The sequence below is a fragment of the Porphyromonas sp. COT-239 OH1446 genome (assembly GCF_000768875.1).
Lineage (GTDB): Bacteria > Bacteroidota > Bacteroidia > Bacteroidales > Porphyromonadaceae > Porphyromonas.
In genome coordinates, this window is record NZ_JRAO01000015.1 from 57,672 (window position 1) to 173,014 (window position 115,343).

At 51.8% G+C, this 115,343-nt stretch carries 109 protein-coding genes, 4 tRNA genes, 1 other RNA gene and 1 riboswitch (2 of these 115 cut by a window edge); of the genes, 29 read left to right on the forward strand and 85 right to left on the reverse strand.

Annotated elements, in window-relative coordinates:
• Nucleotides 1–240, reverse strand: partial view of a 50S ribosomal protein L13 gene (gene rplM, locus HQ37_RS03485; protein WP_036880538.1) — the 5' portion only. 216 nt of this gene lie to the left of the window's left edge; the window shows 240 of its 456 coding nt (coding positions 1–240); the start codon lies at nt 238–240; its stop codon lies off the left edge, out of view.
• Nucleotides 241–942: 702 nt separating this feature from the next.
• On the opposite strand from rplM, the gene HQ37_RS03490 reads away from it, so the two are divergent.
• Both HQ37_RS03490 and HQ37_RS03495 read left to right on the forward strand, forming a co-directional pair.
• A complete protein-coding gene (locus HQ37_RS03490) occupies nt 943–2,412 on the forward strand; it encodes a hypothetical protein (RefSeq protein ID WP_036880541.1) in 1,470 nt (489 codons plus the stop codon).
• Entirely contained in the window at nt 2,409–4,625 is a 2,217-nt protein-coding gene (locus tag HQ37_RS03495; protein ID WP_036880543.1) for a tetratricopeptide repeat protein, read from the forward strand. Before HQ37_RS03490 ends, HQ37_RS03495 begins: the two co-directional genes overlap by 4 nt.
• 185 nt (nt 4,626–4,810) lie before the next feature.
• Here HQ37_RS03495 and HQ37_RS03500 read toward each other — a convergent pair whose 3' ends face one another.
• Nucleotides 4,811–6,607 carry a phosphoethanolamine transferase gene (locus tag HQ37_RS03500; RefSeq protein WP_036880545.1) on the reverse strand — a complete coding sequence of 599 codons (1,797 nt, stop codon included), beginning with the start codon at nt 6,605–6,607 and terminating at the stop codon, nt 4,811–4,813.
• Nucleotides 6,608–6,666: 59 nt separating this feature from the next.
• Complete coding sequence (locus HQ37_RS03505) at nt 6,667–7,104, reverse strand: DUF695 domain-containing protein (protein ID WP_036880547.1); 438 nt, start codon at nt 7,102–7,104, stop codon at nt 6,667–6,669.
• Between the two features lie 329 nt (nt 7,105–7,433).
• Between HQ37_RS03505 and rimP the strand changes: the two genes are divergently transcribed.
• From rimP to infB, 3 genes are all read left to right on the forward strand, one after another.
• Nucleotides 7,434–7,904, forward strand: a complete 471-nt coding sequence (gene rimP, locus HQ37_RS03510) for a ribosome assembly cofactor RimP (protein WP_036880550.1) — start codon at nt 7,434–7,436, stop codon at nt 7,902–7,904.
• Nucleotides 7,905–7,919: 15 nt separating this feature from the next.
• Nucleotides 7,920–9,263: a transcription termination factor NusA gene (nusA, locus tag HQ37_RS03515; protein WP_036880553.1), complete on the forward strand. Its 1,344-nt coding sequence runs from the start codon at nt 7,920–7,922 to the stop codon at nt 9,261–9,263.
• Nucleotides 9,264–9,370: 107 nt separating this feature from the next.
• Nucleotides 9,371–12,286: a translation initiation factor IF-2 gene (infB, locus tag HQ37_RS03520; RefSeq protein ID WP_036880556.1), complete on the forward strand. Its 2,916-nt coding sequence runs from the start codon at nt 9,371–9,373 to the stop codon at nt 12,284–12,286.
• A gap of 154 nt (nt 12,287–12,440) precedes the next feature.
• On the opposite strand, the gene rnpB is transcribed toward infB, so the two are convergent.
• From rnpB to mltG, 10 genes are all read right to left on the reverse strand, one after another.
• Nucleotides 12,441–12,831: RNase P RNA component class A (gene rnpB, locus HQ37_RS08075), an RNA gene on the reverse strand.
• Between the two features lie 63 nt (nt 12,832–12,894).
• On the reverse strand, nt 12,895–14,007 hold the full coding sequence (locus HQ37_RS03525) for an Mrp/NBP35 family ATP-binding protein (RefSeq protein WP_036880889.1): 1,113 nt from the start codon (nt 14,005–14,007) through the stop codon (nt 12,895–12,897).
• A gap of 17 nt (nt 14,008–14,024) precedes the next feature.
• The gene (gene trmB, locus HQ37_RS03530; RefSeq protein WP_036880558.1) at nt 14,025–14,771 is read right to left on the reverse strand and encodes a tRNA (guanosine(46)-N7)-methyltransferase TrmB; all 747 of its coding nucleotides are present in this window, start codon (nt 14,769–14,771) and stop codon (nt 14,025–14,027) included.
• A 4-nt stretch (nt 14,772–14,775) separates the two neighbouring features.
• Nucleotides 14,776–15,102: a hypothetical protein gene (locus HQ37_RS03535; RefSeq protein WP_036880561.1), complete on the reverse strand. Its 327-nt coding sequence runs from the start codon at nt 15,100–15,102 to the stop codon at nt 14,776–14,778.
• 441 nt (nt 15,103–15,543) lie between these two features.
• Nucleotides 15,544–15,617 (reverse strand) — tRNA-Ile (locus HQ37_RS03540).
• 79 nt (nt 15,618–15,696) lie between these two features.
• On the reverse strand, nt 15,697–16,674 hold the full coding sequence (hemB, locus tag HQ37_RS03545) for a porphobilinogen synthase (RefSeq protein WP_036880565.1): 978 nt from the start codon (nt 16,672–16,674) through the stop codon (nt 15,697–15,699).
• Between the two features lie 59 nt (nt 16,675–16,733).
• Nucleotides 16,734–17,378, reverse strand: coding sequence for a helix-hairpin-helix domain-containing protein (locus HQ37_RS03550; protein WP_036880573.1), 645 nt, complete (start codon nt 17,376–17,378; stop codon nt 16,734–16,736).
• A gap of 27 nt (nt 17,379–17,405) precedes the next feature.
• The gene (locus HQ37_RS03555) at nt 17,406–18,089 is read right to left on the reverse strand and encodes an ABC transporter ATP-binding protein (RefSeq protein ID WP_036880576.1); all 684 of its coding nucleotides are present in this window, start codon (nt 18,087–18,089) and stop codon (nt 17,406–17,408) included.
• Nucleotides 18,090–18,094: 5 nt separating this feature from the next.
• Nucleotides 18,095–18,856, reverse strand: a complete 762-nt coding sequence (locus tag HQ37_RS03560) for a ThiF family adenylyltransferase (RefSeq protein WP_036880583.1) — start codon at nt 18,854–18,856, stop codon at nt 18,095–18,097.
• A gap of 50 nt (nt 18,857–18,906) precedes the next feature.
• Complete coding sequence (gene mltG, locus HQ37_RS03565; protein ID WP_081951745.1) at nt 18,907–19,998, reverse strand: endolytic transglycosylase MltG; 1,092 nt, start codon at nt 19,996–19,998, stop codon at nt 18,907–18,909.
• Between the two features lie 190 nt (nt 19,999–20,188).
• Here mltG and HQ37_RS03570 point away from each other — a divergent pair, with 190 nt between their 5' ends.
• Nucleotides 20,189–22,222, forward strand: coding sequence for a S41 family peptidase (locus tag HQ37_RS03570; protein ID WP_081951746.1), 2,034 nt, complete (start codon nt 20,189–20,191; stop codon nt 22,220–22,222).
• Between the two features lie 98 nt (nt 22,223–22,320).
• Here the strand turns inward: HQ37_RS03570 and HQ37_RS03575 are convergent.
• Nucleotides 22,321–22,404, reverse strand: a tRNA-Leu gene (locus tag HQ37_RS03575).
• A 453-nt stretch (nt 22,405–22,857) separates the two neighbouring features.
• Between HQ37_RS03575 and pepT the strand changes: the two genes are divergently transcribed.
• Nucleotides 22,858–24,135: a peptidase T gene (gene pepT / locus HQ37_RS03580; RefSeq protein ID WP_052080727.1), complete on the forward strand. Its 1,278-nt coding sequence runs from the start codon at nt 22,858–22,860 to the stop codon at nt 24,133–24,135.
• 84 nt (nt 24,136–24,219) lie between these two features.
• On the opposite strand, the gene HQ37_RS03585 is transcribed toward pepT, so the two are convergent.
• The 5 genes from HQ37_RS03585 to HQ37_RS03605 all read right to left on the reverse strand — a co-directional run bounded on the left by HQ37_RS03585 (nt 24,220) and on the right by HQ37_RS03605 (nt 32,456).
• Nucleotides 24,220–25,275, reverse strand: coding sequence for a discoidin domain-containing protein (locus tag HQ37_RS03585; protein WP_036880592.1), 1,056 nt, complete (start codon nt 25,273–25,275; stop codon nt 24,220–24,222).
• Between the two features lie 82 nt (nt 25,276–25,357).
• On the reverse strand, nt 25,358–26,575 hold the full coding sequence (locus tag HQ37_RS03590; RefSeq protein ID WP_052080728.1) for a DUF1735 and LamG domain-containing protein: 1,218 nt from the start codon (nt 26,573–26,575) through the stop codon (nt 25,358–25,360).
• A gap of 9 nt (nt 26,576–26,584) precedes the next feature.
• Entirely contained in the window at nt 26,585–27,760 is a 1,176-nt protein-coding gene (locus HQ37_RS03595) for a glycoside hydrolase family 18 (RefSeq protein WP_036880597.1), read from the reverse strand.
• A 27-nt stretch (nt 27,761–27,787) separates the two neighbouring features.
• Entirely contained in the window at nt 27,788–29,353 is a 1,566-nt protein-coding gene (locus HQ37_RS03600) for a SusD/RagB family nutrient-binding outer membrane lipoprotein (protein WP_052080729.1), read from the reverse strand.
• Between the two features lie 37 nt (nt 29,354–29,390).
• Entirely contained in the window at nt 29,391–32,456 is a 3,066-nt protein-coding gene (locus HQ37_RS03605; protein ID WP_081951747.1) for a SusC/RagA family TonB-linked outer membrane protein, read from the reverse strand.
• Between the two features lie 738 nt (nt 32,457–33,194).
• Here HQ37_RS03605 and HQ37_RS03615 point away from each other — a divergent pair.
• The 9 genes from HQ37_RS03615 (at nt 33,195) to HQ37_RS03655 (ending at nt 39,744) form a co-directional block, all read left to right on the forward strand.
• Entirely contained in the window at nt 33,195–33,908 is a 714-nt protein-coding gene (locus HQ37_RS03615) for a DUF4271 domain-containing protein (RefSeq protein ID WP_036880602.1), read from the forward strand.
• Nucleotides 33,908–34,651, forward strand: coding sequence for a uroporphyrinogen-III synthase (locus HQ37_RS03620; protein WP_036880609.1), 744 nt, complete (start codon nt 33,908–33,910; stop codon nt 34,649–34,651). The genes HQ37_RS03615 and HQ37_RS03620 overlap by 1 nt, the downstream gene beginning before the upstream one ends.
• An 88-nt stretch (nt 34,652–34,739) precedes the next feature.
• Nucleotides 34,740–35,168, forward strand: a complete 429-nt coding sequence (gene rnpA / locus HQ37_RS03625; protein WP_036880612.1) for a ribonuclease P protein component — start codon at nt 34,740–34,742, stop codon at nt 35,166–35,168.
• On the forward strand, nt 35,147–35,407 hold the full coding sequence (yidD, locus tag HQ37_RS03630) for a membrane protein insertion efficiency factor YidD (RefSeq protein ID WP_052080730.1): 261 nt from the start codon (nt 35,147–35,149) through the stop codon (nt 35,405–35,407). The genes rnpA and yidD overlap by 22 nt, the downstream gene beginning before the upstream one ends.
• A gap of 5 nt (nt 35,408–35,412) precedes the next feature.
• Complete coding sequence (locus tag HQ37_RS03635; protein ID WP_052080731.1) at nt 35,413–36,096, forward strand: TatD family hydrolase; 684 nt, start codon at nt 35,413–35,415, stop codon at nt 36,094–36,096.
• A gap of 3 nt (nt 36,097–36,099) precedes the next feature.
• Nucleotides 36,100–36,477 carry a fluoride efflux transporter CrcB gene (gene crcB / locus HQ37_RS03640; RefSeq protein ID WP_036880621.1) on the forward strand — a complete coding sequence of 126 codons (378 nt, stop codon included), beginning with the start codon at nt 36,100–36,102 and terminating at the stop codon, nt 36,475–36,477.
• Nucleotides 36,478–36,544: 67 nt separating this feature from the next.
• On the forward strand, nt 36,545–37,273 hold the full coding sequence (gene tsaB / locus HQ37_RS03645; RefSeq protein ID WP_081951749.1) for a tRNA (adenosine(37)-N6)-threonylcarbamoyltransferase complex dimerization subunit type 1 TsaB: 729 nt from the start codon (nt 36,545–36,547) through the stop codon (nt 37,271–37,273).
• A 15-nt stretch (nt 37,274–37,288) separates the two neighbouring features.
• Nucleotides 37,289–39,289, forward strand: a complete 2,001-nt coding sequence (locus HQ37_RS03650) for an AAA family ATPase (protein ID WP_036880624.1) — start codon at nt 37,289–37,291, stop codon at nt 39,287–39,289.
• Nucleotides 39,286–39,744, forward strand: coding sequence for a single-stranded DNA-binding protein (locus HQ37_RS03655; protein ID WP_052080732.1), 459 nt, complete (start codon nt 39,286–39,288; stop codon nt 39,742–39,744). Before HQ37_RS03650 ends, HQ37_RS03655 begins: the two co-directional genes overlap by 4 nt.
• Nucleotides 39,745–39,917: 173 nt before the next feature.
• Here the strand turns inward: HQ37_RS03655 and HQ37_RS03660 are convergent, their stop codons facing one another.
• From HQ37_RS03660 to HQ37_RS03680, 5 genes are all read right to left on the reverse strand, one after another.
• Nucleotides 39,918–40,403 (reverse strand): ferritin, encoded by a 486-nt coding sequence (locus tag HQ37_RS03660; RefSeq protein WP_036880625.1) that lies wholly within the window; start codon nt 40,401–40,403, stop codon nt 39,918–39,920.
• Nucleotides 40,404–40,488: 85 nt separating this feature from the next.
• A complete protein-coding gene (locus tag HQ37_RS03665; protein ID WP_036880627.1) occupies nt 40,489–41,037 on the reverse strand; it encodes a histidine phosphatase family protein in 549 nt (182 codons plus the stop codon).
• Between the two features lie 56 nt (nt 41,038–41,093).
• Entirely contained in the window at nt 41,094–41,591 is a 498-nt protein-coding gene (locus HQ37_RS03670) for a S4 domain-containing protein (protein ID WP_036880630.1), read from the reverse strand.
• A gap of 31 nt (nt 41,592–41,622) precedes the next feature.
• Nucleotides 41,623–42,681 carry a glycosyltransferase family 9 protein gene (locus HQ37_RS03675; protein ID WP_036880631.1) on the reverse strand — a complete coding sequence of 353 codons (1,059 nt, stop codon included), beginning with the start codon at nt 42,679–42,681 and terminating at the stop codon, nt 41,623–41,625.
• 36 nt (nt 42,682–42,717) lie between these two features.
• Nucleotides 42,718–43,326 carry a DUF4254 domain-containing protein gene (locus HQ37_RS03680; RefSeq protein ID WP_036880636.1) on the reverse strand — a complete coding sequence of 203 codons (609 nt, stop codon included), beginning with the start codon at nt 43,324–43,326 and terminating at the stop codon, nt 42,718–42,720.
• A 637-nt stretch (nt 43,327–43,963) separates the two neighbouring features.
• On the opposite strand from HQ37_RS03680, the gene HQ37_RS03685 reads away from it, so the two are divergent.
• Nucleotides 43,964–44,851 carry a glycosyltransferase family 32 protein gene (locus HQ37_RS03685; RefSeq protein ID WP_036880639.1) on the forward strand — a complete coding sequence of 296 codons (888 nt, stop codon included), beginning with the start codon at nt 43,964–43,966 and terminating at the stop codon, nt 44,849–44,851.
• 100 nt (nt 44,852–44,951) lie between these two features.
• On the opposite strand, the gene HQ37_RS03690 is transcribed toward HQ37_RS03685, so the two are convergent.
• From HQ37_RS03690 to HQ37_RS08370, 4 genes are all read right to left on the reverse strand, one after another.
• A complete protein-coding gene (locus HQ37_RS03690; RefSeq protein WP_036880641.1) occupies nt 44,952–45,707 on the reverse strand; it encodes a succinate dehydrogenase/fumarate reductase iron-sulfur subunit in 756 nt (251 codons plus the stop codon).
• Between the two features lie 23 nt (nt 45,708–45,730).
• Entirely contained in the window at nt 45,731–47,674 is a 1,944-nt protein-coding gene (locus HQ37_RS03695; RefSeq protein WP_036880643.1) for a fumarate reductase/succinate dehydrogenase flavoprotein subunit, read from the reverse strand.
• 37 nt (nt 47,675–47,711) lie between these two features.
• Nucleotides 47,712–48,425, reverse strand: a complete 714-nt coding sequence (locus tag HQ37_RS03700) for a fumarate reductase (protein ID WP_036880645.1) — start codon at nt 48,423–48,425, stop codon at nt 47,712–47,714.
• Nucleotides 48,426–49,026: 601 nt separating this feature from the next.
• Nucleotides 49,027–49,145, forward strand: a riboswitch (TPP riboswitch).
• Nucleotides 49,146–49,162: 17 nt separating this feature from the next.
• Nucleotides 49,163–49,306, reverse strand: a complete 144-nt coding sequence (locus tag HQ37_RS08370) for a hypothetical protein (protein WP_160215062.1) — start codon at nt 49,304–49,306, stop codon at nt 49,163–49,165.
• A 20-nt stretch (nt 49,307–49,326) separates the two neighbouring features.
• Between HQ37_RS08370 and HQ37_RS03705 the strand changes: the two genes are divergently transcribed.
• The gene (locus HQ37_RS03705) at nt 49,327–51,543 is read left to right on the forward strand and encodes a TonB-dependent receptor (RefSeq protein WP_152566780.1); all 2,217 of its coding nucleotides are present in this window, start codon (nt 49,327–49,329) and stop codon (nt 51,541–51,543) included.
• 273 nt (nt 51,544–51,816) lie between these two features.
• Here the strand turns inward: HQ37_RS03705 and HQ37_RS03710 are convergent, their stop codons facing one another.
• Both HQ37_RS03710 and glyA read right to left on the reverse strand, forming a co-directional pair.
• On the reverse strand, nt 51,817–54,159 hold the full coding sequence (locus HQ37_RS03710) for a family 20 glycosylhydrolase (protein ID WP_036880651.1): 2,343 nt from the start codon (nt 54,157–54,159) through the stop codon (nt 51,817–51,819).
• Nucleotides 54,160–54,277: 118 nt separating this feature from the next.
• Nucleotides 54,278–55,555 (reverse strand): serine hydroxymethyltransferase, encoded by a 1,278-nt coding sequence (glyA, locus tag HQ37_RS03715; protein WP_036880653.1) that lies wholly within the window; start codon nt 55,553–55,555, stop codon nt 54,278–54,280.
• Between the two features lie 287 nt (nt 55,556–55,842).
• Between glyA and folP the strand changes: the two genes are divergently transcribed.
• The 4 genes from folP to deoC all read left to right on the forward strand — a co-directional run bounded on the left by folP (nt 55,843) and on the right by deoC (nt 59,176).
• Nucleotides 55,843–56,751, forward strand: a complete 909-nt coding sequence (folP, locus tag HQ37_RS03720; protein WP_081951759.1) for a dihydropteroate synthase — start codon at nt 55,843–55,845, stop codon at nt 56,749–56,751.
• A 4-nt stretch (nt 56,752–56,755) separates the two neighbouring features.
• Nucleotides 56,756–57,523 (forward strand): diadenylate cyclase CdaA, encoded by a 768-nt coding sequence (cdaA, locus tag HQ37_RS03725; RefSeq protein ID WP_036880655.1) that lies wholly within the window; start codon nt 56,756–56,758, stop codon nt 57,521–57,523.
• 461 nt (nt 57,524–57,984) lie between these two features.
• Complete coding sequence (locus tag HQ37_RS03730; protein ID WP_036880658.1) at nt 57,985–58,323, forward strand: nucleotide pyrophosphohydrolase; 339 nt, start codon at nt 57,985–57,987, stop codon at nt 58,321–58,323.
• Nucleotides 58,304–59,176 (forward strand): deoxyribose-phosphate aldolase, encoded by an 873-nt coding sequence (deoC, locus tag HQ37_RS03735; protein ID WP_036880661.1) that lies wholly within the window; start codon nt 58,304–58,306, stop codon nt 59,174–59,176. Before HQ37_RS03730 ends, deoC begins: the two co-directional genes overlap by 20 nt.
• 115 nt (nt 59,177–59,291) lie before the next feature.
• Here deoC and HQ37_RS03740 read toward each other — a convergent pair whose 3' ends face one another.
• Nucleotides 59,292–60,422 carry a hypothetical protein gene (locus HQ37_RS03740; protein ID WP_036880663.1) on the reverse strand — a complete coding sequence of 377 codons (1,131 nt, stop codon included), beginning with the start codon at nt 60,420–60,422 and terminating at the stop codon, nt 59,292–59,294.
• A gap of 106 nt (nt 60,423–60,528) precedes the next feature.
• On the opposite strand from HQ37_RS03740, the gene HQ37_RS03745 reads away from it, so the two are divergent.
• Both HQ37_RS03745 and HQ37_RS03750 read left to right on the forward strand, forming a co-directional pair.
• Nucleotides 60,529–60,870 carry a translation initiation factor gene (locus tag HQ37_RS03745; RefSeq protein WP_036880664.1) on the forward strand — a complete coding sequence of 114 codons (342 nt, stop codon included), beginning with the start codon at nt 60,529–60,531 and terminating at the stop codon, nt 60,868–60,870.
• 131 nt (nt 60,871–61,001) lie between these two features.
• Nucleotides 61,002–63,449 (forward strand): glycoside hydrolase family 2 TIM barrel-domain containing protein, encoded by a 2,448-nt coding sequence (locus tag HQ37_RS03750; RefSeq protein ID WP_235264635.1) that lies wholly within the window; start codon nt 61,002–61,004, stop codon nt 63,447–63,449.
• 123 nt (nt 63,450–63,572) lie between these two features.
• Here HQ37_RS03750 and HQ37_RS03755 read toward each other — a convergent pair whose 3' ends face one another.
• The 13 genes from HQ37_RS03755 to HQ37_RS08055 form a co-directional block, all read right to left on the reverse strand.
• Nucleotides 63,573–64,160: a sugar transferase gene (locus tag HQ37_RS03755; RefSeq protein ID WP_036880667.1), complete on the reverse strand. Its 588-nt coding sequence runs from the start codon at nt 64,158–64,160 to the stop codon at nt 63,573–63,575.
• Nucleotides 64,161–64,166: 6 nt separating this feature from the next.
• The gene (locus HQ37_RS03760) at nt 64,167–65,369 is read right to left on the reverse strand and encodes a DegT/DnrJ/EryC1/StrS aminotransferase family protein (protein WP_036880669.1); all 1,203 of its coding nucleotides are present in this window, start codon (nt 65,367–65,369) and stop codon (nt 64,167–64,169) included.
• 48 nt (nt 65,370–65,417) lie between these two features.
• On the reverse strand, nt 65,418–66,866 hold the full coding sequence (locus HQ37_RS03765) for an MATE family efflux transporter (RefSeq protein WP_152566781.1): 1,449 nt from the start codon (nt 66,864–66,866) through the stop codon (nt 65,418–65,420).
• 83 nt (nt 66,867–66,949) lie between these two features.
• The gene (locus tag HQ37_RS03770; protein WP_036880673.1) at nt 66,950–67,849 is read right to left on the reverse strand and encodes a glycosyltransferase family 2 protein; all 900 of its coding nucleotides are present in this window, start codon (nt 67,847–67,849) and stop codon (nt 66,950–66,952) included.
• Nucleotides 67,846–69,252: an O-antigen polysaccharide polymerase Wzy gene (gene wzy / locus HQ37_RS03775; RefSeq protein ID WP_036880676.1), complete on the reverse strand. Its 1,407-nt coding sequence runs from the start codon at nt 69,250–69,252 to the stop codon at nt 67,846–67,848. The genes HQ37_RS03770 and wzy overlap by 4 nt, the downstream gene beginning before the upstream one ends.
• Nucleotides 69,245–70,363, reverse strand: a complete 1,119-nt coding sequence (locus tag HQ37_RS03780) for a glycosyltransferase family 1 protein (protein ID WP_081951750.1) — start codon at nt 70,361–70,363, stop codon at nt 69,245–69,247. Before HQ37_RS03780 ends, wzy begins: the two co-directional genes overlap by 8 nt.
• Complete coding sequence (locus tag HQ37_RS03785; protein ID WP_036880681.1) at nt 70,363–71,097, reverse strand: CDP-alcohol phosphatidyltransferase family protein; 735 nt, start codon at nt 71,095–71,097, stop codon at nt 70,363–70,365. Before HQ37_RS03785 ends, HQ37_RS03780 begins: the two co-directional genes overlap by 1 nt.
• A gap of 6 nt (nt 71,098–71,103) precedes the next feature.
• Nucleotides 71,104–72,195 carry a glycosyltransferase family 4 protein gene (locus HQ37_RS03790; RefSeq protein WP_036880683.1) on the reverse strand — a complete coding sequence of 364 codons (1,092 nt, stop codon included), beginning with the start codon at nt 72,193–72,195 and terminating at the stop codon, nt 71,104–71,106.
• A gap of 8 nt (nt 72,196–72,203) precedes the next feature.
• On the reverse strand, nt 72,204–72,620 hold the full coding sequence (locus HQ37_RS03795) for an adenylyltransferase/cytidyltransferase family protein (RefSeq protein ID WP_036880685.1): 417 nt from the start codon (nt 72,618–72,620) through the stop codon (nt 72,204–72,206).
• A 29-nt stretch (nt 72,621–72,649) separates the two neighbouring features.
• The gene (locus HQ37_RS03800) at nt 72,650–74,572 is read right to left on the reverse strand and encodes a nucleoside-diphosphate sugar epimerase/dehydratase (protein WP_052080734.1); all 1,923 of its coding nucleotides are present in this window, start codon (nt 74,570–74,572) and stop codon (nt 72,650–72,652) included.
• A gap of 52 nt (nt 74,573–74,624) precedes the next feature.
• Nucleotides 74,625–77,051, reverse strand: coding sequence for a polysaccharide biosynthesis tyrosine autokinase (locus HQ37_RS03805; RefSeq protein ID WP_036880687.1), 2,427 nt, complete (start codon nt 77,049–77,051; stop codon nt 74,625–74,627).
• A gap of 12 nt (nt 77,052–77,063) precedes the next feature.
• Nucleotides 77,064–77,870 carry a polysaccharide biosynthesis/export family protein gene (locus HQ37_RS03810; RefSeq protein ID WP_036880689.1) on the reverse strand — a complete coding sequence of 269 codons (807 nt, stop codon included), beginning with the start codon at nt 77,868–77,870 and terminating at the stop codon, nt 77,064–77,066.
• A gap of 406 nt (nt 77,871–78,276) precedes the next feature.
• Nucleotides 78,277–79,746 carry a DUF3078 domain-containing protein gene (locus tag HQ37_RS08055; RefSeq protein WP_052080735.1) on the reverse strand — a complete coding sequence of 490 codons (1,470 nt, stop codon included), beginning with the start codon at nt 79,744–79,746 and terminating at the stop codon, nt 78,277–78,279.
• A gap of 290 nt (nt 79,747–80,036) precedes the next feature.
• Here HQ37_RS08055 and HQ37_RS03820 point away from each other — a divergent pair, with 290 nt between their 5' ends.
• On the forward strand, nt 80,037–81,356 hold the full coding sequence (locus HQ37_RS03820) for an IS5 family transposase (RefSeq protein WP_052080736.1): 1,320 nt from the start codon (nt 80,037–80,039) through the stop codon (nt 81,354–81,356).
• A 172-nt stretch (nt 81,357–81,528) separates the two neighbouring features.
• Here HQ37_RS03820 and rplQ read toward each other — a convergent pair whose 3' ends face one another.
• The 16 genes from rplQ to HQ37_RS03900 form a co-directional block, all read right to left on the reverse strand.
• Nucleotides 81,529–82,002 carry a 50S ribosomal protein L17 gene (rplQ, locus tag HQ37_RS03825; RefSeq protein WP_036880692.1) on the reverse strand — a complete coding sequence of 158 codons (474 nt, stop codon included), beginning with the start codon at nt 82,000–82,002 and terminating at the stop codon, nt 81,529–81,531.
• 7 nt (nt 82,003–82,009) lie between these two features.
• Nucleotides 82,010–83,020 carry a DNA-directed RNA polymerase subunit alpha gene (locus HQ37_RS03830; protein WP_036880694.1) on the reverse strand — a complete coding sequence of 337 codons (1,011 nt, stop codon included), beginning with the start codon at nt 83,018–83,020 and terminating at the stop codon, nt 82,010–82,012.
• A 21-nt stretch (nt 83,021–83,041) separates the two neighbouring features.
• The gene (rpsD, locus tag HQ37_RS03835; protein WP_036880698.1) at nt 83,042–83,647 is read right to left on the reverse strand and encodes a 30S ribosomal protein S4; all 606 of its coding nucleotides are present in this window, start codon (nt 83,645–83,647) and stop codon (nt 83,042–83,044) included.
• 205 nt (nt 83,648–83,852) lie between these two features.
• On the reverse strand, nt 83,853–84,239 hold the full coding sequence (gene rpsK, locus HQ37_RS03840; RefSeq protein ID WP_036880700.1) for a 30S ribosomal protein S11: 387 nt from the start codon (nt 84,237–84,239) through the stop codon (nt 83,853–83,855).
• Between the two features lie 11 nt (nt 84,240–84,250).
• The gene (gene rpsM / locus HQ37_RS03845; protein WP_036880703.1) at nt 84,251–84,631 is read right to left on the reverse strand and encodes a 30S ribosomal protein S13; all 381 of its coding nucleotides are present in this window, start codon (nt 84,629–84,631) and stop codon (nt 84,251–84,253) included.
• 33 nt (nt 84,632–84,664) lie between these two features.
• A complete protein-coding gene (gene ykgO / locus HQ37_RS03850; protein WP_009433293.1) occupies nt 84,665–84,781 on the reverse strand; it encodes a type B 50S ribosomal protein L36 in 117 nt (38 codons plus the stop codon).
• Between the two features lie 12 nt (nt 84,782–84,793).
• Nucleotides 84,794–85,012 carry a translation initiation factor IF-1 gene (gene infA, locus HQ37_RS03855; RefSeq protein ID WP_036880708.1) on the reverse strand — a complete coding sequence of 73 codons (219 nt, stop codon included), beginning with the start codon at nt 85,010–85,012 and terminating at the stop codon, nt 84,794–84,796.
• A 9-nt stretch (nt 85,013–85,021) separates the two neighbouring features.
• Nucleotides 85,022–85,807, reverse strand: a complete 786-nt coding sequence (gene map, locus HQ37_RS03860; RefSeq protein WP_036880711.1) for a type I methionyl aminopeptidase — start codon at nt 85,805–85,807, stop codon at nt 85,022–85,024.
• Nucleotides 85,808–85,811: 4 nt separating this feature from the next.
• The gene (gene secY / locus HQ37_RS03865) at nt 85,812–87,158 is read right to left on the reverse strand and encodes a preprotein translocase subunit SecY (protein ID WP_036880713.1); all 1,347 of its coding nucleotides are present in this window, start codon (nt 87,156–87,158) and stop codon (nt 85,812–85,814) included.
• Nucleotides 87,159–87,162: 4 nt separating this feature from the next.
• Nucleotides 87,163–87,609: a 50S ribosomal protein L15 gene (rplO, locus tag HQ37_RS03870; RefSeq protein WP_036880721.1), complete on the reverse strand. Its 447-nt coding sequence runs from the start codon at nt 87,607–87,609 to the stop codon at nt 87,163–87,165.
• A gap of 22 nt (nt 87,610–87,631) precedes the next feature.
• Complete coding sequence (gene rpmD, locus HQ37_RS03875) at nt 87,632–87,808, reverse strand: 50S ribosomal protein L30 (protein ID WP_036880724.1); 177 nt, start codon at nt 87,806–87,808, stop codon at nt 87,632–87,634.
• Between the two features lie 27 nt (nt 87,809–87,835).
• A complete protein-coding gene (rpsE, locus tag HQ37_RS03880; RefSeq protein ID WP_036880727.1) occupies nt 87,836–88,354 on the reverse strand; it encodes a 30S ribosomal protein S5 in 519 nt (172 codons plus the stop codon).
• 7 nt (nt 88,355–88,361) lie between these two features.
• The gene (gene rplR, locus HQ37_RS03885) at nt 88,362–88,706 is read right to left on the reverse strand and encodes a 50S ribosomal protein L18 (RefSeq protein ID WP_036880729.1); all 345 of its coding nucleotides are present in this window, start codon (nt 88,704–88,706) and stop codon (nt 88,362–88,364) included.
• Nucleotides 88,707–88,728: 22 nt separating this feature from the next.
• Nucleotides 88,729–89,280 (reverse strand): 50S ribosomal protein L6, encoded by a 552-nt coding sequence (rplF, locus tag HQ37_RS03890; protein WP_036880731.1) that lies wholly within the window; start codon nt 89,278–89,280, stop codon nt 88,729–88,731.
• 17 nt (nt 89,281–89,297) lie between these two features.
• Entirely contained in the window at nt 89,298–89,693 is a 396-nt protein-coding gene (gene rpsH, locus HQ37_RS03895) for a 30S ribosomal protein S8 (RefSeq protein WP_036880734.1), read from the reverse strand.
• Between the two features lie 661 nt (nt 89,694–90,354).
• Nucleotides 90,355–90,425: transfer RNA gene (locus tag HQ37_RS03900), tRNA-Gln, on the reverse strand.
• A gap of 391 nt (nt 90,426–90,816) precedes the next feature.
• On the opposite strand from HQ37_RS03900, the gene HQ37_RS03905 reads away from it, so the two are divergent.
• Nucleotides 90,817–90,890 (forward strand) — tRNA-Asp (locus HQ37_RS03905).
• 87 nt (nt 90,891–90,977) lie between these two features.
• Here HQ37_RS03905 and HQ37_RS03910 read toward each other — a convergent pair.
• The 3 genes from HQ37_RS03910 to HQ37_RS03920 are packed head-to-tail and all read right to left on the reverse strand — an operon-like array spanning nt 90,978 to nt 95,633.
• Nucleotides 90,978–93,137 carry an ATP-dependent DNA helicase RecQ gene (locus tag HQ37_RS03910; RefSeq protein ID WP_235264633.1) on the reverse strand — a complete coding sequence of 720 codons (2,160 nt, stop codon included), beginning with the start codon at nt 93,135–93,137 and terminating at the stop codon, nt 90,978–90,980.
• Nucleotides 93,053–94,786, reverse strand: coding sequence for a single-stranded-DNA-specific exonuclease RecJ (gene recJ / locus HQ37_RS03915; protein ID WP_036880737.1), 1,734 nt, complete (start codon nt 94,784–94,786; stop codon nt 93,053–93,055). The genes HQ37_RS03910 and recJ overlap by 85 nt, the downstream gene beginning before the upstream one ends.
• Entirely contained in the window at nt 94,677–95,633 is a 957-nt protein-coding gene (locus HQ37_RS03920) for a DUF4919 domain-containing protein (RefSeq protein ID WP_036880742.1), read from the reverse strand. Before HQ37_RS03920 ends, recJ begins: the two co-directional genes overlap by 110 nt.
• A 270-nt stretch (nt 95,634–95,903) precedes the next feature.
• Between HQ37_RS03920 and HQ37_RS03925 the strand changes: the two genes are divergently transcribed.
• Nucleotides 95,904–96,350 (forward strand): hypothetical protein, encoded by a 447-nt coding sequence (locus HQ37_RS03925; protein ID WP_036880744.1) that lies wholly within the window; start codon nt 95,904–95,906, stop codon nt 96,348–96,350.
• Between the two features lie 92 nt (nt 96,351–96,442).
• Nucleotides 96,443–97,903 carry a catalase gene (locus HQ37_RS03930; RefSeq protein ID WP_152566782.1) on the forward strand — a complete coding sequence of 487 codons (1,461 nt, stop codon included), beginning with the start codon at nt 96,443–96,445 and terminating at the stop codon, nt 97,901–97,903.
• Nucleotides 97,904–98,346: 443 nt separating this feature from the next.
• Here the strand turns inward: HQ37_RS03930 and HQ37_RS03935 are convergent, their stop codons facing one another.
• Together HQ37_RS03935 and HQ37_RS03940 are read right to left on the reverse strand one after the other, a co-directional pair.
• Nucleotides 98,347–99,870, reverse strand: a complete 1,524-nt coding sequence (locus HQ37_RS03935; protein WP_036880755.1) for an arylsulfatase — start codon at nt 99,868–99,870, stop codon at nt 98,347–98,349.
• 127 nt (nt 99,871–99,997) lie between these two features.
• Complete coding sequence (locus tag HQ37_RS03940) at nt 99,998–100,696, reverse strand: porin family protein (RefSeq protein ID WP_081951751.1); 699 nt, start codon at nt 100,694–100,696, stop codon at nt 99,998–100,000.
• 219 nt (nt 100,697–100,915) lie between these two features.
• Between HQ37_RS03940 and HQ37_RS03945 the strand changes: the two genes are divergently transcribed.
• Nucleotides 100,916–102,295 (forward strand): tryptophanase, encoded by a 1,380-nt coding sequence (locus HQ37_RS03945; RefSeq protein WP_036880759.1) that lies wholly within the window; start codon nt 100,916–100,918, stop codon nt 102,293–102,295.
• A 110-nt stretch (nt 102,296–102,405) separates the two neighbouring features.
• On the opposite strand, the gene HQ37_RS03950 is transcribed toward HQ37_RS03945, so the two are convergent.
• From HQ37_RS03950 to HQ37_RS08375, 20 genes are all read right to left on the reverse strand, one after another.
• Nucleotides 102,406–104,421: a DUF4954 family protein gene (locus HQ37_RS03950; protein WP_036880914.1), complete on the reverse strand. Its 2,016-nt coding sequence runs from the start codon at nt 104,419–104,421 to the stop codon at nt 102,406–102,408.
• Nucleotides 104,422–105,134: 713 nt separating this feature from the next.
• On the reverse strand, nt 105,135–105,404 hold the full coding sequence (gene rpsN, locus HQ37_RS03955; RefSeq protein ID WP_036880762.1) for a 30S ribosomal protein S14: 270 nt from the start codon (nt 105,402–105,404) through the stop codon (nt 105,135–105,137).
• A 3-nt stretch (nt 105,405–105,407) separates the two neighbouring features.
• Nucleotides 105,408–105,968, reverse strand: a complete 561-nt coding sequence (rplE, locus tag HQ37_RS03960; RefSeq protein ID WP_036880764.1) for a 50S ribosomal protein L5 — start codon at nt 105,966–105,968, stop codon at nt 105,408–105,410.
• A complete protein-coding gene (rplX, locus tag HQ37_RS03965; RefSeq protein ID WP_036880766.1) occupies nt 105,968–106,288 on the reverse strand; it encodes a 50S ribosomal protein L24 in 321 nt (106 codons plus the stop codon). Before rplX ends, rplE begins: the two co-directional genes overlap by 1 nt.
• A gap of 16 nt (nt 106,289–106,304) precedes the next feature.
• Nucleotides 106,305–106,670, reverse strand: a complete 366-nt coding sequence (gene rplN, locus HQ37_RS03970; protein WP_036880768.1) for a 50S ribosomal protein L14 — start codon at nt 106,668–106,670, stop codon at nt 106,305–106,307.
• Nucleotides 106,671–106,673: 3 nt separating this feature from the next.
• Complete coding sequence (gene rpsQ, locus HQ37_RS03975) at nt 106,674–106,931, reverse strand: 30S ribosomal protein S17 (RefSeq protein ID WP_036880771.1); 258 nt, start codon at nt 106,929–106,931, stop codon at nt 106,674–106,676.
• A gap of 11 nt (nt 106,932–106,942) precedes the next feature.
• Entirely contained in the window at nt 106,943–107,140 is a 198-nt protein-coding gene (gene rpmC / locus HQ37_RS03980; RefSeq protein ID WP_036880774.1) for a 50S ribosomal protein L29, read from the reverse strand.
• A 7-nt stretch (nt 107,141–107,147) separates the two neighbouring features.
• A complete protein-coding gene (rplP, locus tag HQ37_RS03985) occupies nt 107,148–107,582 on the reverse strand; it encodes a 50S ribosomal protein L16 (protein WP_036880776.1) in 435 nt (144 codons plus the stop codon).
• A gap of 22 nt (nt 107,583–107,604) precedes the next feature.
• Nucleotides 107,605–108,342 (reverse strand): 30S ribosomal protein S3, encoded by a 738-nt coding sequence (gene rpsC, locus HQ37_RS03990; RefSeq protein ID WP_036880778.1) that lies wholly within the window; start codon nt 108,340–108,342, stop codon nt 107,605–107,607.
• Between the two features lie 8 nt (nt 108,343–108,350).
• Nucleotides 108,351–108,746 carry a 50S ribosomal protein L22 gene (rplV, locus tag HQ37_RS03995; RefSeq protein WP_036880780.1) on the reverse strand — a complete coding sequence of 132 codons (396 nt, stop codon included), beginning with the start codon at nt 108,744–108,746 and terminating at the stop codon, nt 108,351–108,353.
• Nucleotides 108,747–108,800: 54 nt separating this feature from the next.
• Nucleotides 108,801–109,070: a 30S ribosomal protein S19 gene (gene rpsS / locus HQ37_RS04000; RefSeq protein ID WP_036880783.1), complete on the reverse strand. Its 270-nt coding sequence runs from the start codon at nt 109,068–109,070 to the stop codon at nt 108,801–108,803.
• A gap of 20 nt (nt 109,071–109,090) precedes the next feature.
• Nucleotides 109,091–109,915, reverse strand: coding sequence for a 50S ribosomal protein L2 (rplB, locus tag HQ37_RS04005; protein WP_036880785.1), 825 nt, complete (start codon nt 109,913–109,915; stop codon nt 109,091–109,093).
• A gap of 9 nt (nt 109,916–109,924) precedes the next feature.
• A complete protein-coding gene (rplW, locus tag HQ37_RS04010) occupies nt 109,925–110,218 on the reverse strand; it encodes a 50S ribosomal protein L23 (RefSeq protein WP_036880789.1) in 294 nt (97 codons plus the stop codon).
• A 17-nt stretch (nt 110,219–110,235) separates the two neighbouring features.
• Nucleotides 110,236–110,865 (reverse strand): 50S ribosomal protein L4, encoded by a 630-nt coding sequence (gene rplD / locus HQ37_RS04015; protein ID WP_036880791.1) that lies wholly within the window; start codon nt 110,863–110,865, stop codon nt 110,236–110,238.
• Entirely contained in the window at nt 110,866–111,486 is a 621-nt protein-coding gene (rplC, locus tag HQ37_RS04020) for a 50S ribosomal protein L3 (RefSeq protein WP_036880794.1), read from the reverse strand.
• A 21-nt stretch (nt 111,487–111,507) separates the two neighbouring features.
• Nucleotides 111,508–111,813 carry a 30S ribosomal protein S10 gene (gene rpsJ, locus HQ37_RS04025; protein WP_036880797.1) on the reverse strand — a complete coding sequence of 102 codons (306 nt, stop codon included), beginning with the start codon at nt 111,811–111,813 and terminating at the stop codon, nt 111,508–111,510.
• Between the two features lie 16 nt (nt 111,814–111,829).
• Complete coding sequence (gene fusA, locus HQ37_RS04030; protein ID WP_036880799.1) at nt 111,830–113,953, reverse strand: elongation factor G; 2,124 nt, start codon at nt 113,951–113,953, stop codon at nt 111,830–111,832.
• A 12-nt stretch (nt 113,954–113,965) separates the two neighbouring features.
• The gene (gene rpsG / locus HQ37_RS04035) at nt 113,966–114,442 is read right to left on the reverse strand and encodes a 30S ribosomal protein S7 (RefSeq protein WP_036880802.1); all 477 of its coding nucleotides are present in this window, start codon (nt 114,440–114,442) and stop codon (nt 113,966–113,968) included.
• 217 nt (nt 114,443–114,659) lie between these two features.
• The gene (rpsL, locus tag HQ37_RS04040) at nt 114,660–115,070 is read right to left on the reverse strand and encodes a 30S ribosomal protein S12 (RefSeq protein WP_036880804.1); all 411 of its coding nucleotides are present in this window, start codon (nt 115,068–115,070) and stop codon (nt 114,660–114,662) included.
• 212 nt (nt 115,071–115,282) lie between these two features.
• Nucleotides 115,283–115,343: the final stretch of a hypothetical protein gene (locus HQ37_RS08375; protein ID WP_160215064.1), read on the reverse strand. Its footprint extends 95 nt past the window's final position; the window shows 61 of its 156 coding nt (coding positions 96–156); its start codon lies beyond the right edge, outside the window; the stop codon is at nt 115,283–115,285.

Sequence of the window (115,343 nt, forward strand, 5' to 3'; positions counted from 1 at the left end):
GAGATAAACGCGATCATCCCACTTCTTACCAGTGAGAACTACCTTGTCTGCATTGATGACAATCACGTTGTCACCACAATCAACGTGGGGCGTGAAGTTGGGCTTGTACTTGCCACGAAGGAGCTTAGCCACCTTCGAGCACAGACGACCGAGGTGCTGTCCCTCAGCGTCTACTACAACCCATCCTTTGCTGACAGTTGCCTTGTTTGCAGAAACGGTCTTAAAGCTTAAAGTGTCCATTTCTTGTTTGTTAGTTGTTTAATTGTTTAATAGACGAAGTGGATCCTCTCTCTAGAGACGCTCTTACCCAAGCTGACATAGTTGGACACTCAGCAGGGGAGCAAAAGCCTTGAGATCGAACCCAATGAGTACTATTTTGATAATTTTAGCGGTGCAAAGGTACGAATAATAATCCGAACGGCCATCGTCCTTGATCCTTTGTCTTTAAGGCTGGAGATCATCCGGGATCTTCTAGGCGGCTCTACCGAGGTCTCAACAAGTCTTCGACCGAGAGCACTACAGGCTCTCTACTGAAGGCCTAGATGAGGGCTATATAGAGGCTCAAGTAGGAGCTCGATCGAAACCTAAGTAGGACTTCCGTTGTGATCCTATCTAAACCTCGGGCGAAACCCAAATAGGACTTCCACCGTGATCCTATCCGAACCCTCTAGCGACCTCTAACTTAGCCCTCGCTGGTTATCCTATTGACACCTCTAGTAAGGCTCTACCAGGAGTGCAACTATAATCCTATCTAGGGGCTTGTCAAATCCCTCTCGGAAGAATAACAGAGAGCCTTGCATCACTATACCTGAGGCTTATCGAGCGAACACAAGCCACAAGAGGAAAACATAAACAACTAAAAACAAACAGACACTTTCATTTAGGATGCAACGAGATATGTTCTAGTCATATTTTTTATATTTGCCCCCCAAACTCGAATTTATGCGACAGCAAAAGAAACAGATAGGTCGGTCCCTGATCGGCATCATCACCTCTACTGCGCTGGCTTGCATCACTTCAGAGCTGACTATTCCTATACTGCGAGAGCTCCTACATGACCTGAGTATCGGGATGGCTGTAGACCTGACACAGCAGCTATCCCCCACCAGGCTCAAAGAGTATATCCTAGGGGCACATCCCAGTCAAATGGGCCGAGAGCTACAGAGATTGTTCCTCTCGTCAACAACTGACGCACTGGACAACATCCTCACGCTCTACCTCGAAACAACCTCTGACAGGCATGACAGACGCAGGGCCAAGCGAGCGATACGCACCCTCGTCAAACAGCTAAGCCACAAGCAGCAGCACCAACTACTTGACGATCTCGAAAACAAAGAGATCGCCATGCGCTTCACTTGCCCCGAAACGGAGGGCGAGACAGCTCTAGAGGCTTACCTCAGCCAACAGCTACAGACGTCATCAGACCTGCCCAAGGGTCTGAAGCAGATGATCACCCAGCACCTCAGCCCTCAAGTCCAACTATGCTTCGGCCATAACCTCGGGCAGGGACATCATCGAGAGGCGTGGATCAGCTACGAACGTACCCTGCTCGAGGAGATCTACCATCGCCTAGCAGAGGGACAGCCCCCTCTAGCCTCGGCACCCATTGAGCTACACATCCCCGAGCTAGAAGGCCGCCTTGGTAAGGTCCTGGCTCGCAGGCTTCGAGGGATCGAGGAGCGAGAGGATAAACTCATTCATCTATCCTCTGAGACTCATCTATCTGTGCGACAACTACTCCAACAGAACCAAAGCCATAGGAGACAAATACGAACCATGATGCTGGGGCTCTACCTCCTCGTCTTGGCTCTAGCTGGGACTTTGAGCTACTGGGCATACGATCGCCGGCAAGCATCCTTTGATCTCTGCATTCAGATCCATGGATGGTTGGGTCGGGATCATCACCTCATCCAGGGAGAGGCATCCCTGAGGGTGGAGCTAGGAGAGGAGATACGCGTCCTGGATATTGATCGGCATGGGCGCGTCTTCCTGAGCCATCTCCCCGCATCACTCGCAGGCAAGAGCATATCAGTACACATCAGCCAGCCCGAGGGGATGCCCTACTACAGCCTCCAGGAGAGTATGCTACTCGATCCCAAGCGATACATCCATTACCTTGAGGCCAGCATCGTTGGTCTCGATCGGCTCGATGGGCTCGTTAGGAATGCCCTCACAGGAGATGAAATCGTAGGAGCAGAGGTCTATATGGCGGGGGAACGTATCCACACTGACCGGCACGGACGCTTCACCCTCTTCATCAGCAAGCAAAGGCAAGCCCTAAAGCAGCAGATCTCTGTCAGCAAAACAGGCTTCGAACGCTACACGAGAAGCATCCCCATGGTGGGAATAGACCCCACGACCATCTTCCTCGAGCCCAAACATACTACAGGCCAACAAGCACAAGATCTATGAAAGTGATACGATACATCCTCATAGCCCTAGCCCTCGGGTTGTCCTCAACGGCATGGGCACAGAAAATCGAGCTGCGAGGCATCATCTGCGTGCAGCGGAGTCTCCCAAAAGAAGCAACTGTCGAATACGTTAGCGATGTTCTCATCGAGCATCCCAATGCCAAACCAACAGTCAGCGACACTCAGGGGACATTCACCCTGAGCATCATTGGCCTGGCCCGAGGGAGTCAAATCGGGATCAGCATCAAACCTCAAGGCAAGTACAGAGACTATGTCGTGGTCAATGAACACGAAATCAGCAATATCACCCTCGGAAGAACAACCCCTGTACAGGTGTACATCTGCAAGCGCAAGGAGCTAGAGGAGCGCAAGGCAGAGCTGATCGGGATCAACATCGATCGCTACCAACGAGCCCGACAGACAAAGCTCGCCCAGCTTAAGAACCATGTGGCAGAGCTTGAGTCCGACCATCAACACCAGAGCCTACTCTACCGCCATGTCCTCGACAGCATGCAGCGACTCTCGCGAGAGCAGGAGGCCATGCTGCGCCACATACGGGAGTATGCAGACACCTTCGTTCGGATCAACCTAGAGGGGGCGGACTCAACCTATCGAGAGGCCTACAGCCTTTTTGAGCGAGGCGAACTCGACAGCGTATCGAACTACCTAGACCAATCCTTCGACTACAAAAGCGAGTATGAGTACCTCCAAAAGTTGGAGCAAGAGAGCAAGGTCTATCAAGAGGCCAAGCAAGCCTTCGAGGAGGCGACGCAAAAGCGCAACGAATATACTCGTAGTGTGAAAGATCTACTCCTGCGCAAGTGCCTCCTCATGGCTCAGACCCATGGCCTACGCTCCGAGCGAGATCAGGCCATCTTGCGCTACCGCCAAGCTCTAGAGCTAGACCCCAAGAACCACAAAGTACTTTTCGACTATGCCAGCTATCTACAGTCTATCGGACGCTTCTCCGAGGCCCAACATCTCTACAGCACACTGCTCACCGAGCTGAGAGAGCACCAAGGCTCTCATCCCGAGACCTATATCCTACGCTCTCAGGCAAGTCTCCTCTACAATCTAGGTCTCAATGCCAAGAGCCAGGGACAGTTCGCCTCTGCCGAACAATACGATGCCGAGGCTCTCGCCCTATGGGAGCAACTGGCAAAGCAAGATCTAGAGCACCTGCCAGGTCTTGTGCTCGCCCTCAATGGTCTCGGGGCAGATCACTACATGCAGCAAAGGTTGGGCGAGGCTGAGGCCCTCTACCTACGCTCGTTGGAGATCCTAGAACAGGGCAAGCTCGGGAATAATCGCACTCAGCAATCATACCTCGTACAGACGCTCAACAACCTCGGCACTTGTGCCTATACCGCGGGGAGAGGCGAAGCCGCCGAGACCTATTACCTCAAGGCCCTCAGCCTACAGGAGGCATTAGCCGAGTTGCATCCACAGCTCTACAAGCGAGACCTATACTCTACCCTGCACAATCTAGGCACTTGTGCTCAAAGTCGACAACAAGACGAGGATGCAGAGCGATACTACCGCCGAGGCATCGAGATCGCAAGACTACTGCTCTCGGAGAACCCCGAGGCCTATGAGTCGAGCTTTGCCATCTCGCTACATCATTTGGCTCTCACTATCAGCAAACAGGGCAGGCATAGTGAGGCAGAGGCTTACCACCGAGAGGCCCTCAGCATTCGCCAAAGGCTATACGCCCGAGAGCCTCGCAGACATTGGGGAGCTCTATCTACGACCATGGCCTTCCTCTCGGAGAACCTCTACCGGCAGGGACGCTGGAGCGAAGCGACACAACAGCAGAGGGAGCTCATCAAGTTCATGGAGCAAGCCCAAGCCCCAGAAGAGAATAAGTTCACCGCCATAGGCAATCTCGTCTACTTCCTCGTCGGCTCAGGAGAGTATACAGAGGCTGAGCAAAAGGCCCGCACAGCCCTAGCCCTACAGCCCAAGGCACACTGGATCAAACCGCACTTAGCTGTGGCTTTGCTCTTAGAAGGGCGATACGAGGAGGCTCGAGCAGCCTTCGACGAGCTCACCAATCTAAAGCACAACGGACGAAGGCTAGACACCCTCATTGCCAAGGGCCTGGAGCATCTACTTCGACTAGGAGCCATCCCTCAAGAACATCGAGGCGAGGTCCTCCAAACGATCCAGCGGATCAAAGAACAAGCTCCCAGCCCCAATACCTCAAGATCCTAGAACCTCACATCATGACCTCAATAAAAAGGGGAGGGATAGAGACGACAGAGCCCCCGAGAGAGCCGCAGTTGGCGACCCTCTCGGGGGCTTGTATGCAGAGATAGAGTAAATGTCGAAGCGCAGAGATATTCGAGCCCGAGAAGAAGCGGAGCAGAGGTGTACACATGACCCTACTCCACTCATCATCACAGGACAAGCTCCTGATTTAGGCTGCGGATGATGCGAGGACGAGAGGCTCGGTAGCCAGGAGAGAGGAACTCCAGCTCGGGGGTGCTGTATTGAGTACGAATGCCCAGCAGAGCTGGCAGTGTATGGGTGAATAGATCCAACATAATACGACGATCCTTGTAGGAAACTAATTGCTCATAAAGCTCTGGGTATTTGTTCCTCATAGAGGGGCTCATATAGATAAGCAAAGGAACGGAGACGCCCCCGACAGTCATCCCATGGTCGCAATAAGTTGGATTTCTCGGGTCATCATAGAGGATCTCCCCATGGTCAGAGAAATATAGAAGTAGCGTGGACCGATTCGAGTACCTATTGATGATCTCGGAGACAACATAGTCGTTATAGTAAACACTATTCACATAGTCTGCAATGTCTTGGTCCGGCTTCTCTCCTCGACGGATCGGGAGGTCTTGGGGAGTGAACCGAGCATAAGCCTCGGGGAAACGCTTCTTGTAGAGAGGGTGCGAGCCGAGCAGGTGTACGACCTGCATCAATCCAGACCGCCCCTTAGCCCTAGCCTTGTCGACACTGATGAGATAGGGGAAGACCCCTTCGTCAAAGAAGTGCTTCGTTTGGTCATGCTCCTCATCGATACTTCGGGCATGCACATAGTGGTGCTCATCAGCTAGATGGGCGAAGGTATTGATAGGCTGGATGAAGGTACCACTGCTCTCCTGGTTGCTGATCCACTCAACCCAATAGCCCGCCTGAGCAAAAACTGTAGGCAATGCGGGGTAGTCATACCAATTGCCTCCAGAATCATTCGTCTGATAAGTCAAGATCTTGGTCAGAGACTCTATCGTATTCGGTGCGGGGCTAACCACGCTATCATAGGCGATTAGATCGCCTGTGCTGAGTATCGAGTCTAGCCTAGGGGTATTGGACAAGGGGTAGCCGTAGCAGTGCATATAATCACGGCGGAGCGTCTCCCCGATCACCACGATGACATTCAGATCCTCTTGAGCAGGGGTAGAGGGGTCTTGATGGACAGAGAGCTGTAGATCAATATCTTTCATTCGCTCTACACTGGAGGCTATAGCCTTTGAGTTTTTGAGGAAGCCAATAGTATTCCACAGCACCCTATCATTAGGAGCAATGGTCAAATCGTAGGCATGGCCACTGGTCATAACCTTATCGTAAGTTCTAGGCAGAGAATATAGAGCGGTCATAAGGGTGGGAACGACAAGTAGTAGGCTCAAGACAATGCTCGAGAACTTAGACCACCAGCGAGGACTATATCGCACCCAGACCCAGGATATGAGTAGAAGTAGGCACAGCATCCCCACGGGTCTAATCAAGGTGGATAGGGATAGGCTAGACTCAATATATTCGCTCGCCTCCGAGGGGTTCGTCCCAGCCAAGGCTAAGACCACCCCATGGCTATAAACAGCACCATACCGGCCGAGCGTGAAGGCCTCTAGCAAAAAGATCGAGGAAGACAAGAAAACAATGACACCCCCTGCGAGCTGTCGTCCCCAGCGAGAGGAGAATAAGGCATGCCCCCACCACAGAAGTGAGGACCAAAAAGCTATTCGGATGAAGCCCCTAACGAGGGTTTCCGTCTGTGATAGACCAACGATGAGCTCCTCACCCTCCGGCAACAAAGCGTAAGACCGAGAGACGAACTGGACGTTGATCACCATCTGTAGGGTAAATGCCAGCAGGAAGACCCAGGAGGATCTCCCCAAGCGTTCCCAATAGGCATTCAGGAAAAGGTGCTCTTGCACCCATTTCGTAAGTGTACTCTTATTCATTAGTTGTTTCAAACATGTTTTATGCAAATGAGTAAATCAAAGGCTCTCCAACCTTCGAGTTATTCGATATCGGGTGTGTTGAGGGAGAGGAGGTCGAGGTACTCCTCCCAGTCGGGATCTTCTTCACAGAGGATCTCTAGTGGGAGGGTTTCATAGGGAGCTAGACACTCATTGAGCCGCTCGCCAAAGGAGGGCAGATGTCGGGTGTAGAAGACCCAGTACTTCTCCCCTGCTCCTGTATAATTGCCTGTCAAGATGGCCAATTTGTCTCGCTCCATAATCCGGCGCAGCTTGGGCTCTATCTCAGCGATCAGAGCTCCAGTTGATTCGTCAGGCATCCCAACTTCGTCAGCAGAGTAGGGCCACTTGATCTCCACCCGAACTCGAAGCTTCTTGCTCTGCATAAACTCCTCGAGCTCCAGCCTTCCCGTTACGAAGACAAGCTGTCCATTCTTTCCCTCACTGAGGGAGGTAAACCAATTATCCGTCAGTTTCATACCTTGTCAGTTATTATTGAGATCTCTAAAGACGAAGCAAAGGTAATGCTTTCTCCCTTTGCCCGAGACCTACAAGAAGTAAGTCTCCTCTGTCAGTTTGACTGAGGTTAGCCTCTCTCACTAGGCAATGGGAGTTAGATCAGGATGTAAACTTCGGAGTTTAAATCCCATTAAATGCACTATTTGTGCAAATAACGGCATACATATTTTGTTTGTCTGCAGTAGTTTTTTTAACTTTGTCAGCGGAATGAGATACATGGAGGAGGCAGAAAGGCTTCCTCCATGTTTCTTTAGTAGCATATCACCATTTCATCAACCGATAGAGCATTATGATAGAGCAGTCAGTAATCCAATCCATCGTGCAGGCCCACATCGAGCAGCACAATCCCGACCTATACATCGTGGAGGTATCGATACACCCAGGCAACCGCATCCTCGTGGAGATCGGTGCAGATCAGGGCGTTAGCATCGATGAATGCGTGGCCTTGAGCAAACACATCGAGAGCCAACTAGATCGTGAGGAGGAGGACTTCGAGCTCGAAGTTGGCTCGGCTGGCATTACCTCTGCCTTCAAAGTACTTCGCCAGTACATCGGGGCGATCGGCTCAGAGGTCGAGCTACTCCGCAAGGGTGGCATCAAGGAGAGAGGCCTACTGCGCTCAGCCAACGAGAGCGGAGTAGAGCTCGAGGTCGAACGCAAGATCAAACCTGAGGGGGCTAAGCGCAAGCAGCTCGTCCTCGAGGTCATCCAAATCCCCATGGACGAAGTCCTACAGACCAAACGTATTATCAAGATCTAAAGCAACAACTCAATAATGGCAAAGAAAAAAGAAACAACAAGTCTGATCGACTCTCTAGCAGAGTTCAAAGACCTCAAAAACATCACCAAGGAGACCATGGTGAGCGTCCTGGAGGACGCTTTCCGCAATGTACTCTCTAAGATCTTCGGGACAGATAGCAACTGCGATGTCATCATCAACCCCGAGCGTGGAGACTTCGAGATTTGGCGCACACGCCGTGTCGTGGGCAATGGAGAGGTAATCAATCCCCCCCTCGAGGTGGAGCTCAAGGAGGCTCAGATGCTTGACCCCGAGGCCGAGATCGGCGAAGAGGTTACCGACCAAGTGGACTTCTCGGCCTTCGGTCGTCGTGCCGTCATCAACCTACGTCAGGCCTTGGCCAGCCGCATCCTCGAGCTACAGAAGGACAACTTCTACGCTAACTTTTCCTCTCGTATCGGAGAGCTCATCACCGCCGAAGTCTATCAGGTTTGGAAGCGAGAGGCTCTGCTCATCGATGATGAGGGTAACGAGCTCTTGATGCCCAAGAGCGAACAGATCCCTGGAGACTTCTTCCGCAAGGGAGAGACTGTGCGTGCCGTGATTGCCCGTGTAGAAAATGAGAACAACAATCCTAAGGTCATTCTCTCCCGCTCAAGTGGGGAGTTCCTCAAGCGTCTACTCGAGCTCAACGTGCCTGAGATAGCCGATGGATTGATTACCCTCAAGGCCGTGGCACGCATCCCAGGCGAGCGTGCCAAGATAGCTGTCGAATCATACGACGACCGCATTGATCCCGTAGGGGCCTGCGTCGGGATGAATGGCTCTCGTATCCGAGGTATCGTACGTGAGCTGCGTGGGGAGAATATCGACGTTACGACCTATACGAGCAATACCCTACTCTTCATCCAAAGAGCCCTAAGCCCAGCCAAGGTATCAGCTATTACACTCAGCGAGGGAGATGTCAAGGAGGCAGAGGTTTACGTTCGCCCCGAGGAGGTACCACTGGCCATCGGGAAGAATGCCTCCAACCTCAAACTCGCATCGCTACTCACAGGCTACCGCATAGAGATCTTCCGAGATGGAGAGACTGAGGGTGAGGAGGACATCTATCTAGATGAATTCGACGACGAGATCGATCCATGGGTAATTGATCTGCTCAAGAACATGGGTTGCACCACAGCCAAGGCTGTCCTCAAGAAGGGCAAGGAGGAGGTTATCACCTCCACAGACCTCGAGGAGTCTACAGTAGATCACCTCTTCGCAGTCCTAAGCGCAGAGTTCGGCGACGAAGAGAGCGAAGGGGCTACTGAGGAGGAGGCTACCAACGAAGAAGACCTCGACCCTAAGGAGGGCGAGAGTGAGGGAGCTCAAGATTAACTCGCTCGAGGCCGAGTAAGCGGGAGGCGAAGGCCCAAGGATACCCCTCCCGACAGACCCAGGGGACAGAGCGTCCCAGATAGACATTACACAAAGAAATAGCAAGTATGGCAAAAGATATAAAGTTAGTAGAACTAGCCAAGAAGCTCAACGTCGGGGTGCGCAGCCTGCAAGAGACCTTGGAGCAGAAGGCCCTGCTAGAGGCCGCCACACCCAATACCCGTGTTGGCCGCCAAATCGCAGAGCAGCTCATCCAAGAGCATGGCAAGGGCCTCCCCCGTGAGGCTATTGAGCAGATCAAGCAGGAGCTCTTCGCCCCAGTGAAGCAAGAGGCTAGCCCTCGCACCGAGACTAAGCTCGAGCCCAAAGCTGAGGTAGAGGCTGCACCCCAGCCCCACAAGCAAGAGTTCAAGGTCGTAGGCCACATCGAGGATCTGAACAAGAGGGCTCAGGGCGAGCCCCAAGCAAAGCCTAAGGTCGAGGTAAAGCCCGAAGTGAAGCCTGAGGCTAAAAAAGAGGAGGCTAAGCCTGCCCAGTATGTAGAGCCTCAACCTCAAGTCAAGGAAGAACCTAAGGTCGAGGTAAAGCCCGAGACCAAGCCACAGACAGAGAGCAAGAGTACACCCAAGATCGAGACTGAGCCCAAGCCAGCAGTACCCCCTGTAGCAGAGGCTGAGGCGAAGCCCGCCCCCTCAACCGAGACCCTTGCCCCCGCAACTAGCGAGGCAGGGACGACGGAGACCGAGGGAGGGATATTCCGCCACACAACTCCTGAGGGGGTTCAACTCAAGGTGGTGGGCAAGATCGACCTCTCGAGCATCAATGACAGCATGCGCCCAGCCAAAAAGACAAGAGCTGAGCGAAATAAGGAGAACAACGAGCGCAAGAAACGGGCTCGCATCAACAAGAGTGCTGTCGATGTCAAAGCCGAGGTAGCCAAGGCCAATGATGGTTCGAACAAGAAGGCCTCAACAGGTAAGAACGGGATGAACGGCAAGGGCTCTCAACCCAACTCTGATCGCAACCAGCGCAATGGGCAAGGCAATGGCTCAGCCAACAAGAACGACCGCAAGGGTAAAAAGCAGAAGGCTGAAGCTCCCAAGGCTGTCGTAACAGACGAGGATGTACAGCGTCAGGTCAAGGAGACTCTTGCTCGCCTTACGGGCAAGAGCCCTCAGTCAGGCAAGAGTGCCAAGTATCGCCGAGACAAGAGAGACGCTGCCCGCTCTGCCGCCCAAGATGCCCAAGAGGCAATGGAGCAGGAGAGCCGCACCCTCAAGCTGACAGAGTTCGTTACTGTGAGCGACCTGGCCAATATGATGGACGTGCCAGTAACCAAGGTCATCGCCACCTGTATGAGCGTAGGGCTTATGGTATCGATCAATATGCGCCTGGATGCTGAGACGATCGACCTCGTAGCTGAGGAGTTTGGCTTCCAAACAGAGTTCGTCAGCGCAGAGGTGGTTGAGTCCATCGGTCAAGAGGAAGAGGATAGTGAGGAGGATCTGACCAGCCGTCCGCCCATTGTTACAGTAATGGGACATGTAGACCATGGTAAGACCTCGCTCCTAGACCGCCTACGCAATACCAACGTCATCGCAGGCGAGGCTGGGGGGATTACTCAGCACATCGGGGCATACAGCCTCAAGCTATCCAATGGCAAGCGCATCACCTTCCTCGATACCCCAGGACACGAAGCCTTTACCGCTATGCGTGCACGAGGAGCGAAGATCACCGACATCGCCATTATCATCGTGGCAGCAGATGACGACGTGATGCCTCAGACCAAGGAGGCCATTAACCACGCAGCTGCAGCTGGTGTACCCATCGTCTTTGCTATCAATAAGATTGACAAGCCTGCCGCCAACCCCGACCGCATCCGAGAGCAGCTGGCCGCAATGAATTACCTCGTAGAGGATTGGGGCGGGAAGTATCAGTGTCAAGAGATCAGTGCCAAGCAGGGTATCAACATCGATGAACTGCTGGAGAAAGTTCTCTTAGAGGCAGAGCTGCTCGAGCTCAAGGCGAACTCGAATCGTCGTGCCATCGGCTCTGTCATCGAATCTTCGCTAGACAAGGGTCGAGGCTACGTTACAACCATCATGGTGCAGAACGGGACGCTCAACAATGGCGACATCGTCCTCGCTGGGACGTTCTTCGGTAGGGTGAAGGCGATGTTCAACGAACGTAACCAAAAAGTGCAGCAAGCTGGCCCCAGCACGCCTGTACTCATCCTCGGGCTCAATGGAGCACCCACCGCGGGCGAGACCTTCAACGTCATCGAGACAGAGCAGGAAGCCCGTAGCATTGCGAACAAGCGTGAGCAGCTCAAGCGAGAGCAAGACAATCGAACTAAAAAGGGCCTTACCCTCGACGAGCTGGCTCGCCGACGTGCTTTGGGCAACTTCCAGGAGCTCAACGTCATCATCAAGGGCGACGTGGACGGTTCGATCGAAGCCCTCTCGGACTCGCTCATTCGCCTCTCTACAGAGGAGATCCAAGTCAACGTCATCCACAAGGGCGTGGGAGCAATCTCCGAGAGCGATATAGTGCTGGCCTCTGCCTCCTCGGCGATCATCATCGGCTTCCAGGTTCGTCCTATGCAGGCTGCCAAGCGCAAGGCTGAGGCAGAGGGTGTAGAGATCCGTACCTACTCGATCATCTACGACACGATCGAAGACATCAAGAGTGCGATGGAGGGGATGCTCTCGCCAGAGATCAAGGAGAACGTGGTGGCAAACCTCGAGGTACAGCAGACCTTCAAGATCACCAAGGTGGGGACGATCGCTGGCTGTATCGTACTCGAGGGGAAGATCAAGCGTTCGAACAAGATCCGCCTCATTCGAGACGGGATCGTCAAGTACTCAGGTGCTTTGGGCTCGCTCAAGCGTTTCAAGGACGATGCCAAGGAGGTGGTCATGGGTCAGGACTGCGGTCTGAATATCGATGGCTACAATGACATCATGGTCGGCGACGTGATCGAGGCCTACGAAGAGATCGAGATCAAGAAGACGCTGGACTAAGCCCTTAGTCTCAGCACAGAAAGGCAATAGGCCAAGGCGAGGAGTCAGCTCTCTCGACCTTGGCCTATTGCTTTGTCTTACAATGTAGGAGGCTGTAGCTCGAGCCGCTCAAAGAGCGGCGGACGATCTACAGCCTCCTGTCTAGATGAGGGGAGGGGGGAGAGGATCTATAAGCCGAGTTCTGTACCCCAAGGCCGAGGCCTCGAGGCGTCTGTCATTTATCTGGGCCAGATGTCTCCACCTGGCTCTAGCGATCTACCCTCCGACATGGGGCGAGCAACCCTCATAACGTCGGTTTACATGATCTTGCAACCCATAAGGTGTACGGCCCAGCCTGTTGCCAGGGCTGGCGGTGAGCTCTTACCTCACCTTTTCACCCTTACCGACAGAGGTCGCTCCCGAGGGATTGACTCCTCTGTGGCGGTTCTTTTCTGTTACACTACTCTGCCCTCACGGACGGCTTCCCGTTAGGAAGTATGGAGCTCTGCGTTGCTCGGACGTTCCTCACCTGCCTCTAGGGCAAATGCGACAGACCGATCTTCTCCCCCCTGTAGGGGTCTTCTTCCCCTGGAGAGGGGGCGATGTATGGTAAAGGCCCAGGGCCTCAATTAGTGCGTCATCTCGACACGCTGCGTGGGGGCTAGCTCGGCATTGCGCCGCTCGACCTGCTCAACGAGGTTGGCCGCCAGTGTGCGGAAGAATATCCCCGTCATGCTATTGGTCTGTATTGCCGAGGGTGCTCCCTCGTCGCCAGCCTCACAGATCCCTTGTACGAGGGGGATCTGCCCCAATAGGGGAATACCCATCTCCTCGGCGAGGGCACGGCCGCCATCACGGCCGAAGATGTAATAACGGTTCTCAGGCAGCTCGCGGGGGGTAAACCAGGCCATATTCTCGACGAGACCGAGGATGGGAACCCCGACCTTCTCGTCGAGGAACATCCCGATCCCCTTGATGGCATCTGCGATAGCGACCTGCTGAGGTGTCGTTACGACGAGTGCGCCAGTGAGTCCTAGGGTCTGCACGAGGGTTAGATGGATGTCGCTTGTCCCAGGAGGCATATCGAGCAGCAGATAGTCGAGCTCGCCCCAATTACCCTCCGAGAGGAGCTGCTTGAGCGCATTGCTGGCCATGCTGCCACGCCAAAGGACGGGGCTGGCCTTGTCGATGAAGAAGCCTATCGAGAGGAGCTTGACACCATAGCGTTCGACGGGGGCAATGAGCTCCCGCCCATCGACCTCCTCGAGGACGGGGCGAGCATCCTCGCAGCCGAACATCTTGGGCATAGAAGGGCCGAAGATGTCTGCATCGAGCAGCCCCACACGATAGCCTGCTTGGGCCAAGGCTACGGCTAGATTGGCCGATACGGTACTCTTGCCTACGCCACCCTTGCCCGAGAAGATCGCCACGACGTTCTTCACCCCAGGCAATAGCTTAGCCTCGACCTTGGGCTGGAGCTCGGGCATCTTGACTGAGATATTGCCCTTGATCTCAACGTCAGGGCCAACGTAGGTGAGGATAGCGGTCTCAGCCGCCTTGACTACGGACTTAACGAAGGGGGAGTTGGGCTTGTCAAAGATCAGCGAGAAGCTGACCTTGAGCCCATCGATGCGAATATCGTCCTCGACCATGCCAGCCTCGACGAGGTTCTTCCCCGTACCAGGGTAACGAACCTTTGAGAGGGCCTCGAGGATTAGGTTAGGATATATAGTAGTTGCCATGAAGTGATCAATCAAAATTATTGTACCCTGCGAGAGCGGCTGTAGCTGCGATAGCTATCGGGCTCGATCTCGATCTCGGGCTCTTGAAGCCCAGCCGCCGGGATGCTGGGGGAGAAGCGGATATACTTGATCGTAAGCCCTCGACTGAGCCACTGACGCTCGTAATAGGTTTGGATCTCGGGCACTTGATGCTGGAGCTCCGAGGCATAGAGATCTTCTGTAATGAGGTCTATCGGCTGATGGTTCAGCTCGAGCATCGCTCGGGTGTAGGTGTAGAGGAAGGAGCTATCCGTCTTGAGGTGGATGCAACCCGAGGGGGCAAGTAGCTGCGCATAACGCTCGACGAAGCGAGTGCCCGTGAGCCTTTTGGTAACCTTCTTCATCTGTGGATCGGGGAAAGTGATCCAGATCTCATTCACCTCGCCAGGGGCGAAGAAATGCTCCAGGAGCTCGATCTCAGTGCGCAGAAAGGCCACATTGCTCAGCCCCTCGAGCTGACTCTCTGTAGCCCCTGCCCACATGCGTGCACCCTTGATGTCTATGCCTATGAAGTTTGCCTCGGGCCTTAGGCGTGCGAGCCCGACAGTGTACTCGCCACGCCCGCATCCCAGCTCGAGGATAATCGGATGGTCGTTGCCGAAGAAGTCCCCACGCCAACGCCCCTTCAGGGGAAAGCTCTCCTGAGAGATACGAGCGAAGGGGTACTGGAAGACATGCGGGTAGTCCTGCATCTGAGCGAACTTCGCCAGCTTGTTCTTACCCATCTGCTTACTCGAAGAGATTTACCGTCTCACAATACTCCAGCTCTCCCTGTACGACGAAGCGGATCTCATCCTTGTCGAAACGTCCGACCCCATCTTTGAGGGCATTCTTGACCACATAGTCGAGCAGCTCCTCTTCATCGAACTCGAGGACTGCATCCTCGTCGTCGACATCGTCGCCAATCAACCCACGGCTCTCGTAAAAGTCGTAGATGAGGTCTACGAAGTAGACGATGTCGTCGTCGCTGAGCTTCTCCTTGAGCTCCTGGGGGATATAGTTGCGGATGAAGGCCACAGAAGCACCATCATCGTAGCCGAATATTTCGTCTGCCATATTTTATTCATTTATCTAGTGATGTAGATCTATTTGACTGCGAAGTTAACAAAAAGCTCCGAGGCATAGACTTCGGGAGACGAATTGCCCCTCGACAGAGCTCCGACTTAGACCTCGATCGAGACCCTATCTGGATCTCTGTAGAGCTTCTACTTGGGTCTCGAGTAAGCTCCTATCTGAGTCTCGGTGGCGATCCTATTACCCTCTCTGCTGAGGGTCTACCCTCCCCTCAGCTGCGCCCCTATCGGCATCGACTGTGAGAGCCAAGTTGAGGCTCAGCGGAGCACCCTGTAGGAGTTCATCGGCCGTCCTATCGAGGGCCCACTCGAGCCCTCTCACTAGAGCAACACAACTCTCGTAGCTCTAGGGCAAAAGAGAGAGGCTGCGCCACATCTCCCTGTATGAGGGGATGGGTGGCACAGCCTCCTGTTGATCGCAGCGTGGTCCCACTTGGGCTTGAACCAAGGACTCCCTGATTATGAGTCAGGTGCTCTAACCGACTGAGCTATAGGACCAGCTCGCGAGAGGACTCAGTCCTACTCTTCGAGTTTTGCAGGTGCAAAGATAGGGCTTTGAGCTCGATTTGCCAAACGTCTAGCCTTGATGTAGCAGTCGAGCGGCCTCGGCAGCGAAGTAGGTCATGATGATCTTCGCCCCTGCACGCTTGATCGAGAGCAGCGATTCGAGGATGATGCGATCTCCATCAATCCATCCATTCGCTGCCGCAGCCTTAATCATAGCATATTCACCACTAACCTGATAGGCTGCTATAGGTAGATCGTAGCGCAGGCTAGCCTCCTTGATCACATCGAGGTAAGGCAGAGCGGGCTTGACCATGACAATATCCGCCCCCTCATCTATATCGGCCTCAATCTCTCTGAGAGCCTCACGACCATTAGCTGGATCCATCTGATAAGCCCTTCGATCCCCAAACGAAGGGGCCGAGTCTGCAGCATCTCGGAAGGGGCCATAGAAAGCGGAGGCGAACTTGGCCGCATAGGACATAATCGGCATTTGGCTAAAGCCCGCCTCGTCCAAAGCTCGACGCATGTTCAGGATACGCCCATCCATCATATCGCTAGGGGCAACCATATCCGCTCCGGCACGGGCGAAGGAGACTGCCTGGCGAGAGAGATACTCGAGCGTCTCGTCATTGGCGACCTCATGACCGTGGATGATGCCACAGTGTCCATGATCCGTATATTCACACATACAAATATCGGCCACCACGATCAACTCGGGCAGGGCTGCCTTGATGGCACGGATGGCCTGCTGTACAATGCCACCATGATCGTCGTAGGCCTCCGACCCTGTAGCATCCTTGTGCTCAGGGATGCCGAAGAGCATGACTCCCGAGACCCCTAGGCGGGCCAGCTCGGCACACTCGAGGACTAGATTGTCCACCGAGAGGCGGTACTGCCCCGGCATACTACAGATCTCCTGACGGATGCCCTCCCCATGGACAACGAAGAGAGGGGCAATGAAATCACTTGGACTAAGGCTCGTCTCACGAACCAACTGGCGCAGCTCCTTGCTCTGGCGCAAGCGACGTAAACGTGTAAGAGGATACATTGACGTTGAAGTTATTTTTATTGATTAAAGTATCTATCGTTATAAGGCTGAGAAAGGCTCTAGGGGAAGTAGGGCGAGAGGCGGACACTATCGTCATAACCGAACTCAGCCTCCCGCATCAACAAAGGCCAGGAGAGACGCTTGCCGTGGCGATGCACCAAGCGGCGCAAGACTCTCGTCTGCCTAAGGTTCAGATACGGATGCCGAGGCAGCTCATCAGGATTGAGGCTAGAGAGCGGATGCCTAGTCGGAGGGCTCTGCACCTTGAACCAAGACTTGAGTTCGAGGAAGAGATCCTCCTCCATCCCATAGACTTCCTGTAGCTGTAGCGGTGTGTAGTAACCGCCCAATCGGCTACGCAGGGATAGGATCCGACGAGCGAAAGCAGGGCCAATGCTGGGCACCTTGAGCAGAGTCAGCGAATCGACCGCATTGAGATCGAGCACGACCCTGTCCTCGAATTTCTTCACCCCTCCCATGCGATACGCAGCTCCTGGAGGGCCTACATAGTCCTTCGAGGTATATAGGGTATCGGTCGAGGCCTCAACGAGCTGCTCAAGGCTATCCCGAGAGGCAGCCGAGAGCCGACCCGTAGAGCCTCCGCCTACAAGGTGAAGTACTAGAGCGGTGAGGACCAAAAGCGACAAAAGAAGCAGGACAAGCCGCTCCGAGCGACCAACAAAGAGGAAGTGGCGGGGTTTCATACGGCTGGATCTATTGGACGAGGGTATTTAACCTTGAGGCGAGGATTCCTCGACACCCGAGATCATCCCGTCTCGGAGGCTGATCATTCGATCTGCCCGTCGAGCGAGCTCGAGGTCATGCGTTACGATGACGAAAGTCTGACCGAGATCTCGACGCAGGTCGAAGATTAGGTCGTGCAGCTCCTGCTTATTCGTGCTGTCGAGGCTACCCGAGGGCTCGTCAGCCAAGATGACTCGAGGCTCATTCATCAAGGCTCGGGCTACGGCTACACGCTGACATTCTCCGCCCGACATCTCGCCAGGCTTGTGCCCCTGGCGAGGCCACAGCGATAGACGCTCGAGCAGCTCAGCAGCCCGGGCCTCCACCTCACGGCGACGTCGGCCCATGATCAGGGCGGGCATCATGACGTTCTCCAGGGCGGTGAACTCGGGCAGCAGCTGGTGAAACTGAAAGATGAATCCTAGCTCTCGATTGCGAAAGCGAGCCTCCTCCCTCGGGCTAAGGCTCGAGACCTCCACCCCACCGATACGCAGGCATCCGCCAGGGTCGGAAGGAGAGAGCGTGCCAAGGATCTGCAGCAGGGTGGTCTTGCCCGCCCCACTAGAGCCTACGATCGAGACGATCTCCCTTGGGGCTATGTCTAGATCTATCCCTTTGAGTACCTCCAGTGTACCAAAGGTCTTATGTATATTGCGTGCCTCTATGACCATAGTACTTAGGACTTATCCTCTACAGAGGGGTAAGTAGCTCCGTCTGCCAAATGCCTCAGGACATAAGCCGCTAGATGGCATCCGAAGATCATGGGCATATAGGAGACAGTGCCTGCTGTGCTGCGCTTGCATTGCTCTCCCGAGATCTCTACGACAGCCTCCTCATCGGGCAGCTCTGTCGAGAAGACTACGGGTAGACCGCTGCGAATACCCATCTTGCGCAGTCGCTTGCGCAACACCCGAGCCAGCGTACAGTTGTAGCTCTTGGAGAGATCGCCGAGCTGAACGGAGGCAGGGTCTTGCTTCGCCCCTGCCCCCATTGAACTAATGATCGGAAAACCTCGCTCGAGGCTTAGGGCGATCAGATGCACCTTGGGGCTCAGTGAGTCTATAGCGTCGACGACGAAGTCATAGTGATGGGCATCGACGAGGGCCACAAGGTTGTCATCCTTCATGAACTCCTCGATGATCTCGAGGTGGATCTCGGGGTTAATATCTCTCAATCGCTCTGCCAGCACAGAGGCCTTTGCACGCCCTACGGTGCTGTGCAGAGCGACGATCTGACGGTTAATATTAGACGGCTGGACAATGTCGGCATCGACGAGGGTCATGCGGCCAATGCCTGCTCGGGCAAGCATCTCTGCACACGCCCCCCCGACACCACCTAGGCCGACGACGAGGACGTGGCTCTCGGCAAGCCTCTGCATTCGAGGAGAGCCATAGAGCAGGCGAGTACGCTCGCACCAGTGATTGTTATGATCTATCATTTGAAGTCTAGGGCGTGCCTCAGCCCTGTGGCTGAGGCACGAAGGATAAGCTATTTGATGCCCCGAGCATTGAGGGCTTGCTGATACTTGCGGGCATTGACCTGATGCTCTCTATAGCTGGCCGAGAAGTTATGGTAGCCAGAGAAGTCTTCCTTGGCACACATGTAGATATAGGGATGGGTCTCTGCGGCCAAGACCAGGTCAATCGTAGTGGGTCTAGGGATACGGATAGGCCCTGGGGGGAGGCCTCGCACTCGATAGGTGTTGTAGGGCGAAGCGACGCTGAGGTGGGCGTAGAGAATGCGACGCAGAGCAAAATCCTCTAGAGCGAACTTGACCGTAGGATCGCTCTGCAAAAGCATCCCTCGGCGCAGTCTGTTGAGATAGAGGCCTGCGATGCGAGGGTATTCGTCTCGCTTGGCCGACTCCTCCTCGACGATGGCTGCAAGGGAGGTAACCTCGTCAGGACGGAGACCTAGCCGCTCGGCTTGCGCCCTGCGCTCTACATTCCAAAAGCGTCGATGGTGTCGGGCAATCGTGTCGATAAGCCCCTCGGCAGAGATGCTCCAGAGCACCTCGTAGTCGCCCCTAAGCAGGAGGCTACGAATACTATGCGTACTCAAACCATAGCGGGCACAGAAGGTGCTGTCGGAGAGTAGCTGATAGAGCTCTCTCTCGGGGAGCATCAAGTGGCTGGAGAGGTGTCGACTAATCTCCTCGGTGGTGCGTAAAGCCCCGACGGAGATCGTAACGGGGCTCTCCTCGCCCTCGGCTAGAGCCCTGATGATCTCTCCCATATTCATCCGAGGAGTGATGGCATAACGCCCTGGACGGAGCTTCGCCTCTAATCCCTCTCGACGAGCCAAGAAGGTGAAGAGACGGGGATAGCGCAGCCACACCCTACTCTGTACCGAATGAATGACGGTCTCGAGATCTTGTCCTGGACGAACGAAGACATAGGCCGTCTGCTGTAGCCTACCTGCTGGTCTATCGAGGATGTAGTAGAGTGCGAGGCCTGCGAGCAATGCAAGGGCCAGTAGGATGGCCACTAGGCGATAGATCCACAGATAACGAGACGAGGGCTTGCCCTCTGATCGTTTGGATCGAGGCGAGGTGGTCTGGGTTGCTTTACTCTTGTCCATAGGATGCCTGTTTGATGTACACTACTATCTTACAAAGATAACACTTTTGCCCCGACGTCGGGGAGTGATAAACGGCCGATGGAGAGCCGGAGCGTTACAAAAGAGCGAAATAGTTACCTTTAGCATACCAAAAGCGACCTCAAGACCGTTAGAGAGATAATGAGAGATCTATTCACACCTAAAAGTATTTATGATGTCGCACGTACTCAAACGAATGTTCCTAGCCCTCGGCCTCCTGATGCTCTGGGCTATGCAGGGCCATGCACAGGAGGGCCCTACCCTACTTTGGCCCATCGAGGGCAAGCAGGCTGGCGAAGATATTCTCTATCGCCCACAGGACTACATCGACAGAGAGCTCAACCTCGACAACCTCTTCATCCAAGCCCCCGAGGGCTCTCAGGTGGTGTGCCCTACCGATGCAGTTGTCAGATCCATCTCGCTGAGCTATTACTCCAGCCTAACTCAGACGATGGGCTTCCCCCTAGGGGGCGACTTCGGGGTTGCGGTCGCTGAGGTCAAGGCCAAGTACGCCTCTCGCCTCGGCCCTATCCGCTATCTAGCGGCTCAGATTGGGCTCAAGATGAAGGATGGCAGCACGATCTATATCTCGGGACTGAGGCCTGCCCGCCCATTCAAGACGGGGCAGCGTGTCTCCCGTGGCGAGCTCCTCGGCACAGTCCTCTACTCCTACCACAAGATCAACGAACCCTCGATCTCGCTATCCATCTCGTCGGCTCAGGGCAAGCCTCGAGACCCGATGACTCCCTTTGGGCTCAAGACTACCTACAAAGCTCCTGTGGTGTCCAAGCCCAAGGCTACGCTTAGCCGTGCCGAGGCCGAGGCGGACTATCGCCAGCTAGCCCAAGCCATACGGGAGCTCTACCCCTCGCTGGAGGATCTGATGAGCCTGGACGAATACGATCGCTTCGTCGAGGCCGAGATCGCTCGCCTGCCTCTTCAGCTCTCGAGAAGGGAGTTCGGACGCATCCTCTCTCGCTACAATCGTCAGATACACGACTCGCACCTCTTCATCGACTGGCAGACGAGCTCTAGTCCACGTACACCCATGATCCCCGAGATCATGCCCAGCAAGGTGGGTGGTAAGCTGGTGGCTCTGCTGGCCAGCAAACGCCTCGAGCGGTACATCGGTCGTGAGATCACGCACATCAATGGCCGATCGCTCTCGGAGCTAGAGGCTCTCGAGGACGTAGGTCAACGGCATATCTACGACGCTGGTGTACGATCGGTGCTAGAGCGCAATCACTTCCTCAAGTATTTCTTCACCGAGGGCATACAGCTCTCCCGCAAGCGCGAGAGCGACCCCATACGGATGACCTTCGCAGACGGAGAGGTGCTCGACGTCCCCATGCTCAAGCAAGACATCAACAAGCCTCTCTATGGCCAGTCGCTCCAAGGCTACGCAAGGGTACAAAGGGTGAACCGACACAAGGATCGCTTCGACCTGCGTGTACTCAGCGACACCACGGCCTACATAGGGCTCTCGACCTTCGAGCTCAACGAGGTGGAGACGGACTCGATCGTCGCCTTCATCCGAGAGATGACTAGGCGCAGGCAACCCGCCCTGGTCATCGATCTGAGGAATAACCCTGGTGGGGCAGTCGAGGTGCTGGAGGCTATCACGAACGAGCTACTGCCCCGAGAGCGGGTGGCTGTGAAGAGCTACTCGATGGTCAATGCCGTAGCCTTCGACACCCCTACGCTCAATCTCGTCCAGGGCGAACCCATCTTCGAGGGCTACAAGCCCATCGAGGGGCGCAGGGGGCTCTACCTACTGCCCCAATCTCAGGAGGCAAGCCCCGAAGGGGAAGAGAGGACGACAGAGGTCTACCCTGGGCGCGTGTACGTCCTCACAGATGCGGGCTCGGCCTCGGCCTCTACAGAGCTAGCAGGCAGCATCAAGCGCAATAGGCGAGGCCTGGTGATCGGGCGAGAGACACAGAGTGCCTACCACTGCTTCACAGCACAGAAGTTTGCCAACGTGGGGCTCAAGCATAGCCATTTCTATGCCGTGATCCCACTGGTGCGCTGCGTCTTCGACGAGACGGTAGACGAACGCTTTCCCCGTGGACGTGGGGTAATGCCCGACCTACACATTCCCCTATCACTCGAGGAGGTTCATAGCGAAGGAGATTACCTACTCGAGCGAACGCTCCAGCAGATCCGCCAAGATCTAAGAACGGGGGACACCTCTATACATCCCTAGGCCTCGGGCTTAAGAACCCCGAGTGTGAAGATCCTCAATAAACAAACTGCCCCATAGATCGTACAACGATGATCTACGGGGCAGTCCTCTTGGGAGAGTACCCGGAGCGGGACTTGAACCCGCACAGCCATAATGGCCAAAGGATTTTAAGTCCTTCGTGTCTACCATTTCACCATCCGGGCAGCGTAGAGGCACGAGAACCCTCACCGGGCGCAAAAGTACTTATTTATTTTCAATTCCCCTGAATAAAAAAGAATTCTAAACTAGATCCAAGCTAACCAATAGGCCATACGACTCGAAACGAAATGCATCATCCACTAACAGATAATGCTTTACCCTAGCTACAGAGGCTGCCCGAAAGGTATAAATAGGATCTCAAGTGAACTCCTACTTATGTCTCATCTGCGATCCTAATAGGGTCGCAGATGAGAGCCTACTTGAGTCTCTAGAGAGCCTCACTCGATAGTTCAGCCAAGACTTAGAGGGCGGCTCACTCGAGAGCCTATCGAGAGCATGGCACAAGGGGCTGGCGAGTAGATGGGAGCAGCCTTGGGGAGGTTAGCATTTCTCCGTAACTTCGCCTATTCAATGTACATCCTAGACCCAAAGGGTCTATCCACCCCATATAGTATAATATGACCCCGAACCTAAACCCCATCGCCGCTGAGGTACGTGCGAGCCTGCTCGAGCGGTTCTTGCGCTACATCTCCATCGATACTCAAAGTCAAGAGGAGAGCGACACCTATCCCTCGACCTCGAAGCAGCTTGATCTGCTTCGCCTCCTACACACCGAGCTCGCTGAGCTCCCCCTAGAGCGTCTGTGCCTAGACGAGCATGGCTACGTGATGGCTCAGATTGCCCCCAGCCCAGGGCTCGAGGATGCCCCTGCCATCGGCTTCATAGCCCATGTAGATACCAGTCCTGACCTTAGTGGAGCCAACGTTCGCCCACAGATCATCGAGAGCTACACGGGGAGCAGCATCCCTCTCGGCGAGAGTGGCTACAGCCTCAGCCCCGAGGCCTTCCCCGAGCTCGAGGAGCTCATCGGGCACTGCCTCATCACCACCGACGGCACAACGCTGCTCGGCGCAGACGACAAGGCTGGAGTCGCAGTTATCATGACCCTAGCGACCTATCTCACCCAACACCCTGAGGTCCGCCATGGGCGGATCTGCATCGGCTTCACCCCCGACGAGGAGGTCGGCCGAGGGGTCGATCACTTCGATGTCGAGGCCTTCGGGGCGAGGTATGCCTACACCGTGGACGGATCGGTCGAGGGAGAGCTTGAGTATGAGAACTTCAACGCTGCCTCTGCCAAACTCCTCCTACACGGGCGCAACATCCACCCCGGCTATGCCAAGGGCAAGATGATCAATGCCCTCGAGCTCTGGCACGAGCTGCATGCCCAGCTGCCACAGAACGAACGCCCAGAGTACACGGAGGGTTATGAGGGCTTCTATCACCTCATCGGCCTCGAGGGCAGTGTAGAGGAGGCCACAGCAAGCTACATCATCCGAGACCACGACCGAGAGCTCTTCGAGCAGCGCAAGGCCCGCCTAGAGCACCTCGTTGGGGCAATGAACGAACGCTATGGCCTCACAGTGGCCGAGCTCCAGCTCCAGGATCAGTACTACAACATGCGCGAACAGATCGCTCCTCACCCTCAGCTCATCAGCCTAGCCGAGGAGGCCATGCGTCGCTCAGGGGTACGCCCACTCATCCGCCCAATCCGTGGAGGGACGGATGGGGCTCGCCTCTCGTACATGGGACTACCCTGCCCCAATCTCTTCACTGGAGGGGCGAACTTCCACGGACGCTACGAGTATGCCTCGCTTGAGGTCATGAGTCGTTCGGTCGAGACCCTCGTACACCTCGTTCAGCTCTGGGGCGAGACCACTACTACCGAGCCCTAAACCCTCCCTGCCGAGAGGACAAAAAGATAGCGGCACCAACCGAATAATATCGGTTGGTGCCGCTATCTTTAAAGACAAGACAGACTACTTCTTCTCGAAAAGCTCAAGCTCTGCGATAGAAATATAGTATGACCATGGAGACATTGCTAATGGCTTTAGGAGACGCATAGAGGTAACCCCCTTCATAGGCCCATAGAATTCCTTGATTTGGATAGGATGAGTCCATCCAGTGCGATCATTGTAGCGCAGATCGAAAGAATCTCTTCCATAGCTCTTCCAGGTCTGTCCTCCATCCGTGCTCAACAGCAATTCATACTCTTGAAGCTGAAGGCTATAAGAGGAAGCTCGTAAGTGCATCCTGTAGGCTGCTAGGTCTACGGGCTCATTGAAGTTGATCTGGAAGTATCCATCCCTTCTATACCCATCTAGAGCCCAATAAGTGCTATTGTCACCATCGAAAGCATTCTCTGCAGGGTAATACTCTACTCCATGCAAATCACTGGTAGTGAAACGATCCTTTTCAATCTTAGTCAATCCGTCAACAGAAGCATTTGGATTGAAGGGCCTAAGAACCTTCTCTTCGCGAGAGATAGCCACATAGGAAGTACCAAAGTTCGTACTAGGAACTCCTACAGAAGTCTTAACGACCTTAACTGATGCCACGAAATACCGGCCATCCACTTGACGAAGCATGTCCTTATTATCAAATTGGACAAGGACCGAAGTCTCCGACTGCAAAGCACCCTTCTTAACCACGACGGAGTTAGTACTCAACTTGAGCACACCCTTAGGGGCAATGGGCAGCAATCCACCACCCTTATGGAGGGCTACAGTCCCAGCTTTCTGATCAGCCTCTGTAGTCTCGAGGGTAACCTCGACAGTTACATCTGCTGGAGCAGGGCTACTCAGCCTAACCTTCAGCTCAGCAGTGGTCTCCTCTGCGAAGCCTATTGGAGTCTGGATAAGAGTCAATGTAGAAATATTGTATGGGCTATCTCCAGTAGTCAGATAAGCCTTCAATAGGGTTGGATCAACCTTCTCCTGCGGAACAAGCTCAGCATTTAGATCGAAACCTTTCTCGCAGCTCGTCAACCCAACCAACGATAGGGCAGCAATAGCCAATATTGAATTTATCTTCATAATTCTTTTGAGTTTTATACCCTCTCAGAAGCACAAAGGCTTCTGAGAGTGGTATTTATTTGGAATTTAAGATTGCTTACAACTACTTATCAGAAGTATTACGTCCCTTACCATCCGAGCGGATGTTGTCTACCCAGCGCACATTGCCGCCTGAGTTCTGATTGACTAGGGATGGAGCACCCGAGATAGAGTTCTTCAACTCGTTACCCTTACCTTCGTTCATCTTCCAGTAGTGCAAGAGACCTGGTGTTTTGGGACTTACAGAGAACTCATTCTCCACAAGCTGCTGAGGTGTACGAGCGATATTCCACACACGCATCTCACTCATCATTGCAGCATTAACAAACCACTGAGAACCAGAGTTGGCAACACTGATACCATTACCTAGATTGAAGACCTTGCCAGCAGGCTTATCAGTGTCAAGGTCCTTCTGACCGTTGACATAGAGGGTAGCCTTAGTACCATCATATACGACAGCGATATGATACCAAGTATTGGGTGTGAAGACCATATTAGAGCGGTCGAACTGCCCCTTGTCTCCAAACTTCACCTGTAGCGTATTGAATGGAGTACCAGCATCACCAAAGCGGATATAGATCTCAGAATCCTTACCCCAGTTACCGAAGAGAGCTTGGTTATTACGGCCAAATCCATTCATGTTCACTCGGAACTCAACCGTCCAAGCAGAGAGAGGAACTTCTTCAACACCTGTAGCCTTGAAGCCATTGTAGGTGTATCCATTACTTCTGTCAGAACCAAGTACAGGAGCTACCGTAACGATCACAGGACGTACGATATAGACGAACTCATCAGCACCAGGTAGTACAGCTACCTTACCATCCTTACTCTTGAGACGGAAGGGGATGGCGAACTTCTCTCCAGAGTCCTTCTGTTCATCACTCAGAGGATCAATCTCAAGCTTGACAGCAGCAGAGCTGGTAGCACCAGCCTTAACTACCACCTCAGTAGCAGACACACGACGCTGGGCCTCAGGGAGAACCTTCAGATTGGAGGCATTCTGCTTGTTATAGGCATCTAGTACAGATGGGTCTACAACCAATTCGAACTTTGCATCCTCTGTAAAAACATCTGACAGACGCACACTGATCTCCGAGCGTCCAAGCTCTCCATCAGCTACAGAGATACCCTTAGAGGCATTCCCCTTAGTATTCGTCTGCTCAATATAGGCCTGCCCTCTAAGGACAGAGTACTTGGCATCATCCTTACAGCTCACGAGTCCCGTCCCCATAAATAGGACAAGTGCCCAAGCTGCAAAACTCTTATAATTAAAAGTCTTCATTGTTAGTTCTTATTTGATTATAGGGTTCATGATGTGGATAGCCTTACGCAGCCATGGGTAGGTAGCTCCCTTAACATCAGACATATCAAATCCTGCTACCTTGTCTGGAGCTTGAGCTACATATTCCTGATCCATACGGAAGCTCCCGACACCACCCTTGCGATACTTGACACCTTCCCAAACAGGCTTATGAGCAGCAAATGTAAGCAACTGACCTGGGACTGCACCACCTTTAGCAGCATAGCTCTCGAAGTTCACCGTAACGATCCAACGCTTGCAGATCTCCTCTACGCTCATGGCATCGCCGAAAGCTCTAACCATACTGCCAAGACGTCCACTTGAAGGCTCAGCCCCATCATTGTAGGCCTGGGAGATAAAGTAGTTGAAGTATTGACACATCTCACCCTTAAATGCTTCAGGCTCACCGTCTACACAGAAGAGTTTTTTACGACCTTCGGCAGTCTCCGCCTTAGGGCCAATACGCTTACCCATCGTGCGAACAAAGGCATAAGCAACTTCATAGCCATTGGGGCCACGCCATAGCTCATAATCAGTATTGAATGGATGAGGATAGCTGGGCTCAGCATCTAGATCAAAACCATCGTAGCCATACTTGAAGATAGTATCGCACACAGCGTTAGCATATCTCTCTGCTGCAGCGATTCGCTTAGCTTTCCCTTCTTCAGTAGCTGCAGAAGACCAATCCCAAAACTCATGTCTCCAAGTCCTCCAGTGTAAGCTCTCTGCGATATTCTTATCCTTGTACTCTTGCCTCTTAGCATCAGGAATAGCAGGGGTAAGCTGATCCCCGATATCTAGGAGTAGGAAGCAGACTAGAGCCTTAGTACCCTTAACCTGCTGCACGAAACGCAAGTCCTCAAGCTGAGCGGCATTAGGGTTCTTCCATCCGCCCCAGAGAGAAACAAAGTCTACTGAGTCGGGCAAACCAGCTAGAGAGCTCTGTAGGTTAGAGCCGACACCAGTCCAACCACTAAACCAACCAAAAGCAACCTCGTGGTCGGTCTGCTTATAAGCTCTGAGGCTCTCATAATACTCAGGAGACTTATTAGAACCCACGAGAGAGGTGGGGTTCTTGATCTCAGTTTCAGTCCACTTGTCGCAAGAGCCCAAAACGAGTGCACCCAGTGCGAAAGCTAGGAGTGAAGTCTTATTGATGATATTCATTGCTTTGATTCAATAATCAAGTTATTCTTATTTCTTCTGCCACCACATTGGCGTCGCATAATCGTCGGCACCTCCGAGGAGCTTTACTGCGCCAGCGTATCCTTCTGGGTTATTCACCTTCTCTTCGCTATCGAAGGGGATACGATTAGGTACGAGGAGGGTATAACCATTCTTGCTCGTCTTGATATCGAACACCTTAGGGTAACCCGTACGACGGATTTCGCTCCAAGCCTCTTGACCGAGGGGGAAGAGGGCGATCCACTTCTGAACGATCAGACGCTCGAGCTTCACTTCGTCCGAAGAGCCCTCGTCCCACATGGGAGAGATGCTAGAGGCGGCAGGCATGTCAGAGCCATGCCCTCCATCGGCATCTTCATAGTTATCAGGTGTCTGCTCGCTCTTGAGATAAGCAGCAGCAGCACCAGAAACGCCCCACTGACCAAACGAAGTCGTAACAGCCTTCTCGTAAAGCTCCTTGACAGAGCCGCCCATGCCTTCCCAGCCAGCGAGGGCACCTTCGGCACGACAGAACCACATCTCGGCAGCAGTCATCCAAACACCCTTAGAGTCGCTCGCAGCCTCAGCAGCGGAATAAAGTCTAACAGCCTGATCCTTGTTTTTGGTGTTTGATCCAGCTAGAAGACCGATAAGAGGACGCTTTGTCTCAAGTTCAGCAGAGCGGAAGTACTTCTCTAAGCGAGGGTCATCATAACCGTTCATATACGAATCGATATCCGCACACATGCGGCTGTCTCCCCACTCAACAGATGTTTTGTAAAGGCCTCTTGGGACATAGGCGCGCAGGGCATTATCCTCATTGCTCTCGATAACCCCAGCGTTGATAGCCTCTTGAGCAAACTTCTTAGCTAGCTCTGGCTCTACAAAGCGCATGCGGATAGCCATACGCAGCTTTAGAGAATTGGCAAACTTTCTCCACTTAGTGAAGTCCCCACCATAAATCTTATCATCGTTGATGGAGAGATTACCAGGGTTGTTTCGACCAAGGAATTCCTGGGCAGCATCAAGGTCTGCGATAAGTGCCTTGTAGATGTCTCCCTGAGCGTTGTAAGCATTAGGCTTAGAGGCATCCAGTCCCATTGGGAATGGGCCATACTTATCTGTCAAAGAGAGCATCGCATGGGCACGGAGGATAAGAGCCCAGTTGTAGTTAATATCCTCCTTGTAGTTAGCTCCCCCTACAGCAGCCAAACGCTTGATGTCGTTGAAAGCACTCACGACCTTGGGAGTAACGCTGCGGAAAGGGTAACGCACCCAACCATCAGGAGCATTGAAGACGGCAAAGTTCTTACCATTCCAGCCCGACACCGTATAGGTGAGGTAACGGCCGAGGTAGTTACCGATGAGGTCATAGTTCATCTGATACTCATTCTCCTGCTCGGGGAAGGAGATATTCTGCATCTGAGTGATGAACGAACCGATATTGTAGCTATCCACAGCCAGCTGTTCTGCGCTGGCAGCGTGCTTAGGGTTATTGATTTCCTCGAAGCCTGCGGTACATGCTGAGAGGGTCAGCATACCTGCCGAAGCGAGGAGGGTCAGCTTGCCCAGGCGGCTATTCTTATAAAGTTTCATAGTCGATAATCTGTAATTGAGTATAAACTAGGATGTACTAGAACTGCAGCTTAATGTTGAAGCCGAAGTTACGCAGGCTGGGCTGCATGAAGTAATCGAATCCTTGATAGTAGGTACCAGTAGAACCAGTGAGCTCTGGATCGAATGGAGCCTTGTTGTAGATCATCAAGAGGTTACGAGCCGTTACACCGAGTGTCAGGCGAGCCTTACCAAGGAGGTTGGTGGGCAGGGTGTAAGAGATGTGTGCCTCCTGAAGACGAACGTTGGTTGCGTCGTAGATGTACTCAGACCAAAGTGGGTTCTCACCACCCACTACGCTATAGTAAGACTCTGCACTAATGGAGCCCTTATTGACCTGTATACCGCCCTTGTTGCGGAGGTCTGCGCTAGCCTGAGACACACCGTAGCTGTCCAGGATAGCCTGCGTCTGAGAGAGTACGATACCACCGAGGCGAGCAGAGAACATGAAGCCCACGTTGAGACCCTTCCAAGAGAACTCGTTCACGAGACCGAGGTTAGCATCGGGCAGTACAGAACCACGATAGATAGGCGTTGGGAGCTTGTCGATGAGCAGATTACCCTGAGCGTCGAGTACGGGATTGCCCTCACGGTCGCGCTTAACGACACGATCGATATAGAGGTCTCCCATAGTACCACCCTGCTTGAGGTAGATGTTTGCACCGCTCAGGCCACCCTTACTGATAGGCTTGTCGTTGCCCAGATCCATGATCTTATTCTGGTTAGCACTGTAGGTAAAGGTTGTAGTCCAGTCTACTTGGCCAATCTTGTTGTTCAGGCCGAGGGTCAACTCGATACCACGGTTGCGCACGTCTCCAGCCTGGATGTACTCGCTGTCGAAGCCTTCGGATGGAGTAATCTTATTGAGGAAGGTCTGATTGAGCGTGTTAGACTGATAGAGCGTAACGTCGAGGCTCACCTTATTATCGAAGAGCTTAGCAGTCAAACCAGCCTCCCAAGAGTAAGTCAGCTCAGGCTTGAAGTCCTTGGGGAACTTGTAAGTAACCGTGCTGTAGCTCTGTGTGGCAGCGTCGTAGAAGTAACGATGAGGAGAGGAGATCTGAGATGGGATAGGCGAACCGACCTTGGCCCATGAAGCACGTACCTTGAGGTAATCGAGCCACTGTGGGGCCTTGATCATCTCTGTGATGATACCCGAGAGACCAACCGAAGGATAGAAGAATGGGTTGCTCGTCGTGTAAGCCAAAGCAGAATCCCAGTCTGAGCGGCCAGTAAGAGTCAGATAGAGCATGCTCTTGTAGCCAAACTCACCGCTGAAGAAAGCAGAGCGAGTCAGGTGATCCACCTCTGAGTAGAGAGGAGCATTGGCACTGGTTGGACGCCCATAGTCGATTTGGTTAGGCGTGAAGAAGTTCGATGGGCCACGAAGACCTCCTCTGAAACCATGAACGTCTGCGTGCGTAGAGCTTGAAGAGATCCCCAGGTTAGCAGAAATAGAGAAGTCATCAATGCGCTTATTGATGTTAGCCATCAAGTCGGCATATACGGAGCGATCCTCACTCTTGTCGTAGCGATAGTAACCGAATGGAGAGTGGGCGAAGAGACCTAGGGTAGAGGCATAACGCTTGTCCTGGTAGAAAGTGTTGGCCACGTCTGCGCGCACACGACCCGTGATGTCGAGCCAGTCAAGCACCTGATACTTGAGTGAGGCACTACCCATATAACGCTTCTTGTCGCTAGAGCGCACCATGCGATGAGCCACCCAGTATGGGTTCTGCATCTTGTAGTCGTCGCCATAGCCCCAGTTCTGCTTGTAGATCTTGCGCACAGGGTCGTAGATCTCGAACACACGGATAGCCTCGAAGTTCTCTCCACGAGGGAAGAGGTAGAGAGGCACCAATGGGTTGAAGTACTGTCCCTGAGCCATGAGGTTCTGGTCGTCCTGCTTGATGAAGTTGAAGTTTACATCCAACGTCATCTTGTCTTCGAGGAACTGAGTCGTATTACGTACAGTGAAGTTGTATCTATCGTAAGCACTGTTGGGGATGATACCCTTAGCGTTAGAAGAACCGACAGAGACATAGGTCTGATTCTTCGCATTACCGATAGTCAGCGAAGCTGTATTCTGGATGTTCGTACCTGTGTTGAAGAAGTCAGCTGGGTCGTAGACACCATAGCGAGAGGGTTGCTTAGCACCCCAAGACTTCACGCTACCAGGAGTATTGATGTACTCGGTTTGGAAGCGAGGCATGATGAATGGACGAGAGAATGAAGAGCTGTTTGAGAGCATCACGCTCACCTTACCCTCCTTACCTTTCTTAGTCGTAATCATGATAACCCCCTGGGCAGCACTAGCACCATAGAGGGCTGCAGCGGCAGGGCCGCTAAGCACAGACATGCTCTCGATGTCATCGGGGTTGATGTCGGAGATACCTTCACCACGAGGCTGCTCAGAGAAGACCCCTGCAGTCTGCCCACCATTGACGTTGAAGATGGGCACCCCATCGATCACATAGAGGGCCTGGTTACTCTGGTTCATAGACTTAGGTCCACGCATCACGACACGCGTAGCACCACCGATACCGGAGGAGGATGCATTGATATTCACCCCTGCCACCTTACCAGAAAGGGCGTTCATGAAGTTGGCATCCTTGACCGTGGTCAGAGCGTCGCTCTTGATCTCCTGCACATTGTAGCTCAGAGCCTTCTGCGAACGCTTGATACCTAGAGCTGTAACGACCAGTGTCTCGAGGCTCTTAACATCTTCCTTCATCACGATCTTGATCATGGTGCGACCAGACACAGAAATCGTCTGCGTTGCGAAACCAATCGAGGTAATCTCGAGGACCGCATTAGGAGAGATGTTTGCCAAGGTGAACTCACCCTCGATGCCAGTAGTGGCAACTCGAGAAGTACCCTGGACCCGCACATTGACCCCCAACAGAGCTTCTCCCTGCTCGTCAGTGACCACACCCTTGACAGTAATCGTCTTCCCCTGCTGTGCATTGACGCTGGGAAGCTGAACGCTTGTACTCTCGGGCGAAGCCACACCTGCGGCCTGCAACCCTCCCACGAGAGGGATCGAGAGTGCTAGCGTCATTACGCTTAAGAACTTTCGTCTCATAAATTGATTGATAAATAATTATAGCCGAAGCTTGAATAATTGTATTCCAAATACTCAGCAGAAACACTAGAAGCGAATCACCTCCCCAAAGAAACGAAAGACAACCCTCAACAGTATTCCACTAGAACTTCCAAACACACGGCAAAGATACCCTTTTCGTCTATACTTACAAGAGCTTTTTATGGAGAATAGGCAACTCCTATCGAGCCCCAAAAGGAGAAAACACTATACATAATACAAAAACAAACAATAGACATAAAGGGAAAATATATTCTCAGTATATATAGACAATCCACAAGAAGAAAATAGATAAATAATCTTATCCTTTAGGTCATAATGAACTATGATCTTTGTTTTACTGGACTGATAGAAACCACTGAGCATTCCTGAACACAGCATATATAATAAGGTATCGTCCACTCCCTCCCTGCAGGAGAGTCAGGCAAGACACCCTACGCCCCACACCACAGAAGCCATCCCAAAGTCCCATCGCACACTTGATAGAGATGCCGTCTAAAGCCTCCATTGCGATCCTACTTATACCTCGATGGAGATCCTACTTGAGCCTCTGTTGAGATCCTATTTATATCTCGATGGAGATCCTATTTGGATCGCTCGAGGGAGGATACTACTCTTTGAGGAGCAGGGGTATGGAAATGGGAAAGATGGAGAGGATGGCAAGGGTTGGGCTTTTCTTCGTACCTTTGCAACGTTATTCTTTGGCGCAGATTAGACTAAGTGGACAATCTATTTTGGAGTCGTCTAGCATGGGACAATGCCTGCTACCTCTTGACCCTCTTGCTGTGGGTCATCGGGAGCTTCGTCCTGCTTGTCGTACCAGGCCTGGGTGCTATAGCCTTCAATGCATATGCCCGTAGCAGAGGGGAGGCTGTTTCTCTACGCCCCTACATCTCCCGCTTCATCCCCTACTACATTTATGCTCGACTAGTCGATATGGCCAACGCTATCGGCCTGAGCAGTTGCATCATGATCACCCTCTATAGGGGTGGCTATGCAGACCTCGAGGCCTCGTGGCTGGAGATCGGGGAGAGTACTGGGCTTCTGCTCCTTGTCTTCTTCGCTCTACGCCTACTGCGTGCGCTCTCTTTCCGTATTTGGAGCTACACCTTCATGAACGAGGAGGCCTCGGAGAGCCTCCTACAGGACTATTTAGTCATCGACTGGCTGCGTGCCCTCTCGCTGCTACCGCTGAGCCTCATGCTACTCAGTCCTCTCGATCTGAGCATCAGTCTGTACACCGCCACCACGCTGCTCGTTCTCAGCCTCCTGCTCTCTATCGTGCAGACCCTTCGTCGACTAGGGGGCGAGGCGGATGCTCAGGTCTATCTTTTTTTGTACCTTTGCGCCCACGAATTACTCCCCCTGCTCTACATTTTGACCGCAGGAGCATACATTGTAACGAACAAAATATTTCTGAACATATTCATATAATGAGCGTAAAGAAGATTCTCATCTCTCAGCCACAACCTGAGAATGGTAAGTCTCCCTACTTCGATATTGCTGCCAAGCACGATGTCCAGATCACCTTCCGCCCCTTCATCAAGGTCGAATCGCTTACTCCAAGAGAGTTTCGCAATCAGAAGGTGAATATCCTCGAGCATACTGCCATTGTCTTCACAGCACGCAAGGCAATGGAGCACTTCTTCCAGCTCTGCGAAGAGCTGCGCATTACGATGCCTGAGAGCATGAAGTACTTCTGCATCAACGAGCAGGTGGCCAACTACCTTCAGAAGTTCGTTGTCTATCGCAAGCGTAAGGTCTTCTTCCCCCCTACGGGCAATAGCGTGCAGGCTTTGGCAACGCTGATCTACAAGCACAACAAGGAGAGCTACTTCCTCCCCATGGCCGAGGAGCACAAGAATGACCTCATCGACCTGCTTACGCTCAAGAAGATCCAGTTCTCCACAGGCATTATGTACCGCACGGTCAGCGATACCTTCACCGAGGAGGAGAAGCAAGAGGTCTACGATATGATGATCTTCTTCAGCCCCGTCGGCGTGGCATCGCTACTACAGAACTTCCCAGGCTTCGAGCAGGGGGACATCAAGCTCGCAGCCTTTGGCCCTCTGACCGCTCAGGCGATTGAGGAGGCAGGCTTCCGCCTAGATCTCTCAGCCCCCACCCCAGAGGCCCCGTCGATGGCTATGGCACTAGATAGCTTCCTGGGCAAGTAGTCTGAGAACATTATAGTATCTACAGTAAGGCGTGTGTCAGAGGACAAGCTCTCCTGACACACGCCTTGCCGTTCGACACCAGTGCAATATGTATAGCGACCCACCCCAGCCCTCGCAGACCTTCCCCAAGCAGGAGCGACTCTGCCTCAAGAGAGACGTCCAAAGGCTCTTTGCCTCGGGAGAGTCTTTCATTGCCTATCCGCTCAGGGTGGTCTACCTGCTCGAGAGTCAGCAGCAGGGTGCGCAAGCCCAAGTGCTCGTCTCCGTCGGGAAGAAGTACTTTCGCCGAGCCAACAAACGCAATCGGGTCAAGCGACTTATACGAGAAGCCTATCGGCGCAACAAAGCCTCCTTCATCGCCCACCTAAGCCAGCAAAACCTACATGGCTACCTCGGCTTCATGTGCGTGAGCAAGGAGCTCCCCACCTACAACGACGTCGAGCGAGCCATACACAAGGCCCTGGGACGCATCATCCAACGCCATCAGCCTAGCCCATGCCCTCCACCTCAGTCCTAAATCGAGCCTTGCACGCTCTCAGGCTACTCGCCTCATGGATGCTGCTCCTGCCAATCTACTTCTACAAGGCCGCCATCTCGCCCCTCTTCCCCCCTGCCTGCCGCTTCACCCCAAGTTGCTCGACCTATGCGGTCGAGGCCATCAAGCGACATGGGCCCATCAAGGGGCTATGGCTTGCCATCAAACGCATCCTACGCTGCAACCCCTGGGGCGGCTGTGGGCACGACCCTGTTCCCTAGACGAGATGAGCGCATCCCCCGCCCTCCTAGACCTCCACACCCACCACCCCGGGGCAAGCCCCGAGGGGAGTGTCCAGATCCTTAGCCTAAGGCCCTCTGAGCCCCTCCTAGAGCCCGAGCGATGGCACAGCCGAGGGCTGCACCCATGGTACGCAGAGGACCTCACCCGAGAGGCCCTCGAGCGGCTCGAGAGACAACTCTGCGATCCTCACTGCATCGCCCTCGGAGAGGCAGGGCTAGATCGCCTTACCAACAGCGACCTTGCTCTACAGATCGAATACTTCGAGCATCAGATAGAGCTCTCCGAGCAGATTCATCTCCCACTCATCATCCACTGCGTCAAGGCCTGGGATCTCTTGCTCAGCCTACACAAGCGGATGCGTCCACGATCGAGTTGGATCGTCCATGGCTTCCGCTCAGGAGCGATTCTAGCGGCTCAACTGCTGGCCAAGGGGCTAGTCCTCAGCTTCGGGCCTAGGCATCAGTTAGAGAGCCTCCGCCTAGCCTTCACCGCTGGGGCAGCCCTCCTTGAGACAGATGAGGCCTCCGCCAGCATCCTCGAGGTTTATATCCAGGCCTCTAGCGAGCTGGAGATCCCTCTCGAGAGGCTAAGAGAGCAAATTTGGACAACGGGGCTGAGGTATTGCCCCAGGATCGGGGCAATACCTTACCCCAAAGAGGAGACATAGGTCATGCAACTACTTTGGGTCGGTCTAGGAAGTGCTCTCGGAGGCATGCTGCGCTACCTCGTAGGGCTTTGGATCTCGGGTAGAGTGGAGGCAGGGCTCCCGATCGCCACCCTAGTGGTTAATCTGTTGGGTAGCCTGCTGCTAGGTTGCCTCATGGGTATTTTGGGGCGGATAGAAGGCCCCAGCGAAGCCCTAAGGCTTACCCTCGGGATCGGGCTCTGTGGGGGCTTCACCACCTTTTCCACTCTCTCGTGGGAGGTCGTCTCCCTCTTCACCTCGGGTAGCTGGCAGCTGGCCCTGCTGTACCTCCTCATCACGCTCTTGGGTGGACTGCTGCTCTGCCTCATGGGTTACCTCTTCTGCAGCCTGACACTACACTAAGCCCTAGGACTACGAACAAACTATAAAGGCTAATGTCTACCTTTGTAGACCAATCACAAGCTCAGATATGACACCAGAACAAGATACTCTTCCTCTCCCCCTCATCCTTGCCCTTGATAGCTCTACGGCCACCGCCTCGGTAGCCCTTGGGACTAATGAGAAGACCCTTTACCACCTCACCAGCGACAGCCACGGCGAGCATGCAGCACATCTAGCCCCTATGGTAGATCAAGCCCTGGAGCACCTTCGCTCCGAAGGGCTTAGCCTCGATGCTATTGCCATAGCTGCAGGGCCAGGCAGCTACACGGGTCTGCGCATTGCCTCCTCGCTGGCCAAAGGGCTGGCTATGGGCTTTGGCCTCCCACTCGTCGCCATCTCTACGCTGGAGCTCATGGCCTCAGGCTATCGAGCTCAGCTCAACGAGATCGCCCCCGAGAGTCGCCTCTGCCCGATGATTGATGCCCGACGGATGGAGGTCTACACCACGACTTTCGACAGCTCGCTCGGGCGTCTAGAGGCCGATCGACCTGTAGTCCTAGAGGGGACGCCTCTCTATGCCGATCTTGGGGAGCGACCCTACTACTTCTTCGGCTCAGGGGCGGCTAAGCTCGAGGGTCTATGGCCTGGGTATAGCTACTCCATAGCCTCAGACTTCGTCCCAAAGGCTCAATATATGCTTCCCCTGGCTACTGAGGCCTACCGTAGAGGGGACTTCGTTGATCTGGCCTACTGGAATCCCTCTTACCTCAAAGAGTATGTAGCTACCATTGCCAAAAACAAGGTATTAGGTCGTTAGTCCCCTCCCTCAGCGATGCACGAGCTAGACCCTACCAACCTCGAGCAAGCGGCTCTACTGCACCTGCTCGACCAGTCGAATGACTGCCTCTTCCTCACAGGTAAGGCAGGCACGGGTAAGTCTACGCTATTGCGCTACATCAAGGAGCATACCCGCAAGCGTCATGTCGTCCTCGCCTCGACGGGCATTGCCGCCCTAAATGTAGGCGGACAGACCATACACTCCTTCTTCAAGCTCCCCCTACGCCCCCTGCCTCCAGACGACCCAGAGCTCTCCACCGCCCGCAATCAGATCTATCAGACACTCCGCTATACAGCGGCACAGAGAGAGTTGATCCGCAGCCTCGAGCTCATCATCATCGACGAGGTCTCGATGGTACGGGCGGATGTGGTCGATGCCATAGACCGCATCCTGAGGGCCTACTCTCGCTATCGAACCCTACCCTTCGGGGGCATTCAGATCCTCTTCGTCGGGGATCTCTACCAGTTAGAGCCTGTGATCACAGGCGAGGAGCGAGGAATACTAGATCGCTTCTATCGGACACACTTCTTCTTCGGGGCGCAGGTCTTCGTCCATCACCGACCCCCGATTACGATCGAGCTGACCAAGGTCTACCGTCAGAGCGACCCGACCTTCGTCGGCATCCTCGACCGCATTCGCTGTGCCCAGGCCTCCCAGACAGACCTCAACAGCCTCAACCAGCGGTATGCACCCGAATATCAACCTCAGGACGAGGAGCTTGTCATTACCCTCGGCACAAAGCGTCGCCAAGTGTCTGCCATCAATGAGCGTCAGCTTGGCCTCATCGCTGAACCCGCCCATAGCTTTGTAGGGCAGATAGAGGGGGAGTTTCCCGAGACCTCTCTGCCCACTGAGGAGAGTCTCGTCCTCAAGGTCGGGGCTCAGGTCATGTTCATCCACAACGACCGAGACAAGCGATGGGTCAATGGTACTATCGCCCGAGTGGAGCGCATAGAGGCCGAGGAGGGGCACGTCTACGTCCGCCTCGAGGATGGGGCAATCTATCTCGTTGAGCCGCAGACCTGGGAGAACCAACGCTATACCTACGACGAAGAGGAGCGACGCATCCGTACCCTCGTCGTCGGGCGCTTTACTCAGCTTCCTCTGAAACTAGCTTGGGCCATCACCACGCACAAGAGCCAGGGCTTGACCTTCGACCGAGTAATCATTGACTTTAGCGACCGAGCCTTCGCCGCTGGACAAGCCTATGTAGCCCTGAGCCGATGCCGCAGTCTAGAGGGGATGTATCTGCGTAGCCCTCTCTCCCGCAGGGACGTTATTGTCAGCCTTGATGTCCCTCGCTTCTATGCCCATGCCAACAACGAGGGCGAGATCACAGCCTCGCTGGAGCGAGCTGAAGCACAGCGTGGCTACATAGAGGCCTGCCAGCTGTGGAATAGGGGGGCTTATGCCGAAGCCATCACTGCCCTCTCAGGGGCTATTGAGCGGAGCAACGAGCTCAGCCACCCTACCCTACGCCGTATGCTCGCAAGCAAGCTGCAGCGTGTGCCTCAACTTCAGCGACAGCTGGAGGAGCAACGAAGGCATATTGCCCGCCAAGATGAACTCCTTAGGGGATTGGCCCAGGAACACACCCAGCTCGGCGATGAATGCCTCTCTGAGGTCAAAGATGCCCGAGCGGCTCTACGCTGCTACGACAAGGCCCTGCGCCTCGACAGCCGATGCCTCGGCTCTATGATCGGGCGAGGACGTGCTCTGCTACAGCTGGGCAAGGCAAATGAAGCCTTACGAAGTCTGCGCTCCGCCCTTGAGCTCTCGCCTAGAAGCCTAGAGGCTAACTATCACTTCGGCCATGCCCTCCACGAGCGTAGGCACTACGAGGAGGCCCTGCAACCTCTACTGAAGGCTTTCGAGATCGCCCCTGAGCATCGCCCCTCCTGTCGCCTGCTTGTCGATGTGTATGAGCGGCTCGAGAGGGAAGATGATGCCGAGTTCATGCGCCGACACCTTCGCTCAATCTCCAAAAAGCTATGAAGCAACCCCTTCCCTCCCCATACCCCATCAACCTCGTCCTACTGAGCGGTGAGGTCGAGAGCAATCCCGAGATCCGCTACCTTGGCTACGAGCTGCCGACAGCACGCTTTCGTCTGATGACCTGCGAATGCATCCCCCTCTACGATGGCTCAGGAGAGCGAGAGCAAAGGCTCTGGCATCACATCCGAGCCCATGGGCCTCTAGCAGGCTGGGTGGAGGAGCACCTCAGGCAGGGTGATCGAGTGGCATTGGAGGGCAAGATAGCCTCCTTCACAGAGACGGATCGACTGGGGAATAGACACTTTGTAACCGAGATCACGGCGCAGAAGATCCAGCTCCTGCCCCGAGAGGAAGAGCCCTCACAAGAGCTGCAAGAGGAGGTGCTTCGGCAAGAGGCTCCCGAGCTGAACTGGTCAGACTTCGCCCCGAGTGAGGGGGAAGATCCCTTCGCCTAACCCCATCGAGGGGGCTCTTCGGACTCGGTGGAGGGCGGGGAGGGAGAGCGGCATAGGAGGCAGTCTGGATCGACCCGCCAACACTATAGCTATAGAAACATATAGAGGTCAGTAGAGCCATGGCTCTACTGACCTCTATATGTTTATGGCCCTAGATAAGGGCTCAGGAGAGATTACTTGCGCTGTGCCAGCTCTCTATCGAGAAACATGATCGCATGCCCCTGAGCGAGCTCAAGCTGCTCTACAAGGCCAGCAGCGGAAGCCTCCTCCTCTACCTGCTCGCGGATGTACTTCCAGAAGAAGTCCTGAGAGGCCATATCCTTCTCTTCAGAGGCCAGCCGTACGATCTGCTGGATCTTCTCCGACACCTCGCACTCATGCTCGTAGACTTGCTTGGCAATGGCCATAGGCGATTCGAACTCGGTGGGTACAGCTGGGATCGCTCCGATCTTCACCTCTCCACCACGAGTGATCAAATAGTGCATCATATCCTCAGCGTGCTCGTTCTCCTCTGCAGACTGCTTACGCATCCAGTGGGCAAAGCCATTGAGGCCCTTCTGAGCGAAGTGAACGGACATAGAGAGGTAAATGTTAGCAGACCACATCTCGAAGTTGATCTGTTCGTTGATGGCATCCTGCATTCTTTGCGTTAGCTTCATCTTCTTGTGTTTTGAGGCTAGAGTCTATAAAAGCTCTAGCAGTTGGACAATCTTATTACTTTGTAAATAGTATCGTTGCAGAGGATCAGAACTCCAGCTCCGTTACAGAACCAAAGCCTGGCAAGAGAGCAAAGGCATTCCGTAGCTCACACTCCCCCGAGAGGGCACGAGCACAGTTGATTACCCCCCCATGACAGAAGACAAGGATCGAGCTATAGCCCCAAGCCTTCTGCTCGAGGATGAAGTCCCTAACCCTCTCATACTGCATCATCAGAGATTCGCCCCCAGGGGTCGGGTGGTCAATATAGTAAGAGAAGAACTCCTCATAGCTCTTGCCCTGCATCAGCTCGGCCCAAGGGCGCAGCTCCCACGCTCCAAAGTTCATTTCCTTGAGGCGATCATCCCTCTGAGCATCAGGGTAACCAACGTAGGCAGCAAGCTTAGCTGCACGAGAGAGGGGGCTGGTGAAGACTGCCTCCACTGGAGCTTCTCCTCGAAGGAGTGTCTCAAGCGTTTGCTTGGTTTGCTCAGCCTCCTGCTCGAAGCTCTCTCGAGTCTGCACGTCGCTGAAGCCGTAGCAAGTCTCATTGCCATCGAGGACGACCGAGGTATGTCTAACGATATAAACCTTCATTTATCTGAATACAATGTCTCTACCCCAAGTAACCATAAGGTCGAGGTTAAAGTTCGCTAATCGTCGTCTCGGTAGCGAAATCGGCCCTTCGAACCACGAGGCGAGGACGGACGCCGCATTTGCGCTCGCTTGCTCGAGTGGCGCATAGGTAGGACGTCCCAAGAGTGCTCGTCGTCCCATACCTCATTGCGCAGGCGGGCAGCACGTTTGTTCTCGGGATTGTTCTTGCTCGTTTTACGTAGGGCTGCGCTCTTGCTTTGGACCTGTAGTCTTTGGCTCTCCGCTCGCTCCTCGGCACGACCCTTGGGGCGGGGTCGAGCGTCGTCTCGCTGCTCTTTCTGCACCTGCTTCTGCATGGCTGCATGCTCCTGGAGCAGTTCCTTGACGGGCAGATCTACCTCGTCGAAGAAGACAACATCGCCTAGATCGACCATATCGCTCAGCTGAGCTCGACGGCCATTGATCTTGACTCTTCCCTGACGGATATAGTCCTCAACATCACGACGAGAGCCAAGGCCTGCGTCGCTAATCAGTTTGTTAATACGAAGTTTCATTGGAGGTATAATGTGCTAGACAAATGAGTGCTTAGGAGAGGTGAGGACTAGAGAGAACGCCCTCGATACGACGAATAATCTCATGACTGGATACAGTGCGACGACAAGGGAAGTCGCCACACAAGCAGGCTTTCACGCGCCCAAAGATGGAGCAGGGGCGGCACGATAGGTTGGGCTGTAGACAGTCCTCGAGGCTCTGCCCCAAACCGAGGAAGCCAGCCGAGGGATGGGTCGAGCACCAAAGAGAGAGGACACGGACGCCGACCATAGAGGCGAAGTGCATATTGGCACTGTCCATCGAGAGCATGCAGCGCAGGCGGCTAATGAGGGTTAGCTCCTGCGAGAGCTCGAGCCTGCCAGCGACAGAATGAACATGGGGGTAACGCTCCTGCCAGAGGCTGAGGAGCTTCTCCTCTCTCCCTCTCCCTCCGAAGAGTAAGAGCCGACAATCATCTCTAAGAGAGAGCTGGGCCACGACCTGCTCCATGAGCGAGAGGTCGTAGGTCTTAGCCTCTGTCGAGGCAAAGGGAGCAATACCTATGAGAGGTTTGTCCAAGAGGGGCGCAAGCTCGGGATGTTCCTCTGCGAGGCTCTCGATACGCCTAGGATCGATGGTTATAGGGGGTAGCTGCTGCGGAAGCTCAAGGCCTAGCAAGCCAAGCGTCTGACGCTGCAGCTCGAGCATAGAGGGCAGAGGAGTGAGATCCTTGGAGGGCGGACGGGCAACGAAGCGACGACGCTGCCGACGAGGCTTACTCAGCGTACGCACGGGCACACCACTCAGACGCAGCGACCAACCCAACAGCCGTGTACGCAGGACAGCATGCAGATCGATGACCGCATCAAAATGCTCTCGACGCAATCGATCGGCATAGCGCACCAGGCCAGATAGGTGTCGCTCCTCCCGACGAATGTCAATAGCCATGGCCTCGAGATTGCTCGGTGGATCTATCAGAAGAGCTGTCAGGAAAGGCTGCGTCAGGAGCGTGAATCGATGCGCAGGATAAGCTCGAGCCAAGGCATAGAGCACGGGCACAGCCATGGCGACGTCGCCAATGGCCGAGAGCCTCATGATCAGATAATGAGCCACAGTGGTGGGAGCTAAGGCAGGATGGGTGCTCGGGAACTAAATGCTCTGCCCTTTAAGCATCGGGTTGAGCTGAGGGTCGTTGTACATCTTCATCTGCTTGTAGACCTTCATATACTTGCGACCAGCAGAGATGTCTGCGAGCAGCTCGTCTATGGCACGGCAGAGATCTCGATCCTGCTCCTTGAGTGTAGCTAGCTTGCCGAGACACTTGTCCTTGAGTACTGGATCGCTCGCTTGCTCGGCAGCCTGACCCATATAGTAGATCTTGAGCTTGAGGATAGAGAGGCGGTCGATAGCCCACGCAGGGCTCTCGGTATTGATCGTGGCCTCGGGCAGGGGCTTTATATCGGCGAACTGCTGCAGGAAGAAGCTATCAATGAGCTCCACCAGGTCTGTTCGCTCCTGATTGCTTCGATCGATGCGTCGCTTGATGCGCAGGGCCTCTTCGGCTGCGATCTCGGGGTCTCTGATAATGTCCTCCAGTCCCCATTGGGCGTGGTCGATCCAATTCTTGCGAAAGAGATCATGCTCGATCGTACGCTCGGGATAGGGATTACGAGGCTGGGCATCTACCCCCCCCTCGTGTAGATACAGGCTTACAGCCTCATCAAAGATACGAGAGGCCAGGCTACTGAAATTGTTCATACTACTGAGTAATAAGTAAGTGTCGTATGCAGATGCTACGGCCTCAAAGATAGATAAAAAACGCCAATGCGACACCTCCTCTATCGCCTAGAGCAGCACTGGGGAGAGGCTCTAAAGCTCTTGGCTCGAGGAGGAGGACAGCCATTGAGGGAGGAGATGTCCCCATCACAAACGAGCTAGACCTCAACATCGGGAAGAGGACTCCCTGTGCACTAGGTAAATATATCTATCGAGCGAGGGGACATCAGACCCTCTCGAACACACTAGAGAGGGCCCCCGTCCACTGCCCTATAGCCTCGGGCAAACGAACTAAGTAGGATCGCACTCGAGATCTAAGTAGGAGCTCAATCGAACTCCTATCTATACCTCGAGTAAAGACCTATCTAAGTCTCCAGAAAAAGTCTATCGAAGCCTCGATCGGGGTCTCATCTAGCCCCTCAGTCGAGGCCCTACTGAGAGTGCTGCGCCCTCCCCCCAGAGAGCAAGCTCGAGGGGCTAAGAGCTACACTACGATAGGGGTTAGACGAGGGATGTGGAGGCAGAGAGACCATTGCGCTCGGGGTAAGAGGAGAGGTGGCAGTTTATTTTGCTTATTTTTGTTCGTACAAGCATTCATTCTACCGCAGACGAAGAGATTATGAAGCCCAAAGATTACGAAGCCTTGCTCCCCACGATAGAGCTCGGGGACTGTATCCCCAGGCTCATCCATCAGACCTACAAGAGCAAAACAGACCTGGAGGAAAAGCTCCTGGACAACATCGAGCGGATCAAGCAGATGAACCCCTCCTGGAGCTATACCCTCTACGACGATGAGGATATACGAGACTTCATCCAGGGCGAGTATGGGCTAGAGGTTTGGCAGTACTACGAGCGGATCGAGCGATCCTATGGGGCTGCACGGGCCGACCTCTTTAGGTATCTGCTCATGTACAAGCGGGGCGGGGTGTATCTAGACATCAAGTCTAGCTTCACACAGCCATTGGACGAGGTCTTGTCCGACAGCGACCTATACATCCTCTCCCCCTGGGACAACCTCCCAGGGCAGGAGTATGAAGGCTTTGGCATGCTGCCCGAGCTGACCTTCCTCCCCAGGGGCGAATACATCCAGTGGGCAATTATCTGTGCACCTGGGCACCCCTTCCTTAGGGCAGTGCTTATTCAGGTATTCAAGAACATTGATCACTACGAACCTTTCAGCTGCGGGGTAGGTCTCTATGGGGTCATCAAGACAACAGGGCCTGTAGCCTACAGCCATGCCATCGAGCCTGTTCGGCAGCAGCTCGATAAGGGAAAGTATCGTCTACTCAACTGGCCAGGGGAGGTTGGACTACAGTACTCCATATACCACCAACAGGGAGCTTATGCACACAAGAAAGCCCTCAAGGCCAACTACAACATCAAGCACATCCCCGTTATCAAGCAAAACTACCACCCACTGAAGGGCCGCCTTGTCAATGGACTGCTCTGGCTTCGCCTCGTAGGGCAGATCCTTCGGGACAAGCTCAAGCGCATCAAATCCAAATAATAGTCTCCCATCAATAGAGATGAGAGAAGGGACAAAAGATAGGGGGATGGGCTATAATAGCCCATCCCCCTAAAGCTATTGTGCGCTCGGAGACTAGAGGCTAGTCCTTGAACTTAGCCGAGAGGAACTCCCTATTCAGACGAGCAATATTGCTCACAGAGACATTCTTGGGGCATTCGACCTCACAAGCACGTGTATTCGTACAGTTACCGAAGCCGAGCTCGTCCATCTTGGCAACCATTGCCTTAGCACGACGGGCAGCCTCGACCTTACCCTGTGGCAGGAGGGCCAGCTGGCTGACCTTAGCAGAGACGAAGAGCATAGCCGAGCCATTCTTACAAGCGGCAGCACAAGCTCCACAGCCGATACAAGCAGCCGCATCCATAGCCATATCCGCATACTTCTTGGGGATGGGGATGGCATTGGCATCGGGAACTCCTCCAGTATTCACCGAGACGAAACCGCCAGCCTGGATGATCTTGTCGTAGGCCGAGCGATCAACCATAAGGTCTCTGATAATGGGGAAGCCAGCCGAACGCCAAGGTTCTACCGTAATGGTATCGCCATCGTTGAAGCGACGCATATGTAGCTGACAGGTTGTGATGCTGTCATCTGGGCCGTGAGGATGGCCGTTGATGTAGAGCGAGCACATACCGCAGATCCCTTCACGGCAGTCATGGTCAAAGACCACGGGCTCCTTGCCCTGACGGATCAACTGTTCGTTGAGTATATCAAGCATCTCGAGGAAGGAGCTTCCCTGAGAGACATTCTCGAGTGAATACGTTTCGAATGCGCCCTTAGCCTGGGGACCTCTTTGACGCCAAACCTTAACCTTGATATTGATATTCTTGTCCATTGTTTCTTGTTGCTTAGAGAGGTTTAGTTCTTATAGTTACGCTGCTGACGCACTACGAACTCGTAGTCTAGTGGTTCCTTGATCATGACAGGATCTTTGTCCTCGCCCTGATATTCCCAGCAAGACACGTAGGCAAACTGGTCGTCGTGGCGCATTGCCTCACCCTCCTCGGTTTGGTGTTCGAGACGGAAGTGTCCACCGCAGCTTTCCTCTCGATCGAGGGCATCGTGGGCCATCAGTTCGCCGATCTCGATGAAGTCGGCCAAGCGAAGTGCCTTCTCCAGCTCAACGTTTAGGTCATTCGCAGCACCAGGAATGCGGACGTCGCTCCAGAACTCCTTCTTCAGTTCCTTGAGCTCCTTGATAGCCTTCTCAAGGCCGGCCTTCTCACGACCCATGCCGACGAAGTCCCACATGATGTGGCCAAGTTTCTTGTGCAGGCTGTCTACGCTCTGCTTGCCCTTGATGTTCATCAGACGGGCGATGCGATCGTTGATGCCCTTCTCAGCTTCGTCGAACTCTGGACGGTCGGTGCTAAAGCGAGGTACCTGAATCTGATCTGCAAGATAATTTTGGATCGTGTAAGGGAGTACAAAGTATCCGTCTGCAAGCCCCTGCATCAGAGCCGAAGCCCCCAGTCGGTTTGCCCCGTGATCGGAGAAGTTTGCCTCTCCGATGGCGAAGAGACCTGGGATGGTGGTCTGCAGCTCATAGTCTACCCAAATCCCACCCATGGTGTAGTGGATGGCGGGATAGATCATCATGGGCGTCTCGTAGGGATTATCGTTGGTAATCTTCTCATACATTTGGAAGAGGTTACCATAGCGAGCCTCTACGACATCACGACCCAAACGCTGGATCGCAGAGGAGAAGTCTAGATATACGGCAAGACCTGTATTGTTGACACCATAGCCAGCATCACAACGCTCCTTAGCAGCACGACTGGCAACGTCTCGAGGTACGAGGTTACCGAAGGCTGGATAGCGACGCTCGAGGTAGTAGTCTCGATCCTCCTCCTTGATCTCTGTGGGGCGAATCTTGCCCTCTTGTAGCTTCTTAGCATCCTCGAGCTTTTTGGGAACCCAAATGCGACCGTCGTTGCGCAGGGACTCTGACATCAGTGTGAGCTTGGACTGGAACTCACCGTGCACAGGGATACAAGTTGGGTGGATCTGCGCCATACATGGATTGGCGAAGTAAGCTCCCTTCTTATAGCACTGCCAAGCGGCCGAGCCATTGGAGGCCATCGCATTGGTCGATAGGAAGAAGGCATTACCGTAACCACCCGTGCCGATGACTACAGCATGGGCAGCGAAACGCTCTACCTTACCAGTAACGAGGTTACGAGCGATAATCCCACGGGCACGTCCATCAATGATCACCACATCGAGCATCTCATAGCGGGTGTAGAGCTTGACAGAGCCCTTACCCACCTGACGGCTTAGAGCTGAATAGGCACCCAGCAGGAGCTGCTGCCCCGTCTGACCGCGGGCATAGAAGGTACGAGAGACCTGAGCTCCACCGAAAGAGCGGTTATCGAGCAGACCACCATATTCACGAGCGAAGGGGACACCCTGAGCGACACACTGGTCAATGATCGAGTTGGCCACCTCTGCCAGGCGATATACATTGGCCTCACGGGCACGATAGTCTCCGCCCTTGATGGTATCGTAGAAGAGACGATAGACAGAGTCGCCATCATTCTGATAATTCTTGGCAGCGTTAATTCCCCCCTGTGCAGCGATCGAGTGTGCACGACGAGGAGAGTCCTGGATACAGAAGTTGAGGACGTTGAAGCCCATCTCTCCCAGCGAAGCGGCTGCCGATGCACCTGCCAATCCTGTACCGACAACGATCACATCAAGGCGACGCTTGTTGGCGGGGTTCACCAGCTTCTGATGGTTCTTATAGTTAGTCCACTTCTCTGCGAGTGGGCCTTGAGGTATCTTAGAGTTAATCTTTGACATAGTAGTAATGTATCTGTAGATGGATCACTAAGCGAACTTATGCGAAGGGGCAAGATGCAGTCCCATTGCAAAGCGACTGGAGGAAGAAGAAGATCACCACCGCAGCAAAGCCTAGGACGATCAGTGTAGAGTAGATATTAGAGATCACCTGAAGACGCTTCATCCAGATCGTATTGTTCCATCCGATCGTGTGCAGAGCACTCCAGAAACCATGTGCCAAGTGGAACCACAGGGCAGCTAGCCATACGAGGTAGAGCAACACATAAACTGGATTGGCGAAGGTGTAGCGGATCAGGCCAGCCCCATCGGTAGGGCCATTAACCCCTGGGATACCTAGATCATGAATGTGCTGTAGCTCTGCCAGCTGCATCTTGGCCCAGAAGTTAAAGAGGTGCAGACCAAGTCCGAGCAATACTACGACACCGAGAGCCATCATGTTTTGAGAGGCCCACTCTACGCCCTGAGGCTTGCCCACGACACCATAGCGATCTGACCCACGAGCCTTACGGTTCTGATTGGTTAGGATAAGTGCGTAGACGATGTGCAAGATGAAGAGCAGTGCCAGCCCCTTAGTTGCAACTAAAGCGTACCAGTTAGCCCCGAGGAATGCACAGATCATGTTGTAACCCTCGGCCGAGAACAGAGCTACCAAGTTCATCGACATGTGGAAGGTTAGGAACAGGATCAACGCAAGCCCAGAAATACTCATCACGAGCTTGCGGCCAATCGAAGATTTAATTAACCACGACATAAAGAATTACTATTAAGTTGTTATGATGTTACTTGTCCAACCAACACGGCGTTCCCCCCACGAGTAGGTATAGAGGAAGCGTGTTTCCGCAACAAAGATAAGCGAATTAAGGAGATTATTGCACAATAATTGAAGAAAGAAAGATATAATTACACCCTCATGCTCCCTAGGATTAGGTATAAAGCCGAGCAAAGCATTCATTCTCAATGCTGCAGACCGTTCGAAGGGGTTCTCGAAGGGAAGATAAGCAAGGGATTGGGAGAAGTTCAGACAAGGTCCTATCTGAGCCCTCACAGAGACATAAGTAGGAGCTCAAGTGAAGTCCTATCTGAGCCTCCACAGAGACATAAGTAGGAGCTCAAGTGAAGTCCTATCTGAGCCTCCACAGAGACATAAGTAGGAACTCAAGTGAAGTCCTATCTGAGCCTCTGCAGAGACATAAGTAGGAGCTGGGGTGAACGCTCCCCGAGGGCGCAGACGAGGCTCTATCAAGATCTCTGCCAGGGGTCAGCAAAGGCCCGAGACAGCGAGACAAATAGGTCTCTCAGAGCATCTCTCCACCTGAGAAGATGTCGAAATAATGCGTACCTTTGTCTCGACATAAGGACAAAAGGGGTGCTAGCCTCTCAATGCCCCAGCGGCAGAGAGATCGGCAGCTGAGAACAAACCCTCATACCTGATCCAGATAGTACTGGCGTAGGGATTTATCCGTGTCGGAGGGCTCGTCTCTCAGGGATCTACCCTACTAGGCATCCGCCTCGAGCCTCACCCCACACCAACATCCACATCAGGTTCCCATCGGCAGTATTAGACCATCGACAGGTCTCATCATTGTCCTGGTCATGGAGCATCGAGGTTGATGCTTCATTATCGTTCATCATATATATACTTTATAGCAACGATGAGATCACTCATTACTCTCATGCTCGCAGGCGGTAGCCTGCTCTCGGTAGCAGCCCAATCGACTGCACCAAAGTCCTCCGAAGCAGACTCGCTTCGAGTAACCACCCTACAGGAGCTCTCCGTCGTAGGCGTACGTGCAGACAAGCGCACCCCTATGGCCTACAGCAACCTGGGCAAGAAAGAGATTGGGAAGGAGAACCTTGGCCGAGATATCCCCTTCCTGCTGCAGAGCCTTCCCTCGGTCGTCTTCTCAAGCGATGCGGGCACGGGCATCGGTTACACCTCGCTGCGTGTGCGTGGGGTGGATGCCACAGGGATCAACATCATGGTCAATGGCATCCCTCTCAACGACTCAGAGAGCCAGGCCGTCTTTTGGGTTAATATGCCCGACTTCGCCTCTAGCCTACAGGAGCTACAACTCCAGAGAGGCGTAGGGACATCGTCCAATGGAGCGGCAGCCTTCGGAGCCAGCCTCAACATGCGCACCGATCAGATCGGGCTCAAGCCCTATGCGACGGTGAGCGCAGGCGCAGGCTCGTTCGGAACTCGGAGGGCCTCGATCAAGGTAGGCACAGGACGCCTCGGCGGACGCTGGACGATCGACACCCGACTATCCCGAGTAGAGAGTGCTGGCTATGTCGATAGAGCTTCGGTAGATCAGTACGCTTACTTCCTACAAGCGAGCTATGCCACCGAGACGACAATGCTGCGCTATGTAACCTTCGGCGGTAAGCAGATCACAGGCATTGCCTGGCATGGCATCGAGGCCAGCGACGAGAAGAGCTACGGGCGCACCTACAACCCAGCTGGCTATATGTACACTGATGCTGCAGGCAAGGCACACTATTACCACGATACTGACAACTACAGCCAGCCTCATCATCAGCTCATCCTCACCCACAGCTTCTCCCCCAGGCTGACGCTCAACCTCACGGCGCACTATACAGCAGGCTTTGGCTACACAGACGAATTCAAAGCAAGCTCTTCACTCAAGAAGTACGCTCTGAAGAACTATGTAGACGCCTCGGGCAAGCAGATTAAGCGAGCGGACATCATCCGTCGCAAGTACCTCGACAATGACTTCTACGGGGTCAATGCGATGCTCAACTGGCAGCAGAGGGATTGGCAGCTCAGCGCAGGGCTTAGCGGCAATTACTACAAGGGGCTACACTATGGAGAGCGTCGCTGGATATCTAAATACCCCGAAGTGATTTACCCCGAGAGCCGCTACTATGACAATCTAGCGCACAAGACAGACCTCTCAAGCTTCGTCAAGGCCAACTGGCAACTCTCCGAGCAGCTGAACCTATTCGCTGACCTCCAGCTACGCCACATCGCCTACGACGTACAGGGGACACTGGACAAGTACAGCGATGCGACCAAGGGGATGAGGGCCATTGACCTGAAGAAGGACTTCCTCTTCCTCAACCCCAAAGCGGGTGTCTACTACCAATTCACCCCCCAGCATCATGCCTTCGCTTCGGTAGCTGTGGCACAGCGTGAGCCAGGGCGAAAGATCTACACCGAGGGGAGCAACGCTGGTGGCGCAGAGCCCAAGGCCGAGCACCTCATAGACTACGAGCTGGGCTACGGCTATCGCAGCCACAGACTAAGTCTCTCGGCTGGACTCTACTACATGAGCTATCGAGATCAGCTCGTAGCCAATGGTAAGATCAGCGATGTAGGCGAACCTCTACTGGAGAATGTTGATCATAGCTACCGCATGGGCCTTGAGCTCTCGGCTAGCTATCGCCCTACGAAGTGGCTTCGCCTCGACGGAGCTCTAGCCCTCAGCCAGTCTCGCATCAAGGACTACCACAACTTCAGCACAGGCGAGGAGGTGAAGTATAGCAATACCCCCATCGGTTACTCCCCAGAGATTGTCTCCTCTGCTGCAGCTAGCCTCGTGTTCGGGAGCTTCGAGGCTGGTCTGACCAGCCAATTCGTCGGCAAGCAGTACCTAGACAATACGGGGAGTGAGGCTCGTAAGCTACCCGCCTACCACGTCGCAGGCCTGCGCATGAGCTACGACCTCAGCCTGCCAGGGGTGAAGCGTATGAACCTCAGCCTACAGGTGAATAACCTCTTCGATGCCAAGTACTCCAGCAATGGTTGGACTTACTTCTACGTCGATGGAGGCAAGGAGGTGAGCCATGTAGGACTCTATCCGCAGGCTGGGATCAACTTCCTCCTGGGCACAAGCCTGAGCTTCTAGGTTTGCCAATCTTTTTCGTTACCTTGCTCTTGGGAGCCTCGGCCTTGGGTCGGGGCTCCCTGCTTTTTAGGGCCTAGAGAGGGGGCAGAGAGAGTCATGGTCAAGGGCGAAGAGCAGGCATAGAGATGAGACAGAGCGAGGGGTGGTCTAATCCAATGGGCTACCCACCCAAAGCTTGAGGGGCTGCCTCGAAACGATCGTTTCAAGGCAGCCCCTCTTGGCTTGATGAGGACGCTGAGGGAGCTTCACCTCAGCAGCCCTTAGACCGCCAGCTTACTTGGCAATGAAGGAGGTGATGGGGGTGAACTTATCTGCACCCTCAGCACGCATATACACCGAGGAGTCTGACCAGTAAGTGGGGAAGCCTCCGTGCACAGCCCCAATGAAGACAACCTTGATGGGGTGATAGCCAGCCTTCAGAGCGACGCTACAGTCATGTCGGCTAAACTTCTTCACCTCACCTGCATTGTCGATGATCTTCTTCCCATCAATCCAAAACTCATCATTGTCTGTAGAGAAGAAGTACACACCATCCTCAGGGATTAGGACATAACCCTCACCAATAACCGCACTGGCGTCGAACTCATCCATGTTGTTCTTGAGGCCATGGGGCTTCACACGCTCGAGCCTCTCAGCCTTGCCCTCTACCCAGTTGGTAGCATTGGCGAAGTCCGAGGCCTTGAGGTAATTCCCCATTGATCTGCGAGTCAAGAGGCCCTCTACAGGCTTCTTCAATTCGACAGCGGGGCTGAGCTCCTGCTTCTCAAAGGTGATCTCACGCACACGACTGAGCTTGCCCGAGGGCAATACCGAGGCCACCTTGATCACCTTGCTCTCCGTTACCAACAGAGGCTCAGAGTACTCCGTTGAGCTAGCTGTAGGCTCGCTGCCATCGAGGGTATAGACCATCTTGATGGGGCGTGTCGTCTTGAGCGTGAGCTGAGTGCTATCTACGAAGGCAATGAAGTCGCATGAGCCCTTGGGCTGCTCAGGCAGGGGGATGTGGTAATTAACCCCTACATGATCTAGGCGCACGTAGGCGTTGTTGATACGACGAGAGAAGTCTGCGAAGTCCTTCTTCTCCACTGGAGTCCAGGTCAGCTCGGCCAGGGCCTGCAGGCGAGGATAGGCTCGGTACTCCATAGTACGAGTATCATAGAGATACTCCCCCCACAGATTGGCCTGTGCCCCGAGGATGTGATGACGCTTATCCTCAGCGATCGTCTCAGGGACGGGGTAGTAGCTATAGACCTTCTCTAGAGGAGAGTAGCAGCAGATGGCCACAGGCTCTATCTTAGGATCACCCTGATAGTGGTCGATGTAGAGGCCACCACTACCAGGGGTCATGATCACATCATGCCCCATATTGGCACTGGCAATCCCTCCAGACTCGCCTCTCCAGCTCATGACTGTAGCCGATGGAGCTAGACCGCCCTCGAGGATTTCGTCCCAACCGATAAGCTTCTTGCCATGCTTATCTAGCATCTTCTGAGCTCGACGGATGACGTAGCTTTGCAGCTCGTGCTCATCCTTGAGCTTCTCCTGCTTGATACGCTTCTGACAGAGTGGGCAGACCTTCCATCGATCCTTAGGGCACTCGTCGCCACCGATGTGGAAGTATTCTCCTGGGAAGAGAGGGGCAACCTCGTCAATCACATCCGAAAGGAATTCGAATACTTCCTCCTTACCAGCACAGTAGACATCCAGTTCGACACCCCAGAGGTTACGCACCTTGTAGTCCTGCCCAGCCTGTGTCTTCGGGTTACAAGCGAGCTCAGGATAAGCAGAGATGGCACCCATAGCATGCCCAGGAAGCTCAATCTCTGGGATGATAGTTACGAAGCGCTCTTGAGCGTAACGGACAACCTCCTTGATCTGCTCCTGAGTATAGAAGCCCCCATACTCAGAGCCATCGCCCTCGATGCGCTTCGAACCAATCTCTGTCAGACGGGGATACTTCTTGATCTCAATGCGCCAACCCTGATCTTCGGTCAAGTGCCAATGCATGCGATTGACCTTGAACATAGAGAGGACATCGATCTGACGCTTAACATCCTCGACCGTGAGGAAGTGACGGCAGACATCAATCAATAGGCCACGATAGCCAAAGGCGGGCTCGTCCTGGACAGAGACCACAGGAGCCTTCCAGTAAACAGTTCTCACGAGACTACGGCTCTCGATCTCGGCAGGCAGAAGCTGCATTAGGGTTTGCATACCGTAGAAGAGGCCATGAGCAGAGCGTCCAACGACCTCTACCCCGCTAGCCTTGACCTCGAGAGTGTAACCCTCTTCCTTGAGCTTAAGAGAGGGATCGATACGCAGGAAGATAGAGCCTTCTGCAGACTGCTCGCCCTCTACGACAGGGAGCTTATACCCGGTCGAGGCACGCATCTTGGTTGCGAAAAACTCTGCGATCGTGCGAGCCTCTGCCCCTTGGGCAATAAGCTCGGCAGACTTACCAAGCTCAAATTCTCCACCATGCTCTGTGAGGGATAGTGGCTTGGGAATGATGTTGATTCCTTTGTTGTACTCAGGCATCGTCTTCTCGACGGCATCTGTACAGGCTGACAGCAGCAGGGTAACAGCTGTAGCCATAGTTAGCATAAATTTATTCATAGGATACACATTAATGATCTAAATTTGTGTCAATGCTATAGCACAGAAGCGAGTGAGGATATTCCCCAACAGAAGCTCTGTGCTATAGCATCGTTACCTCAGTCTCTCTCAGGACTGACTACCAAGCGAAGATCGGATACTTGACCATGGCCTCATTGACCTCGGCCCGTACGGCATCGATGACGGAGGCATCCTCAGGTGCAGAGAGCACTCTATCGATCTTGTCCACGATAGCATCCATCTCATGCTCCTTGAGGCCACGAGTAGTAATGGCAGGCGTTCCGACACGGATACCAGAGGTTTGGAAGGCTGAGCGGCTATCGAAGGGAACCATGTTCTTATTGACAGTGATGTCTGCAGCCACGAGAGCCTTCTCAGCGACCTTACCGGTGAGTTCGGGGAACTTAGTCCTTAGGTCAATAAGCATGCTGTGATTGTCTGTACCACCAGAGACCACGGTGTAGCCACGACGGATGAAAGCCTCAGCCATAGCCTTAGCATTCTTCTTGACCTGGATCTGATACTCCTTGAATGAAGGCTTGAGAGCCTCACCGAAGGCTACTGCCTTAGCGGCGATCACATGCTCGAGTGGCCCCCCCTGTACACCAGGGAAGACAGCCGAATCCAGCAGGGCAGACATTTTCTTGATCTCTCCCTTGGGTGTCTTCTTGCCCCAGGGGTTATCGAAGTCGCGGCCCATGAGGATGATCCCTCCACGAGGGCCACGCAGGGTCTTGTGGGTCGTAGAGGTTACGATGTGGGCATACTTGACGGGATTGTCGAGCTCGCCTGCAGCGATGAGTCCAGCAGGGTGAGCCATATCGATGAGCAGCAGCGCACCCACCTTGTCAGCGATCTCACGCATGCGCTTGTAGTCCCACTCACGAGAGTAGGCCGATCCACCGCCGATGATGAGCTTGGGGCGATGCTCTAGGGCTCTCTGCTCCATCTGGTCGTAGTCCACACGGCCATCTTCCTGACGGACGTTGTACTCTATGGGGCGATACAGCAGCCCTGAGCTGTTGACGGGCGAACCGTGCGAGAGGTGTCCGCCATGGGCTAGATTGAGCCCCATGAAGGTATCCCCCGGCTCGAGACAAGCCAGGAGCACAGCCATATTGGCCTGTGCACCCGAGTGTGGCTGCACATTGGCCCATTCTGCGCCGAAGAGCTGCTTGAGGCGGTCGATGGCCACCTGCTCTACTTGGTCTACGACCTCGCAACCACCGTAGTAACGCTTGCCTGGATAGCCCTCGGCATACTTGTTTGTCAGGCAGCTACCCATGGCCTGCATGACCTCTTGGCTTACGAAGTTCTCCGAGGCGATGAGCTCGATACCCTTGAGTTGTCTCTGGCTCTCCTGCTCGATGAGATTAAAGATTACTGCATCATTCATTGCTGCTTTTGTTTATTGTTTGACCTAAAAATGGTGAATTACCCAAAGAAGGTTCGGGCGCTTACCCGCCGGAGACAAAGATAATAATAACTTCCGTGCAAAGTTGCTCCAAAGCAGACCAAATAACCCTCCTCCAATTGCCTAAGCTCAGGATCGGCTGCCCAGCAAGGCCAGCATCGAAGGAGCAAAGAGATCTGCTGATCGAGCCTGCTGGGGACAAGTGTGGAGAAAAGCGTACCTTTACGGCTGGCATACAGCCCATACACCATCACAGATACCGAATGATAATGATCAAACGAACGCTCAACCTCTCGGGGCGGCTATACGACCTCTCGCGCCCCCTGGTCATGGGGATTGTGAACGTTACCCCGGACTCCTTCTACCCAGATAGCAGAGTACAAGGCGAGACAGCCCTACGCCAACGCCTCGAGATGATCGTCACCGAAGGGGGGGACCTCGTAGACCTAGGGGCCTATAGCTCTCGCCCAGGGGCGGATGAGGTCTCCGCCGAGGAAGAAATGCTCCGCCTCGCCCCAGCCCTCAAGATTCTAAGAGATGAATACCCCGAGCTCCCTATCTCGGTAGACACCTTCCGCTCGAGCGTGGCACGCTGGGCGGTGGAGGAGTACGGGGTCTCGATGATCAACGACATCTCTGGCGGCACGCTCGACGAGGCCATGGCACGCACCATCGCCGAGCTACAAGTGCCCTATGTGCTGATGCACATGCGGGGCACGCCGCAGACGATGCAGAGCATGACCCAGTATGACGATGTGGCCACAGCCGTAGCCGACTTCCTCATCGAGCGTGTGGGGCAGCTGTACGAGCTGGGGGTACATGACCTCATCATCGACCCAGGCTTCGGCTTCGGCAAGACCCTCGAGCAGAACTATGAGCTGCTCTCACAGCTACCTCAGCTCAAGAGCACGCTGGGCCTTCCGCTACTGGTCGGGCTCTCTCGCAAGAGCATGATCTATCGCCTGCTCGAGATCTCGAGCCCAGAGGCTCTCAATGGCACGAGCGTCCTGCACACCCTATGCCTAGAGCGAGGGGCAGACATCCTTAGGGTGCATGACGTCCTGGAGGCTAGGCAATGTGTACGCCTAGTGGAGCAGCTGCGACGCTCGAGCAAGCACAACGCCTCGGAGCACCTGAGCCTCTCTCGAGCCACTTCACTCACCTCAAACAACGGCTAGGGCTATGTGGTGGCTTCAATTCTCCCTCAAGGATGCCATCGACATCCTCCTGCTGGCCGTCTTCCTCTACTATACCTATACAGTGCTCAAGGCCTCTGGGAGCAAGGCGATCTTCACGGGTGTCATTGCCTTCTTCGGGCTGTGGATCTTGATCTCGCACATCCTCAAGATGCAGCTCATGGGGGCACTACTGGACAAGTTCGTCAATATTGGCTTCCTGGTGCTGGTGATCATCTTCCAGGATGAGATGAAGCAATTCCTCTCGACCATCGGTTCGGCACAGAAATGGAAGCGGTTTAGACGCTACTTCCGAGACAAGCGACAGCAAAGCGCAGATCGAGAGCGATACATCGCCCCCATCGTCCTGGCCTGCCTCAACCTCTCCCGCAAGCGCACGGGGGCTCTGATCGCTATACAGCAGAGCTTCGACCTCTCGGTCTACCAGCATGCGGGCGAACGCTTCGAGGCGGATGTCAATGCCCGACTGATCGAGACCATCTTCTTCAAGAATAGCCCCCTGCACGACGGGGCTATGATCATCGCCCAGGGGAAGATCCGTGCCGCAGGCTGCATCCTCCCCGTGGCGAGCAACCCCGATCTGAACAAGGATCTCGGCCTGCGCCACCGCTCGGCCCTAGGCCTCTCTCAGCAGACTGATGCCAAGGTCATCATCATCAGCGAAGAGCGAGGCACGATCTCGATGGCCTATCGGGGCGAGATCATGCTCGACATCACGGCCGAGCAGCTACAGGAGCTACTCAGCAAGGAATAGCTCTAGAGCTCCCCCGACCCCCTCCCATCACCCTCTATTGCAACCTCACTCGAGACCCAAATAGGAGCTCATTCGAGCTCCTATTTGGGTCTCTGATGCGATCCTATCTGAGCCTCAAGTGAAGTCCTATCTAGACTTCGAGTGCAAACCTCTCGATAGCTCATGCTAGGCCCAACCGAAACCCCGACAGCGAGCCTATACGAGACCTCGGTCGAGACCTCCATATTCCCTCAATAGACCCTCTAGGGGCAACTCGAAGGCTGCGGAAAGTCGTCGAGCCTCGTTATTCATTGAGGCATCCTATCTAGTCCCGTCTCGTGCTCAAACGAGAGAGAGGTGAGGAGGGAAGAGGTCGAGGCATAGTTAAAACCTTTTTTCGCTGGTATTTCGGGCGAATTAGCCTACTTTTGTAGAGTTTGCATTTGACCCCAGCACTCATGAGCGCATTAGCCCCAGAAGAGTTGAGCCTGAGACAGGCCCAGGAGACCGTAGACCAATGGATCAAGACCTATGGCGTACGCTACTTCAGCGAACTGACCAATATGGCTATACTGACCGAAGAGGTCGGTGAAGTGGCCCGCATCATGGCCCGCCGCTACGGAGACCAAAGCAACAAAAACGGCGAGAGCGATGCCTTAGCAGACGAATTGGCCGACGTGCTTTGGGTACTCATCTGCCTGGCCAACCAAACGGGCGTAGACCTTAGCGAGGCCTTCCGACGCAATATGGCCAAGAAGACCGCCCGAGACAGCACAAGACATATCAATAACCCCAAACTATATGAATCAGAACAAAAGTAAGTGGGAGGAGCTCTTCCTCTCCTACGCCCCCGTCCTCGAAGGGCAAGCCCTCCAAGAGGCCATCGACAAGATCCTAGAGAAGGAGTACGAGCAGTGCAATACCGTTGAGGTCAAGAAGGCCCTGCACGGCATGATCGACCTAACGACCCTCGCAGGAGCAGACACCGAGACCAAGGTAGCAGCCCTGGTACACTCTGTCAATGACTTCGAGGGTACAGACGAGAGCGTACCCAGCGTGGCCGCTATCTGCGTCTACCCCAACTTCGTCCCCACTGTACTAGAGACCCTCACGGCCGAAGGCGTACGAGTAGCCTGCGTGAGTGGAGCCTTCCCTGCCTCGCAGAGCTTCGCTGAGGTCAAGGTCGCCGAGGTCAGCCTCGCCGCACGAGCTGGGGCACATGAGATCGACATCGTACTCAACCTCGGTCGCTTCCTCGAGGGCGACTACACCGAGGCTGGCGACGAAATCTTCGAGCTCAAAAGTGCAGCCCGTGAGGCTCATCTAAAGGCAATCCTCGAAACTGGAGCTCTCCAAGAGCCCGAGCGCATCCGCCGAGCCAGTATCCTTGCTCTCGTCTCTGGAGCAGACTTCCTCAAGACCTCGACGGGCAAGGAGTACCCTGGAGCTTCGCTCGAGGCCGCCTATATCATGTGTAGCGTCATCCGAGAGTTCTACAAGAAGACGGGCGAGAAGCGTGGGATCAAGTTCAGCGGAGGCATCAAGACCTCTACCGACGCCGTACGCTACTACTGCATCGTCAAGGACGTCCTCGGCCAGGAGTGGCTCACACCCGAGCTCATGCGCATCGGGGCTAGCAGCCTCGTAGCTAACCTACAGAAGGACATCCTCTAGTCCTCCTCTCTAGGTCTCTACCCCCTCGAGGGCAGACCCTAGATCCTCAAAAAACAATTAGGGAGGGGCGAAACCATGGTTTCGCCCCTCCCTAATTGTATCATACGCCCCAGGGTTAGATACGCTTGATGTAAGATCGGCGTGTTTTGTGATGCTCACGCTCGAAGTAGTTCCACTGCATCTGTACCGCAGTATTGGTTTCGAGCTCAGGATTACTCTCTGCATACTCCACCCCATTGCGGTGAAAGATAGGGATGAGGTCATCAAAGAGCAAAGCATTCACCCCCTTGTTCTGATACTCTGGAATAACCCCGATAAGGTAGAGGTCTACAACCTTATTACCTCGGAAGTTCAACTCCTTGTACAGATGAGCCCATCCGAAGGGAAGTAAGCTGCCACCAGCCTTCTGCAATCCTCGGCTCAAATTGGGCATGGTAATGGCGAAGGCTACGACCTTGTCGTCCTCCTTTCGTACAATCACGGTAACGAAATCCAAGCGGATCATCGGGATATAGACCTTAACATAGTAATCGATCTGCTCACGGCTCAGTTCAGAGAAACCATACAGAGGGGCATAGGCCTGATTGAGCGTCTCAAAGATGCGGTGAGCGTAAGGCAAGACCTCTTTTTGACTCTTGAACTTAAGGATCTTGAGCCCGTACTTCTTACGCACAATCTCAGAGATACGCATGTGCTTCTCAGGCATCTGGGCCGGTACGAAGATTTTATACTCTCTCCAGTCTTGGTCTTTAACAAAACCCATGCGTTCCATCTGCTTAGGATAGTAGGCATAGTTATAGATCGTAGCCATTGTACCCAGCTGGTCAAAGCCCTCCACGAGCATTCCCTGGTGGTCTAGATCTGTAAAGCCCATGGGGCCCTGAAGCATCTCCTTACCTCGACGCTTGGCCCAATCGATCACAGCTCCAAATAGAGCATCTACGACCTCGTCATCATTGATGAAGTCTACGAAGCCAAAGCGAGCATTGTTTTGATTCCAAGTCTCATTAGCCTTGTTATTGATGATGCCAGCAATGCGCCCTACAATCTCACCATCTCGATAGGCTAAGAAGTAGGCTGCTTCGCAGAACTTGAAGGCGGGGTTCTTCTTTGCGTCAAGAGTCCTCAGCTCATCATCGATGAGCCCTGGGACATAGTAGCGGTTGCCCTTGTATAGCTTGAGATTGAACTTTACGAACTTCCTCATATCTGCCGAGGAAGATACTTGTCTGATTTCTACTGCCATTGTTTCTCTGCTCTGTGCACGTGCCTGGTCGGAGGACTATGGTACGGGCGATTAAGTCGTATATTTGCGAGCAAATATAGTCAAAACTTAGCAGGCATAGATCATTATGGCAGACTGGAAAAAGCGTCTGGGTGTCCTCTACAGCACAAACCCAGATTTCGACTACGAAAGGACCGATAGCTCACAGAGCATCGAAACCCTCCCTGAGGAACGGCAGGAGCTACGCATCTCCATCAGCCGACGCCATCGGGCAGGCAAAGAGGTCAGCCTCATCACGGGCTTTGTCGGATCAGAAGGAAGCCTAGAGGAGCTGGGCAAACTCCTCAAACAACGCTGCGGCGTAGGCGGGGCCGTCAAGCAGGGAGAGATCATCATCCAGGGTGACCAGCGAGACAAGCTCCTCGAGATCCTGCTTTCTCTCGGCTACAAGCGCACCCGAAAGGCTTAGCCCAAAGCTCAGTATTAGTCCGTATCTTTGAGGGCTCTCAAGCATTCTCAACAAAAAATCATCATAACATCATGACTAGATCCAAACTCTACACCGCTCTACTACTCTCGGGGCTTAGCCTGAACTCCTTGATGGCTCAGCGCACGCTGCAGACCCTCGAGGAGGGATGGCGATTTAGCCGAGAAGACAAGGCCCAGGCCGCACAGCCGTCCTTCGACGATCGCAAGTGGCAGAGCGTTACAGTACCCCATGACTGGGCCATCTATGGCCCTTTCAGCTTCGACAACGACAAGCAACACCTGGCCATTACCCAGGACGGACAAAAGGAGGCTATGGAGCACGCAGGACGTACGGGAGGCCTCCCCTTCGTCGGAGTAGGCTGGTATCGCCGCTCGCTCTCACTCCCTTCCTCCCTTGATGACAGGCGTGTACAGCTACGCTTCGACGGGGCTATGAGCCATGCCCGAGTGTATGTCAATGGCCAGGAGGCTGGCTATTGGCCCTATGGGTACAATACCTTCATCCTCGACATCACCCACCTCGTCCGCCCTGGGGACAACACCCTAGCCGTCCGCCTGGAGAATAAGCACGAGAGCAGTCGTTGGTACCCTGGTGCAGGCCTCTATCGCAATGTGCACCTGCTCATTACCCCTCAGACGCATATCGCCCATTGGGGGACGCAGATCCAAACGCCCCAGGTGAGCAAAGACTATGCTCGGGTAGAGGTGCGCACAGCTCTTGAGGGGCGTAGCCATCTAGGCTCATCGCACCTCACCTATGAGGGCAAGTTGCTCTCGCCCAAGGGGCAGGAGATCGCCTCCTTCCGCTCGGAGGGTATCGGGCAGAAGGCTCTCGAGCGAGACACGATCATCCGCTCTAGCTTCGGGGTAGATCGCCCCGAGCTTTGGGACATCAAGCAGCCCCACCTCTATCGCCATGTAGCTCTCCTCTACCGAGATGGGCAGCTCATCGACAGCGACACGACGAGCTTTGGCATTCGCTCGATAGAGCTCCGACAGCATGACGGGTTCTACCTGAATGGGCGCAAGATCAAGTTCCAGGGCGTTTGCCTCCACCACGACCAGGGGCCACTCGGGGCTGCAGTCAATGTGGCCTCTATGCGCCGCCAAATTCGCACCATGCAGGACATGGGGGCTAATGCCATCCGTACTAGCCACAATATGCCTGCCCCAGAGTTCGTTCGCCTATGCGACGAGATGGGGATGATGGTCATGGCCGAGAGCTTCGACAGCTGGGCAGTACCCAAAGTGCCCAATGGCTATAACCTCGACTTCGCCCAGTGGCATCGGAGAGACCTGACGAACCTTATCCGCCAATTCCGCAATAGCCCCTCCGTGGTTATGTGGTGCATCGGCAACGAGGTCAGCGAGCAGTGGAGGGACAATGGCTCCAAGACCCAATACACCCTGCAGGAGATCTGCCACCGAGAGGATCCTACACGCCCAGTAACCAATGGGATGGATGCTCCATTAGCTGTCCTCAAAAATGGCATGGCCGCCAGCCTCGACGTGCCAGGCTTCAACTACCGCCCACACCTCTACGACACGGCCCATCGTGTCCTCCCTCAGGGCTTCATCCTCGGCAGCGAGACCGCCTCTACACTCAGCTCTCGAGGCGTTTACAAGTTCCCCGTACAGCGCAGGGCCATGGCCAAGTACCCTGACCATCAAGCCTCTAGCTACGATGTAGAGCACTGCAGCTGGAGCAACCTACCCGAGGATGACTGGATGCGCCACGAGGATCACCCCTGGACAATGGGCGAATTTATTTGGACAGGTATCGACTACATTGGCGAGCCTACCCCTTACTACAGCGATTGGCCCAGCCATAGCTCACTCTTCGGAGCGGTAGACCTGGCGGGTATCCCCAAGGATCGCTTCTATCTCTATCGCAGTCATTGGAATAAGGAGGAGACCACGCTACACATCCTACCCCACTGGACCTGGCCAGGCAGAGAGGGCGAGGTAACCCCGATCTTCGTCTACACCAACTACCCCGAGGCCGAGCTCTTCATCAACGGCAAGAGCCAGGGACGTCAGCGCAAGGATCTAAGCGTACGTATTGCTGAGACAGAGCATTCTGAGGCGAAAAATAACTTCACCCGCCAGAGACGCTATCGCCTCATGTGGATGCAAACGAAGTACGAACCAGGCGAAGTACGGGTCGTTGCCTATGACAAGAGTGGGAAGGTCGCCGAGACCAAGACCCTGCGCACTGCGGGCAAGCCACACAGCCTTAAGCTCTCGGTCGATCGCTCAGAGATCGCTGCTGACGGGCGAGATATTGCCTTCGTTAGGGTAAGCCTCGTGGACAAGGAGGGCAACCTCATCCCCTCAGACCAGCGTCTAGTGAAGTTCAAGGTTGGGGGTGCAGGTAGCTTCAGGGCTGCTGCCTCGGGCAATCCAGCCTCACTTGACCTCTTCCACCTGCCCCAGCATCACCTCTTCTCGGGCGAGCTAACAGCCCTCGTGCAGAGCACAAAGCAGGCGGGTAAGATTACCCTCACTGTCTCGGCCAAGGGTGTCCGCTCCGCCACCATCACCCTACACAGCAAGTAGGGTGTGCCGAGGCCAAGCAACCAATAGAATTGGGCACTATTTCTACATTGATCAAAAGGACAGTCCCCTCGCAGTGCAAATGCACTGCGAGGGGACTGTCCTATATCGGTGTGAGATAGAGCATTAAAGGAATACAGCTCTCAAGGTCATCAGTATAATTGACAAATCCTTCACAAAGCTTTGGTCTTTTATATACTCTAAATTTATCTTCAGCTTATCTGGCATGATAACCTCTCGATAGAAAGCCTCAGGATCCTCTGCAGACTCTAATAGCTCGTTCTCATTGCGATACTTAATAGAGGCCAAGTCCGTAATACCAGGTCTTACCTTGAGTACCTGCATCTGCTCTGCGGTATATAGATCCACATAGCGACGCACCTCAGGTCGAGGCCCTACAACGCTCATATCGCCTTTGAGGACATTGATGAGCTGTGGAAACTCGTCTAGCTTGAACTTACGAATATAATACCCCGAAGGCGTCACACGAGGATCGCGACCTCCGACTGTAATGAGACTGCCCTTGTCCGAGCCAGGTCTCATAGAGCGAAACTTGTAGAGCTGGAAATCCTTATTATCTCGTCCTACTCGGATCTGCTTGTAGAAGACCGGTCCTTGGGAGTCTACTTTGATCCAGATAGCGATGATGACAAACAATGGGCTCAATAGGAGCAACCCTATCAAGCTCATAACAATATCAAAGATTCTCTTCATCTGTCTTTAGCCGATGAGTTGAGTGAAATGCTCTAGCACATAAGCCACATCGTCATCTGAAAGGCAGTTGTGGAGTGGGAGTGAAATCTCGTTCGCATACTGCGCATAGGCATTAGGATAATCCTTGATATCAAAGCCTAGAGCCTTGTAAGCGGTCATCATAGGCAGAGGTTTGTAGTGTACATTGCAGGTAATCCCCTGCTCAGCCATCTTAATAATGATCGCATTACGCTCCTCTACACCCTTGCCTATTAGACGTACCAAGTATAGGTGCCCACATGAGTCTCCATGCTCAGAGTAGTGCTCAAGCACCTGTAGGGGTAGCCCCTTCAAGCCTTCGTTGTACATCTCCACGATCTGACGACGGCGTGCAAGCATCTGATCGTAGCGCTCGAGCTGAGCCAAACCAATAGAGGCAACTACATCGGTCATATTGCACTTGTAGAGAGGCGCGATAATATCATACTCCCAAGCCCCAAGCTGAGTCTTAGCTAGAGCATCCTTATTCTGTCCATGTAGAGAGTAAAGCATAAACTCCTTGTAGAGTGCATCAGGCTCAATGACAGGTATAGGCCTCCAAGTCAATGCCCCGCCCTCAGCAGTAGTAAGATTCTTCACTGCATGGAAAGAGAATGATGTGAAGTCTGCTATCTCTCCACACATCTTACCCTTGCGACGAGAGCCAAATCCGTGTGCAGCATCCGCCATCACGATAACACGACCAAAGGCTTCCTGAATCTTATTGCTAGCCTTGAAAAGATGTTTCTTACGCTCTACAGCAGCAAAGATGCGGTCATAGTCACAGACTACTCCACCAAGGTCTACAGGGATAATCACCTTAGTCCGCTCTGTGATAGCGTCCTCTAGTGCCTGATAATCCATCTCGAAAGAGTCTGGGGCAGTATCTACGAGGACTACCTTCGCCCCGACATGGCACACAACACTCGCGCTTGCAGTGTAAGTATATGCACTCGTAATCACCTCGTCTCCAGGACCTACCCCGAGGACATGCAGGATAGCCTCCATACAAGCCGTAGCCGAATTGAGGCACACAGCCCTCTCTGTGTGGCAATACTCTGCGATCTTGCTCTCGAAGAGCTTAGTCTTAGGGCCAGTAGTGATCCAACCTGAGCGAAGGGCTTCGGCGACTAGTGCGATCTCACTCTCTGTAATATCAGGAGGAGAAAAAGGGATATTCTTTCTGTTCATAGTTTTATCTATTTACTTGTACTGAAGAAAATGGTTGTTTCCAAGTTATTAAAGAGATATCTTCCTTTGTATAATTTTTACAATTTTAAACCTTTCTTCTTTACGAAGAATGCAAAAGAATACAGAGACTAACATATACAACATTAATACCCCAAACTGAAGAACTAGGAAATATCCATCTGAATAACAAAAAAGTCTATAGGGAATGACGAATAAAGTGATACAGCATAAAAAGACTAAACAAGGAATAATTACTTGATGGGAATAGGACCTAAAATTGAAATCTTCCTGTCGATAGGCTAGGAGTAGTATCAAAGAGAAATTCAGGAGCTCTACTAGAGCCATTGCAATAAACACATAATGATATGGAAGTCCATTTAGCAAAATGATGTAGGCAATAGGTAGATTTAACAGCATAACCGATAGTTCAATTAATTGGTATCTTGCCAGTCTCGCCGAGGCTTTAAATACTAGATCAATAGGCCCATGCAGACTACGAAGAGCGGTATACCCTAAAATAGACAACACCATTTCTACTGAATATTGAGGAACTTCACCAAGCCAAATTTCCAATAAAGGGACACAATACAGCCCAATGACTGTAGATAATAATATATAGACAGAAAATGATATTCTTGAGGAGAGTAGTACCAAGTACCAGAATCGATCCATATCTCTATTCCCGTAGAGCATCATTGCTTGAGGCCGAAATGCCACAAGAATGTTTTCCACGAATACAAGAAGTGCTGACTGCACCTGATAGGCGATTGCTCTAGCTGCATTTACAGCAACTCCTCCAAATAAGTTTAACATATAATTAACTCCCTGCGTTGTCAATGCATAGGCTGTATTTCCCATGAAGTTCCATCCCGCAAATTGGGTCATTTGACGAAATAACTTTTGATCCCAGAAAAAAGCTCTACGAGATTCCGGAAAATTTCTTCTACAGTAAATAATGCTAGCTCCTCTGATAATAATTGCGACAAAAAGAAGAGAAGCAGCATAGAGGATAGCCTTATCCCCTATGAAGAGTTTTAAAACAAGAACAGCGGATAATCTCAGTATAGCATCAAAGATAGAGATATACGCATAGGCTCCCATCTTCTCATTAGCTATAATCAAGGCATCATAGGGGATGGATATAATGGCGAGTACGGTTGTAAAGATTGAAAATTGCAGTACAAGGTGAGAAGTTAGGAGTTTCGACGGCTCGACATTCAAATGTTGTACCATTATAGAGCCTGCAACCTCTACGACAAGAATAAAAACAATGGCGATACCTATATGGATAAGGACTCCCATATTGAATATCTTGTTTAGTGCCATTGGGTTATTTTGCCCCTTTACCACATTTAGGAATCTCTGTATTGAGGTTACAAATACTGTTTTAAGAGAGGCAAACATTGCGACAATCCCCCCGACGACATTATATAATCCATAATCTTCAACTCCTAACTGAGCGAGCAGGACTCTAGATGTATAAAGAGTAATAGCCATCAAAAGAAGCATTCTCATGTACATAAAGATTGTATTGGAGGCTATTTTTCTTGAATTTAGCATGGAAGAACCCATTAGCACGTTTAGATATCTATTTTCCCGTAATCTAAGAACGGCACTCCTTTGTATCGATGAGACACGTATCTCAACCCTCGTAGAAAGCCTACAATAGATGCAAATGATCCTTTAGCAAGTGCGAACCCGATGGCATCGACCAAAACTCCTAGCAAAACCAAGGCATAAGAAACCCTGGACACAAAATCTCTAGAAGTATTCTTTTGGTAAAAGTATGAGTACCCTGCAACTTTACACGCAAAAGACTCTACAGGGTCGTATCTTCCAATAGAAGAATGGTTATGCAAGACCTTAGCATCTGTCGCAAATGCAAGAGGATACTTACGGCTTACTCTGTAAGAGAAATCCATATCCTCCCCTAAGCAGTATCTAATTAGGGTTTCGTCAAATTGGAACTCTTGAAAAATTTCAATCTTGTACGCTGTTACTCCTCCAGGAAGGATGGGAGTGTCAACCAATCGTTGACTAACAAAACCAGAATTGCACTTCTTACGAACATCATGAAAAGGGCCCACATGAAAAATTGAGAAAATTAAGAGTTTGAATCTAGATGATTTGCTATTTCTTTGTCTTCCACAAATTCCTTTATATTGAGGATTTTCTACAAAATGTCGATTGAGAGTTTCGAAGTAATTGTGATCAACAATAATGTCATCATCAAAAAAATGAATAAGCTCACAGTCACAATACTTCACCCCAAGATTTTTGGCCATAGTAAGGCCTGAAATATTGGGTTTATGCAAATGATTAATCACAAATTTCGATGAATTCAAAACAGACTCTATGTGAGAGGATTGGTCTACAATAATGACTTTCTCTGGCAGCACACTAGATTGTTCGATACTCTCTAAGATTCGTTGGAGATCTTCCGGTCTATCTTTTGTCGGAATTACAACATCAAATTTCATTTCTTCGTCAGTTTATATATATATCTTGGGATAAACATATACCAAAAAATACCCCTCACTAAATCGGCAAACTCCCCTCTTGGATACATCGACAAATAAATACAAATAATCGCAAGGGAAGCATATGTAATGGGGGAATTGAGAGCGAGAGCTCTATTTTCGGCTCTCTGTAGTATGTAGCCAAATACAAGGGGTATTAGTATTAGTCCGAAATACCCAAAATTAATATAAGATTCAGCAACACAACTATATCCCAATGCTCCACCAAAGTCATAAAAATTTCTATCGACTATTTTGGTAATCCATCTCCCCAAAGTCCCGTAAGTTTCAGCAGGATGTTTATCCCAAAATAAATTAGGAAATACAGATGTCAGATTCATGATATAGGTGACCCCGTATCTAAATGGATACTCTTTGGGGACTAACTCTTTAGTGTAAACGACAGTTTGCAGAGATTTTCCCATATCGTATACCGTTTCAAATGAATTCGACTGGTCAGATGTAAAGATTTCTTTTGCAGATGCGGTAGCAATCCCTCCATCATTTCGAGTCTTCCTCATAGCAGGGAATATGAAGAATATCACAAGTGCGGCTAATCCACCTCCAATATAAAATAACCATTTCTTCTTTAGCGTTCTTACCCGATAAGAGCTCTTTTTCACAGTTACCGCATAGAAAATAAGCAACACAGGAGTAATGGTAGCAGATCTATATCCCATAAATAACTGCACGAGACAATGAGCAAGAATAAGAAACAGGGCGATCTTCTCGTGCTTAGATCGATTTTCTGCGCCAAACAGAACGTAAAAAGCTCCTGGCAGATAGAAATAAGATAAGATCTTCAATCCTGAAGGGATGGCATTCAGAGCGACCTCTTGATAAAGGGAGGCATATCCATACGTGAAGACAAAGAATAGTTTGGTAGCATTGACGTACAAATAAAATGGGAATGAAAGTAGTAGAATCCAATAGCCTACCTGAACAGCATGCTGATCTGATACATATTTTTCTTGGGTTCTAGTATCCTGTTTTGGCAATGTCAGACCAAACAAGAAAAAAGATAGATACAGATGAACATCCATCACTGCATCCATCACTTGATCTAAGGAGAACTTTCCCATAAGTAATGGAGTACTAAGTGCTCCAATCGCATTGAGAAATAATTGCCCTTGCATATACAAGAAGAACAAGAGCAAGAATATAATTACAATCCGAAAGAATCCTTTAAGCCATTGAGTCAAACTAAAAATTATCAATGGCATGAATATCGCACTCTCGAGAGAAATAAGATACACTAACTCTGGGCTAATAGGGGTAAAAGAGCCAACCAACCTAAAAAACAGAGAGAACAGGAGTAAAAAGAATGCTAATATTCTAATACCTCTTCTACCATCCCTAACCATATAAGAGCCTTAATTTGTTCCAAGTAGATTCAATCGTGTATCCATTTCTTGTTAAGCCTTTTATCCTTTCAGAGGCCGACACATTGAATTTGCTATCAATTATCGAAACTAGGGTTTCGGCCCAATAATCAGAAGATAGATCGAGACTAACAAATTTGACCAAACCTAGCCCCATATCTACTTCTTTAGAAATATTATCCGAGATTAAACATGGAAGCCCTGAAGCTTGTGCCTCTACCAGTGTTACGGGTAGCCCCTCGAACAAGGATGGCATTAATAGTATATCCGATGCCCCTAATAAGAAAGGGATATCTTCCCTATTCCCTAAGAACTTTACCACACTCTCGAGATTCTTTTGCTGGACTAGGTTTTGAATACTTTCGAGCACTTCACCATCTCCAACAAGAAAAAGGAGGCCGTCAGGACATCTATCATAAAACTTAGAGAATATTTCGACAATCTTAGAATGATTCTTGACAGGGACAAACCTAGCAACGCTAATGACAAGCTGCGCAGATAGAGGAATTCCTAATCTTTTTCGGATTTCCGCTTTGTCAAGCGAAGGAAATATAAAATCATGTATCGCGACTGCATTATTGAGAATGAATCGGCTATCAGGGCATTCTTGTCTAAATAAGGACTTATATGCATCTATTCCACACGCCACTTTGTGAGTGGCGCAGGTTTCGATTAATCTAAAAGATAAAGAGCGGTATAATTTACGCCATAGCGTATCCCGATAGCCATCTGTTGTACTGTGGCTGTGCATAATCCGGGTAGGAATACCTGCCTCTTTAGCTACTCTTAATATTAATCCTCCAAAATGAAAGACATGACAGTGTATGACATCAAAGGGACCATATTCCCGAAGGAAAAGCCGAAAAGCTTTTAGATTTTTATATACAGTGCTCCAAGTGACAGGATAAGGATTGTGCCAAACTCTCCCCCCTAGAGCTAATATCTCTGGCTCATAAGATCCTACATGACTTGTGTTCACAGAGAATGTAAACTCATATTTATCTGGGTCATGGGTTCGCAAGACATTCATTAGAAAGGTTTCTTGCCCCGCTCGATCCATTCGACCGACAACCTCTAGAATTCTTCGTTTCATTAGCGAGCCTTGACTGCGTAATACAAAGTGATAATTATGAGGCTAACAACCTGAAATAAACAATAAAAGAAGGTCATTAAGTCATAGATATGAAAAACACATGCAACAATTAGAAAAGGCATAAATAATCCAGATATACCTAATTCTTTGTCAACCCTACTTCGAATATATTGTAGAGAGAATTTCTGCTTAGCCTCATTCTCTGGGATCGCCGATGCATTATCATTGACGACCATAGTGGTGTATGTATACTTCTGATGGATAAGCCTACACAATAATCCTGAGACAGAGGATACACCACCCAATATTATGCATCCAATCAGATAGGGAGACGATACTATTGACGATGTATTGTAAGCCGCAACACCAATTCCAAGAAAAATGAAACCTGTCACATAGTAACCACTTATTGCATCTACAAATTCGCCATATTCTGAGCTTTTCTTTTGGACTCGCGCAATGTTCCCATCCACACAATCCAGGATCAGCCATAATTGCGTTAATATCACTCCAGTTATTCGAGAGAGTTCGTTATCAATTAACAAAAATCCAAAACCCGTTAATGCAACACAGATGGAGAGTATAGATGCGCCCCACGCAGAACACCTTAAGTTGATCAATATCCAAGTAAGAGGAAAAGAAGCTTTTCTTACAAAAAGTTTTACCCAAAGAGAACTTTTACTGTTTTTTTTGATCGGCAATGATTCTACAATGTCCTTATAAGAATAATACATACGGTTTTACTTTTTTATTATCTCTATAATTCTATTTTCAATGATGTTGATATCATATTGTTTGATTGCATCCTTATTGAAGAGCCCCATAGACCTACCAAGGCCTTGATTCTCAGACAAATAGCGTATCGCATCTGCATATCTCGAGCTATCTTTTGGGGAGACTAATATCCCTCCTACTCCGTCTTTAATTAGATCGACATTACCCCTAATGTTAGATGCAATGATCGGCTTTCCACAAGCCATAGCCTCCATCAAAGCCAAAGACAATCCTTCTTGGAGAGATGGAAGTACAAATATGTCGCAAGAGTTACAAAGCTGTCCGATATCTCTCCTAAAGCCCAAAAAATGAATCCGTCTCTCTAATCCTAACCCGATCACTCTTTCTCTTAACTTCCTGTACAACATCCCCTCTCCTGCTATGAAGTAATGGATATCAACGTCTTGAAGTGATCCAATGGCCTCTATAACGGCAATATGGTTCTTTCTAGGTATAAGTTCTCCAACCGAGAGTAGTTTAATACTCTTTTCACTAAGGTTAAATTCAGAGTTAAACAAGCTCGATTCATTAGGGGAAAATTTTTTGATATCTACTCCAATACCATTTATAAAGCACTTGTGTCTAGCATAGAATTTTTGAGAAGCGTCGAAGTCTTCTTTATTAATGGTTACTAGTGTATAAGTCCACTTAGATAGGAGCTTTTCTACGTTATAATAGAGGATATTATTGATCAAAGGAGCTCCTTTATAAAAATGAAATCCATGGGCCATGTACACAACTTTAATCCCATACTTCTTACCAACCAAACGTCCCATTAGGCCTCCGACTGGTTCATGACAAAATATCACATCATATCCACGAGAAGCAACTAAGGAACACAGTTTACGATAGGCCCCTAGATTCTTATAGCTATAAGGATTCCTTGCAAATGGAACTTCATGAAGGATAAATCCTTTTTGCCTCAATTCTTGAAAATATTTTCCTGTAATAGAACAGGCGGATTCTACGACATAACCTTCTTCCTGAAGCCTTATGATATGTCTAGTCATAAAATTCCAGATCATAGAGTCCGTTGTACACAACAGTAAAATTCTCATAAGTATGTTTATTTCCCTAGTTTATTTCTCAATATAGTTGAACTAATCCCATCCGTATGCTCTAAATAAACGACATCACATCCAACTGCAGCAAACTCCTTCTCATAAGTGTCCCATGCCTCTGTTCCCTTCCAATCTGATCCAACGAAAACCACGTCTACTCCGAGCTCTTTCACTGGGCGAATTTTCTGCATATCAGATTGAAGAACGACCTTGTCGACATACCGAATAGCCTCCACAATTGCAACTCGTTCTTTCTCATTAATGATTGGTAGTTTATTCTTTCTCTTAAGACAAAGTGCATCAGTTGTGACACCAACTATAAGTACCTCGCATAGATCCTTGGCCCTGCGTAGTATATTTAGGTGACCGATATGAAACATATCATATACTCCTGTTGTATAGCCAATCTTATACTTCTTCATAAAGATTACCAGTTATTTAAGTATTCAGTTTAATGTTTATCTAGTGCTTCAAACTTAGAGTTCTGAGAGATGTACTCGGGGACAATCTCTTTCATCAACGTTACCATCTTATCTACCTCCACAACGCAAGCAAGCTTCTCAAGGGTCGCCACAGCCTCAAGGGCCTTAGGATAGTCGTATGCCCTTACCTGAGCAATTCTAATACGGGCATGCGAAGTCGGTAAGGTCTGCTCTTCATCGGAAAGCACCTCTTCATAGAGTTTCTCTCCAAGACGTAACCCAGAGAACTCGATCTTAATATCCTTGTCTACCTGATAACCAGCCAACTCAATCATTCTCTTCGCTAAATCCAGAATCTTCATACTTTTTCCCATATCAAAGACAAAGATCTGATTACCATTCGTCAAGTGAGCGGCCTCCATGACTAAACGACAAGCCTCTGGGATCGTCATAAAAAATCGAGTGATATCCGGATGAGTAACAGTAACAGGCCCGCCTCGTTCAATCTGCTCTTTGAAGAGGGGGATCACGCTACCATTAGAACCCAGAACATTACCAAACCTCGTGGTAACAAATCTTGTATTTCCCAAAACACTCCCTTGCTCAATGGCGAGGCCAAGGCTCTGGACATAGATTTCGGCTAGTCTCTTGGAGCAACCCATCACATTGGTCGGATTAACGGCCTTATCGGTCGAAACCATGACCATAGTCTCTATCCCATATTCGACACACTTATCAGCCACATTCTTCGATCCGATGGTATTCACCAGGATAGCTTCACATGGATTTTCCTCCATCAAGGGCACATGCTTGTAGGCCGCAGCATGGAAAACAATTTGAGGTCTATGTGTTTTAAAGACAAAGTCCAAACGGGAAAGCAATCTAACATCACCTACGATAGTCTTCAAATCTAAATGAGGGTAACGCCTCTCGAGCTGTCGTCGAATTTCATACACAGGAGTTTCGGCATTATCATAGATAATCAACCGTTTCACTCCTAGAGAGCCTAACTGACGACAGAGCTCAGAGCCGATGGATCCGCCCCCCCCCGTAACAAGAATTGTCTTTTGCGAGAAATTAGGAGTGATATCCTCTAGAGATATTTTAATTTCTGATCGACCGAGAAGATCTTCAATTTTGATGTTACGAACATCAAAATTAGGTCGGGGTTCATTCGCAGGAGGGAGCTCTACAGCTGGAGTATGGATTAGAGGTTTTAAACCCAAATCTAATAACCAATCCAGAATATCTCCCTCTCTATTTTTAACCTGATCTTGGTCTGCGAAGAGAACGGCAGAGAAGTCTAATTTTTCCTTAAGTTCACTCAATTCTCGAGCATCTCTCACCCTGTATACAGGAAGGTCGGAGAGTGTGGTAATATCTGTTTCTCCAACGGTCAAAAAACCCAATACCCTGTATTTCTCGGAGCTCTTTAGATAAAGAGCTAGACTTCGAGAAGATTCTCCAACCCCTTCGATGAGCAGAGAAGTTCTAGATAAAGAGGCTAACGTACGCTCTCTCACACTCTGATACAACATCACTACAAAGCCTTTAGCCAAGAGCAATAGAGTTACAGAGATCAAGAAATCGAGGAGCGCAACCCCAAGATGTATACGGGTTTGCTTTCCAATAAAGAATATGTAAAGGCACAGAAAGGCAGCCTTCACCATCAAGGCTAGAAAGACCCGCCTATAGTCCCAAAGGTTACTATATCGAACAGCAGAACTATGGGTTCTGATCAACCTAAAGGCAAAGGCCGAGGAAATTAATGAGACCAGTAACCAACCTAAAATAAATCGGTCACTTCCTTGATCCACCTCTGTTATCGCTCCCAAGAGCAGAAAAGAGAGCAATGAAGCAAATGTCGAGAGAGAAATCTCGAGCGTTAGAACCACACTGGCCCTAGTATAGATACCATCCTTTAGCAGATGCTTCAACTTTGCGAACAACATAATAAAAATATTATATAGTTAGAATCCCATTAGTAAAAAGGACATATTCGACTTATTCTCTATGGTAGCCATAACCATAACCATAGCCATAGCCATAACCATAGCCGTAACTAGCACTTAGGTCTGTGCCATTGAGCAGCAGAACCATATTCCGGAGCTTACGCTCCTTATAGTAACTATCAATCACGGGGAGTACACGCTTGTCCAACATACCTGCCCGGGCGATGAAGATAGTTAGGTCTGTATGTTCATTGATCAGAGCGGCATCTGCCACAAGATCTACAGGAGGGCAGTCAATAACAATATAGTCGTATTCCTTCCTAAATTGCACTAAAAGGTCCCCAAGCTTGGGCTGAGATAGAAGCTCAGTGGGGTTCGGGGGGATAATACCCACAGGCAGGGCATCTAGGCCAGCAACCTGAGTAGAGATAATCAACTCTCTATAATCATCAGTAGCCTCTGTCAGAAGACTAGACACTCCCCAAGGAGCACGGCCAACGAAGTCTGATAGCGTAGCCACACGCATATCCAGGTCGATGAGCAATACCCGACGTCCATTTGCCGCAAGGCTGGCCGCAAGGTTAAGGGCAACAAAGGTCTTACCACTATTCGGATTGATCGAAGTAAGAGACAGAACTCGTCCTTGCTCATTCTTGCGTCCCAGCATCATCTCAATATTCGTTCGAACGAGGCGGAAGGCCTCATTGATCACATTGCGATTATTGTGCTCAACAACGAGACGAATTTCTTTCTTAGGAGGTTTACCGATTCCTAGGAGCTTCTTGATCTGAGCTCTATAACCTCTCTTAACACGTACAAAAGAGGGGATCTCTCCAATAAAAGGAATTTGCATATTGTCCAAATCTCGACGAGAACGTATAGAGGTGTCCAAAGTTTCCTTGAGATAGAGAAAAGCTACTGGAACGATGATGCCGAGAGCCAATGCAACCAGCAAGATGTTCCTTTTTTGAGGGAAAGCTGGTTGAGGAGAGCCCGTTGGTGCAGAAATAAGCCTCGTATTGTTTGCCGTAAAAGCTAGGGAAAGCTGATTCTCCTCTCTCTTTTGGAGCAAAAAGAGATAGAGAGCCTCCTTAACCGTCTGCTGACGACCCTCAGCGATCAAGTAGTTCGCTTGCTCTGGGCTAGCAGCAATGCGACCCGCATTCTTGCGCTCACTACTACGTAGGCTCATGAGCTGAGTCTCAATGGCTAGCAACTGGTTGTCGAGGGAGGCGACGATGACAGACTTGAGGTCATTCAAATTAGCATCTAGATCTACAACAAGAGGGTTGCTCTCGCTACTATTCTTTACCAAGTTATTTCTCTTGAGTAGAAGATCATTGAACTCCCCAATCTGCTGCTCTAGTGAAGGGTTATTGACAAAGGAGTTCACAGGGAGCAGGCGAGACTTATCCAAGTTCTTAAGCAAATTCCTGACCTGGCGAGCCATATACTCGCGGCTACGAAGCTCCACGATCTGGTTGTCTACCTGAGCTGCTTGGTTGAGGAAAAGGTTAGAGGCCGTCTGTACATCAGGGAGAAGATGCTGACTCTTATACTTTGTAATATTCTTATCGACCTCTCCTAGATCCTTCTCGATAAGGCCTAAACGCTCATCAATAAAGAGAGAAGCACTTACGGCCGATAGGTTACGGTCAGCAAGCCAGCTCTCATTATAAGTAGCCACCAAGGTGTTAAGAATGGCATCCGCCCTCTCTTGTGAGCGATCCAAGAGAGAGAGGGAGAGAATAGTAGACTTTTCATCAGCAAGATTTACAGTTAAATTCTTACCCAAGTTCTCTACGGCATCGTACAGGGAAGATCTCTTGATTATCAATCCATTAACTAGGTCCAAGTCATCACCCTGATTCTTATTCACAAGGACTTTGCCAAGAGGAGTCTCGGTAGCTTTACCCAACACTAGAGTTACCGGATCTTGAACCTCTGTTTTCTCCCCATTGAGCACAAAACTATGTAACTGAAGCTCTCCGCTGGGGAGTTGGCTCAAGATACACTCCGCAGACTCCTGCTCCGAAAGATCTGTAAAGCGCAGATTTAAGGGCAAATTTGTCCCATAAAGCAAATGGTCATGAAATGCCCCTGGTGCTTCATAGCTCGTCCAAAGCTCCAGGCGACGGACAACTTCTTCCATCAGCATGGGAGACTTCATCGAGAGAAGCTCATTATTAACGTTGGTATTGGACTGGAAGAGTCCCAACTCGCTGAAGGCAGAGCTCATATCGTTGGACAGAGACTTACCCTTATCATCGGCCTTGATCATGACCGATGCGGTACGCTTATAGACGGGCGGAGTCCTTAGGATATAGAGGACAGCTACCCCTAAGGCCAAGAGAATAGATATAGCAATCACATACCATCTGATGCACACTAATCGCCACAAATCCTGTAGGCTAAAAAAGTTTTCCTGCTGACCTTCTGCTGCAGGTTTCTCAACAACTGTTGTAGTGTTTTGAATCATATCCTAAATCTCTTATTTACGAATAAATAGCAGCGCAATAGTAGTGCCCAGCGAAGCTAATGACATCCAAAACGAGGAGGAGAGGACACTATTACCATTAACTGTAGACTGTCTAGCCCTCATGGAGTTGGGCTCAACGTAAATGATATCATTCTGCTGCACATAATACGCAGGCGAAGCAAAGGCCTGCTCTGCAGAGCGCAAATCGATGCGATAGGATTTTTGCCGTCCTCCCTCCTGTCTAAGCAGTAAGACATTCTTTCTTTGGCCATGGATCGTAAGGTCTCCAGCCATACTTAGGGCATCGAGGATCGTGATTCGATCCCTGTCAATCATCTGCCTTCCTGGGCGATTGACCTCTCCCATCACTGAGAAGGAGAGATTGGCAAATTCGACGACTACAACAGGATCTTTGACAAGAGACTGCTCCACAAGCTTCTTCTTGATCAGCTCAGCAACCTGGCCTCGGGTGAGCCCTACAACCTCCACCTTGCCCAAGACGGGGAAGTCAATCGAACCAGCCTCGGAGACACTATATAGAGAGACCTGCTGAGCAGCATTCAGAGGGCTGATATCCGAAGAGGAAACTCGATGCGAAACGATAGGGAGATTGAAGAGAGAAGAAATAATAGGATCCTTACTATTGACTACAATAGAGATCTTGTCCATAGGATGGAGGACAATGCGACGGTCAAGAAGCTTGGTCGTCAGAGCCTCGTCTTCGAGCCCTTGGAGATAAACAACTTGCTTTCGGGTAACACAGCTGCCCAAAAGGAGCAGGACTGATACAAGAAGGGTAAATAGCTTGGTAAGTCTCATAAAACCAGGGGATCTTAATCTATGAAAATATCTGAAAACCTATCAAATGGCCAAAGTCTATACTATGAATATATCTCACATTTCGACATGGTACTAGAATGCAGGAGAAGTAAGAGATGACCGCACTACCCAACAATACACAGATCACAAAAAGGATCTGAGGCGTTGCATCCGTCAGCGCAGAAAGACTTTTTAAACCAACCTGTGCGATCATCATTCCCAAAACTTTTTTATTAAATACAACTTTTATTATCCCTGCGACAAAGTTAGGAATAATTATTAAAGAGCAAGCGGTGGAGGGGGATTTTATCGAAGTACAGCCCTCTTTACTTTAGTAACACCAGGGGTCTTGATGTATTTTCGCTTGCCCATAACACCTAACTTATTTATCTTTTAATCAAAGAGTTCAGAGGCGATAATTGAACCCGAAACTCAGGAGCTCATTGAGCTGAAAATACCGATGCCAAGCATTCGAGGGACGCACACGATCGTCGAAGCGCACTAAGAGATTGACACGGGTAGAGAAATACCGGCCAAAGCTCATGTTGAGGGTATTCTCCCATTCGCTCTCTACATTGCCATAGGTCGTATTGAAATAGAGGCGAGAGCTCCAGCTTAGGTTCATGTTAATGTCCCAGCGCATATCGGCCCTCAGAGTCGATCCGAAGTTGTGTATCGTGAGTTTATCTAGGCTCAGGCCTTGCCTGGCCAGGTCGATCTGTTTGTTGATCGTTGTACGCATATTGTAGGCGAAAGGGGAGAGATTGACGGAGAAGTTAATCCTCCGCCCATAGACTGAGCGATACCTCTTGCTATAGTCAAACTTAACCCCGAGCCCCACATTGATCGTAGTGGGAGACAAGAGAGCCGTCTGCAACCTATCACTATTACGCTTGTAGGTATCCCAAAGCTGGGTGCGCAGCTCTCCACTAAGGGCATAATAGACCCTATTGGCTGCACGTAGAGCAAAGACGCTCTGCAGACGAAGCAGATCTTCCCCCACCTGATAGCGATGCTTAGAGTCTCCACCCGAGTTGTAGAGGCTGACCTTATTCTCTAGTTCATTCTTCCACTGCACCTTACCTTTGCTGTAGGTCATCGCCCCATAGGTACGCATAAAGAGAGTGAGGTTGCTCGCGCCCCCCTTGTACCAGTTCTCAGACATATAGTTCTGAGAGAACTGAATGGTACTCTCGAAGGCTGGGAGCCAATAGCGAGTACGAATCTCGAGTCCTCCATCGACAGCATTGAAATCATTGGCACTACGCCCCGTTAGTGCCTCCGTACGCAGATCGTCAGCATTGATCGTCTTAGGCGCATCCGTCAGGAGGGCATGCTGCTGAGTGCCTGAGGGGGCTTGTGCCCATGCAGCTCGATCGAAATAGAGTACCGACTCTCGAGCCAATCGCTGCTCAAGGGCATAGCGTACCCGACGAGAATAGTCAAAGTCGGGCAATAGCACGCAAGGCTTAGGACGATATAGGCCTGCGGCTCTCTTGGGCCAAAGCATCGTCAAACTATCAGGCACGAGGGAGGGTAAGGGATCGGCCATGCGCACCTCATGAGGAGGGAAGGCGAGCGGCAGATGAAGGTACTGCACGACATTATCCATCACCCGAGGCCGAGGGATGCGCAAAGAGGTGAGATAGAAGCGAGAGAGAGCCGCCATCGGTGCACCCGCCTCCTTCATCCGTTCAATGAGGAGACTATCCTCGATGGGGCGAGGGGTGAAGTAGCGGTGGGATAGTGTGTTCATTCGGGTCAATGCCTGCTCTAGGTTAGAGCTGCCCTGCTCCTGAGCCCAAAGCCTGGGGGAGAGGGAGAGAAAAAGCCCTAGGGAGACAGCACCCAAGGATATATGGTAGAGTTTGCTCATCGAAAAATACGAGGGTGAATATTGGCGCAAAGATATACAAATTCGCCATGTCTAGAGAGGGCGCAAGACAGAGGGAGAGGCAAGATCTAGCCTCGCCTGAGAAGCTGATAGTCCCTAGAATGAGATCCCTCGGAGAGCTCTCTTGAGCTCCTATTTGAACCTCTATGGAGGTCTAAGTAGTCGTCCCTTAAATAGTCGTTTATCGTTTGTTATTCAGTGATATAAACGGTTAAATCCTTTGTCAAATCTGCAAGTTTTCGTATCTTCATCGTACGAAACTTGCAGATTTTATGATTACAAAGCCCCATAGCACCCCATCATTCTTCAGCAGTCTCTCCGACATGCTGAACCCATCGCACCCGCTCTACAAACTAGCCGACAAAATAGATTGGGCAAAATTCGACACAGCCTTCGCTCCTCTGTATTGTCAGAATAATGGTCGTCCGGCCAAACCCATTCGCTTGATGTGTGGCTTGTTGATTCTCAAACACCTGCGTAATCTTTCAGACGAATCCGTTGTGGAGCAATGGAGTGAAAATGCTTATTACCAATACTTTTGTGGCATGCAAGAGTTCAGCCCTAATGCCCCCTGTGCCTCTTCTGAATTGGTGCACTTTCGCAAGCGTATTGGTGAGAAGGGGATAGAACTCATTTTCCAAGAAAGCATTCGTGTCAATAACGAAGATGATGATGAGCATCATCATGACACGGCTTTTATTGATTCGACCGTTCAAGAGAAGAATATCACCTATCCTACAGATGCCAAGTTGCACAAAAAGATTGTCCGCAAGGTTCTAGACATCGTCCACAAGCTGGAGCTACCGCTTCGCCAAAGCTATACCTTTGTTCTCAAGCGCATTTATCGAGACCAACGTTTTCGCCATCATCCCAAGAATCGCCAAAAGGCAGTTCGAGCGGATAGGAAATTGCGCACCATAGCCGGCCGATTAGTCCGAGAGCTCAAGCGTAATCTGGGAGAGCATTCTGCCTATAAGGAGTTGATAGAGAGATTTGAGGCGATTCTTGCTCAACGACGTCATAGTCCGCAAAAGATTTATTTTATTCATGAGCCTGATGTGCAATGCATCAGCAAGGGCAAAGAGCATAAGAAGTATGAATTCGGCAATAAGGTCTCCATCATCCGCTCAGCTACGGGGCTTATTCTTGGCGCACAATCCTTTCGTAATGAGTATGATGGGCACACGATAGAAGCCTCGTTGGCACAAGTGGAACGCCTGACACAGAGAAAGATCAAGATACTGGCAGGCGACAGGGGCTATCGGGGGAAGAAAGAGGTTAATGGCACTCAGATTTTAATCCCAGATGCCCCCAAACCTTCAGACAGCAGGTGTCAGAAGCGCAAGAAACACAAACTATTCTGCAAGCGAGCGGGCATAGAACCTACCATTGGACACTTGAAATCAGATCATCGTTTAGGCCGCAACTTTTACAAGGGAGTGGCTGGGGATGCTGTGAACATACTATTGGCAGCCGCTGCTTACAACTTCAAAAGAGCCATGAGAGCTCTTTTGTATCTGCTCAAAATGATAAGCGAAAAGCTAAGCGAGAGGTCATCCATGAATGACTCCTCGCTTAGCATTGCTTTTTAAGGGACGACTAAGTAGAGCCTCACTCGAGATCCTGATAGGAGCTCCACGACACTACAGCTAGGGGCGGAGGAGAGAATTAAGCTAGAGTAGTCGAGGAGACAAAAAGGAAGCGGGAGTATTGCCCTAGGGCAATACTCCCGCTGATACTCATTCTTTTGTGTTTGGGGAGGTATTACTCAGCAGAGGTAGCCTCTACAGGAGCAGCCTCTTCCTTAGCCTTGCCGCTAGAGCGACGAGAGCGGCGAGTAGCCTTGGCAGCCTTCTTCTCTTCGCCCTTGAGCATATTCTCGTTGAAGTCTACCAGCTCAATGAAGCACATCGCAGCATTGTCCCCTAGACGGTAACCCGTCTTGAGGATACGAGTGTAACCGCCTGGACGATCTGCAACCTTAGCAGCCACCGTAGAGAAGAGCTCCTGAACGGCATACTTGTTTTGCAGCTCGGCGAACACCATACGACGAGAGTGTGTAGAGTCCTCCTTCGTCTTGGTGATCAGGGGCTCTACATACACACGCAGGGCCTTAGCCTTGGCAAGGGTCGTGAAGATACGCTTGTGCATGATGAGCGAAGACGCCATGTTGGAGAGCATCGCCTCACGGTGAGCCTTCTTGCGACCGAGGTGATTGAATTTCTTATTATGTCTCATCTTTTACTTAGTCTTTATCTAATTTATACTTACTAATATCCATCCCGAAGGTCAGGTTCAGCTTATCCAACAGCTCCTGTAGCTCATCGAGCGACTTCTTACCGAAGTTGCGGAACTTCATCAGATCAGCCTTCTCATAGCCTACCAACTCACCCAGCGTAAACACCTGAGCGGCATTGAGGCAATTGAGGGCACGCACCGAGAGATCCAACTCCTGCAGAGGGCTCTTGAGCAACTGGCGCATGTGCAAGAGGTCGGGGTCGAAGTCGTCATTGGCATCCTGCTCTACAACCTCCTCCTCGATCGTCTCGTCAGAGAAGAGTCGGAAGTGCTCGATCAGGATACGAGCAGACTCCTTAAGAGCATCCTGTGGGTGAATGCTACCATCGGTAGTAATCTCCAGGATGAGCTTCTCATAGTCGGTCTTCTGCTCTACACGGAAGTTCTCAGCCCAATACTTGACATTACGGATAGGCGTGTAGATCGAGTCGATAGCGATGGTCTGCAACATCTCGCCTTCGCCAGCCTTAGCTTCGGCCTGTAGCTTCTCATCAGCAGGGACGTAACCACGGCCCTTGTCGATATTGATCTCGATCGTGATGGAATGTTCCTCGTCCAGGTGGCAAATCACCAAATCGGGGTTGAGGACCTCGAAGCCTGTGAGCTTCTTGTTCATCTCCCCAGCGGTGAAGACCTTCTTGCCAGCGACGGTGAGCTGAATACTCTCCGACACAGCATCCGAAGACAGAGGCTTGAAGCGCACCTGCTTCAAGTTCAAGATGATATTAGTAACATCCTCCAAGACACCCGGAATAGTAGCAAATTCATGATTTACACCTTCGATCCTGATGGACGTAATGGCATAACCCTCGAGTGAAGAAAGGAGTATACGACGAAGGGCATTACCGATCGTAATACCATAGCCTGGTTCAAGAGGACGGAGCTCAAACTTAGCGAATGAGTCCGAGGCCTCCATCATAATGACATTCTCAGGCTTCTGAAATGCTAATATTGCCATGTGAACTATAAGAGATTACTATTACTTAGAATACAATTCTACGATCAACTGCTCCTTGATATCTTCAGGAATATCAGCACGCTCAGGCTGGTGGAGGAACTTACCACTTAGAGAAGACTGTTCCCACTCGAGCCAAGGATACTTGCTGTGGTTGAAGCCCGAGAGAGCACCCTCGATCACTTCGAGGCTCTTGGAGCGTTCGCGAACAGCTACTACCTGACCAGGCTTGAGCGTATAAGAGGGGATATTCACCACCTGTCCGTCCACCGTGATATGACGGTGAGAAACCAGCTGACGTGCAGCAGCACGAGAGCGAGCGATACCGAGACGGAACACCACGTTGTCGAGACGACTCTCGAGCAGCTGTAGGAGTACCTCACCAGTTACGCCCTTGCTACGATGGGCCTTCTCGAAGAGGTTGCGGAACTGCTTCTCAAGCACACCATAGGTGTACTTAGCCTTCTGCTTCTCCTTGAGCTGAATGCCGTATTCGCTCGTCTTACGACGACGGCTGTTGCCGTGCTGTCCAGGAGGATAGTTCTTCTTTGCCAGCACCTTGTCTGCACCGAAGATGGGAGCACCCAGCTTACGTGCGATCTTTGATTTAGGACCTGTATATCTTGCCATTGTTATCTTAAATTTGGGCGATGGGGCTCTGTGGGGTCAGAAGCCTCGAGAGTGTCTGAGTGGCGCAGCCGCGACCGGTTATGAGGAGAGGATAGAAATATGAAAGTATAGCCAATCTATTCGCCCAGTCTCAGACTCCAGCTGCGAGGGGTCATCCCCGCCCTACCGCATCAATAAATCATGTGTCGAGTCTCTCGTTTGCTGATTACACCTTACGTCTCTTAGGTGGACGGCAGCCATTGTGAGGCATTGGGGTAACGTCGATGATCTCGAGCACCTCGATACCAGCACCATGGATGGTACGGATAGCAGACTCACGGCCATTACCTGGGCCCTTGACATACACCTTAACCTTGCGCAAGCCGAGGTCATAAGCTACCTTAGCACAATCTTGGGCAGCCATCTGAGCAGCATAAGGGGTGTTCTTCTTAGAGCTACGGAAGCCCATCTTACCAGCCGAAGACCAGCTAATCACCTGGCCATCGCTATTAGCAAGAGAGATAATGATGTTATTGAAAGAAGAATGGATGTGAGCTTGGCCCACGGCGTCGATTCTTACGACCTTCTTCTTAGCGACTGTTTTCTTTGCCATATCAACGGTTATTATTTAGTAGCCTTCTTCTTGTTTGCAACTGTCTTCTTCTTACCCTTACGTGTGCGAGCATTGTTCTTTGTGCTCTGACCGCGCAGGGGCAGACCGATACGGTGGCGCACACCACGGTAGCAACCGATATCCATGAGACGCTTGATGTTGAGCGAGATTTCTGAGCGGAGGTCTCCCTCTACCTTGTAGCCTGCGCCGATCACCTCACGGATGCTAGCAGCCTGGTCATCTGTCCAGTCCTTAACCTTGATATTGCGATCAACCCCAGCCTTGTCAAGGATCTTAGCAGCACTGCTACGACCGATACCAAAGATGTAAGTCAAGGCAATTTCTCCTCGTTTGTTTTGTGGCAAGTCTACGCCGACAATTCTTATAGCCATACTTATTTCTTAGTGATTAGTGTAATGACGAAACTACCCTTGACGTTGCTTAAACTTAGGGTTCTTCTTGTTGATTACATACAAGCGACCTTTGCGACGAACGATCTTGCAGTCTGCAGTGCGCTTCTTGAGTGATGCTCTTACTTTCATATCTATATTGAGTTATTTGTATCTAAACGATATTCTGCCCTTGGACAGATCATACGGAGACATCTCGACCTTAACCTTGTCCCCTGGGAGGATCTTGATGTAGTGCATGCGCATCTTCCCAGAGATGTGAGCGGTGATCTGATGACCATTCTCCAGCTCCACCTTGAACATTGCGTTGGACAAAGCCTCGAGGATAACTCCGTCTAGCTCTATAGCAGCTTGCTTTGACATAAAATCTAACTAAAATTGTCGATCTCCTAGTACTTCACTGATAAAGTCAAACGAAGACAGAATGTCAGCCTTACCCTCACGGATAGCCACACAATGCTCGAAGTGCGCCGAGGGCTTGCGGGTCTTGGTGCGTACGGTCCAACCGTCTCGCTCGAAGGTAACATTCTTGCTCCCGATATTAATCATCGGCTCAATGCAGATACACATGCCACTGCGAAGTTCCGTACCCGTGCCACGACGGCCGTAGTTGGGGACCTCTGGGCTCTCGTGCATACTCTGCCCGATGCCATGGCCGACAAGCTCTCTGACGACATGATAGCCACGCTGCTCGCAATACTGCTGCACGGCATGACCAATGTCTCCGGTACGCTTGCCAGGCACAGCCTGCTCGATACCGATGTAGAGGGCCTCTCGAGTGGTGTGCAAGAGGGCGAGGGTCTCTTCAGCGACCTCTCCTACAGCAAAGGTGTAGGCAGAGTCTCCTGTGAAGCCCGCCAGCTTCGTACCACAATCGACCGAAACAATATCTCCATCCTGGAGGACAACCTTGTCCGAGGGGATGCCATGCACTACATGGTCATTGACCGAGGTGCAGAGACTACCTGGGAAGCCATGATAACCGAGGAAGGCTGGCTCTGCGCCATGATCTCGGATAAACTCCTCGGCTCGCTTGTCGAGCTGCTTAGTAGTTACCCCAGGGGCGATAAGCTTAGCGACCTCGGCTAGAGTGCGACCAACCAAGAGGTTGGCCGCTCTCATGAGCTCGATTTCTTCGTCTGTCTTTAAGTAAATCATTCTGCTAGTAAGCTGCCACTGATCCAGTTCTTCCCTTGATGCGTCCGCTCTTGAGCAAACCATCATAATGGCGCATGAGCAAGTGGCTCTCTACCTGCTGCAAGGTGTCCAGGACAACGCCTACAAGGATGAGCAGAGAAGTACCACCGAAGAACTGCGAGAACTCTGGCTGAGCACCCAGCACATTTCGTGCCAGGGCAGGCAACACTGCCACAATGGCAAGGAAGAATGCCCCTGGCAGGGTAATTCTATCCATGATCGTGTCGATGTATTGCTTGGTAGCCTTACCGGGCTTAACGCCAGGGATAAAGCCATTGTTTCGCTTGAGATCATCAGCGATCTGAGCTGGATTGATCGTAATAGCAGTGTAGAAGTAAGTGAATAGGAGGATGAGCAGAGCAAAAACGATGTTGTAAGACCAACCCGTTACGTCCGCAAAGCCTGCGAAGAAGCCGCCTCCCTCACCAGTGCTACCGAGACCGATCAGATAGATGGGGAGCATCATGATGGCCTGGGCGAAAATAATAGGCATCACGTTGGCAGAGTTCACCTTCAGGGGGATGTACTGACGTGCGCCGCCATACTGCTTGTTACCTACCACACGCTTGGCATACTGAACGGGCACACGACGAGCACCCTGAACGAGCATGATAGCACCAGCGATAACAAAGAGTAGGAATACGATCTCGAAGAGGAATGCCACTAGACCTCCAGCCATGCTACCTGCCAAACGGCCATTCCACTCTGCCAGGAAGGCATGAGGGAGGCGGGCAATGATACCGACCATGATGATCAGAGAGACACCGTTGCCGAGCCCCTTATCTGTGATGCGTTCACCGAGCCAGAGGACGAACATACTACCAGCAGCCATAACGACTGTGGCATAGATACCGAACCACCATCCCTCGGGCAATGAAGAGCCTGAGAGCTTGAGCTGATCGCCCACATTACCCAGGTAAACTGGGGCTTGGATAAGCAGGATCAGCACCGTTAGGTAGCGAGTCCACTGATCGATCTTACGACGACCACTCTCCCCCTCACGCTGCAACTTCTGCATCGAGGGGACGAGGATAGCGGCCAGCTGCATCATGATAGAGGCAGAGATGTAGGGCATGATCCCGAGCGCAAAGATGGAGGCATTGGCAAAGGCCCCCCCGGAGAACATATCCAGAAGAGCGAGCATACCATCCTTAGTCTGATTTTGAAGACCTGAGAGCGCAGAGGGGTCTATACCGGGGATCACAACGTGTGATCCAAAGCGATATATGATCACAAAAAACACCGTGGTGAGGATGCGCTGACGCAGCTCCTCAACCTTCCAGATGTTTTTTAGGGTCTCTACCAAACGCATGAGCTTAAAGTTTTGTTACGGAGCCACCTGCTGCCAGGATTGCAGCCTCTGCACTCTTGGAGAAGGCATCTGCCTTAACCTCTAACTTAGCCTTCAACTCACCGTTGCCAAGGATCTTAACGAGCTCCTTGCCAGAGATGAGACCAGCCTTGGCCAGCTCATCCTTGCAGATCACCTCTAGGCCCTTGGTCTCAGCGAGCATCTGCAGGGTAGAGAGATTGATGGGTGAGTACTCAACACGATTGATATTCTTGAAGCCGAACTTAGGCAGACGACGCTGAATAGGCATCTGACCACCTTCGAAACCGACCTTCTTAGAGTAACCTGAGCGGCTCTTAGCCCCCTTGTGTCCACGAGTAGAGGTACCACCAAGGCCAGATCCGGGTCCACGACCAATTCTCTTACGCGTCTTAACAGAGCCTTCAGCAGGCTTCAAACTTGATAGATTCATTTCTGTCTTTGAGTTGCGTTTATTATTCTACGATGCGAACGAGGTGCTTAACGGCATTGACCATACCCAAGATCTGAGGAGTGGCCTCGTGCTCTACTACCTGGTTCATTTTCTTCAGGCCCAAGGCTCTCAGGGTTAGCTTCTGCACCTTAGGACGCTTGATTTGGCTACGAACCTGCTGTATCTTAATTGTTGCCATGATACAATATCCTTATATTACTGATTACTATCCCTTAAATACCTTCTCCACAGAAACTCCACGATGACGAGCCACATCCAGAGGGCTGCGCATCTGTGCGAGTGCTTCGATAGTTGCCTTAACGAGGTTGTGGGGGTTAGACGAACCCTGGCTCTTGGCCAATACGTCGGACACACCAACACTCTCGAGTACGGCACGCATAGCACCACCAGCCTTCACACCGGTACCAGCACTAGCGGGTCTGAGGAGCACACGAGCTCCACCGAACGATGCCTCCTGATCGTGAGGGATAGTACCCTTGTGGACGGGCACACGGATCAGATTCTTCTTGGCGGCCTCTACGCCCTTGGCGATAGCGGCAGATACTTCGCCTGCCTTACCAAGACCCCAGCCGATCACACCATCCTCGTTACCTACCACCACGATAGCGGAGAACGAGAAGGTACGACCACCCTTGGTTACCTTAGTTACACGGTTGATGGCAACCAGTCTATCCTTCAATTCCAAGTCGTTCGTCGACTTTACACGATTTTCTATTCTAGCCATTTGTTGTTTAGAATTTGAGGCCTGCAGCACGAGCAGCATCTGCCAGTTCCTTTACACGACCGTGGTAGAGATACCCATTACGGTCAAACACTACTGTGCTCACACCTGCAGACTGAGCAGCCTTGGCCACTTCAGCACCCACAAGGGCAGCGATTTCCTTCTTAGTTCCCTGGGCTTCGAGCTTCAGAGATGAAGCACTGGCCAGCGTACATCCAGCCACGTCGTCGATGATCTGAGCGTAGATCTGCTTGTTGCTGCGGAATACGGTGAGACGAGGACGCTCTGCTGTACCGTTGATCTTGCTGCGAATGCGCTTCTTGATCTTCAGTCTTCTATTTTCCTTATTTGCCATGATTTCTTTGGTTTTTTAGCGATTACTTACCAGCAGACTTACCAGACTTACGACGGATCACTTCGCCCTCGAACTTGATACCCTTACCCTTATAAGGCTCAGGCTTGCGGAACGAACGGATCTTCGTGCACACCTGTCCTAGGAGCTGCTTGTCTGCGCTCTCGAGGATGATCAGAGGGTTCTTGTTACGCTCCGACTTCGTCTCCACGCTGATCTCCTTGGGGAGCTGGAGAAATACGTTGTGCGTAAAGCCCAGAGAGAGCTCTAGGATCTGTCCCTGGTTGGATGCACGATAACCCACACCCACGAGTTCGAGAGTCTTCTTGAAGCCCTCGGACACGCCAATAACCATATTGTTGATGAGTGCACGATAGAGACCATGCATAGAGCGATCTAGACGCTCGTCGCTGTGGCGTTCTACGATGATGGCACCATCCTCTACCTTAACACTGATGCGAGAGTCTACCTTCTGAGTGAGCTCTCCCTTGGGGCCCTTGACTGTTACTACGTCGCCGTTGAGAGACACAGTTACGCCAGTTGGGATGCTAATGGGCAACTTACCAATTCTTGACATTGCTTGTCCTCCTTCTTTTAGTAAACGTAACACAATACTTCACCGCCCACCTTGAGCGTGCGTGCTTCCTTGTCGGTCATCACACCACGGCTAGTTGATAGGATAGCGATACCCAAACCATTGAGTACACGGGGCATCTCACGATAACCCACATACTTACGAAGACCTGGACGAGAAACACGCTTGAGGGCCTTGATGGCATTCACGCGGCTCGCACGGTCGTACTTGAGGGCAACCTTGATGCTACCCTGAGGGCCTTCCTCGATGAACTTGTAGTTCAGGATGTAACCCTTGTCAAAAAGGATCTTGGTGATCTCCTTCTTGAGATTAGACGCTGGGATCTCAACCACTCTGTGGCCAGCCTTCACTGCGTTACGCAGGCGCGTCAGGTAATCCGCTATAGGATCTGTCATGAAATAAAAGAATTAAATTGACTCGGAACGCCCGAGCAATATTTAACAATACGATCGTTGTGCTCTCTCTGCCAGAGCGATTTAGCCTAAGAGACTAGCACACGTCCACACATTAAGAGCAGGCAAATTTACGAAGAATTATCGAACTGCCCAAAAAATGAGTTCGATAATATCCGCGTCTACAAGCGATTATCTCACCCCGAACCCCTCCATAGACCCCAGCCCAAAACAAGAGCACAACCAGGCCTCCCTCTCCAAAAATCCCACAAAGGCCACAACAGTCCCTCGCTCGAGATCCAAACACAGGCATAAGTAAAAGCTTCGCAGAAGCCTCATACAGGATCGCAACAGAGACTCAAATAGGATCGAAGCAGAGACATAAGTAGGAACTCCATCGAGATCCTACTAGGATCACAATAGAGACTCAAGTAAGACCAAAATAGAGACATAAGTGGAAGCTCCGCAGAGACCCAATACAGGATCACAACAGAGACTCAAGTAGGGATGCAACAGAGATACAAACGAGGCACAGCCGTAGCCCCAACGACAGCATCGAGCACATCCCCAACAACAATGCAGGCCAATCTCTGATAGGGCGCAGGGTCGGGCACAAAAAGAAAGTGCGGCAAAACATTCGTTTCACCGCACCCTCACCCCTGTGTTGCCTCATAAGGACTCGAACCTTAACAAACAGGACCAGAATCTGTTGTGCTACCATTACACCATGAGGCAATATCCGCTCGAGATCCTCTCGAAGCTCGTTTGCGCTGCAAAGGTAAAAGTATTTTTTGAACCAGCAAAGCATTCGCCCTAGATTTCCCCTAAAAATTCATTCTGTTCCCTTCCGAAGCAACACCCTCCCCACCCTCAACCAAGAGCGAAGAGCCCCCAAAAGAGCTCTCCAAAGCTCCCCCTTGACCACGAGAATATCCTAAACGCCCCATCCAGCAGCCCCAGTCAGAACAAAAACAATCGCACACTTATTTCATTAAACAAGAGCAAGAAAAGCCCCTCTACAGGCCTATGAAGTCAAAAAATTAACGGCAATATTTGCATGAACCAAAAACTTGCTCTATCTTTGCAGAGCAAAAGCAAAGGAGATCACCTCCAAAGCCTCGCAAACGGTGTGGTAGTTCAGTTGGTTAGAATACCTGCCTGTCACGCAGGGGGTCGCGGGTTCGAGTCCCGTCCATACCGCAAGGGAGCTCAGAGAGCACTCAACCGAATAAGCAATCGCTGTAGAACATCAGTTCTGCAGCGATTATTCTTTTATATATACCCCTTCTAGCGCAACGAACAGATATAATCCCCTTCGAGAGCTAGATCTTCCCTCTGTGCAACGACATAGCGCAGGGCCTCGAGGATTAGCTCCTGCTCAAAGGGCAAGTCCCCGACCAGCAGCCCCACAGATACCGCTTGGCCACCCGAGCGATCGAGGAGCGATCGCAACGCCCGCTCCGTCTCGTGCACAATATAGTAATGCAGCCCTCCATCCCCTAGACGGCGTAGGCATACATCGCACATCCCACAGCTCTGCTCTGAGGCCTCCCCGAAGTAATGCAAGAGCTGGATCGACCGACATTGCTCCCGATCTATATACCGACACACGGCCGCAATACGATCAGCCATGCGCCTCTGACGCTCCTCATAGGCACGAGGCGGGATATGTAGGTACTTGGTATCCTCCCGACGGATGTGCATGGTGATGTGGGGCAGATGAGTCTGCGGGATATAGTGTACCACCCCCTGGCGAGAGAGCTGTGCCAAGGCCTCGCAAACCTCTAGGATCGGCCTCTGAAGCAGAGCAGCAACCTCCTCCTCGGAGATGAAGACATAGTCGGAGAAGAGGCCCGTATAGAGACGCATCAGTGCACGCAGGACTTCCTCCCCAGGCAAAGCCTCTCGATAGAGCTGATCCCTGGTGTATAGAAAAGTCAGACGAGATCGGGTCTCACTTTCATCGAGGCTAAGCCAGCCCGAGACCTGCATGATCTCCAGGGCCGAATAAGTCTGTACAGGACGCATGCGGAAGCGACGAATGAGCTCCTCCAAGTCGCAAACATAGGTTCGCCCGTAGCCCTCCCCCTCGCCGATACCGAGGTAGTCGCAGAGGGCCTCATAGGTCTTGTAGATGTACCCCCTCTCGGGGAAGGCATCAGAGAGGCGTCTGCGCAGGAGGCTAACGTCTCGGCTACTTACTAGAGCTACAGCATAGGCTCGCTCTCCGTCTCGTCCTGCCCGACCAGCCTCCTGGAAATACTCCTCTAGCGAGCTCGGCATCATCATGTGTACCACAAGGCGCACATCGGGCTTATCAATCCCCATCCCGAAAGCATTCGTCGCTACCATGACCCGCACCTCCCCACGCATCCAACGCTTCTGTCTCATGTCTCGCTCCAGATGTGTGAGACCTGCGTGGAAGAAGTTGGAGCTTACTCCACAGCTCTCCAGCCACTGGCTAATTTGCCGCGTTTGCTCTCGACTGCGACAGTAGACGACGGCCGACCCCTCGACTCGTGATAGGATATGCAGCAGCATGGTAGGCTTATCCTCGACCCGACGGATGGAGTACGATAGATTGGGACGATAAAAACTCTTGGAGAGCACTCGGGCATCTTCGCCGAAGCCCAACACCTGGGCAATATCCGACGCTACCTCGGGCGTGGCCGTGGCCGTAAGGGCAAGCACAGGCACAGAACCCAAGAGCTCACGAACCTCGAGGATATTCAAATAGGAAGGGCGGAAGTCATACCCCCACTGGCTGATGCAGTGGCATTCGTCGATGACCAGCAGCGAAATGTCCATGTAGACCAATCGCTCCCGAAAGGCCTCACTCCCGAGACGCTCGGGCGAGATGTAGAGGAATTTGTATCGACCGTAGAGGCAGTTGTCGAGCGAGGTCAAGATCTGGCTTGAGGACATCCCCGAGTGGATCGCCTCGGCCTTGATACCACGAGCACGCAGACCCATAACCTGATCTTTCATCAGCGCAATCAACGGTGTGATGACTAGGGTCAGGCCAGGCAGCATCAGACCAGGTACTTGGAAGGTAATGCTCTTGCCTCCACCCGTGGGCAGGAGACCCAGCGTATCATGCCCTTCAAGCACGGAGCTAACAATCTCCTGCTGCATAGGGCGGAAGTCATCGTAGCCCCAGTAGTAGCTCAGCACCTCGACAGGTTTCGTCTCGGGTGTGATCTTGAGCGAAGGCACCGAGGGCATCGGCTCTTGCCCGACTGAGGAGATATAGTCCGAGGGCCAAAAGAGCTGCTCACGCTCGGGCAGCTCTTCGGCAAGGGTTAGGCCTTCAGCTTCGTTCCTCTCTGTGAGGTCTTGCGGATAGGGCTGAGACACGGCTTCTAGGGCTGTATCGGGTGAATATCCTTGACCTGTAGCTGCATGAAGCCACTGCCATAGAAGTTGTTCTCCTCTATCGTATAGCACAGATCGAAGAGTTGCTGCCGCAGAATGTGTGGGGCATGCTTGGATAGGCGCAGCGCAATGGCATTGATCGGACGAGATTGGCAATAAGCATCCGTTAGGCGGAGCTTAATGTGTCGATCTCCCTTGCCCACCACACGGCTACCTCCTGCATCTCTTAGACGGCGGCTCACGAAGAGTGGCATCTCATTGCCTGAACCGAAGGGGGCCATGGCTGAGAGCTCTCTGAGCAGCTGAGGTGTTAGGGCCGAGAGTTCGAGCTCATCGTCTGCCTCGAGGACTGGCACCAGGGAACTCTCCGCCACATGGCTCTGCAGATAATGGTCGAGCCGCTCAGCCAACTCTTCGATTCGCTCCTCGGCGATGGTGAGCCCCGAGGCGAAAGGATGACCACCGAAGTTGATGAGGCAGTCCTGACAAGCCTCTAGGGCCTCATATAGATTGACTCCGCCTGCGCTGCGAGCCGATGCCGAGACCTCATTGCCCGAACCTGTGAGGATGATGGTGGGGCGGTGGAAGCGTTCGGCCAGCCGAGAGGCTACGATCCCCAGCACGCCCTTGTGCCAGTCGGGACGATAGAGGACGAGGGCTCGACGCTCGAGCAGAGCAGGTCGAGAGGCGATAAGCTCGAGAGCCTCATTCGTGAGCTCTAGATCCAGCTCCCGACGCTGCTCATTGCAGCTCTCGAGCCTCTGGCAGAGCTGCTCAGCCTCGTCGTCCTGCCTCGAGAGCAGGAGTTCGACAGCCTGACTGCCATTCATCATCCGCCCAGAGGCATTGATCCGAGGAGCGATCTTGAAGATAATACTCCCCATATCTACATCACCTGTCTCCAATTGGCACAGGCGCATAATGGCTGCGATGGGAATGCTCGGATGGCTATTGAGCTGTTTGAGGCCATGATAGGCAAGGATGCGGTTCTCTCCCACAATGGGGACAATATCGGCCGCAATACTGATGGCCAAGAGATCTAAGTACTGGAAGGCGATCCGAGGCTCCATTCCTCGATGCTGTAGATAACCCTGTACCAGCTTGAAACCTACACCACAACCACTGAGATGCTTGCAGGGGTAATCATCATCGAGACGCTTAGGGTCTAGTACGGCCACTGCCTCGGGGAGCGTCTCGGCAGGCTGGTGATGGTCGCAGACGATGAAGTCAATGCCTAGCTCTCGGGCATAGGCGACCTCCTCATGAGCCTTGATCCCACAATCGAGGGCGATAATGAGACTTGCCTCTCGAGCATGAGCCTCGTCGATGGCCCGACGGCTGATGCCATAGCCCTCATCGTAACGATCAGGGATATAGTAGCTGAGCCCAGTGGCAGGGGTGTGTGAGCGAAGGAAGTTGTAGAGCAAGGCGACGGCCGTTGTCCCATCAACATCGTAGTCGCCGAAGAGCATGATGCCCTCGCCTTGGTCGATAGCCAAGACAAGGCGACGCACCGCCCGATCCATATCCTGCATCAGACACGGATCGTGCAGCTCCTCGAGCCGAGGATTGAAGAAAGAGTGGGCGGCCTCGACACTACGAATGCCACGCCTAACGAGTAGGCGACTGACCACCAGGCTCATTTCCATTCGGGCAGCCAGGTGCTGTGCCGTCGCCTCCTCCTCGGGCGATAGTGGAGTTATGATCCATGGGGTATTCATTGTATATTATTTTTTTGTTTTGCTCCTTGAGGCTGAGACGATAATAACGCTCAATGGACTTGCCCGTCTTGGGACAGAGCGAGGTGATCACCTCGATGCTCTGACTGCCCGAGGGATCGGGTTCTGTACGGATGTCCTGGATCTGCTCCTGTGGGGTGTCAAGCCAATAGGTCTCGAAAAAGAGAGCATCCTCGCGAGAGAGTACATGGTAAGCCGTCTCGGCATTCTTGCCGTTACCTGAGCGAGAAATACAGCTGAGCAACTCGGCGACCTTCCAGATCTGCCGGTTAAGGAGCTCCTCACGCCCCAAATGATTGGCCAGCGTGCACGAACGGCGCAAAAGACCTAGATGGACAGGGCTCAGCCGGAGGCTCTCCCAAGTAAGGTCAAGAGCCTCTACAAATCTCTTGCTCATGATCAAGCTATCAATATAAGGCTCTTGAACTACAGCCCAGGCTTGACTCTTGAACGAGGGTGTACGATGATAGAGATAGTGAATATCTGAGGGCAAGAGAGAGCTGTCACTACGATGAAAACGCAGCAGAATAGGTTCTGCCGAGGGCAGAGGTCTCTGTGCGGGGCTAGGCGAAGAGCCGAGCATCGTATAGAGCCGAGCCCGACGCTCCTGCTCGAGGCGTTCCTCCTCCTCTTTGCGTGCCTTTGCTTCGGCACGTGCACGAGCGCGAGCCTCGGCACGAGCACTCAGCCGACGTTTCTTCTTCGTTTTGCTTGGAGCTTTGGAGCTGTCCTTAGTCTTGCGAGCGGCAGCCTGAGTGGCAGCATCAATCTGCGGGAGACCTAGGAGCATCACGAGTGCGAGCAGTATATAGCGTCTATAACGTTTCATAACCGACAGGACTAGCTTAGTTGTAAGCAAAGAGGTACTTCGACAAAGATAACAAAATGCTTTAAGAAATCATAAAGCCCTCGAGCTATGAGCTACTGTTTTTCGCATTCAGAGACAAAATTTAGAGGAGGGCATACTCTCTAGGTAAATATCCCTCTCGAGTTGGATCAATCGATCTGCATATCCTATTTATCTATAGAGATTTTCGATTGGTTTTATTGAAGGATAAGACTTACTTTGTCCCTTGAAATACAAACGTAAGCACTTATAATGAAAGCAACTATACTCTATCAAAGTAGGCGTGGGCGCACAGCGGCTTATGCACGAGCCATGGCGATGTATCTATGGAGCAAAGGAATGAGTGTTAGCTACAGTTCTGTAGCGGATTTCAAGCCCGAACAATTGCAGGGGTGCGATCTACTGATGCTCGGCTGCTGGACATCAGGCTGGTTCGTCATCAGACAGCATCCAAACAAGATATGGGTGGACTTTGCCAAGAAGCTTCCTGGGCAGCTCCCCCCTCGCATCATTCTCTTCGCTACGTACAAGATACATACAGGGAGTATGTTCGAGAAGATGAAGAAGCATCTCGGTCTACAGAGCACTAAACTCCTTGATATACTCAAATCCAAGACCGGGATCTTGGGCTATAGGGAGCGAGACTTGCTGGATAAATATGTCGCCGAGATCAAAACAGAACATCTCCATCGAGATTAACCCTTCGTAAGCAATCGCCCATGCTCCTTTGCATAAGCAACTCATTCAATAAACTAAATGGCTAACTACCGTTTCTTTAATCAATTCACAACATGGACAAAAACAAACTGACAACAGCCGCTGGAGCTCCCGTTGGGGACAACCAGAATGTGGCTACGGCAGGACGTCGTGGCCCAATGCTCCTACAGGACATTTGGTTTCTGGAGAAGCTGGCACACTTTGATCGAGAAGTAATCCCAGAGCGTCGCATGCACGCCAAGGGCTCTGGGGCCTTCGGGACCTTCACCGTAACGCACGACATTACGCAGTACACCAGAGCTGCGATCTTCTCTGAAATCGGCAAGCAGACAGAGCTCTTCGTTCGCTTCTCTACCGTGGCAGGAGAACGTGGTGCTGCAGATGCCGAGCGAGACATTCGTGGATTCGCAATCAAGTTCTATACAGAAGAAGGGAACTGGGATCTTGTCGGTAACAACACTCCTGTGTTTTTCCTTCGTGATCCGCTTAAATTCCCAGACCTAAATCACGCTGTCAAGCGAGATCCTCGTACCAATATGCGTAGTGCTCGCAACAACTGGGACTTTTGGACTAATTTACCCGAAGCACTACATCAGGTAACAATCACGATGAGCGACCGAGGCATCCCCTACTCATACCGTCATATGCACGGATACGGAAGCCACACCTTCTCATTCATCAATGCCGAGGGCAAGCGGCACTGGGTGAAGTTTCACCTGCATACCCAACAAGGGATCAAAAACCTCACCGATGCTGAGGCTGAAATACTCGTCGGGAAAGATAGAGAAAGTCATCAAAGGGATCTGTACGAGAGCATCGAACGAGGAGACTATCCACGCTGGACGATGAAGGTACAGATCATGACCGAAGAGCAGGCCAAGGCGATGCCCTACAACCCATTTGACCTAACCAAGGTATGGTCTCAGAAGGAATTTCCTCTGATCGAGGTGGGAGTGCTAGAGCTCAATCGCAATCCTGAGAACTACTTTGCCGATGTAGAGCAAGCAGCCTTCAACCCAGCCAATGTCGTACCAGGGATCAGCTTCTCTCCCGATCGTATGCTTCAGGGGCGTCTCTTCTCCTACGGAGATACGCAGCGTTATCGACTCGGGGTCAATCATCACCAAATCCCAGTAAACAAAAGCCGCTGTCCTTTCCTCAACATGTATCATCGGGACGGAGCTATGCGTGTCGATGGCAACTTCGGCTCTCGTCTGGGCTATGAACCTAATAGCTACGGACAATGGCAGGATCAGAACGAGTATAAAGAGCCCCCTCTCGAACTCGACGGAGCAGCTTATCAGTGGGACTTTAGGGAGGATGATGCAGACTATTACTCTCAAACTCGAGACCTCTTCCGTCTCATGAGTCCAGAGCAGCAACAAGCACTATTCGAGAATACTGCACGGGCCATGGGAGATATTCCCAAGGAGATCAAACTCCGCCACCTATCCAACTGCTACAAGGCTGATGAGGCCTACGGCAGGGGATTGGCCGAGGTGCTCGGAATAGATATTAACGAAGCAATCCATTAATTCAGACCTCTCGGAAGATCTGATTCTACTGATCGGGAGGGAGATCATTACCGAACACTCTCCCTTGTACAGAGGAAGCCCTCGTCGATAAGTTGCCTCAAAAGCAACCCTCGACGAGGGCATCTCTCATAATTTGCACTCCTCGGCTCTGGACGCCTCTACAGACTAAGCAGTCTCACCGAACAATCAATCCTAATAGGATCGCAAGCAAGACATAAGTAGGAGCTCGAGTGAAGTCCTACTTATGCCTCAAGTGAGATCCTATCGAAGCCTCAAGGGCAAGGCTAGATGAGTTCTCCGGCAAGAGCCTATCCGGATCTCACCCGAGGGGGCAATGCTCTCGAAAGATCAGGCAAAACAAATCCCCCGAGGCCTACCCAAATGGCACTCCTCGAGGGATCTGTAGCGAAATTAAGCGTAGAGCCTAGGCCTCAAGCCTCGGCTTAGAGCCCTAAACCACGAGCACGCTCCTTGACCAGCAGCTCTCTAAGCTCGTCAACCAGCTCGGGATGTTCGTCAGCGACATTACGCTCCTCTCTAGGGTCGCTCTCCATATCGTAGAGCTGATGCGTAGGATAATTGCCCGTCTCTACCTTAGCTCCCCATGGGATCATCTTGGGGCCCTTGTGTGGTTCAATATATTTCCAACGACCTCGGCGGATCGAGAGGGTCTTGTTCGCAGCCTGGCAGATCACATAGGGGCGACTACTCTTGCCAGCCGAGAGCCAAGCCGAGCGGTCATCTTGGCTGTCGTGAGGTACGCCCTCAGGCAGCCTTGCCTCTAGCATAGCGGCCATAGAGGCGAACCAGTCTATCTGGCTCACCAGCTCGTGCGAAACTTGCCCTCCACGCAACCCCTTGGGCCAATGGACGATCGCAGGGATACGCGCCCCACCATCGAAGGCACTGTACTTATGTCCACGAAGCCCTCCCGAGGGGTCATGCCCTCCGAGCAGCTCCTCGGCACGATCGGCATAACCATCGTCTATGATGGCACCATTGTCGCTCGAGACAATGATGATCGTATTGTCTAGCAAGCCTCTACGCTTGAGGTGGCTGGTGATCTGCCCTACAGTCCAGTCAAGCTGCAGAATGGCTTCACCCCTGAGCCCCATAGAGCTCTTACCTCGAAAACGAGGGTGTGGATAGCGAGGTACATGTACATCATTCGGAGCAAGATAAAGGAAGAAGGGCTTCGAGCGATGCTCATCGATGAAACGCTTGCTACGGTGCACGATCGAGTCAGCGATCTCTTCATCCCTCCACAGGGCCTTCCCCCCACCACGCATATAACCGATACGACCAATCCCATTGACGATGCTCATATCGTGTCCGTGGCTGTGACGCAGCTTGGTCAATAGCTCGGGATGGGTACGCCCTAGAGGCTCTCCCTCATAAGGATGAGTATAGCGCACCTCGATCGGAGCACTCGGGTCATAGCCCGACACACGACCCTGCTCGATGAAGACGCAGGGAACACGGTCGCCCGTGGCGGCCATGATGTAGCTATAGTCGAAGCCTAGATCAGCTGGAGTGCAAGAGAGGGGAGCATTCCAGTCCTGCTCACCATCCTTGTCCCCAAGGCCTAGATGCCACTTGCCCACGACACCCGTGGCATAGCCCTCGTGGCGGAAGAGATCCGCCAGCGTATAACGCTCGGGGCGAATAATCATGCCTGCATTGCCTGCGGCAACATCTGTCCCAGGCCTTCGCCAAGCATACTCTCCAGTCAAAATAGCATAACGAGAGGGAGTACTTGTCGCAGCTGGAGCATAGGCATTAGTAAAGCGTACTCCATGCTGGCTGAGTCGGTCAATATGAGGCGTTTGGATCTGTTTCGCACCATAGCACGAGAGGTCTCCGTAGCCGAGGTCATCAGCATAGATAAGCACCACATTGGGCATCGTTCGCTCCTGTGCCATAAGCGAGGCTGGCACAAGCAAAGGAAGAAGAGAGTGTTTATTCATTATCATGATTGGTCAATATTACCACACAAAGATAGCAAGATGAAGTAGATACAAAACAAAGAGGGTGTGGCTAGAGCAACGCACTGCCACACCCTCATGCTAGTAAGATTCTCTTCGAGAGTTGTCCTTAGAAACGGATACCGAGAGTTACGAAATAACTCAGGCTCTTGCTGTTGAGGCCCTTATCCTTGATTTCGTTCCACACCTTCTCGAAACCCTTACCTGCCTCACCGAAAGGATCATTCTTGAACTTATCGGATAGAGGCAGCAGGACACCGCCACGAACATAGAAGGCGGAGAACTCAACCGCAGCCGAAGCATTGAGTCCGTAGTTGAGCTTGTTGAAATCAAAGCCTTGGACATCCTTGAAGATCTCACTCGTATCGATCTCCTTACCATCGACAATACCCTTGTTGCTCAGTTGATAAGAGGCATAAGGGCCAGCCTCTACAGATACTCCGAGTAGTCCGAGGGGCTTGATGCGGAAGCCAAGGTTCAGAGGTAGGCTCAAGTTGTGATCCGTAAGGCTCACCTTCTTGCCCGAGAGGACTGAAGCGGCAGTGAGATTGCTCGTAGCCACATTGTAAGTCAGCCCTGGCGAGAAATAGAAGAATCCGAGGAACTTGAACTCCAAAGCTGCGCCAAGACGCAGGCCCGTGTTGTCCTTAAATTCGAGGTTCGTTGAGCTACCACCAGCTCCAGGCAAGGCGATGTTCGAAGAAGAGCCGAAGATAGCCCCCCCTTCTGCACGTATAGACAGCCCTTGAGCCAATGCCGTTGAAGCCATTACAAAGGTCAGAGCCAACGAAGCTAATACTTTTTTCATCTTTAGATCAGTTTTGAGTGAATACTAAAAGAATTGCCAATGCCCAAAGGTAGTTATTTATTTGCAAACATCATACAAAAGAAGCTAACAAAATGAATCGACATCCAACGAGGCCTTCTTAGAGAAAAGGTTAGATCGCCAGGGAAGGGGTACAGGTAAAAGTCTTTTTTCGTAACTTTGGGCTAGTCCATTATTCACCTAACACTAAACACAAGAGACATGAAACTACCTTATGCCGAACCGTATAGAATCAAGATGGTAGAGCCTATACGCCTATCCACCCGCTCCGATCGAGAGCGATGGATTCATGACGCCAAGTACAACCTCTTCATGCTACGCAGCGATCAGGTCTTCATCGACCTACTCACCGACTCGGGCACAGGAGCCATGAGCGACAGACAGTGGTCATCCATGATGCTCGGGGACGAGAGCTATGCGGGTGCATCAAGCTACTTCAACATGAAGCATGCCATTCGGGACATCCTTGGCTTTGACTACTTCCTCCCAACACACCAAGGCCGTGCAGCAGAGAATGTACTCTTCTCAACCATCGTGCACAAGGGCGACATCATCCCTGGCAACTCCCACTTCGACACAACGAAGGGGCATATTGAGTTTCGCCACGCCTATGCCCCTGACTGTACAATCGATGCAGCTGCGGACACTCAGCTCGAGCTCCCCTTCAAGGGCGAGATGGATCTGAACAAACTGGAGAAGATCCTCAGCGAGACCCCTCGTGAGCGTATCCCCTGCGTTGTGCTGACGGTAACGAACAACACCGCTGGCGGGCAGCCCGTATCTATGAAGAATATCCGAGAGACCTCGGCTCTGTGCCACAAGTACGGCATCCCCCTACTGCTCGACTCTGCTCGCTTCGCAGAGAATGCTTACTTCATCAAGACTAGAGAGGAGGGCTATGCTGATGTTAGCATCAAGGATATTGTTCGGGAAATGTTCTCCTACGCCGACATCATGACCATGTCGAGCAAGAAGGACGCCATAGTCAATATGGGAGGCTTCGTAGCCTTCAAGAGCGAAGAGCTCTGGCGCAGGTGTCAGGTCTTCTGCATCATGAACGAGGGCTACATCACCTATGGGGGCATGAGCGGCCGAGACATGAATGCCCTGGCGCAGGGACTAGACGAGGGGACAGAGTTCGATACCCTCGATGCCCGCATCCGTCAGGTAGCCTACCTCGGCTCCAAGCTCGACGAATACGGCATCCCCTATCAGCGTCCTGCTGGTGGACATGCGATCTTCGTCGATGCCAAGCAGATCCTCCGCCATGTACCCAAGGAGCAATTCGTTGCACAGACCCTGGGCATTGAGCTCTACCTCGAGGGAGGTGTCCGAGGCGTGGAGATCGGAGCGATCCTGGCTGACCGAGACCCTGACACCCGAGAGAACCGCTATCCTAAGCTCGAGCTCCTGAGACTAGCCATACCTCGCCGCACCTATACCAACAATCACATGGACGTAGTAGCGGCGGCACTGGCCAACGTCAAAGAGCGTGCCGACCAAATTGCCAAGGGCTTCCGCATTACCCACGAGCTGCCTGTCATGAGGCACTTCACTGTCGAGCTGGAGCGTATTCCCTAACTCATGCACTAACGAGGGCGATGAGGCCAAGGCCCTATGCCCCTCGAGCAACAAGCCCCACAGCTACTCCCGAAAGAGCAGTTGTGGGGCTTATCCATAATCGTATCGAGCTAGTCGGTAGAGGGAGAGCCTGCTCGCAGTCGCTCTCGCATATCTACTGCCAAAGCCCTCTTGGCTTCAATATGCTCCAGCACACTGAGAACGAAGGGGTTCGTATCGAATGCCCCTCGTACGCTCTCGAAGTCTGCCTCCTGAGTTCGCCCACCCGAGACGATGCCGAAGCCGACCTTGACACTCTTGGCAAACTCCTTCTTAGCATCCTCGTAGAGCATATGGTCTAGCTCGGTTACACACTGCTCCCATTGATCCACCAGGGCGAGGATATCTGCTCGAGAGATCGTCTCCTCCTCGAGGCCATACCACTCAAGCATCGCTTGATAGGCCCATGGCCACTCTAGATCATAGTAGTGTCGATGCAGGTCTGCAAAGGCAGCATTCAGTGCATCAAGGCTCTCGATCTCGTGGCTCTTGACTCGCTGGATAATCTCATCGATCTCTTGCTCCGGGGCGATCAAGCCGCAAAGGTCAATCCAAGAGCCTAAGCCTCGCTCGCTGTGGGGGCGCAGGGCATCTCTCAGACGAGTACCCGTGCTACAGTCGCTGTCTCTAAGGCGGTGGATCACGGAGTTGCCAAGGAACTTAACGATCGCAATCTCGTAGAGTTTAATCCCTCGCTCGAGGGCTCGCTGCTGGATGCGCATATTGCGGTAGGCGATCTTATGATCAGCCGTATTACCCAGCAGATGACTCAGCTCAGAAAGGGCTTGATGGGCTCGGATCATCTTGCCCACAGTGTAGGGACTTAGAAGATTGAAGTTGATACTGTCGAGTAGCTGGCTATCCTTTCGGCGGTCTCGGGCAGGCCACTTCTTGGCATCACGGATCGTACCGACACTGCGCAGGTTCACCCCTGGGACTAGGTAGGTTTCGTTGTGATCTTCAATGAGATAGGAGAAGGGAAAGTCCGAGCTATCCACATGATCCACATGCCGACCCATCACCAGGGTGAAAGGGCCTATGTGCGAGGGCCACAGGACATAAGAGTCGCTCGTAGTCTTCGACCCTCGCTCGACGATCCCCTGATGGATCGGGCCAAGCTTGTAGAGGTGATTGCTTTGGTTCGAGCCGCTGCCTGCATTGAGGAAAGAGTAATAGCCTGCGATCAAGAGGCTGGACTTGTGCATGCTCACCGTATAGGGCCCTGCGAAGACGGCACAGGCCTCCCCATTCTCTCCCTGGCAATTGGCGAAGAAGAGCGAGTCATGAGCCGAGAAGAGGTGGCTGAGCCTAGTCCCTTGCCCGACGAGACAGTTGCTGATCGTAGCCCCATCGAGGACACTACTACCCGACTGTAGAATGAAATTGACACAGCTCACATTGTAACCAATATACACAGGATCCTCTCGGTTACTCATAAGCGAACCCTCCCGCAGGCGAGAAGCTCCCTCGATGCGTGCATAAGGGCCGATGTAGGTATTCTCTATCGTGTGCGTGCTACGAATGAGCACACGCTCGCCAACCTCGCCCATGCAATGAGTACGGGCCCTACTCTCTCGCTCAGTCAGCTGCCCCAGTGCGTGGATGAGCTCTGGGTCGTGCCGATAGAAAGCCATCAGATAAGCCACATGAGCCGATAAATTATGTGTCATCACTACCTCTCGCCCTCCAGTCTCATTGAGCACCTCGATCTTGAGTCCATTACCGAAGGTGGTCTCAGAGCACACGAGCATGCGGTCAATGTTGAATATGATCGTATATGGCCCGATATTGTAGTTCGAGATATACTCGTTCACACCCTCGATCAGGACGTTATCCCCGATACTGCAGTGATGCAGGTGGGCATGATAGATGCCTGTCGGCTTGCGCACCCCCCCAGGGAGCTCGACCTCAGCATCGAAACGTGCTAACAGCACCTCTCCCGAGAAGTGTGCCCCTCGACAGCGAGCTGGGTCAAAACCTTCGGCCACTCGGATCAGAGACCAATCGCTCGAGCTACAGAGGTTGTGCTGTAGGATGCTCTGCTCCTCCTGGGTCAAGGGGCGATAATGCTTTGCGTAGTACTTCATCATAAAAACAAAAGTTTTAATATTAGCCACATACGAGCTATCTCACACCGACAAATGTAGCAAAAGAGCTGGATAATCCTACAGCACCAACGCCTCTATCTATTCCTCGAAGAGATGTGATCCCTCACTCCCCAATAGGCCTCTCTGCGAAGGCTGCCGCCACTCAAACACCCCAAAGGGGGTTAATTCATTCTCCGGGAAACATATAAAACTCTCGAAAAAGATCTCAATAGGATCGCCATCGAAGCTCAGATAGGAGCTCGAGTGAAGTCCTATCTAGACCTCACTCGAGACTCAAGTAGATCTCCATCGAGATCTCGATGGGCTCTCGCTTGAGAGTCCCGAGGCACCTCACCCGAGAGCCTACCGAGAGCGCAGGGGACGAAGAGTTGGGAGCTTAGCCTGAGAGGAGTAGCTCCTATCCCAGCAGCGTACCCGAGGATGCGCCCAGGCCCTCCACCTGAGAGAAGCCTCTACAAGCCAACAAGCCCGTAAAGAGAACTTCTGAGACAGCTACAGATTTCAGTCTAGTAGAAAAAAGATTTCAGTTATTATCCCATAAAATACTATATAATAATATATTAAGAGTAAATGTATCTAAAAAAGATTTCAGTCCGAGAAAGAAAAGAATTCAATTCTCTCTCCAAAACAATCCCGCCGCACTGCTCTCAAGAGCAATGCGGCGGGAGGATCTTATGCGGAGGCTGGAGGGATTACCAGCTAGCCTTCTTCACGCCTGGGATCAGACCAGCAGAGGCCATCTCACGGAACTGAATACGAGAGATACCGAACTGGCGCATATAACCCTTAGGACGACCTGTCATGCTGCAACGATTGTGCAGACGCACAGGCGAAGCATTCTTAGGAAGAGCTTGTAGTGCTTCGTAGTCACCAGCGGCCTTGAGTTCAGCACGCTTAGCAGCATACTTGGCTACGAGCTTGGCGCGCTTTACCTCGCGTGCCTTCATTGATTCCTTTGCCATGTCTTAGTTTCCTTTTTTAGCGTTCTTGAATGGGAGGCCGAACTCCTTGAGCAGTGCATAACCCTCTTCGTCGGTCTGAGCAGACGTTACGAACGTGATGTTCATCCCGAGGATCTTGGTGATGCTGTCGAGGTTGATCTCAGGGAAGATGATCTGCTCGCTGATACCGAGGGTATAGTTGCCACGGCCATCGAACTTGCTCTCAATCCCCTTGAAGTCGCGGATACGAGGTAGAGCGATACGCACGAGACGCTCCAGGAACTCATACATCTGCTCACGACGAAGCGTAACCATCACACCGATAGGCATCTTCTTACGGAGCTTGAAGTTTGAGATGTCCTTCTTAGACACTGTAGCTACGGCCTTCTGACCAGTGATAGCCGTCAGTTCGGCGATCGCTACGTCGATGATCTTCTTATCACCTGTAGCCATACCGAGACCCTGGTTGATCACGATCTTCTTGAGTACAGGCACCTGCATACGGCTCTTGTAGCCGAACTGCTCAGTCAGGGCAGGAACGATGCGCTCCTGGTACTCCTTCTTTAGACTTGCTGTATTGCTCATTACTTGATTTCCTCCCCAGACTTTTTAGAATAACGTACTAGCTTGCCAGCCTCGTTCAGCTTGCGACCGATACGAGTAGCCTTCCCCGTCTTGGGGTCCACCACATTGAGGTTAGAGATATGGATAGGTGCTTCTACCTTCTCGATACCACCCTGAGGGTTCTTGGCACTGGGCTTTGCATGCTTGGTGATGATGCCTACACCCTCTACGATAGCTCTCTGCTTGTCTACTAGGACTTCCAGCACACGGCCAGTCTTGCCCTTATCCACCCCGCTGAGAACCATCACGGTGTCGCCCTTCTTGATATGTAACTTACTCATTGCTGATTCGTTGATTTTATAGCACTTCGGGCGCCAGTGAAACAATCTTCATATTGGTGGTACGAAGCTCACGAGCTACAGGGCCGAAGATACGGCTACCACGCATATCGCCAGCTGCGTTGAGCAGTACGCAAGCATTGTCATCGAAGCGGATGTATGACCCATCAGCACGACGAACTTCCTTCTTGGTACGAACGATGACAGCCTTAGAGACGATCCCCTTCTTGATGTCGCTAGAGGGGATGACGCTCTTCACTGACACGACGATAATATCACCGACAGAGGCGTAGCGACGGCGTGTACCGCCGAGTACACGGATGCAAAGGGCTTCCTTAGCTCCGCTATTGTCGGCTACTACGAGTCTTGACTCTTGTTGTATCATAAATTACTTGGCTCTTTCGATAATGTTTACTAATCTCCATCTCTTAGTACGGCTGAGAGGACGAGTCTCCATGATACGCACAGTATCACCGATGTTACAGTCGTTCTTCTCATCGTGAGCATGGTACTTCTTCGTCTTGTTTACGAACTTACCATAGATAGGGTGCTTCTCCTTCCACTTAACGGCCACCGTAATGGTCTTATCCATCTTGTTGCTAGAAACAACACCGACGCGTTCTTTTCTTAATCTTCTCTGTTCCATGAGTTGCACGCTTAGTTATTGTTGAGTTCGCGCTCGCGAAGAATAGTCTTGATCTGTGCGATACCACGGCGCAGCTGGCGGATCTCAGCAGGGTTATCTACTGGAGATACAGCGTGGTTGATGCACTTCTGATTGTAGGCAGCCTCTTGTGCTACCAGACGCTCCTGCAGCTCAGCAGTGGTCAGAGCCTTGATTTCAGCTAGTTTCATTGCTTAATTACAGGTTAGTGTTAGACATATCATAGTCTCGACGGATCACGAACTTAGTCGTTACAGGGAGCTTCTGAGCAGCCAGGCGAAGAGCCTCCTTAGCAACTTCGTAGGATACCCCCTCGATCTCGAAGAGCATACGCCCTGGAGTAACGTTGGCTACGAAGCCTTCGGGCGAACCCTTACCCTTACCCATTCGGACGTCAGCAGGCTTCTTCGTGATAGGCTTATCTGGGAAGATACGCACCCACACTTGACCCTGACGCTGCATATAACGAGTAACCGCAATACGAGCAGCCTCAATCTGACGGCCAGTGATCCAGCGAGTACCGAGAGACTTAATCCCGAAAGAACCGAAGGCCAGCTGATTACCACGCTGAGCATTGCCCTTGGCACGGCCCTTCTGGACTCTTCTAAACTTTGTTTTCTTTGGTTGTAACATTTCTTTTCTCTTAGCTTAAATGTTAGCGATTACCTCTTCTTCTACCTCCACGACCATCGCGACGGCGATCATCACGGCGTCCTGCCCCACCTTGCGCAGCCTTAGGTGCAGTGAATGAAGGAGCAAGGTCACGCTTCTCGTAAACCTCACCCTTGCAGATCCACACCTTAACACCAAGAATACCCACCTTGGTAAGAGCTTCCGCACGAGCATAATCAATATCTGCACGCAGTGTGTGCAGCGGAGTACGACCCTCCTTATACATTTCGGAGCGAGCGATTTCAGCTCCATTGAGACGGCCAGAGATCTGGACCTTAATACCTTCGGCTCCAGAGCGCATAGCAGAGGCAATAGCCATCTTTACGGCACGGCGATAGGCCACCTTGCCCTCGAGCTGACGAGCGATGTTGTCTGCTACGATAGCAGCATCGATCTCAGGCTTGCGCACTTCGAAGATGTTGATCTGAACGTCCTTGTTCGTGATCTTCTTGAGCTCTTCTTTCAGGGTGTCTACATCTTGACCACCCTTACCAATCACGAGCCCTGGGCGGGCTGTGCAGATCGTAATAGTAACGAGCTTGAGTGCACGTTCGATAACGATGCGAGATACACTAGCCTTGGCCAGACGAACATTCAGATAGCGGCGCAGGCGATAGTCCTCCAGGAGCTTATCCCCATAGTTGTTGCCACCATACCAGTTGGAGTCCCATCCACGGATGTATCCCAAACGATTTGCTATTGGATTAATCTTTTGTCCCATCTGATCAATTAATTGTTTAGTGTATCAACGAAGATCGTTACGTGGTTAGAACGCTTGCGAATTCTATATCCACGCCCCTGGGGAGCTGGGCGCATACGCTTGAGCGTAGCAGCCCCATCCACGAAGATACGTGTGATGAAGAGCTCACCATCCTCTGCCTTACGTTCGTTTTTCTGTTCCCAGTTTGCGATAGCCGAGCGGAGCAGCTTCTCTACGCGTGCAGAAGCCTCTTTGTTGGAGAACTTCAGTACGCCAAGAGCACGATTTACCTCCATCCCACGCACCATATCTGCCACCAGGCGCATCTTACGAGGCGAGGTGGGCACATTGCGCAGAGAGGCAAAGTAAGTAGTCTTGAGAGCTTCCTTGCGTGCTTCGGCTGACAGTTTCTTTCTTGTACCCATTTTTCTTAAATACTCTTTTTATTTGAGATGTCTGAAGGTATAACTTCAGCCGAATTACTTCTTCTTGTTACCGCCGTGGCCACGGAAGGTACGAGTAGGAGAGAACTCTCCAAGCTTGTGCCCTACCATGTTCTCCGTTACGAAAACGGGGATGAACTTATTGCCATTGTGCACAGCAATCGTATGCCCTACGAAGTCAGGGCTAATCATTGAAGCTCGTGCCCAAGTTTTGACAACGGCCTTCTTACCGCTCTCATTCATCGCCAAGACCTTCTTCTCAAGCTTGAGATTAATATATGGACCTTTCTTAAGTGAACGACTCATAATGTTCTACGATTAATCAATTACTTTTTACGTCTTTCGATGATGTACTTAGAGGAGTGCTTCTTAGGAGCACGAGTCTTCAGACCCTTCGTGTAGAGGCCCTTACGTGAACGTGGGTGTCCTCCGCTAGCGCGTCCTTCACCACCACCCATTGGGTGATCAACAGGGTTCATCACGACACCACGGTTGCGAGGACGACGACCCAACCAGCGAGAACGTCCAGCCTTACCGCTGCGCTCAAGAGCGTGGTCACTATTGCCTACGCTACCAATGGTAGCCTTACAAGCAGAGAGGATACGACGAGTTTCTCCGCTAGGCATCTTGATCACCACATAGGTCCCCTCACGAGAGGTCAGCTGAGCAAATACCCCAGCAGAGCGAACCATTTTAGCACCCTGACCTGGACGCAGCTCGATGTTGTGGATGATCGAACCCACGGGGATATTGGCAAGTGGCAGGCAGTTACCCACCTCTGGAGCAGCCTCTGCACCAGACATCACTGTCTGACCTACCTCCAGCCCATCAGGGGCTAGGATGTAAGCCTTGGCTCCGTCCACATAGTACAGCAGAGCGATACGAGCCGTACGATTAGGGTCGTACTCAATGCTCTTGACTGTTGCAGGGATACCATCCTTGTTTCTCTTGAAGTCGATCAGACGAAGCTTCTGCTTGTGGCCACCACCGATGTAACGCATGGTCATCTTACCGGTGTTGTTACGACCTCCAGACTTCTTCTTACCTACTACGAGAGACTTCTCTGGTGTGCTTGCAGTGATGTTGTCAAACGCACCAATAATCTTATGTCTCTGCCCCGGCGTTGTGGGCTTTAGTTTACGTATAGCCATTGTTCTGTCTTAGATATTTGCGTAAAAGTCGATGGTCTGACCTTCCTTGAGTGTAACCACAGCCTTCTTGAACGCAGCAACCTTGCCACGAATCAAACCACTCTTCGTATAGCGAGCCTTACGCTTACCGCTATAATTCATTGTGTTTACGCTCTCAACCTTTACATTGTACATTGCCTCGATGGCATTCTTGATCTCGATCTTGTTGGCCGAAGGAACCACCTTGAACGCATAACGCTCGGGTGTCTTCTCTGTCATAGCGGCTGACTTCTCCGAGATGATCGGCTTGATGATAATTCTCATTGATAGATACCTCCCGATTATGCCTTAAATTGTTCGTTAATAACAGCCACTGCGCTCTCAGTCAGCACGAGCTGCTTGCAGTTAAGCACAGCATAGGTGTTGAGCTGGAAAGCATTTGAGAGACGGGCTGTCTGCACGTTGCGCGCAGAGAGGGCAACGTTGTCGCTGATCTTCTCGCTTACGAAAAGAGCCTTCTGATCGGCAACCTTGAGAGCCTGGGCTAGAGCCAGGAAGCTCTTGGTCTTGGGAGCCTCGAAGTCGAAGTTCTCCACCACGATGATCTCTCCGGCAGCAGCCTTGTGCGTCAGGGCAGAGCGACGAGCAAGCCCCTTAAGCTTCTTGTTGAGCTTGAAGCTATAGTCGCGTGGAGTAGGACCGAACACACGGCCACCACCTACGAGCACGGGCGAATTGATATCACCACGACGAGCACCGCCACCGCCCTTCTGACGAATCAGCTTGCGTGTACTACCAGAGATTTCGCTACGCTCCTTAGACTTGTGCGTACCCTGACGCTGATTAGCCAAGTACTGCTTTACGTCCAAGTAAATAGCGTGGTCATTGGGTTCGATACCGAATACGGCATCGTCGAGAACGATCTTACGACCAGTGTCTTCGCCCTTGATGTTGAATACGCTTAGTTCCATTTACTTTTCGATTACGACGATTGAACCTTTAGCCCCTGGCACACTTCCCTTGATCAAGAGAAGGTTGTGCTCTGGCATTACCTTAATCACTTCGAGATTCTGAACGGTTACACGCTCATTACCTGTCTGACCGGCCATACGAGTCCCCTTAAACACCTTAGCGGGGTACGAACATGCACCCACAGAACCAGGAGCTCTGAGACGGTTGTGCTGACCGTGGGTAGCCTGACCTACACCACCGAAACCATGACGCTTCACTACGCCCTGGAATCCCTTACCCTTAGAGGTACCCACTACATCAACGAATGTAGACCCCTCGAAGAAGGTTACGTCAATTACGTCACCAAGATTGTACTGGCTACAATCAAAACCCTTGAACTCGGCCAAGTGTCTCTTGGGGGCAACGCCTGCCTTGGCGAAGTGTCCCTGAAGCGGCTTGCTCGTATTCTTCTCCTTTGCATCAGAGAAACCGAGCTGAAGTGCTTCATAGCCATCCTTCTCCAAGGTCTTGATTTGCGTTACCACGCAAGGACCTACTTCAATAACAGTGCATGGAAGATTCTTTCCCTCGGCACTGAACACGGATGTCATTCCGATTTTCTTTCCTAATAAACCTGGCATTTCAGTTTCTATTTAATAATCTCACACTTTGATTTCTACTTCTACTCCACTGGGAAGCTCGAGCTTCATGAGGGCATCCACAGTCGCAGCGGTAGAGTTGTGGATGTCGATAAGACGCTTGTGTGAGCAGAGCTCAAACTGCTCACGAGACTTCTTGTTCACGAAAGTCGAACGGTTCACCGTGAAGATGCGCTTGTGCGTGGGGAGCGGAATAGGTCCGCTCACCACTGCACCAGTAGTCTTCACAGTCTTAACGATCTTCTCGGCAGACTTGTCTACCAGTGTGTGATCGTAAGACTTCAATTTGATTCTAATCTTTTGGTTCATATCTATAATTAGGTGTTTACTTGATCAAATCAACACGACCTCCTACTTCCTCAAGCACCTGGCGAGCGATACCGCTAGCCACCTCTGCATAGTGAGAGAAGGTCATAGAGTTCGTTGCACGGCCAGAAGTAATCGTACGAAGCTGGGTTACATAACCAAACATCTCAGACAGGGGCACCTTGGCCTTGACCAGAGTAGCTCCACCTGGGGTAGAGTCTTGCCCTTCGGGGAGACCACGACGCTTGTTCAAGTCGCCGATTACGGCACCGATATAGTCGTCTGGAGTCTCTACCTCGAGGTGCATGATAGGCTCGAGGAGAACTGGGCCAGCCTGAGCACAAGCATTCTTGAATGCCTCACGAGCCACGATTTCGAACGACAGCTGGTCAGAGTCCACGGGGTGGAAGCTACCATCCAGCAGTGTTACCTTGAGCTTATCCATAGCGTAGCCAGCCAGCACACCATTCTTCATAGCATTTTGGAAGCCCTTCTGTACAGAGGGGATGAACTCCTTAGGCACATTACCACCCTTCACCTCGTCGATGAACTGCAGATCGCCTTCGAAGCCCTCGTCAGCAGGCTCTACACGAACAATGATGTCGGCGAACTTACCACGACCACCAGTCTGCTTCTTGTATACCTCACGCAGCTCGATAGGTCTTGTGATGGCCTCCTTGTAGGACACCTGGGGCTTACCCTGGTTGGCCTCTACCTTGAACTCGCGCTTGAGGCGGTCAATGATGATCTCCAGGTGGAGCTCACCCATACCACTAATAACAGTCTGACCAGTCTCTTCGTTCGTTTGTACACGGAAGGTTGGGTCTTCCTCAGCCAGCTTAGCCAAGCCCACACCCAGCTTGTCCATATCCTTCTGCGTCTTAGGCTCGACAGCGATACCGATCACAGGATCGGGGAAAGACATAGACTCGAGCGTGATAGGATTGTTTTCGTCGCAGAGGGTATCCCCAGTGCGAATATCCTTGAAGCCTACACCAGCACCGATGTCTCCACAGCCGATCACCTCCACGGGGTTCTGCTTGTTGGAGTGCATCTGGAAGAGGCGAGAGATACGCTCCTTCTTGCCGCTGCGAGAGTTGAAGACATAAGAGCCTGCATGTAGCTGACCAGCGTACACACGGAAGAAGCACAGACGACCTACATAGGGGTCTGTAGCAATCTTGAACGCAAGAGCCGTCAGAGGAGAGTCGGGGCTTACCTCACGAGTCAGCTCTACGCTCTCGTCATCGGGATCGGTACCCTTGACAATAGGGGTATCCATGGGGCTAGGCAGGTAAGAGCATACGGCATCGAGCAGGGGCTGCACACCTTTGTTTTTGAATGAAGATCCGCAAAGCACGGGGTTGATCTTCATATCGATAGTCCCCTTACGCAGAGCTACACGAATTTCGTCCTCAGTGATCGTAGATGGATCCTCGAAGAACTTCTCCATGAGCACGTCATCGCACTCGGCGAGGGCCTCGAGCATCTTCTCACGCCACTCCTCGGCCTCAGCCACGAGAGCAGCGGGAATCTCGACAACCTCATAGTGCTGACCCTGCTCTTCACCTTCCCAAATGAGACCCTTCATCGTTACGAGGTCGATAACCCCCTTGAAAGTCTCCTCCTGGCCAATAGGCAGCTGAATGGGTACTGGGTTTGCTCCAAGCACGACACGGATCTGACGCACAACCTCGAGGAAGTTAGCACCAGAGCGGTCCATCTTGTTTACGTAGCAGATACGGGGTACACCGTACTTAGTGGCCTGACGCCATACGGTCTCACTCTGGGGCTGCACACCACCTACAGAGCAGTAAGTAGCGATCACACCGTCGAGTACACGCAGCGAACGCTCCACCTCTACGGTGAAGTCCACGTGTCCTGGGGTGTCGATCAGATTGATCTTATACTTCGTATCGTTATAGTTCCAGAAAGTAGTCGTAGCAGCAGAAGTGATCGTGATGCCACGCTCCTGCTCCTGCTCCATCCAGTCCATGGTAGCACCACCATCGTGCACCTCTCCGATCTTGTGCGTCAGACCAGTGTAGAAGAGGATACGCTCAGATGTAGTTGTCTTACCTGCGTCGATGTGCGCAGAGATCCCGATATTACGGGTAAGCTCAAGATGTTTGTCGGTAGCCATGTCCGTGCAGTATTAGAATCTGAAGTGAGCGAATGCACGGTTTGCCTCGGCCATGCGGTGCATATCCTCCTTACGCTTGAAGGCTGCGCCCTGGCTGTTGTAAGCATCTGTGATCTCTGCTGCGAGCTTGTCGGCCATAGTCTTACCACCGCGCTTGCGAGCATAGAGAATAAGGTTTTTCATAGAGATAGACTCCTTGCGTTCGGGGCGGATCTCAGTAGGCACCTGGTAGGTTGCGCCACCGATACGACGGCTCTTCACCTCTACCTGAGGGGTGATATTGTCCAATGCAGCCTTCCAAATGTCAAGCGCAGTCTTCTCTTCGTCTTGGATCTTCTTCTTAACGATCTCTAGGGCAGTATAGAAGATATCAAAAGCGATACTCTTCTTGCCGTCATACATCAGGTGATTAACAAACTTAGTCACCTTAACATCAGCAAATACGGGATCAGGCAGCACCTGACGCTTCTTTGGCTTTGCTTTTCTCATTGTTTCTAAAAAATTTCGTTCCTTGTCGATGGTTGTCGTCTAAATTGTCTTCAACGCTCCCGCTGGAGCATTTACTCAACCCTGTTTTAGCCTATCCAACGAACTCAAAACCGGTTCTTGTACTTTGAATATCTTGCCACCCTAATATGTGGCTCGGGAGCAGGTCTCCCGCAGCGAGCCATCCCTACCCGGGAGACTCTAGGCAATGAGCAAGGGCTTACTTCTTCTTACCCTTAACTGGAGCAGCAGGCTGCCCGGGCTTAGGACGCTTAGCACCGTACTTAGAGCGACGCTGTGTACGACCATTCACACCAGCCGTATCCAGCGCACCACGAACGATGTGGTAGCGCACCCCTGGCAGGTCCTTCACACGACCACCACGCACCAGCACAATGCTGTGCTCCTGAAGGTTGTGCCCCTCACCTGGGATGTAAGCGTTCACCTCCTTAGAGTTTGTCAGACGCACACGAGCCACCTTACGCATAGCAGAGTTTGGCTTCTTAGGCGTAGTCGTGTACACACGCACACAAACACCACGGCGCTGAGGGCAAGAATCCAGTGCAGGGCTCTTTCCCTTCTCTACAAGAGTCTCACGGCCTTTTCTAACCAATTGTTGAATTGTAGGCATTTCTTCTTTTTAATCTGTTATATTACAATACTATATCTCGTTTCTTAGGCGTGCAATTTACAGTGCAGCACAATACACAATCGGGGCAAAGGTACACATAATTTCCGAACCCACAAAACCCTAACACAAAGAGAACCACAAACCTAGCCCGAGCCTCGAGGTGCAGAGCCCCCGAAGGGAGGAGAGGCAAGACTGATGCCCCCTTGTGCAGACTAAATCAGCAACACGAGCATGAGGATGATGAGACCCACTACGGCGAAGACAACACAGCCG

Bases quoted from the DNA above. Each gene is read 5' to 3' on its own strand.
- HQ37_RS03490 (WP_036880541.1), top strand. From the start codon at position 943: ATGCGACAGCAAAAGAAACAGATAGGTCGGTCCCTGATCGGCATCATC.
- HQ37_RS03495 (WP_036880543.1), top strand. From the start codon at position 2,409: ATGAAAGTGATACGATACATCCTCATAGCCCTAGCCCTCGGGTTGTCC.
- HQ37_RS03500 (WP_036880545.1), bottom strand. From the start codon at position 6,607: ATGAATAAGAGTACACTTACGAAATGGGTGCAAGAGCACCTTTTCCTG.
- HQ37_RS03505 (WP_036880547.1), bottom strand. From the start codon at position 7,104: ATGAAACTGACGGATAATTGGTTTACCTCCCTCAGTGAGGGAAAGAAT.
- rimP (WP_036880550.1), top strand. From the start codon at position 7,434: ATGATAGAGCAGTCAGTAATCCAATCCATCGTGCAGGCCCACATCGAG.
- nusA (WP_036880553.1), top strand. From the start codon at position 7,920: ATGGCAAAGAAAAAAGAAACAACAAGTCTGATCGACTCTCTAGCAGAG.
- infB (WP_036880556.1), top strand. From the start codon at position 9,371: ATGGCAAAAGATATAAAGTTAGTAGAACTAGCCAAGAAGCTCAACGTC.
- HQ37_RS03525 (WP_036880889.1), bottom strand. From the start codon at position 14,007: ATGGCAACTACTATATATCCTAACCTAATCCTCGAGGCCCTCTCAAAG.
- trmB (WP_036880558.1), bottom strand. From the start codon at position 14,771: ATGGGTAAGAACAAGCTGGCGAAGTTCGCTCAGATGCAGGACTACCCG.
- HQ37_RS03535 (WP_036880561.1), bottom strand. From the start codon at position 15,102: ATGGCAGACGAAATATTCGGCTACGATGATGGTGCTTCTGTGGCCTTC.
- hemB (WP_036880565.1), bottom strand. From the start codon at position 16,674: ATGTATCCTCTTACACGTTTACGTCGCTTGCGCCAGAGCAAGGAGCTG.
- HQ37_RS03550 (WP_036880573.1), bottom strand. From the start codon at position 17,378: ATGAAACCCCGCCACTTCCTCTTTGTTGGTCGCTCGGAGCGGCTTGTC.
- HQ37_RS03555 (WP_036880576.1), bottom strand. From the start codon at position 18,089: ATGGTCATAGAGGCACGCAATATACATAAGACCTTTGGTACACTGGAG.
- HQ37_RS03560 (WP_036880583.1), bottom strand. From the start codon at position 18,856: ATGATAGATCATAACAATCACTGGTGCGAGCGTACTCGCCTGCTCTAT.
- mltG (WP_081951745.1), bottom strand. From the start codon at position 19,998: ATGGACAAGAGTAAAGCAACCCAGACCACCTCGCCTCGATCCAAACGA.
- HQ37_RS03570 (WP_081951746.1), top strand. From the start codon at position 20,189: ATGATGTCGCACGTACTCAAACGAATGTTCCTAGCCCTCGGCCTCCTG.
- pepT (WP_052080727.1), top strand. From the start codon at position 22,858: ATGACCCCGAACCTAAACCCCATCGCCGCTGAGGTACGTGCGAGCCTG.
- HQ37_RS03585 (WP_036880592.1), bottom strand. From the start codon at position 25,275: ATGAAGATAAATTCAATATTGGCTATTGCTGCCCTATCGTTGGTTGGG.
- HQ37_RS03590 (WP_052080728.1), bottom strand. From the start codon at position 26,575: ATGAAGACTTTTAATTATAAGAGTTTTGCAGCTTGGGCACTTGTCCTA.
- HQ37_RS03595 (WP_036880597.1), bottom strand. From the start codon at position 27,760: ATGAATATCATCAATAAGACTTCACTCCTAGCTTTCGCACTGGGTGCA.
- HQ37_RS03600 (WP_052080729.1), bottom strand. From the start codon at position 29,353: ATGAAACTTTATAAGAATAGCCGCCTGGGCAAGCTGACCCTCCTCGCT.
- HQ37_RS03605 (WP_081951747.1), bottom strand. From the start codon at position 32,456: ATGAGACGAAAGTTCTTAAGCGTAATGACGCTAGCACTCTCGATCCCT.
- HQ37_RS03620 (WP_036880609.1), top strand. From the start codon at position 33,908: ATGAGCGTAAAGAAGATTCTCATCTCTCAGCCACAACCTGAGAATGGT.
- rnpA (WP_036880612.1), top strand. From the start codon at position 34,740: ATGTATAGCGACCCACCCCAGCCCTCGCAGACCTTCCCCAAGCAGGAG.
- yidD (WP_052080730.1), top strand. From the start codon at position 35,147: ATGCCCTCCACCTCAGTCCTAAATCGAGCCTTGCACGCTCTCAGGCTA.
- HQ37_RS03635 (WP_052080731.1), top strand. From the start codon at position 35,413: ATGAGCGCATCCCCCGCCCTCCTAGACCTCCACACCCACCACCCCGGG.
- crcB (WP_036880621.1), top strand. From the start codon at position 36,100: ATGCAACTACTTTGGGTCGGTCTAGGAAGTGCTCTCGGAGGCATGCTG.
- tsaB (WP_081951749.1), top strand. From the start codon at position 36,545: ATGACACCAGAACAAGATACTCTTCCTCTCCCCCTCATCCTTGCCCTT.
- HQ37_RS03650 (WP_036880624.1), top strand. From the start codon at position 37,289: ATGCACGAGCTAGACCCTACCAACCTCGAGCAAGCGGCTCTACTGCAC.
- HQ37_RS03655 (WP_052080732.1), top strand. From the start codon at position 39,286: ATGAAGCAACCCCTTCCCTCCCCATACCCCATCAACCTCGTCCTACTG.
- HQ37_RS03660 (WP_036880625.1), bottom strand. From the start codon at position 40,403: ATGAAGCTAACGCAAAGAATGCAGGATGCCATCAACGAACAGATCAAC.
- HQ37_RS03665 (WP_036880627.1), bottom strand. From the start codon at position 41,037: ATGAAGGTTTATATCGTTAGACATACCTCGGTCGTCCTCGATGGCAAT.
- HQ37_RS03670 (WP_036880630.1), bottom strand. From the start codon at position 41,591: ATGAAACTTCGTATTAACAAACTGATTAGCGACGCAGGCCTTGGCTCT.
- HQ37_RS03680 (WP_036880636.1), bottom strand. From the start codon at position 43,326: ATGAACAATTTCAGTAGCCTGGCCTCTCGTATCTTTGATGAGGCTGTA.
- HQ37_RS03685 (WP_036880639.1), top strand. From the start codon at position 43,964: ATGAAGCCCAAAGATTACGAAGCCTTGCTCCCCACGATAGAGCTCGGG.
- HQ37_RS03690 (WP_036880641.1), bottom strand. From the start codon at position 45,707: ATGGACAAGAATATCAATATCAAGGTTAAGGTTTGGCGTCAAAGAGGT.
- HQ37_RS03695 (WP_036880643.1), bottom strand. From the start codon at position 47,674: ATGTCAAAGATTAACTCTAAGATACCTCAAGGCCCACTCGCAGAGAAG.
- HQ37_RS03700 (WP_036880645.1), bottom strand. From the start codon at position 48,425: ATGTCGTGGTTAATTAAATCTTCGATTGGCCGCAAGCTCGTGATGAGT.
- HQ37_RS08370 (WP_160215062.1), bottom strand. From the start codon at position 49,306: ATGATGAACGATAATGAAGCATCAACCTCGATGCTCCATGACCAGGAC.
- HQ37_RS03705 (WP_152566780.1), top strand. From the start codon at position 49,327: ATGAGATCACTCATTACTCTCATGCTCGCAGGCGGTAGCCTGCTCTCG.
- HQ37_RS03710 (WP_036880651.1), bottom strand. From the start codon at position 54,159: ATGAATAAATTTATGCTAACTATGGCTACAGCTGTTACCCTGCTGCTG.
- glyA (WP_036880653.1), bottom strand. From the start codon at position 55,555: ATGAATGATGCAGTAATCTTTAATCTCATCGAGCAGGAGAGCCAGAGA.
- folP (WP_081951759.1), top strand. From the start codon at position 55,843: ATGATCAAACGAACGCTCAACCTCTCGGGGCGGCTATACGACCTCTCG.
- cdaA (WP_036880655.1), top strand. From the start codon at position 56,756: ATGTGGTGGCTTCAATTCTCCCTCAAGGATGCCATCGACATCCTCCTG.
- deoC (WP_036880661.1), top strand. From the start codon at position 58,304: ATGAATCAGAACAAAAGTAAGTGGGAGGAGCTCTTCCTCTCCTACGCC.
- HQ37_RS03740 (WP_036880663.1), bottom strand. From the start codon at position 60,422: ATGGCAGTAGAAATCAGACAAGTATCTTCCTCGGCAGATATGAGGAAG.
- HQ37_RS03745 (WP_036880664.1), top strand. From the start codon at position 60,529: ATGGCAGACTGGAAAAAGCGTCTGGGTGTCCTCTACAGCACAAACCCA.
- HQ37_RS03750 (WP_235264635.1), top strand. From the start codon at position 61,002: ATGGCTCAGCGCACGCTGCAGACCCTCGAGGAGGGATGGCGATTTAGC.
- HQ37_RS03755 (WP_036880667.1), bottom strand. From the start codon at position 64,160: ATGAAGAGAATCTTTGATATTGTTATGAGCTTGATAGGGTTGCTCCTA.
- HQ37_RS03760 (WP_036880669.1), bottom strand. From the start codon at position 65,369: ATGAACAGAAAGAATATCCCTTTTTCTCCTCCTGATATTACAGAGAGT.
- HQ37_RS03765 (WP_152566781.1), bottom strand. From the start codon at position 66,866: ATGGCTATTACTCTTTATACATCTAGAGTCCTGCTCGCTCAGTTAGGA.
- HQ37_RS03770 (WP_036880673.1), bottom strand. From the start codon at position 67,849: ATGAAATTTGATGTTGTAATTCCGACAAAAGATAGACCGGAAGATCTC.
- wzy (WP_036880676.1), bottom strand. From the start codon at position 69,252: ATGGTTAGGGATGGTAGAAGAGGTATTAGAATATTAGCATTCTTTTTA.
- HQ37_RS03780 (WP_081951750.1), bottom strand. From the start codon at position 70,363: ATGAAACGAAGAATTCTAGAGGTTGTCGGTCGAATGGATCGAGCGGGG.
- HQ37_RS03785 (WP_036880681.1), bottom strand. From the start codon at position 71,097: ATGTATTATTCTTATAAGGACATTGTAGAATCATTGCCGATCAAAAAA.
- HQ37_RS03790 (WP_036880683.1), bottom strand. From the start codon at position 72,195: ATGAGAATTTTACTGTTGTGTACAACGGACTCTATGATCTGGAATTTT.
- HQ37_RS03795 (WP_036880685.1), bottom strand. From the start codon at position 72,620: ATGAAGAAGTATAAGATTGGCTATACAACAGGAGTATATGATATGTTT.
- HQ37_RS03800 (WP_052080734.1), bottom strand. From the start codon at position 74,572: ATGTTGTTCGCAAAGTTGAAGCATCTGCTAAAGGATGGTATCTATACT.
- HQ37_RS03805 (WP_036880687.1), bottom strand. From the start codon at position 77,051: ATGATTCAAAACACTACAACAGTTGTTGAGAAACCTGCAGCAGAAGGT.
- HQ37_RS03810 (WP_036880689.1), bottom strand. From the start codon at position 77,870: ATGAGACTTACCAAGCTATTTACCCTTCTTGTATCAGTCCTGCTCCTT.
- HQ37_RS08055 (WP_052080735.1), bottom strand. From the start codon at position 79,746: ATGAGCAAACTCTACCATATATCCTTGGGTGCTGTCTCCCTAGGGCTT.
- HQ37_RS03820 (WP_052080736.1), top strand. From the start codon at position 80,037: ATGATTACAAAGCCCCATAGCACCCCATCATTCTTCAGCAGTCTCTCC.
- rplQ (WP_036880692.1), bottom strand. From the start codon at position 82,002: ATGAGACATAATAAGAAATTCAATCACCTCGGTCGCAAGAAGGCTCAC.
- HQ37_RS03830 (WP_036880694.1), bottom strand. From the start codon at position 83,020: ATGGCAATATTAGCATTTCAGAAGCCTGAGAATGTCATTATGATGGAG.
- rpsD (WP_036880698.1), bottom strand. From the start codon at position 83,647: ATGGCAAGATATACAGGTCCTAAATCAAAGATCGCACGTAAGCTGGGT.
- rpsK (WP_036880700.1), bottom strand. From the start codon at position 84,239: ATGGCAAAGAAAACAGTCGCTAAGAAGAAGGTCGTAAGAATCGACGCC.
- rpsM (WP_036880703.1), bottom strand. From the start codon at position 84,631: ATGGCTATAAGAATTGTCGGCGTAGACTTGCCACAAAACAAACGAGGA.
- ykgO (WP_009433293.1), bottom strand. From the start codon at position 84,781: ATGAAAGTAAGAGCATCACTCAAGAAGCGCACTGCAGACTGCAAGATC.
- infA (WP_036880708.1), bottom strand. From the start codon at position 85,012: ATGTCAAAGCAAGCTGCTATAGAGCTAGACGGAGTTATCCTCGAGGCT.
- map (WP_036880711.1), bottom strand. From the start codon at position 85,807: ATGATTTACTTAAAGACAGACGAAGAAATCGAGCTCATGAGAGCGGCC.
- secY (WP_036880713.1), bottom strand. From the start codon at position 87,158: ATGCGTTTGGTAGAGACCCTAAAAAACATCTGGAAGGTTGAGGAGCTG.
- rplO (WP_036880721.1), bottom strand. From the start codon at position 87,609: ATGAATCTATCAAGTTTGAAGCCTGCTGAAGGCTCTGTTAAGACGCGT.
- rpmD (WP_036880724.1), bottom strand. From the start codon at position 87,808: ATGGCAACAATTAAGATACAGCAGGTTCGTAGCCAAATCAAGCGTCCT.
- rpsE (WP_036880727.1), bottom strand. From the start codon at position 88,354: ATGGCTAGAATAGAAAATCGTGTAAAGTCGACGAACGACTTGGAATTG.
- rplR (WP_036880729.1), bottom strand. From the start codon at position 88,706: ATGGCAAATAAGGAAAATAGAAGACTGAAGATCAAGAAGCGCATTCGC.
- rplF (WP_036880731.1), bottom strand. From the start codon at position 89,280: ATGTCAAGAATTGGTAAGTTGCCCATTAGCATCCCAACTGGCGTAACT.
- rpsH (WP_036880734.1), bottom strand. From the start codon at position 89,693: ATGACAGATCCTATAGCGGATTACCTGACGCGCCTGCGTAACGCAGTG.
- recJ (WP_036880737.1), bottom strand. From the start codon at position 94,786: ATGAATACCCCATGGATCATAACTCCACTATCGCCCGAGGAGGAGGCG.
- HQ37_RS03920 (WP_036880742.1), bottom strand. From the start codon at position 95,633: ATGAAACGTTATAGACGCTATATACTGCTCGCACTCGTGATGCTCCTA.
- HQ37_RS03925 (WP_036880744.1), top strand. From the start codon at position 95,904: ATGAAAGCAACTATACTCTATCAAAGTAGGCGTGGGCGCACAGCGGCT.
- HQ37_RS03930 (WP_152566782.1), top strand. From the start codon at position 96,443: ATGGACAAAAACAAACTGACAACAGCCGCTGGAGCTCCCGTTGGGGAC.
- HQ37_RS03935 (WP_036880755.1), bottom strand. From the start codon at position 99,870: ATGAATAAACACTCTCTTCTTCCTTTGCTTGTGCCAGCCTCGCTTATG.
- HQ37_RS03940 (WP_081951751.1), bottom strand. From the start codon at position 100,696: ATGAAAAAAGTATTAGCTTCGTTGGCTCTGACCTTTGTAATGGCTTCA.
- HQ37_RS03945 (WP_036880759.1), top strand. From the start codon at position 100,916: ATGAAACTACCTTATGCCGAACCGTATAGAATCAAGATGGTAGAGCCT.
- HQ37_RS03950 (WP_036880914.1), bottom strand. From the start codon at position 104,421: ATGAAGTACTACGCAAAGCATTATCGCCCCTTGACCCAGGAGGAGCAG.
- rpsN (WP_036880762.1), bottom strand. From the start codon at position 105,404: ATGGCAAAGGAATCAATGAAGGCACGCGAGGTAAAGCGCGCCAAGCTC.
- rplE (WP_036880764.1), bottom strand. From the start codon at position 105,968: ATGAGCAATACAGCAAGTCTAAAGAAGGAGTACCAGGAGCGCATCGTT.
- rplX (WP_036880766.1), bottom strand. From the start codon at position 106,288: ATGAGTAAGTTACATATCAAGAAGGGCGACACCGTGATGGTTCTCAGC.
- rplN (WP_036880768.1), bottom strand. From the start codon at position 106,670: ATGATACAACAAGAGTCAAGACTCGTAGTAGCCGACAATAGCGGAGCT.
- rpsQ (WP_036880771.1), bottom strand. From the start codon at position 106,931: ATGGAACAGAGAAGATTAAGAAAAGAACGCGTCGGTGTTGTTTCTAGC.
- rpmC (WP_036880774.1), bottom strand. From the start codon at position 107,140: ATGAAACTAGCTGAAATCAAGGCTCTGACCACTGCTGAGCTGCAGGAG.
- rplP (WP_036880776.1), bottom strand. From the start codon at position 107,582: ATGTTACAACCAAAGAAAACAAAGTTTAGAAGAGTCCAGAAGGGCCGT.
- rpsC (WP_036880778.1), bottom strand. From the start codon at position 108,342: ATGGGACAAAAGATTAATCCAATAGCAAATCGTTTGGGATACATCCGT.
- rplV (WP_036880780.1), bottom strand. From the start codon at position 108,746: ATGGGTACAAGAAAGAAACTGTCAGCCGAAGCACGCAAGGAAGCTCTC.
- rpsS (WP_036880783.1), bottom strand. From the start codon at position 109,070: ATGAGTCGTTCACTTAAGAAAGGTCCATATATTAATCTCAAGCTTGAG.
- rplB (WP_036880785.1), bottom strand. From the start codon at position 109,915: ATGGCTATACGTAAACTAAAGCCCACAACGCCGGGGCAGAGACATAAG.
- rplW (WP_036880789.1), bottom strand. From the start codon at position 110,218: ATGAGAATTATCATCAAGCCGATCATCTCGGAGAAGTCAGCCGCTATG.
- rplD (WP_036880791.1), bottom strand. From the start codon at position 110,865: ATGGAACTAAGCGTATTCAACATCAAGGGCGAAGACACTGGTCGTAAG.
- rplC (WP_036880794.1), bottom strand. From the start codon at position 111,486: ATGCCAGGTTTATTAGGAAAGAAAATCGGAATGACATCCGTGTTCAGT.
- rpsJ (WP_036880797.1), bottom strand. From the start codon at position 111,813: ATGAACCAAAAGATTAGAATCAAATTGAAGTCTTACGATCACACACTG.
- fusA (WP_036880799.1), bottom strand. From the start codon at position 113,953: ATGGCTACCGACAAACATCTTGAGCTTACCCGTAATATCGGGATCTCT.
- rpsG (WP_036880802.1), bottom strand. From the start codon at position 114,442: ATGAGAAAAGCAAAGCCAAAGAAGCGTCAGGTGCTGCCTGATCCCGTA.
- rpsL (WP_036880804.1), bottom strand. From the start codon at position 115,070: ATGCCTACAATTCAACAATTGGTTAGAAAAGGCCGTGAGACTCTTGTA.